Source organism: Microbacterium sp. A20 (assembly GCF_004794515.1).
Classification (GTDB): Bacteria; Actinomycetota; Actinomycetes; order Actinomycetales; family Microbacteriaceae; genus Microbacterium.
Window position 1 is genome coordinate 1 of record NZ_SSDF01000088.1, and the last position, 109,135, is coordinate 109,135.

Annotated in this window: 129 protein-coding genes (1 of these 129 cut by a window edge); 39 read left to right on the forward strand and 90 right to left on the reverse strand. The window is 67.1% G+C overall.

Going from position 1 to position 109,135, the window contains the following annotated elements:
* From DW298_RS15105 to DW298_RS15145, 8 genes are all read right to left on the reverse strand, one after another.
* Window positions 1–202 (reverse strand): hypothetical protein (locus DW298_RS15105; RefSeq protein WP_205820397.1); only part of this gene is annotated, 202 nt, incomplete at its 3' end.
* 11 nt (window positions 203–213) lie between these two features.
* A complete protein-coding gene (locus DW298_RS15110; protein ID WP_136043296.1) occupies window positions 214–1,260 on the reverse strand; it encodes a major capsid protein in 1,047 nt (348 codons plus the stop codon).
* Between the two features lie 5 nt (window positions 1,261–1,265).
* Complete coding sequence (locus DW298_RS15115; RefSeq protein ID WP_136043297.1) at window positions 1,266–1,682, reverse strand: head decoration protein; 417 nt, start codon at window positions 1,680–1,682, stop codon at window positions 1,266–1,268.
* A 13-nt stretch (window positions 1,683–1,695) separates the two neighbouring features.
* Entirely contained in the window at window positions 1,696–2,337 is a 642-nt protein-coding gene (locus DW298_RS15120; protein WP_136043298.1) for a hypothetical protein, read from the reverse strand.
* A 70-nt stretch (window positions 2,338–2,407) separates the two neighbouring features.
* The gene (locus DW298_RS15125; RefSeq protein WP_136043299.1) at window positions 2,408–3,217 is read right to left on the reverse strand and encodes a hypothetical protein; all 810 of its coding nucleotides are present in this window, start codon (window positions 3,215–3,217) and stop codon (window positions 2,408–2,410) included.
* A 172-nt stretch (window positions 3,218–3,389) separates the two neighbouring features.
* A complete protein-coding gene (locus tag DW298_RS15135) occupies window positions 3,390–4,838 on the reverse strand; it encodes a phage portal protein (protein WP_136043300.1) in 1,449 nt (482 codons plus the stop codon).
* Between the two features lie 16 nt (window positions 4,839–4,854).
* Window positions 4,855–6,534, reverse strand: coding sequence for a large terminase (locus DW298_RS15140; protein WP_136043301.1), 1,680 nt, complete (start codon window positions 6,532–6,534; stop codon window positions 4,855–4,857).
* Window positions 6,535–6,541: 7 nt separating this feature from the next.
* Complete coding sequence (locus DW298_RS15145) at window positions 6,542–7,015, reverse strand: hypothetical protein (RefSeq protein ID WP_136043302.1); 474 nt, start codon at window positions 7,013–7,015, stop codon at window positions 6,542–6,544.
* Between the two features lie 75 nt (window positions 7,016–7,090).
* Here DW298_RS15145 and DW298_RS15150 point away from each other — a divergent pair, with 75 nt between their 5' ends.
* The gene (locus tag DW298_RS15150) at window positions 7,091–7,639 is read left to right on the forward strand and encodes a DNA primase (protein ID WP_136043303.1); all 549 of its coding nucleotides are present in this window, start codon (window positions 7,091–7,093) and stop codon (window positions 7,637–7,639) included.
* 561 nt (window positions 7,640–8,200) lie between these two features.
* Here DW298_RS15150 and DW298_RS15160 read toward each other — a convergent pair.
* From DW298_RS15160 to DW298_RS15180, 6 genes are all read right to left on the reverse strand, one after another.
* Window positions 8,201–8,410, reverse strand: coding sequence for a hypothetical protein (locus DW298_RS15160; RefSeq protein WP_136043305.1), 210 nt, complete (start codon window positions 8,408–8,410; stop codon window positions 8,201–8,203).
* Window positions 8,411–8,564: 154 nt separating this feature from the next.
* Window positions 8,565–8,753: a hypothetical protein gene (locus tag DW298_RS15165; RefSeq protein ID WP_136043306.1), complete on the reverse strand. Its 189-nt coding sequence runs from the start codon at window positions 8,751–8,753 to the stop codon at window positions 8,565–8,567.
* Window positions 8,746–9,303, reverse strand: a complete 558-nt coding sequence (locus DW298_RS15170; RefSeq protein ID WP_136043307.1) for a hypothetical protein — start codon at window positions 9,301–9,303, stop codon at window positions 8,746–8,748. The genes DW298_RS15165 and DW298_RS15170 overlap by 8 nt, the downstream gene beginning before the upstream one ends.
* A complete protein-coding gene (locus tag DW298_RS19410; protein ID WP_168429516.1) occupies window positions 9,300–9,455 on the reverse strand; it encodes a hypothetical protein in 156 nt (51 codons plus the stop codon). Before DW298_RS19410 ends, DW298_RS15170 begins: the two co-directional genes overlap by 4 nt.
* 469 nt (window positions 9,456–9,924) lie before the next feature.
* A complete protein-coding gene (locus tag DW298_RS15175; RefSeq protein ID WP_136043308.1) occupies window positions 9,925–10,170 on the reverse strand; it encodes a hypothetical protein in 246 nt (81 codons plus the stop codon).
* Window positions 10,167–10,391, reverse strand: a complete 225-nt coding sequence (locus DW298_RS15180) for a DUF3039 domain-containing protein (protein WP_136043309.1) — start codon at window positions 10,389–10,391, stop codon at window positions 10,167–10,169. Before DW298_RS15180 ends, DW298_RS15175 begins: the two co-directional genes overlap by 4 nt.
* A 355-nt stretch (window positions 10,392–10,746) precedes the next feature.
* Between DW298_RS15180 and DW298_RS15185 the strand changes: the two genes are divergently transcribed.
* Window positions 10,747–10,941 carry a hypothetical protein gene (locus DW298_RS15185; RefSeq protein WP_136043310.1) on the forward strand — a complete coding sequence of 65 codons (195 nt, stop codon included), beginning with the start codon at window positions 10,747–10,749 and terminating at the stop codon, window positions 10,939–10,941.
* Window positions 10,942–11,176: 235 nt separating this feature from the next.
* Window positions 11,177–11,473, forward strand: coding sequence for a hypothetical protein (locus DW298_RS15190; protein ID WP_136043311.1), 297 nt, complete (start codon window positions 11,177–11,179; stop codon window positions 11,471–11,473).
* 288 nt (window positions 11,474–11,761) lie between these two features.
* Here the strand turns inward: DW298_RS15190 and DW298_RS15195 are convergent, their stop codons facing one another.
* Together DW298_RS15195 and DW298_RS15200 are read right to left on the reverse strand one after the other, a co-directional pair.
* The gene (locus DW298_RS15195; protein WP_136043312.1) at window positions 11,762–12,226 is read right to left on the reverse strand and encodes a hypothetical protein; all 465 of its coding nucleotides are present in this window, start codon (window positions 12,224–12,226) and stop codon (window positions 11,762–11,764) included.
* A complete protein-coding gene (locus DW298_RS15200) occupies window positions 12,223–13,158 on the reverse strand; it encodes a hypothetical protein (protein WP_136043313.1) in 936 nt (311 codons plus the stop codon). The genes DW298_RS15195 and DW298_RS15200 overlap by 4 nt, the downstream gene beginning before the upstream one ends.
* Before the next feature lie 32 nt (window positions 13,159–13,190).
* Between DW298_RS15200 and DW298_RS15205 the strand changes: the two genes are divergently transcribed.
* Window positions 13,191–14,048 carry a hypothetical protein gene (locus tag DW298_RS15205; protein ID WP_136043314.1) on the forward strand — a complete coding sequence of 286 codons (858 nt, stop codon included), beginning with the start codon at window positions 13,191–13,193 and terminating at the stop codon, window positions 14,046–14,048.
* On the opposite strand, the gene DW298_RS15210 is transcribed toward DW298_RS15205, so the two are convergent.
* The 27 genes from DW298_RS15210 to DW298_RS15320 all read right to left on the reverse strand — a co-directional run bounded on the left by DW298_RS15210 (window position 14,045) and on the right by DW298_RS15320 (window position 29,922).
* The gene (locus DW298_RS15210; RefSeq protein WP_136043315.1) at window positions 14,045–14,344 is read right to left on the reverse strand and encodes a DUF4326 domain-containing protein; all 300 of its coding nucleotides are present in this window, start codon (window positions 14,342–14,344) and stop codon (window positions 14,045–14,047) included. The two genes, DW298_RS15205 and DW298_RS15210, sit on opposite strands and share 4 nt — an antisense overlap.
* Entirely contained in the window at window positions 14,337–14,816 is a 480-nt protein-coding gene (locus DW298_RS15215; RefSeq protein WP_136043316.1) for a hypothetical protein, read from the reverse strand. Before DW298_RS15215 ends, DW298_RS15210 begins: the two co-directional genes overlap by 8 nt.
* 304 nt (window positions 14,817–15,120) lie before the next feature.
* Complete coding sequence (locus DW298_RS15220) at window positions 15,121–15,501, reverse strand: hypothetical protein (protein WP_136043317.1); 381 nt, start codon at window positions 15,499–15,501, stop codon at window positions 15,121–15,123.
* Between the two features lies 1 nt (window position 15,502).
* A complete protein-coding gene (locus DW298_RS15225) occupies window positions 15,503–15,931 on the reverse strand; it encodes a hypothetical protein (protein ID WP_136043318.1) in 429 nt (142 codons plus the stop codon).
* Window positions 15,928–17,649, reverse strand: coding sequence for a DNA cytosine methyltransferase (locus tag DW298_RS15230; RefSeq protein WP_136043319.1), 1,722 nt, complete (start codon window positions 17,647–17,649; stop codon window positions 15,928–15,930). Before DW298_RS15230 ends, DW298_RS15225 begins: the two co-directional genes overlap by 4 nt.
* Entirely contained in the window at window positions 17,646–20,240 is a 2,595-nt protein-coding gene (locus DW298_RS15235; RefSeq protein ID WP_136043320.1) for a DNA methyltransferase, read from the reverse strand. The genes DW298_RS15230 and DW298_RS15235 overlap by 4 nt, the downstream gene beginning before the upstream one ends.
* Window positions 20,237–21,007: a hypothetical protein gene (locus DW298_RS15240; protein WP_136043321.1), complete on the reverse strand. Its 771-nt coding sequence runs from the start codon at window positions 21,005–21,007 to the stop codon at window positions 20,237–20,239. The genes DW298_RS15235 and DW298_RS15240 overlap by 4 nt, the downstream gene beginning before the upstream one ends.
* Window positions 21,004–21,303 carry a hypothetical protein gene (locus DW298_RS15245; RefSeq protein WP_136043322.1) on the reverse strand — a complete coding sequence of 100 codons (300 nt, stop codon included), beginning with the start codon at window positions 21,301–21,303 and terminating at the stop codon, window positions 21,004–21,006. Before DW298_RS15245 ends, DW298_RS15240 begins: the two co-directional genes overlap by 4 nt.
* Before the next feature lie 139 nt (window positions 21,304–21,442).
* A complete protein-coding gene (locus DW298_RS15250) occupies window positions 21,443–22,000 on the reverse strand; it encodes a hypothetical protein (protein WP_136043323.1) in 558 nt (185 codons plus the stop codon).
* A gap of 6 nt (window positions 22,001–22,006) precedes the next feature.
* Window positions 22,007–22,387, reverse strand: coding sequence for a hypothetical protein (locus DW298_RS15255; RefSeq protein ID WP_136043324.1), 381 nt, complete (start codon window positions 22,385–22,387; stop codon window positions 22,007–22,009).
* On the reverse strand, window positions 22,384–22,740 hold the full coding sequence (locus tag DW298_RS15260) for a hypothetical protein (RefSeq protein ID WP_136043325.1): 357 nt from the start codon (window positions 22,738–22,740) through the stop codon (window positions 22,384–22,386). The genes DW298_RS15255 and DW298_RS15260 overlap by 4 nt, the downstream gene beginning before the upstream one ends.
* Before the next feature lie 183 nt (window positions 22,741–22,923).
* Entirely contained in the window at window positions 22,924–23,139 is a 216-nt protein-coding gene (locus DW298_RS15265) for a hypothetical protein (protein WP_136043326.1), read from the reverse strand.
* Window positions 23,136–23,477, reverse strand: coding sequence for a hypothetical protein (locus DW298_RS15270; RefSeq protein WP_136043327.1), 342 nt, complete (start codon window positions 23,475–23,477; stop codon window positions 23,136–23,138). Before DW298_RS15270 ends, DW298_RS15265 begins: the two co-directional genes overlap by 4 nt.
* A gap of 2 nt (window positions 23,478–23,479) precedes the next feature.
* Window positions 23,480–23,827, reverse strand: coding sequence for an HNH endonuclease (locus DW298_RS15275; RefSeq protein ID WP_342670897.1), 348 nt, complete (start codon window positions 23,825–23,827; stop codon window positions 23,480–23,482).
* Window positions 23,773–23,931 carry a hypothetical protein gene (locus DW298_RS19415; RefSeq protein WP_168429515.1) on the reverse strand — a complete coding sequence of 53 codons (159 nt, stop codon included), beginning with the start codon at window positions 23,929–23,931 and terminating at the stop codon, window positions 23,773–23,775. Before DW298_RS19415 ends, DW298_RS15275 begins: the two co-directional genes overlap by 55 nt.
* Window positions 23,928–24,548 carry a helix-turn-helix transcriptional regulator gene (locus DW298_RS15280; protein ID WP_136043329.1) on the reverse strand — a complete coding sequence of 207 codons (621 nt, stop codon included), beginning with the start codon at window positions 24,546–24,548 and terminating at the stop codon, window positions 23,928–23,930. The genes DW298_RS19415 and DW298_RS15280 overlap by 4 nt, the downstream gene beginning before the upstream one ends.
* Complete coding sequence (locus DW298_RS15285; RefSeq protein ID WP_168429514.1) at window positions 24,545–25,447, reverse strand: PD-(D/E)XK nuclease-like domain-containing protein; 903 nt, start codon at window positions 25,445–25,447, stop codon at window positions 24,545–24,547. The genes DW298_RS15280 and DW298_RS15285 overlap by 4 nt, the downstream gene beginning before the upstream one ends.
* Complete coding sequence (locus DW298_RS15290) at window positions 25,444–25,803, reverse strand: hypothetical protein (RefSeq protein ID WP_136043331.1); 360 nt, start codon at window positions 25,801–25,803, stop codon at window positions 25,444–25,446. The genes DW298_RS15285 and DW298_RS15290 overlap by 4 nt, the downstream gene beginning before the upstream one ends.
* Before the next feature lie 100 nt (window positions 25,804–25,903).
* Window positions 25,904–26,053, reverse strand: coding sequence for a hypothetical protein (locus tag DW298_RS19420; protein WP_168429513.1), 150 nt, complete (start codon window positions 26,051–26,053; stop codon window positions 25,904–25,906).
* A gap of 132 nt (window positions 26,054–26,185) precedes the next feature.
* Window positions 26,186–26,362, reverse strand: coding sequence for a hypothetical protein (locus DW298_RS19425; RefSeq protein WP_168429512.1), 177 nt, complete (start codon window positions 26,360–26,362; stop codon window positions 26,186–26,188).
* The gene (locus DW298_RS15295) at window positions 26,359–26,565 is read right to left on the reverse strand and encodes a hypothetical protein (protein ID WP_136043332.1); all 207 of its coding nucleotides are present in this window, start codon (window positions 26,563–26,565) and stop codon (window positions 26,359–26,361) included. Before DW298_RS15295 ends, DW298_RS19425 begins: the two co-directional genes overlap by 4 nt.
* A gap of 147 nt (window positions 26,566–26,712) precedes the next feature.
* Window positions 26,713–27,240 (reverse strand): hypothetical protein, encoded by a 528-nt coding sequence (locus DW298_RS15300; protein ID WP_136043333.1) that lies wholly within the window; start codon window positions 27,238–27,240, stop codon window positions 26,713–26,715.
* Between the two features lie 99 nt (window positions 27,241–27,339).
* Window positions 27,340–27,801 carry a hypothetical protein gene (locus tag DW298_RS15305; protein ID WP_168429508.1) on the reverse strand — a complete coding sequence of 154 codons (462 nt, stop codon included), beginning with the start codon at window positions 27,799–27,801 and terminating at the stop codon, window positions 27,340–27,342.
* 195 nt (window positions 27,802–27,996) lie between these two features.
* Window positions 27,997–28,227: a hypothetical protein gene (locus DW298_RS15310; RefSeq protein ID WP_136043335.1), complete on the reverse strand. Its 231-nt coding sequence runs from the start codon at window positions 28,225–28,227 to the stop codon at window positions 27,997–27,999.
* Window positions 28,228–28,727: 500 nt separating this feature from the next.
* The gene (locus tag DW298_RS19430) at window positions 28,728–28,889 is read right to left on the reverse strand and encodes a hypothetical protein (protein WP_168429511.1); all 162 of its coding nucleotides are present in this window, start codon (window positions 28,887–28,889) and stop codon (window positions 28,728–28,730) included.
* Complete coding sequence (locus tag DW298_RS15315) at window positions 28,886–29,680, reverse strand: phage antirepressor KilAC domain-containing protein (protein WP_136043336.1); 795 nt, start codon at window positions 29,678–29,680, stop codon at window positions 28,886–28,888. Before DW298_RS15315 ends, DW298_RS19430 begins: the two co-directional genes overlap by 4 nt.
* 11 nt (window positions 29,681–29,691) lie before the next feature.
* Complete coding sequence (locus DW298_RS15320) at window positions 29,692–29,922, reverse strand: helix-turn-helix domain-containing protein (RefSeq protein WP_240745153.1); 231 nt, start codon at window positions 29,920–29,922, stop codon at window positions 29,692–29,694.
* A 252-nt stretch (window positions 29,923–30,174) separates the two neighbouring features.
* Here DW298_RS15320 and DW298_RS15325 point away from each other — a divergent pair, with 252 nt between their 5' ends.
* Window positions 30,175–30,609, forward strand: a complete 435-nt coding sequence (locus tag DW298_RS15325) for a hypothetical protein (protein WP_136043337.1) — start codon at window positions 30,175–30,177, stop codon at window positions 30,607–30,609.
* A 320-nt stretch (window positions 30,610–30,929) separates the two neighbouring features.
* On the opposite strand, the gene DW298_RS15335 is transcribed toward DW298_RS15325, so the two are convergent.
* From DW298_RS15335 to DW298_RS15350, 4 genes are all read right to left on the reverse strand, one after another.
* Window positions 30,930–32,213, reverse strand: coding sequence for a tyrosine-type recombinase/integrase (locus DW298_RS15335; protein WP_136043338.1), 1,284 nt, complete (start codon window positions 32,211–32,213; stop codon window positions 30,930–30,932).
* 514 nt (window positions 32,214–32,727) lie between these two features.
* Window positions 32,728–33,255, reverse strand: a complete 528-nt coding sequence (locus DW298_RS15340) for a hypothetical protein (RefSeq protein ID WP_168443201.1) — start codon at window positions 33,253–33,255, stop codon at window positions 32,728–32,730.
* 121 nt (window positions 33,256–33,376) lie between these two features.
* The gene (locus DW298_RS15345; RefSeq protein WP_136043340.1) at window positions 33,377–34,123 is read right to left on the reverse strand and encodes an SDR family NAD(P)-dependent oxidoreductase; all 747 of its coding nucleotides are present in this window, start codon (window positions 34,121–34,123) and stop codon (window positions 33,377–33,379) included.
* A 28-nt stretch (window positions 34,124–34,151) separates the two neighbouring features.
* Window positions 34,152–34,991, reverse strand: a complete 840-nt coding sequence (locus DW298_RS15350; protein WP_136043341.1) for an SDR family NAD(P)-dependent oxidoreductase — start codon at window positions 34,989–34,991, stop codon at window positions 34,152–34,154.
* A gap of 91 nt (window positions 34,992–35,082) precedes the next feature.
* On the opposite strand from DW298_RS15350, the gene DW298_RS15355 reads away from it, so the two are divergent.
* Window positions 35,083–35,652, forward strand: coding sequence for a TetR/AcrR family transcriptional regulator (locus DW298_RS15355; protein ID WP_136043342.1), 570 nt, complete (start codon window positions 35,083–35,085; stop codon window positions 35,650–35,652).
* Between the two features lie 49 nt (window positions 35,653–35,701).
* Here the strand turns inward: DW298_RS15355 and DW298_RS15360 are convergent, their stop codons facing one another.
* The 5 genes from DW298_RS15360 to DW298_RS15380 are packed head-to-tail and all read right to left on the reverse strand — an operon-like array spanning window position 35,702 to window position 39,314.
* Window positions 35,702–36,241 carry a cyclophilin-like fold protein gene (locus tag DW298_RS15360; protein ID WP_240745154.1) on the reverse strand — a complete coding sequence of 180 codons (540 nt, stop codon included), beginning with the start codon at window positions 36,239–36,241 and terminating at the stop codon, window positions 35,702–35,704.
* Window positions 36,238–36,561: a carboxymuconolactone decarboxylase family protein gene (locus tag DW298_RS15365; RefSeq protein WP_136043343.1), complete on the reverse strand. Its 324-nt coding sequence runs from the start codon at window positions 36,559–36,561 to the stop codon at window positions 36,238–36,240. Before DW298_RS15365 ends, DW298_RS15360 begins: the two co-directional genes overlap by 4 nt.
* Entirely contained in the window at window positions 36,558–36,968 is a 411-nt protein-coding gene (locus DW298_RS15370) for a cupin domain-containing protein (protein WP_136043344.1), read from the reverse strand. The genes DW298_RS15365 and DW298_RS15370 overlap by 4 nt, the downstream gene beginning before the upstream one ends.
* Window positions 36,969–37,024: 56 nt before the next feature.
* On the reverse strand, window positions 37,025–38,050 hold the full coding sequence (locus tag DW298_RS15375; RefSeq protein WP_136043345.1) for a zinc-dependent alcohol dehydrogenase family protein: 1,026 nt from the start codon (window positions 38,048–38,050) through the stop codon (window positions 37,025–37,027).
* Window positions 38,051–38,072: 22 nt separating this feature from the next.
* The gene (locus tag DW298_RS15380; protein ID WP_136043346.1) at window positions 38,073–39,314 is read right to left on the reverse strand and encodes a multidrug effflux MFS transporter; all 1,242 of its coding nucleotides are present in this window, start codon (window positions 39,312–39,314) and stop codon (window positions 38,073–38,075) included.
* A 128-nt stretch (window positions 39,315–39,442) separates the two neighbouring features.
* On the opposite strand from DW298_RS15380, the gene DW298_RS15385 reads away from it, so the two are divergent.
* From DW298_RS15385 to DW298_RS15395, 3 genes are all read left to right on the forward strand, one after another.
* Complete coding sequence (locus tag DW298_RS15385) at window positions 39,443–39,808, forward strand: cyclophilin-like fold protein (RefSeq protein WP_136043347.1); 366 nt, start codon at window positions 39,443–39,445, stop codon at window positions 39,806–39,808.
* A gap of 1 nt (window position 39,809) precedes the next feature.
* On the forward strand, window positions 39,810–40,514 hold the full coding sequence (locus DW298_RS15390) for an SDR family NAD(P)-dependent oxidoreductase (RefSeq protein WP_136043348.1): 705 nt from the start codon (window positions 39,810–39,812) through the stop codon (window positions 40,512–40,514).
* Between the two features lie 66 nt (window positions 40,515–40,580).
* Window positions 40,581–41,459: a helix-turn-helix transcriptional regulator gene (locus tag DW298_RS15395; RefSeq protein WP_136043349.1), complete on the forward strand. Its 879-nt coding sequence runs from the start codon at window positions 40,581–40,583 to the stop codon at window positions 41,457–41,459.
* A gap of 43 nt (window positions 41,460–41,502) precedes the next feature.
* On the opposite strand, the gene DW298_RS15400 is transcribed toward DW298_RS15395, so the two are convergent.
* Window positions 41,503–42,390, reverse strand: coding sequence for a helix-turn-helix transcriptional regulator (locus DW298_RS15400; protein ID WP_136043350.1), 888 nt, complete (start codon window positions 42,388–42,390; stop codon window positions 41,503–41,505).
* Between the two features lie 153 nt (window positions 42,391–42,543).
* Between DW298_RS15400 and DW298_RS15405 the strand changes: the two genes are divergently transcribed.
* From DW298_RS15405 to DW298_RS15415, 3 genes are read left to right on the forward strand one after another with little or no spacing between them, the layout of a single operon-like run.
* Complete coding sequence (locus DW298_RS15405) at window positions 42,544–42,924, forward strand: DUF2255 family protein (RefSeq protein WP_136043351.1); 381 nt, start codon at window positions 42,544–42,546, stop codon at window positions 42,922–42,924.
* Window positions 42,925–42,944: 20 nt separating this feature from the next.
* A complete protein-coding gene (locus DW298_RS15410; RefSeq protein ID WP_136043352.1) occupies window positions 42,945–43,634 on the forward strand; it encodes an NAD(P)-binding domain-containing protein in 690 nt (229 codons plus the stop codon).
* 27 nt (window positions 43,635–43,661) lie between these two features.
* A complete protein-coding gene (locus DW298_RS15415) occupies window positions 43,662–44,000 on the forward strand; it encodes a hypothetical protein (RefSeq protein ID WP_136043353.1) in 339 nt (112 codons plus the stop codon).
* A 236-nt stretch (window positions 44,001–44,236) separates the two neighbouring features.
* On the opposite strand, the gene DW298_RS15420 is transcribed toward DW298_RS15415, so the two are convergent.
* Entirely contained in the window at window positions 44,237–44,566 is a 330-nt protein-coding gene (locus tag DW298_RS15420) for a hypothetical protein (protein ID WP_240745155.1), read from the reverse strand.
* A 376-nt stretch (window positions 44,567–44,942) separates the two neighbouring features.
* Here DW298_RS15420 and DW298_RS15425 point away from each other — a divergent pair, with 376 nt between their 5' ends.
* Window positions 44,943–45,977 (forward strand): hypothetical protein, encoded by a 1,035-nt coding sequence (locus DW298_RS15425; RefSeq protein WP_136043354.1) that lies wholly within the window; start codon window positions 44,943–44,945, stop codon window positions 45,975–45,977.
* Window positions 45,978–46,262: 285 nt separating this feature from the next.
* Here DW298_RS15425 and DW298_RS15430 read toward each other — a convergent pair whose 3' ends face one another.
* The gene (locus DW298_RS15430) at window positions 46,263–46,607 is read right to left on the reverse strand and encodes a hypothetical protein (protein ID WP_136043355.1); all 345 of its coding nucleotides are present in this window, start codon (window positions 46,605–46,607) and stop codon (window positions 46,263–46,265) included.
* A gap of 288 nt (window positions 46,608–46,895) precedes the next feature.
* Here DW298_RS15430 and DW298_RS15435 point away from each other — a divergent pair, with 288 nt between their 5' ends.
* Window positions 46,896–47,849 (forward strand): HAD family hydrolase, encoded by a 954-nt coding sequence (locus DW298_RS15435; protein WP_136043356.1) that lies wholly within the window; start codon window positions 46,896–46,898, stop codon window positions 47,847–47,849.
* A 52-nt stretch (window positions 47,850–47,901) separates the two neighbouring features.
* On the opposite strand, the gene DW298_RS15440 is transcribed toward DW298_RS15435, so the two are convergent.
* The 5 genes from DW298_RS15440 to DW298_RS15460 form a co-directional block, all read right to left on the reverse strand.
* Window positions 47,902–50,235 (reverse strand): arylsulfatase, encoded by a 2,334-nt coding sequence (locus DW298_RS15440; RefSeq protein WP_136043357.1) that lies wholly within the window; start codon window positions 50,233–50,235, stop codon window positions 47,902–47,904.
* Window positions 50,236–50,352: 117 nt separating this feature from the next.
* Window positions 50,353–51,738: a hypothetical protein gene (locus DW298_RS15445; protein WP_136043358.1), complete on the reverse strand. Its 1,386-nt coding sequence runs from the start codon at window positions 51,736–51,738 to the stop codon at window positions 50,353–50,355.
* A gap of 58 nt (window positions 51,739–51,796) precedes the next feature.
* Entirely contained in the window at window positions 51,797–52,144 is a 348-nt protein-coding gene (locus tag DW298_RS15450) for an SHOCT domain-containing protein (protein ID WP_136043359.1), read from the reverse strand.
* 1 nt (window position 52,145) lies between these two features.
* The gene (locus tag DW298_RS15455; RefSeq protein ID WP_136043360.1) at window positions 52,146–52,580 is read right to left on the reverse strand and encodes a DUF6325 family protein; all 435 of its coding nucleotides are present in this window, start codon (window positions 52,578–52,580) and stop codon (window positions 52,146–52,148) included.
* 87 nt (window positions 52,581–52,667) lie between these two features.
* A complete protein-coding gene (locus DW298_RS15460; protein WP_168429510.1) occupies window positions 52,668–53,810 on the reverse strand; it encodes an AI-2E family transporter in 1,143 nt (380 codons plus the stop codon).
* A gap of 175 nt (window positions 53,811–53,985) precedes the next feature.
* On the opposite strand from DW298_RS15460, the gene DW298_RS15465 reads away from it, so the two are divergent.
* Both DW298_RS15465 and DW298_RS15470 read left to right on the forward strand, forming a co-directional pair.
* On the forward strand, window positions 53,986–54,372 hold the full coding sequence (locus DW298_RS15465) for an SHOCT domain-containing protein (protein WP_136043362.1): 387 nt from the start codon (window positions 53,986–53,988) through the stop codon (window positions 54,370–54,372).
* 22 nt (window positions 54,373–54,394) lie between these two features.
* A complete protein-coding gene (locus DW298_RS15470) occupies window positions 54,395–54,820 on the forward strand; it encodes a DUF6325 family protein (RefSeq protein WP_136043363.1) in 426 nt (141 codons plus the stop codon).
* A gap of 37 nt (window positions 54,821–54,857) precedes the next feature.
* Here the strand turns inward: DW298_RS15470 and DW298_RS15475 are convergent, their stop codons facing one another.
* The 3 genes from DW298_RS15475 to DW298_RS15485 form a co-directional block, all read right to left on the reverse strand.
* Window positions 54,858–57,401: a LuxR C-terminal-related transcriptional regulator gene (locus DW298_RS15475; RefSeq protein WP_240745156.1), complete on the reverse strand. Its 2,544-nt coding sequence runs from the start codon at window positions 57,399–57,401 to the stop codon at window positions 54,858–54,860.
* A gap of 58 nt (window positions 57,402–57,459) precedes the next feature.
* Complete coding sequence (locus DW298_RS15480) at window positions 57,460–58,527, reverse strand: DUF998 domain-containing protein (RefSeq protein WP_136043364.1); 1,068 nt, start codon at window positions 58,525–58,527, stop codon at window positions 57,460–57,462.
* Between the two features lie 72 nt (window positions 58,528–58,599).
* The gene (locus tag DW298_RS15485) at window positions 58,600–59,229 is read right to left on the reverse strand and encodes a hypothetical protein (RefSeq protein WP_136043365.1); all 630 of its coding nucleotides are present in this window, start codon (window positions 59,227–59,229) and stop codon (window positions 58,600–58,602) included.
* A gap of 146 nt (window positions 59,230–59,375) precedes the next feature.
* Here DW298_RS15485 and DW298_RS15490 point away from each other — a divergent pair, with 146 nt between their 5' ends.
* The 6 genes from DW298_RS15490 (at window position 59,376) to DW298_RS15515 (ending at window position 67,159) form a co-directional block, all read left to right on the forward strand.
* Window positions 59,376–60,209 carry a mechanosensitive ion channel domain-containing protein gene (locus DW298_RS15490; protein WP_136043366.1) on the forward strand — a complete coding sequence of 278 codons (834 nt, stop codon included), beginning with the start codon at window positions 59,376–59,378 and terminating at the stop codon, window positions 60,207–60,209.
* 71 nt (window positions 60,210–60,280) lie between these two features.
* Window positions 60,281–61,447 carry an AI-2E family transporter gene (locus DW298_RS15495; protein WP_240745157.1) on the forward strand — a complete coding sequence of 389 codons (1,167 nt, stop codon included), beginning with the start codon at window positions 60,281–60,283 and terminating at the stop codon, window positions 61,445–61,447.
* 118 nt (window positions 61,448–61,565) lie between these two features.
* Complete coding sequence (locus tag DW298_RS15500; protein ID WP_136043367.1) at window positions 61,566–63,245, forward strand: solute carrier family 23 protein; 1,680 nt, start codon at window positions 61,566–61,568, stop codon at window positions 63,243–63,245.
* Window positions 63,245–63,916 carry a GAP family protein gene (locus DW298_RS15505; protein WP_136043368.1) on the forward strand — a complete coding sequence of 224 codons (672 nt, stop codon included), beginning with the start codon at window positions 63,245–63,247 and terminating at the stop codon, window positions 63,914–63,916. The genes DW298_RS15500 and DW298_RS15505 overlap by 1 nt, the downstream gene beginning before the upstream one ends.
* A 35-nt stretch (window positions 63,917–63,951) precedes the next feature.
* Complete coding sequence (locus tag DW298_RS15510) at window positions 63,952–64,668, forward strand: GAP family protein (protein ID WP_136043369.1); 717 nt, start codon at window positions 63,952–63,954, stop codon at window positions 64,666–64,668.
* 148 nt (window positions 64,669–64,816) lie between these two features.
* Window positions 64,817–67,159, forward strand: a complete 2,343-nt coding sequence (locus DW298_RS15515; protein WP_136043370.1) for an arylsulfatase — start codon at window positions 64,817–64,819, stop codon at window positions 67,157–67,159.
* A 27-nt stretch (window positions 67,160–67,186) separates the two neighbouring features.
* Here DW298_RS15515 and DW298_RS15520 read toward each other — a convergent pair whose 3' ends face one another.
* From DW298_RS15520 to DW298_RS15530, 3 genes are all read right to left on the reverse strand, one after another.
* Window positions 67,187–69,775 (reverse strand): LuxR C-terminal-related transcriptional regulator, encoded by a 2,589-nt coding sequence (locus tag DW298_RS15520; protein ID WP_136043371.1) that lies wholly within the window; start codon window positions 69,773–69,775, stop codon window positions 67,187–67,189.
* A 100-nt stretch (window positions 69,776–69,875) separates the two neighbouring features.
* Complete coding sequence (locus tag DW298_RS15525; protein ID WP_240745158.1) at window positions 69,876–70,856, reverse strand: FUSC family protein; 981 nt, start codon at window positions 70,854–70,856, stop codon at window positions 69,876–69,878.
* A gap of 124 nt (window positions 70,857–70,980) precedes the next feature.
* Complete coding sequence (locus DW298_RS15530; protein WP_240745159.1) at window positions 70,981–72,654, reverse strand: SulP family inorganic anion transporter; 1,674 nt, start codon at window positions 72,652–72,654, stop codon at window positions 70,981–70,983.
* Between the two features lie 168 nt (window positions 72,655–72,822).
* On the opposite strand from DW298_RS15530, the gene DW298_RS15535 reads away from it, so the two are divergent.
* From DW298_RS15535 to DW298_RS15545, 3 genes are read left to right on the forward strand one after another with little or no spacing between them, the layout of a single operon-like run.
* Window positions 72,823–73,290, forward strand: a complete 468-nt coding sequence (locus tag DW298_RS15535) for a MarR family transcriptional regulator (protein WP_240745160.1) — start codon at window positions 72,823–72,825, stop codon at window positions 73,288–73,290.
* Between the two features lie 26 nt (window positions 73,291–73,316).
* On the forward strand, window positions 73,317–74,294 hold the full coding sequence (locus DW298_RS15540) for a zinc-binding dehydrogenase (protein WP_136043373.1): 978 nt from the start codon (window positions 73,317–73,319) through the stop codon (window positions 74,292–74,294).
* Between the two features lie 55 nt (window positions 74,295–74,349).
* Window positions 74,350–74,751 (forward strand): RidA family protein, encoded by a 402-nt coding sequence (locus DW298_RS15545; RefSeq protein WP_136043374.1) that lies wholly within the window; start codon window positions 74,350–74,352, stop codon window positions 74,749–74,751.
* A gap of 37 nt (window positions 74,752–74,788) precedes the next feature.
* Here DW298_RS15545 and DW298_RS15550 read toward each other — a convergent pair whose 3' ends face one another.
* From DW298_RS15550 to DW298_RS15570, 5 genes are all read right to left on the reverse strand, one after another.
* Entirely contained in the window at window positions 74,789–75,865 is a 1,077-nt protein-coding gene (locus tag DW298_RS15550; protein WP_136043375.1) for a DNA polymerase IV, read from the reverse strand.
* 64 nt (window positions 75,866–75,929) lie between these two features.
* Window positions 75,930–76,322, reverse strand: coding sequence for a DUF1304 domain-containing protein (locus DW298_RS15555; RefSeq protein WP_136043376.1), 393 nt, complete (start codon window positions 76,320–76,322; stop codon window positions 75,930–75,932).
* A gap of 12 nt (window positions 76,323–76,334) precedes the next feature.
* Complete coding sequence (locus DW298_RS15560) at window positions 76,335–77,225, reverse strand: CPBP family intramembrane glutamic endopeptidase (RefSeq protein ID WP_136043377.1); 891 nt, start codon at window positions 77,223–77,225, stop codon at window positions 76,335–76,337.
* Window positions 77,222–77,947, reverse strand: coding sequence for a tRNA (guanosine(46)-N7)-methyltransferase TrmB (gene trmB / locus DW298_RS15565; protein ID WP_136043378.1), 726 nt, complete (start codon window positions 77,945–77,947; stop codon window positions 77,222–77,224). The genes DW298_RS15560 and trmB overlap by 4 nt, the downstream gene beginning before the upstream one ends.
* A 52-nt stretch (window positions 77,948–77,999) precedes the next feature.
* Complete coding sequence (locus tag DW298_RS15570; protein ID WP_136043379.1) at window positions 78,000–78,839, reverse strand: DUF3097 domain-containing protein; 840 nt, start codon at window positions 78,837–78,839, stop codon at window positions 78,000–78,002.
* 122 nt (window positions 78,840–78,961) lie between these two features.
* Here DW298_RS15570 and DW298_RS15575 point away from each other — a divergent pair, with 122 nt between their 5' ends.
* The 4 genes from DW298_RS15575 to DW298_RS15590 all read left to right on the forward strand — a co-directional run bounded on the left by DW298_RS15575 (window position 78,962) and on the right by DW298_RS15590 (window position 83,109).
* The gene (locus tag DW298_RS15575) at window positions 78,962–80,998 is read left to right on the forward strand and encodes a TPM domain-containing protein (RefSeq protein ID WP_136043380.1); all 2,037 of its coding nucleotides are present in this window, start codon (window positions 78,962–78,964) and stop codon (window positions 80,996–80,998) included.
* Between the two features lie 58 nt (window positions 80,999–81,056).
* Window positions 81,057–81,800, forward strand: a complete 744-nt coding sequence (locus tag DW298_RS15580; protein ID WP_029261911.1) for a PspA/IM30 family protein — start codon at window positions 81,057–81,059, stop codon at window positions 81,798–81,800.
* A 65-nt stretch (window positions 81,801–81,865) separates the two neighbouring features.
* Entirely contained in the window at window positions 81,866–82,669 is an 804-nt protein-coding gene (locus DW298_RS15585; protein ID WP_136043381.1) for an arginase family protein, read from the forward strand.
* Entirely contained in the window at window positions 82,666–83,109 is a 444-nt protein-coding gene (locus tag DW298_RS15590) for a Fe-S oxidoreductase (RefSeq protein WP_136043382.1), read from the forward strand. Before DW298_RS15585 ends, DW298_RS15590 begins: the two co-directional genes overlap by 4 nt.
* Before the next feature lie 16 nt (window positions 83,110–83,125).
* On the opposite strand, the gene DW298_RS15595 is transcribed toward DW298_RS15590, so the two are convergent.
* The 3 genes from DW298_RS15595 to DW298_RS15605 all read right to left on the reverse strand — a co-directional run bounded on the left by DW298_RS15595 (window position 83,126) and on the right by DW298_RS15605 (window position 84,857).
* Window positions 83,126–83,596 carry an SIP domain-containing protein gene (locus tag DW298_RS15595; protein ID WP_136043383.1) on the reverse strand — a complete coding sequence of 157 codons (471 nt, stop codon included), beginning with the start codon at window positions 83,594–83,596 and terminating at the stop codon, window positions 83,126–83,128.
* A gap of 74 nt (window positions 83,597–83,670) precedes the next feature.
* Window positions 83,671–84,384: a tyrosine-protein phosphatase gene (locus DW298_RS15600; protein ID WP_136043384.1), complete on the reverse strand. Its 714-nt coding sequence runs from the start codon at window positions 84,382–84,384 to the stop codon at window positions 83,671–83,673.
* On the reverse strand, window positions 84,381–84,857 hold the full coding sequence (locus DW298_RS15605; RefSeq protein WP_136043385.1) for a carboxymuconolactone decarboxylase family protein: 477 nt from the start codon (window positions 84,855–84,857) through the stop codon (window positions 84,381–84,383). The genes DW298_RS15600 and DW298_RS15605 overlap by 4 nt, the downstream gene beginning before the upstream one ends.
* Before the next feature lie 117 nt (window positions 84,858–84,974).
* Here DW298_RS15605 and DW298_RS15610 point away from each other — a divergent pair, with 117 nt between their 5' ends.
* The 6 genes from DW298_RS15610 to DW298_RS15635 all read left to right on the forward strand — a co-directional run bounded on the left by DW298_RS15610 (window position 84,975) and on the right by DW298_RS15635 (window position 90,997).
* Complete coding sequence (locus DW298_RS15610) at window positions 84,975–85,955, forward strand: alpha/beta hydrolase (RefSeq protein WP_136043386.1); 981 nt, start codon at window positions 84,975–84,977, stop codon at window positions 85,953–85,955.
* 93 nt (window positions 85,956–86,048) lie between these two features.
* The gene (locus DW298_RS15615) at window positions 86,049–87,569 is read left to right on the forward strand and encodes an ABC transporter substrate-binding protein (RefSeq protein ID WP_136043387.1); all 1,521 of its coding nucleotides are present in this window, start codon (window positions 86,049–86,051) and stop codon (window positions 87,567–87,569) included.
* Window positions 87,570–87,586: 17 nt separating this feature from the next.
* Entirely contained in the window at window positions 87,587–88,537 is a 951-nt protein-coding gene (locus tag DW298_RS15620; RefSeq protein ID WP_136043388.1) for an ABC transporter permease, read from the forward strand.
* On the forward strand, window positions 88,534–89,403 hold the full coding sequence (locus DW298_RS15625; RefSeq protein WP_136043389.1) for an ABC transporter permease: 870 nt from the start codon (window positions 88,534–88,536) through the stop codon (window positions 89,401–89,403). Before DW298_RS15620 ends, DW298_RS15625 begins: the two co-directional genes overlap by 4 nt.
* Window positions 89,400–90,191, forward strand: a complete 792-nt coding sequence (locus DW298_RS15630; RefSeq protein WP_136043390.1) for an ABC transporter ATP-binding protein — start codon at window positions 89,400–89,402, stop codon at window positions 90,189–90,191. Before DW298_RS15625 ends, DW298_RS15630 begins: the two co-directional genes overlap by 4 nt.
* Complete coding sequence (locus DW298_RS15635) at window positions 90,188–90,997, forward strand: ABC transporter ATP-binding protein (protein ID WP_205820400.1); 810 nt, start codon at window positions 90,188–90,190, stop codon at window positions 90,995–90,997. Before DW298_RS15630 ends, DW298_RS15635 begins: the two co-directional genes overlap by 4 nt.
* Before the next feature lie 22 nt (window positions 90,998–91,019).
* Here DW298_RS15635 and DW298_RS15640 read toward each other — a convergent pair whose 3' ends face one another.
* The 7 genes from DW298_RS15640 to DW298_RS15665 all read right to left on the reverse strand — a co-directional run bounded on the left by DW298_RS15640 (window position 91,020) and on the right by DW298_RS15665 (window position 96,316).
* The gene (locus tag DW298_RS15640) at window positions 91,020–91,631 is read right to left on the reverse strand and encodes a GNAT family N-acetyltransferase (RefSeq protein ID WP_136043391.1); all 612 of its coding nucleotides are present in this window, start codon (window positions 91,629–91,631) and stop codon (window positions 91,020–91,022) included.
* Window positions 91,632–91,702: 71 nt separating this feature from the next.
* Window positions 91,703–92,050 carry a hypothetical protein gene (locus DW298_RS15645; protein ID WP_205820401.1) on the reverse strand — a complete coding sequence of 116 codons (348 nt, stop codon included), beginning with the start codon at window positions 92,048–92,050 and terminating at the stop codon, window positions 91,703–91,705.
* Between the two features lie 627 nt (window positions 92,051–92,677).
* Window positions 92,678–93,148, reverse strand: coding sequence for a hypothetical protein (locus DW298_RS19550; RefSeq protein ID WP_136057593.1), 471 nt, complete (start codon window positions 93,146–93,148; stop codon window positions 92,678–92,680).
* Between the two features lie 57 nt (window positions 93,149–93,205).
* Window positions 93,206–93,979 carry a hypothetical protein gene (locus tag DW298_RS15650; protein ID WP_136043393.1) on the reverse strand — a complete coding sequence of 258 codons (774 nt, stop codon included), beginning with the start codon at window positions 93,977–93,979 and terminating at the stop codon, window positions 93,206–93,208.
* The gene (locus DW298_RS15655) at window positions 93,969–94,739 is read right to left on the reverse strand and encodes a hypothetical protein (protein WP_136043394.1); all 771 of its coding nucleotides are present in this window, start codon (window positions 94,737–94,739) and stop codon (window positions 93,969–93,971) included. Before DW298_RS15655 ends, DW298_RS15650 begins: the two co-directional genes overlap by 11 nt.
* Before the next feature lie 73 nt (window positions 94,740–94,812).
* A complete protein-coding gene (locus tag DW298_RS15660; protein ID WP_136043395.1) occupies window positions 94,813–95,532 on the reverse strand; it encodes a uracil-DNA glycosylase in 720 nt (239 codons plus the stop codon).
* 1 nt (window position 95,533) lies between these two features.
* Window positions 95,534–96,316 carry an SDR family oxidoreductase gene (locus tag DW298_RS15665; protein WP_205820403.1) on the reverse strand — a complete coding sequence of 261 codons (783 nt, stop codon included), beginning with the start codon at window positions 96,314–96,316 and terminating at the stop codon, window positions 95,534–95,536.
* A 195-nt stretch (window positions 96,317–96,511) separates the two neighbouring features.
* On the opposite strand from DW298_RS15665, the gene DW298_RS15670 reads away from it, so the two are divergent.
* The 3 genes from DW298_RS15670 (at window position 96,512) to DW298_RS15680 (ending at window position 100,199) form a co-directional block, all read left to right on the forward strand.
* Complete coding sequence (locus DW298_RS15670) at window positions 96,512–97,834, forward strand: bifunctional o-acetylhomoserine/o-acetylserine sulfhydrylase (RefSeq protein WP_136043396.1); 1,323 nt, start codon at window positions 96,512–96,514, stop codon at window positions 97,832–97,834.
* Window positions 97,835–97,963: 129 nt separating this feature from the next.
* Window positions 97,964–98,896, forward strand: coding sequence for an endonuclease/exonuclease/phosphatase family protein (locus tag DW298_RS15675; RefSeq protein ID WP_136043397.1), 933 nt, complete (start codon window positions 97,964–97,966; stop codon window positions 98,894–98,896).
* 97 nt (window positions 98,897–98,993) lie between these two features.
* Window positions 98,994–100,199, forward strand: coding sequence for a homoserine O-acetyltransferase (locus DW298_RS15680; RefSeq protein WP_136043398.1), 1,206 nt, complete (start codon window positions 98,994–98,996; stop codon window positions 100,197–100,199).
* 10 nt (window positions 100,200–100,209) lie between these two features.
* Here the strand turns inward: DW298_RS15680 and DW298_RS15685 are convergent, their stop codons facing one another.
* Genes DW298_RS15685 through DW298_RS15710 form a run of 6 tightly spaced genes read right to left on the reverse strand, consistent with a single transcriptional unit; the run spans window position 100,210 to window position 104,947 of the window.
* Window positions 100,210–100,821, reverse strand: a complete 612-nt coding sequence (locus DW298_RS15685) for an NUDIX domain-containing protein (RefSeq protein ID WP_136043399.1) — start codon at window positions 100,819–100,821, stop codon at window positions 100,210–100,212.
* A gap of 9 nt (window positions 100,822–100,830) precedes the next feature.
* A complete protein-coding gene (locus DW298_RS15690; RefSeq protein WP_136043400.1) occupies window positions 100,831–102,060 on the reverse strand; it encodes an MFS transporter in 1,230 nt (409 codons plus the stop codon).
* A gap of 9 nt (window positions 102,061–102,069) precedes the next feature.
* On the reverse strand, window positions 102,070–102,546 hold the full coding sequence (locus DW298_RS15695) for a GNAT family N-acetyltransferase (protein WP_136043401.1): 477 nt from the start codon (window positions 102,544–102,546) through the stop codon (window positions 102,070–102,072).
* Window positions 102,539–102,868, reverse strand: coding sequence for a thiamine-binding protein (locus DW298_RS15700; RefSeq protein WP_136043402.1), 330 nt, complete (start codon window positions 102,866–102,868; stop codon window positions 102,539–102,541). Before DW298_RS15700 ends, DW298_RS15695 begins: the two co-directional genes overlap by 8 nt.
* 4 nt (window positions 102,869–102,872) lie before the next feature.
* A complete protein-coding gene (locus DW298_RS15705) occupies window positions 102,873–104,111 on the reverse strand; it encodes a hypothetical protein (protein ID WP_240745161.1) in 1,239 nt (412 codons plus the stop codon).
* A complete protein-coding gene (locus DW298_RS15710; protein ID WP_136043403.1) occupies window positions 104,108–104,947 on the reverse strand; it encodes an NAD(P)H-hydrate dehydratase in 840 nt (279 codons plus the stop codon). The genes DW298_RS15705 and DW298_RS15710 overlap by 4 nt, the downstream gene beginning before the upstream one ends.
* 56 nt (window positions 104,948–105,003) lie before the next feature.
* Here DW298_RS15710 and DW298_RS15715 point away from each other — a divergent pair, with 56 nt between their 5' ends.
* Window positions 105,004–106,071, forward strand: a complete 1,068-nt coding sequence (locus tag DW298_RS15715) for an NADH:flavin oxidoreductase/NADH oxidase (RefSeq protein WP_136043404.1) — start codon at window positions 105,004–105,006, stop codon at window positions 106,069–106,071.
* A 59-nt stretch (window positions 106,072–106,130) separates the two neighbouring features.
* Here DW298_RS15715 and DW298_RS15720 read toward each other — a convergent pair whose 3' ends face one another.
* From DW298_RS15720 to DW298_RS15730, 3 genes are all read right to left on the reverse strand, one after another.
* A complete protein-coding gene (locus tag DW298_RS15720; RefSeq protein WP_136043405.1) occupies window positions 106,131–107,192 on the reverse strand; it encodes a hemolysin family protein in 1,062 nt (353 codons plus the stop codon).
* On the reverse strand, window positions 107,189–108,505 hold the full coding sequence (locus DW298_RS15725) for a hemolysin family protein (RefSeq protein ID WP_136043406.1): 1,317 nt from the start codon (window positions 108,503–108,505) through the stop codon (window positions 107,189–107,191). Before DW298_RS15725 ends, DW298_RS15720 begins: the two co-directional genes overlap by 4 nt.
* Window positions 108,506–108,617: 112 nt before the next feature.
* Window positions 108,618–109,135 carry the 3' end of a GuaB1 family IMP dehydrogenase-related protein gene (locus tag DW298_RS15730; RefSeq protein WP_136043407.1) on the reverse strand. It continues 937 nt past the right edge of the window, so only the last 518 of its 1,455 coding nucleotides appear in the window; the start codon falls outside the window, past its right edge; it ends in the stop codon at window positions 108,618–108,620.

Consider the following 109,135-nt stretch of genomic DNA (forward strand, 5'->3'; position numbering starts at 1 on the left):
ACTCGTCTTCGGACTCGTCTTCGGACTCGTCTTCGGACTCGTCTTCGGACTCGTCTTCGTCGCCTGCCGGCGCCTCAGACTCTCCCGATGCGGTGAGCGTGTGCTCACCGAGCTGCGGGAGTGCCCACTTCGGAGGGGTCGACCCTGCTTCGAGCAGCAGGGCCTCCCCCTCCTCGGTGAGGACGTACACGTTGCACGCCATGGAGGTCATGGTCAGGCAGCGACCGTCGCGACAAACAGGCGCTTCGCGTCTGAGAGGACGGGGAACGCGACCGCGTCCACGAACGTGAACTCGCGGTAGGGCGGGCCGACCTTCTCGACGACACCGGCGATACCGGGCGCCTCCTGGAAGGACATCTCCGCGAGGTTGCTGTTGACCAGCTCGAGCGCGGTCGCCGTGACGCCCCACTCGGTGCGCCCCAGGTCGCCCAGCTCTGCCGGGGTGAACAGGACGCGGTTCGCGGGGATCACTCGGGCGAGCTGGTCGGTGGTGACGGACTCGACCTGGGTGTCGTACGGAGCGACGAACGGCGGGAGACCGTACGAGGCGAGGAGCGTGTTGACGTCCTCGAAGCTCGCGTACGTGCGACCGGCGGAGGCACCGTAGATCGCGTCGATGATCTCCTTGTTCCGCTGCACGAGACGGAGGACCGTCTGCGAGGTGCGGATCGCGCCAGCCGGGGCACCGTTGGTCGCGACGTAGACGTCGTGCCAGGTGATCAGGTTGGTGAGGACCGTCGCGGTGGCGAGGTTGCTCCACAGCGTGCCCGCGGTGACCAGGTGTGAACCCGGGACACCGAAGTCTGCCTCGAAACCGCCGTTGATCTCGGACACGGTGAGCTTGCCGTCCGTGAGGACGTCACCCCACGCGAGCTCGAGACGTCGGAAGATGTTCCCGACGAGGTCCTCGGCGTCGTTGTAGATCGCGTCGGCGAGGGCGGCGGTGTTGGTGCCGTTCACGCGAGCGAACTCCAGCTGCAGCCGCTCGTACTCGCCCTTGTTGCGCGAGTCCGAGAGGGGAATCATGCCGACCGAGCCGGTGGAGCCGGTGTCGCGGTCGGACACGTGGATGCGTCCGTCGTAGGTGCGGTACCGGGCCGTACGGTTGCGCTTCACGATCTCCGCGAAGTTGACCGTGTTGGTCAGGTTGTTCCGCGTCGGGAACGCGTTGAGCAGCGCCAGGTCGCTGGGGACCGGGACTGCGCGAACGAACGCCGAGAGGGCGTCGGGGCTGACGGGGGCGTCGAAGACGATAGCCATCTAGCTCACGCTCCTTCCGAGAAGTTGACGAGCTTCAGGTCCGTGCGGGCGTCGGCGTCGAGCGACCCCTTGCCCGTCTGGAACGGAAGCTTGGACGGGATGACCTCGCCCTTGTGAAGGCCGGCACCTCCGACGCGAGTTGCGCCAGCACCGACAGTCACGGACGAGAACAGGATCTCCACGGCCGTCTCGCTGCCGTTGGTGGCAGCGGGGTCGTACGGTGCGTACAGCCCCGACGTGGTGACCTGGCCGAGCACCGTTCCGGACGGGATGAACCCGTTCGGGTAGTGGGTGCCGGCGGTGAATGCGCTCACGTCCAGGACGATGCTCGGGTTGTCACCCGGCAGCGTTCCGTCGGGGCCACGAAGCCACGAACGGTTCTCCGACTGGAACGTGGAGCGGCGAACGGTGATGTCAGACATCGGTGTTTCCTCTCTACTTCTTCTTTCCGAAGCGGCGTTCCGCTTCGGCTTCGCCGGTTGCCCGGCCTGTGGTTTCGATCTGCTCGTGCTGGCCCTGGAAGCGGGCGAGGTTCGCCCCGCCGCCCTTCGGCTTCTCCTTGGTGTTCTCGTTCACCCAGGCGGTGATCTTGGCCGTGTCGGCCTTGTCACCGTCGATGAACTCGGAACGGTCCAGGGTGAGGAGCTTGGACGGCTCCACGTCGCGGCCGATCAGCGCACGGTCGAGAGCGTTGGTGACGCGCTCGCTCGCGAGAATGCCGATGACCTCGGTACGCCCTGCCTGCTTCGCGTCCTCGATCGCCTTTTCTTCGGCGCTCTGGGACGCTGCGCGGGCCGCGTCGAGGTCGGCCTGCAGCTGCGCGATCTCTTCCGGGGTCTTACCCCCGAACGCCTTGACACGGTCCTCGTGCTTTCGGGCTTTGTCCTGCCAGTAGGCGGCCTGCTGTTCCGGCGTCATCTCCTTGACGGGGGTGTTGGCCGGGAACCCGGCTCCGGCGCCGTCGTCACCCTCGTTGTCTGCCATGAACCGGATACCTCGAAGGTCGAACTTCGAAGGGCCGATCTGCGCCAGACCGTCGAGGCCACGACGAGCGAAGTGGGGCGTGCGTGCGAGCATGATCTATCTCCCATGTCGGGTACTTGGTGGTGGCCCCATGTCGGGGAAACCGCACGAGTTGTGCGGTGGTCTAGATGGCGTCGATCTCCGACGCGGATGTGAAGTGCTGCTCGCGCCACGTGAGGACAGCGCCGAGCTCGCCGTGCTCGCGGACTGCGATCAGGTCGAGGTAGTCGGAGATGCTGTTCTTGCCGTCGATGAGACGGGCGCCGCGGTCGCTGGAACCGAACTGGCTCTCGATCGTGGAGTGGATCATCTCGAGGCGATCGGGGTGGATGATTTGCACGTCCGGATCGCCGTCATAGGGGCGCTGTCCGCAATCGCATCCAGGGTGGATGGGCTGCAGGTCCTGGGCCCAGTACCGCTGGGTCGATGCGATCACGCACATGGTGCAGTTCTCGCGACCGGTGAGGACGCGCTCGGTCATCCGGACGCCGCCCGACTGCATCGCGCGTCGCGCGGAGTGCGTCTTCGCGAGCTGCAGGTTTGTCGTGACGATCGACTGCAGCCGCGTCTTGCCCGCTGCGACGGCCGCCGTGACCGACTGGCCTTTCGAGAGCGTGTCGTGCATCGTCGCGAACGGGCGCGCGTAGAGCGTGTCGTCGCTGATCCCCCGGAGGTTCCGGGTGGTGGCTTCGAAGGTGCGGCCGGTGACCGTGTAGCCCTGCTCGGCTGCCACCCGCGCCATGTACGCGTCGGTGATGTCAGAGATCCGCTGCTGCCCGGCCTGGACCCTGGGGGCGACCGTGGCGAGAAGACGAGCGATGTCGTCGTCCCGCCACGATCCCATGCTGTTCCAGTAGCGCATCGCGAAGTTCTGAATCGTCAGCCGAAGCTGGTTGATCTGAACGTCATATGCGCGATCGAGCCGTGTGACCATCAGCGATCCTCCACGACCTGCGCATCCTGTTCAGGGAGACGCAACGAGACTGGCACCGCTCCGGTGAACTCGATTCCTTCGAGCCCGACGCGAATCGCCGCATCCTTCGGGCTGACCCCGGCGCGGATAAGCACACCGAGAGCGTCAGCTCGCGACTTCGCCTCTTCGGGCGTCAGCGGCTGGCTGGCTGGCTGGCTGGCTGGCTGGCTGGCTGGCTGGCTGGCTGCGCATCGTCGACCAGCGACGCGAGAATGAGCGCCTGGTCGGCCTGTTCAGCCATCACTTGGTTGATCTCGTCGGGCGTCATCTGCCAGACCTTCCGGAGAATCGTCTTCAGCGGAAGAGTCGTCGACACCTGCGAGGTAGCCGACCCCATGTCGGCGAGCGAGAACCGCTCCGTGGGCTTCCACCCGACCGTGATTCCCGACTTCACTGCCCGCTTCTCATCGCCGGCGGTGAGGAAGATCAGGTGGTACAGATCGACGATCCCCTGCGTGACACGGGTGATCTTGTCCTCGACAGCGAACGTGAGACCCTCGCGAGTGAACTTCGCGCCCTCCGCTGCCTGGTTGTCCGGAGCGAAGATCGACATCGGTCGGCGGGTGACCGCTGCGAGACGCATGACCTCGTCCTTGATCGCAGAGAGGATGCCTTGGACATCGGCTTGCGTGGACTCCCAGACCTTCGCACCGCTCGGAAGAAGGAACCACTGCCCGGGGTCGGAGGTGAGGATGTCGTCGAGGTCATCGACGCCGATCGCATGCTGGAAGCCGTCCTGGACCTCGACCTCGTCGGTGTTCGCATCCATCTGGATTGCGCGCTGCTTGAAGGCCTGGTACATGACGATGACTGTCATCTGGAAGACGAGCCGGTCGATCCGTCGCAGGATGCGCAGGTGAGGTTCGAACTCGCCCTTGCCGTTGCGGTTGCGGAACCGCACGACGGGCACGAACCGGTGCTCGAGTTCGGCGCCGTCCTTGCCGCCCTGCTCGGCGTCCCAGGTCCAATCCTTGCCGTCGAACCCAGCATCGCCGCTCGAGCGCCGCTTGGCGACGTAGGTTCGGGCGTTCGTGTTGTCGCGGACGGAGCCGGGGAGCATGACGACGGCGTAGTCGAAGCCGTCGAACTGGTCGCGGAGGAACTTGACACCGCAGATGATGCGCGACTGGCGCGCCGGGTCATGGAACGTCACCAGATCCCGCGGGTCCTCTGCCGTGACAGTGATCTCATCCGTATCCGGGTCCTTGCCCACGATCGCAAACGAGTTGCCAGCCCACAGCATCGTCTCGACACACGAGGCGAGCTCCACATCTAGGTTGTTGTCTCGCCAATGCGCCCAGGCCGTCTCATCGAGCACTTCGCCGGACACCGAGGTGCGGATGTCGCGAACGCTCATCCGCTCCCGCAGCGACCCCGTGATGAGCTCGGCGAAGTTGGTGGTCGACTCTTCTTCGAACTCGGCGAACGCCGCGCGAGCATTCTTCACCGCAGCGGGTGCCGGCGGGTTACCGTCGTGCCATGCCGCGAGCTCAAGGAGGCGCGGACGCTGCGCGTCCCGCTTCTCGAACGCTCGCTCGAGCCACCAGCCTGGCGTGTAGGGAGTCTTCGTAGCGACAGCCATGTGACCCCCTTGTGTCTCATCGGGACCCGATACGCCGGATCACCGCTCGCTTCTTCTGGACTGGTTTCGCACCGCCCTTGAGGGCGTCGAGGCGCGCTTTCCACGACAGAACCGCTGCCATGCCAGCGTCGAACTTGAGGCCCATCTGCCCGTCCTGCTTCTGCATGACGTACAGCGGCTCTCCGTGGTCGTCGCGGAGGCGAAGTTCCTTCTTCCCGGCGTTGCCGAGGTGCCGGATCAGGTCGTCGTGGGGCGACAGCACCCGACCGATGATGAAGTCGGGATTGACGCGACCACCGAATCGAATAGACCCGGCGTCGATCGCTTCCTGATATTCGCGAAGCGCATAAGCCATCTGGCTGTGGCGCTTCGTGTACCACTCCTCGACCTGGCCGGGGTACTTTGCGTACCAAGAGCCGATCGTCTCGGTCCAGTGCGGCGGGTCCGCGTACAGCTTGAACACGCGGTACCGCCTCATGGCGTCTTCGAACGCGGCTGTGACCTCGTCTTCTGGTACTTCCCAGTCGTCGGCGTCGTCCGGACGCTCCCAGAGCCCGATGAGCTCCTGCAGACCGGTCTTGATGTCCGTTGCGACGATGGCCGTCGCGTCACGGAACCGTGCGCCGTCGAACCCGAGAGCTACGAACGCCCCGCGCGGGATGCACTCCCCCGGGCTGAGTAGACCGTTGAGCTGCGTCTTGTCGAAAAACGTCGAGTCGGACTTCCGCCACCGGTTCAGCCACACCCGCTCGAGGTACGCCTTGTCGGCCTTCGGGCGATCCCACTGCTTCGCGATCGACTCGAACTGGCCGGGACCGTACTCCCCCGCGGGGCCGGTGGCGTCCGAGATCGCCGCGATGCGCGCCTCGATCGTCGTGAGGTCCTTGTGCTCGTCCCCCGCCCACCGGGCAAAGAACATCAGCGCAGGTTCGTCGATCTCGCCACGGTTGATCGCCTCGGCCTCCGCACGGACATCCTCCTGGATGGAGTTCTGTCCGGGCTGACCGGCGGTCGACGTGTACAGCGCCCACGGGTCCTCAAGGGGACGCTTCGTGAGGTTCGCCGCCATCGTCTCGTGCGCGTGCTTGGCCGAAGGGAGGTAGAGCCGGTGAGGCTCGTCGAAGTGTTGGAACGTCGTCAGCGCACCATCACGGGACCCCGGAGAGTTCGACACCGGGACGACCTTGCCGTCCGCGCGACCTCGATAGTCGAGCCGAACAATCCGATCGAGCGACGCATCGAACAGATCAGCGTCAGGACCTTCCTCGACGACGTACTTGAGGACACCGTAAGCAAGCTCTGACACCTGCTCTTCGGTGACCGCCATCATCGGGATGTACGGCTGAACGACAGGACGCCCAACGGGATCGCCGTCGGCGTCGAACCCGTCACACCGCGCCGGCGCTTCAGGGTGCAGCTCAACGAGTGCGACCCACGCCGCGAACTCCGTCTTCGCCATGCCCTTTCGCCACTCGATGCTGCCCCGCTGAAAACGGCGGCGCCCAGCAAGACGATGCCCCTGCGGGTACACCTCGTAGAGACGGTACAGCGCAGCGAGCTTCTCGTCATCGAGGATCGCAGGCCGTCCGGCGAGCGAGCCAGGACCGAACACAGCGCGCTCAGTGATGAACTGCGCAAGCTCCGGGCCGAGAGTCGGGTACGAAAGGTCAAGCGGCGGAACAATCAGGACCGCCATGGCCGGTCTACGCCAGCTTCAGGCGAGGATCGTTGCCAGGCTTCGGCTGCTTCGAGGACTTGCGGCGCTCCGTGCGCTCCTCAGCCTCGTCGGCAAGAGCGAACTGGATCTTGAGCCGAGCACGGTCCTCGGGAGTCGTACCGAACTTCGCGGTGCGAAGACGCAGCTCGCCCGCGAGCTTGTAGTCGCCCTCGACGAACTGAGCGTGAAGGAGCGCGGCCATCTTGAGCTCTTCCCAGTCAGAGTCCGTGAACTCGGTGGAGAGAGGTGATGCCGCCCACATCGACCACCACTCGACGGTCGCGGTCGGCCAGTCGACGATGTCCGTGAACTTGCCCTCTTCGCTGTCGACGCTCTTGTACCGCGTCGGGAGTTCAGGCTGCGCCGTCGGCTGCACCTCGATGACACGGAGCGACGCTCCGGTCTTGTTGCGGCGGACACGCGTGGCAGCGTCCTTCGGAAGTGGGCCTTTACCGGACATCGCGGACCCCCATGTCGGGAAGAGAATGTACCCATGTCGGGCGGAATTACGCGGATTAAGCGTTACAATTGAAGGATGAAGCGTGAGTGTGAATGGTGCGGCGTCGGGATCATCACCACGCGCTCGGACGCTCGGTTCTGCTCAAGCAAGCACCGCGTGTACGCGCATCGCGCGGCCAAGCGGTCACCGCTCACCCTCGCTCTCACCTCTCGGGATCGCTGGGTGCGCTGGCGGTTCGAGACCCGCAAGGGCAAGCCGACCAAGGTCCCGGTCGCGATCGATGGGCGCCGAGCGTCCAGCACCGATGCGGCTACGTGGACGTCGTTCGCCTCAGCGTCGAAGTCATCTCTCGGCGAAGGTCTCGGGTTCGTGCTCGGCGACGGAATCGGATGCATCGACGTCGACCACTGCGCGGCCGATGGAGTGATCGATCCGCGTGCGCTCGAGCTGGCGCGCGAGTCGAACCCGTTCTACGTCGAGTACTCCCCATCGGGTGACGGCATCCACATCTGGCTCAACCTTGACGAGCAGCCTGGAACCCGACGCGTCGAGAACGGCTTGAGCGTCGAGCGGTACAGCACCGGTCGGTACATCACCGTCACCGGTCGACCGATCAGCCTGTAACGGCTATCTCCGTCCGCGGCGATCTGAGCCACTGGCCCGATCGAGGGTCACTCGCACCCGGCAACTCCGTTTGAAGCCCGCTCCGCAATACCTCGCTGCAGCGCGCCCCAAATCTCCCAGACTCGTACAGAAGAAATTCAACAGCATCTCCCCGGCGGTCAGGAGAGGGGTGGGGAGGGGGTGGGGGCCTACCCTCGTCGTCGTGAGCGGCCTCTTGCTGCTTCTCTTTGCGTCTTGGCCTTGTGGCATGGTGTGCATGCTGCTTGGCCGTTGCTGAGGTCGTAGCGTGCGCCGCCCTCGGCTACGGGGACACGGTGGTCTGCCTCAGTGGCTCGGTGTGTGCAGCCTGGGCCGCGGATCTCGCACATGCCCTTGGCTCGGGACAGGACGGCCTTGCGCCACTGTGTGTGTCCGGTTCCTGTTGCGTGTGAGCGTCCTGTCCAGTGGTGGACGGTGTGCTCTTCGCAGTAGCGGGTGGTGGTGATGCGGTTGTCGCACCCGGGGGTCGGGCATTGGCGAGGGGCCCTGGGCATTGTGCGTGTACCCCCTGGGGTTTGAGGTCTATCCCTGGGGTAGGAACTCGGCCTTGAACTCGAAGCAGTGGCGCCATGGGTCGGTGAGGATGAACTCGGCGTTGAGTTCGGGGAGCATGAAGCCGCGGTGCCCGTGCTGTTCGGTGAGGGCCTTGAGCTGGTCGATGGCGAACTGGGCGGCCTCTTCGAGGCTGTCGGCCGTCACGGTAAAGGTGATGTCCGGGTTCGGCTCTGCCATCAGTCGTCTTCCCAGAAGGCGGCGGGTCGCATGACCGCGCGGACGGGCCGGCGGGCGTCCCTCTCCTCCGCGAGGCATCGGTCCTCACAGAGGACGGCTGCGCGGGCGGAGGGGTAAGTGTCGCCGCAGATCTCGCAGTCGAAGGACTGGTCGGTCATGGTTCGTCTCCGTATGCGTGGTCGATGCGGTCCGAGAGTGCGGCGAGGCTGTTCTCAACGCGGACGATGTAGCCGATGAGCTCGGGCTTGGACATGCGCTTGAGTTCGCGGCGGCGCTGCAGGTCGGTCTTCACCGCAGTGGTCAAGTCCTGGTGGGCGGCGTTGACTTCGCGGACGTCACTCACTGCGTGCTCCCTCTTCGAATGGCCCGACCCTCTTCGCGCGCATCTCGGCGACGTCGGCGGGAGTGATCGGCCACGGCATGAACTGCTCGAGGACGCCGGCGAGGTGATCGACCATGAGTTCGGTCTCCCGCTCGAAGGTGCGCCACATCCATACCGAGGTCGGCGAGGTGCGAATGACTTCGGTCTGGGAGTTGTGGACGATGTGCAGCAGCTCGTGGACGAGCGTGTTGCGTTGAGTGCTGGCCGAGTACGTCCACCAGTCCTTGTTCACTGCGATGGGAACGACGCGGCGACCGTAGACCGGATGGACGCTGGCGTTCGTTGTGGCGTCGGATGAGGCGAGCGACAGGAACACGTCCCACTGGCCAAGGCCGAGCAGGTCCTTCAGCTGGTTGATGTACAGCTGGATGGCGTCTGCCTCGTCCGGCGTGAAGTGCGTGTTCTGCTCACCCTCATCAGTGGGCTGCTCGTCAGGGTGCCAGTCGCGGGACTCGACCTGGCCGTTCTCGGGGCGCTCGTCCGGTGTGCGTCCCGGTGTCGTATCGATCACGATGACCTCCGTGCCAGGAGGCGTGCCATGATCTCGGGGCCGCTGATGAGCCCGAGCCCACGCGAGTCGCCATATCGACCAGTCGGCTTCTTGCGCGCCTTCGTGTGCGGGATGCCTGCGCGCTTGCGAGCCTTGCGGGCGGCGTTGCTCACGAGTCGCCTCTCGACAGCGCCCATCCAAGGGCGGGCTTCCAGATGATGTGGACCAGGATGCTGAGGCTGATTCCGGCGACCATGCCGAGCAGAGCGCGCATTCCGCCTCCGTGAATATCCGTGGGTTAATGCCTCATCCGGCTATCGCGATCAGATACGCGTATGCCGTGATGCGGTTACCCGATTGGGTCGAAGGGAAAGGAGATGTGAGGCCCCGATATCTGCCGTCGGGGCAAGCGCGTATGTAGTTGTTGCCCCTATGCACGCCAACGGGTGCGCTCCGGCGGTGTAGTCCGGCTCTTCGGGGCAGTTCGCCGCGTTGCTGTGCGGCTACCCTCAACCACGCTCACCAGGACCGGGGGATCAACTGGCACGGCGGGAGGGGTCTTAACGACGAAACCCCCGGAGTGGTGTCCGAGGGTGGTGGGTAGAGAGAACTCAACCTAGACCAATGTATCAGGGCTAGCGGTCAAGCGTTTCGACGGTTCCAGCGTGTCCGATGGTGCCCCGTCGGAATGTCGCCCCATCGGACGGCCAGGTCGGGCATGCCCGGTCTGGTCTCCTCCGTTGGGTGCGGGAACGTGGCGATGCCGTCAGCCCGCAACCATCTGCGGATCGTCGACTCCGATACCTTGAACAGCCCGGTGAGCCATGCGACCGGGACCACCGCATCGGCGAGCTCGTCAGATCTGATGTAGTCGGTCTTGGTGGTCACTCCGGGTACCTCTCGTTGTAGATGTCCTTGCAGGTGCCGCACACGGGGAACTTCGTGAAGTCGCGCGACGGTCGCCACTTCTTCCCGCAGAGCGCGGTGATGGCGACACCCTCGAACATCGACCGCTCGATGTCCTTCTTGAGTGCGTAGTGCGAGAACAAGTCATGGTCGCCGGCATCGGTCGTGACGGCGTCCGGTTTCTCGGTTACGGTGGTGTTCATAGATCCCTCTCTCGTGTTGCGTGAGTCTGGAGATGCCCTCTTCGGTACGATCGCGGCATGTCAAACGGGGACTGGCGCAGGGAACTCGACGCACGTCGGCGAAGGCAGGAGTCCGCGTTGCGCGTGTACGACTTTCTGCATGTCCCCGTGATCTGGTTGCGAAGCCTTCTGGTCCTGCTCGCATGCGGATGTGTTGCTTGGTCATTGAGCGGCAAGGACCCGATCGCGGACGCGAGCGAGGCGCTCGGCCCCGCTGTGTTAGTCGTCCCGACAGTCGTTGTCGTTTGGGCGGCGCTTGAGATTTGGATGGCGGTCGCAAAGCGGCGCGGTGCGTTCGTGGAGTAGGGTTCCCGTCATGGAGCTCCTGTTGCCGATCGGGATCGGCATCGCAATCTTGGTCGCGATCGGCGCCGTTGCGTTGCTGTACGGAGCCCTTGCACAGGCGATGCGGCCAAAGCCGGGGATCTTTGGCAAGAAGGCGGCCGATGCAAAGCGCCGCGAAGATGCTCGCTATGCCCGCGAGTGGGAGACGCTGACTAGAAAGAAGTAGCGCGATCCGAGCTGCTTCCAGGTAGGTGAGACACTCAGCCATCGGGCCCACCTGACTCCGCTATCCTCGGCTCATGCCTTCTGACTCGCTCTCGCTCGAGAAGGTTCATCGTCGAAAGAACGGGCAGCGGTACGCGTTCGATCGGTCGCCGGAGTTCCCGGCCCCGTGGTGGTACATGGGGTACTCCGGTGAGTCTGGAGCGCACTGTTTCTCGGCTCGACGAGATGGGGTCGAGGTGGCGCGGTGCAAGCTGCAGCTGCGCGAGCAGGGCAACACCCTGCCGGGTTTCGATGACCAGCCGAATGGACAGGTCGACATCCTTGCGCTCGAGGTCGCGGTGTCGGTGCGAAGGCAGGGCGTGGGGCAGTTGTTGCTCCTGGCGATCGGCGCCGAGTTCCCGGGTACGAGACTGACTGCGTTGAACGATGACGCGACGTTGCGGAAGTTCTGGGACGGTATCGGATGGATCCGTCATCAACCCTCGAACCCGTTGTTCGCTGGCGTCGAAAGGGTTACCTACTCGGAGGTGTGAGCAAGCGTCGGACATCGTCCGCTCCTTCCTGCTTCACCGCGGCCAGCAGAGGCGCTGACGCGGAATATTGAGCTATCGGTTCGACCTCTCTAACGTCGAAAGCGTGTTCATCTTGATCGTCTCGAGCGACTCGACGGACGCCCATCGGACTGGCACACAGGCGCCTCCCCAAGCGGCGCCTGTGTGTCGTCGTTGTCAGCGGAAGATGGACGTTGTGCCCACCCAGCGCGGACCGATCTGGCAGTGCCGGGAGTGCGGGAAGTGCCGGCTGATTCGCCCGTAGGCTCATCACTCCGTTCCTTCCTGCTTCATCGGCACCCAAGGGTCAGGATCGAACGTGCGAGCGGTGCGCCCGAGGAGCGTCTGCACCTCGCCCTGCCCGAACCCGCCGCGCTCAGCGATCCGCTCGGCGCTCTGCGCCCGGCCGTGACGTCGTGCGTACGCTTCCCAGACCGCGAGATGCTCGGCCCATGAGATGGTTCCGGCCGGGCCGACGTCCTTCGTCGCCTGCAGGGGCGCGCGCCGCTCATTGACCCCCGCCCAGTACGTCTGCCAGTCGAAGGCCTGCTCGCGGTGTTCGGGGCAGAAGTCCTGCAGAATGACGGTCATCTCCGGCCCGATGTGGTGGAGTGTGTTCACCCACCCGGCCCGACCGGTCATCGTGCGCGCATCAGTGAGTCCGCGCCCGGAGTGAACCGTGGCGTCGCAGTCGAAGTTGTCGCACGAGATCTTCACCCGCTGCTCGACGCTCATCGCACACCCCCGACGCCAGCAGCACGCAGAGCCTCGCGCATGCGCCGTATCGCGTTGTCACGGACATGGGGCGCGGCGTTGTCCCACGTCGCGACGCCGCCGTTCGTGACCCACGACCGGGCGGCGGCCTGCACCTGCGCGTCGGACGGTTCGCCCTTCGGCTCGAACGCAGCATGGAGAGCGGCGCGCTCACTCAGGAACGACAGGATGCCGCCCGCGAGGAACTCTCCAACTCCGTACCCTGCGTCTCCGTCTAGCGCCTTGTCGATGAACTCAGCGAGCGCGATTCGGTCGCGGTGCTCGGACGGTTCGCCCTGCGGTTCCGGGACGGTCTTCACCGTCTCAGCAGAACTCTCCCGACCAGCTTCTTTCAGCGTCCGACCCAGCCAGCTATCGAAGACCTCTTGCATCGCGGGAACGTCATCGGGTATCAGGGACATGTGATCGACCCAGATGTCGCGGACCTCGTCTGTCGTCGGGAACTCTGACCCGCCCGTCGGTCTCGGCTCCGGTACCTCGGTGCGACGAAGAGCCGACAGGATCGGATCGATGACATCGACATTCACCCTCGGAGCATCGCCGGGACGCCACCCGTAGCGCCATCCGCGAAAGTCGCAACCGCCCTCGGTCACCCAGGGGCCATGCAACTCGTCGAGCAGAGTTGCCAACGCTTCCCGCTCGTCGTCGGTCGGGGTGTGCGAGATGAGGGTCATCGTCTCGTCACGGCGTGCCTGGGCGTGCTTCTGATGCTCGGTGCTCGACTCGGTCGGGGTGTGGGCCTCCCCAGGAGGTACCACCGTCCACCCCTGACGGCGAAGCTCGGCGGCGACGGCAACACGTAGCGCGGACTCGGTCTGGTCCGCGATGCGGCGCGTTGCTTTGCGGATGATCTCGTTCGCGTCGAAGTGCGATGGGAACTCGTTGTCAGTCATCGGTGATGTCCGTTCTATGGTTGGGTGCTGTCATGTGGATGTTCATGGCGGCGCGTTCGCCTGGAATGCCGTACGTCGCATTTGAGAGGTCGGGAGACGGCATGGATTGGTCTTCGTTCTGGCCCGACATGTTGGTCGCGGGCCTCACCACGGGCGTGATCGCAGCACTCGTGCTGTTCGCGGAACATCGAATCTCGAAGCGTTCCGCCAAACGGGCAGCGCTCAACGCCCAGACGCACGTTGTTCAGCAAGCGGCGCTGCTGCTCGATCGCGAATTCACCTACGCCTATAGGACGCTCGAACCCGACACCAAGAACCTGCGGAAGCTCCGGAAACTCGTACGCGCTGTTCCCGCAGGGAAACCGGCAGAACCGGTCCGCCCGTACCGCTACGCGGAGGGCACTTCGAACGCCGACGAAGCGCTTCGGATTCGAATTGAAGCCATCCACTCGCACATCGACAGGTACTCCGCGATGCCGGGCCTCTCCCGAGACTTCGTCAGAGGTACGTTCATCGACCATGCTCGCAAGTTCGCCGAACACCCTGACGATGAGCATGTGTGGAACTGGACTGGATTGCAGTACGTCTTCAAGGATTCAATGCAGGCGGAAATCGAGTCAGACGAGGAACTCGCCGAGGCACTCGACGCCTACGTGACCCAACGACAGGTGCTGCACGCGTACCGTGAGGCCTTTCTCCTCGCGAATGGTGACTGGCGCATCCACGAATGGTCGGCAAGCATCGCCGCCCAAAAGGGAGACCCCCGGTGGCCTGTGACTTGGTGGCGCGAGTGGAACCGTCGGGCCGACGTCGCTGCCGCCAAGCGAAGGGCTGATGCCGACGCCGCCGAACTAATCGCCGGCATCAACCCGTCCGAGGGCTACCCTTAGCGGTTCGCCAGCTCGAGCAAAACGTCGGCATGGCAGGGCTGGTCGAGCGGACACCAGCACGCGAGATTCTTCCCCGCGAGCTCGGTCCGGATCTGCTCACGGTCGGGATAGCCGAACGCCTCGCGGGCCTCGGTATCCGTCGTGAACATCTCCCGGAACCGCGCCACGGCGATCGGGCGCCCGCCCGGGGTGAGGATGAGCCACGGGTTCCCCCACCGAGTCGGGCGCGAGACCACGATGGTGTTCTCCGGCTTCCGCCACCCTCGCTGCCGGGAGAGCTGCACACGTTCAGGCATCTCGCTTCTCCTTCTCGGCCGCTTTCTCGCGGCGTTTCATGTCGGCTTCGAACTCGGCAAAGATGGGTGCGTTCTTCGCGGTCCAGAGGAGGAACGGGTACGAGTACCCGCACCCCTCAGTGCCGCAGACGACACGTTCGTCGTCGCCGCGTTTCGCGGGGCCCTGACGCCACAGGTGATCCCACCCACAGGCAGGGCAGGGCATGTGCGGGATGGGCCGCAACTCGGCGTCACTGTCAGGCCAACGCCGCAACGCGAGTCCGATGCGTTTCAACAGCACGACCGCCTGCGTCGCCCCGTCGATGGTGTTGATGAGCTGGTCCCGGTCCCGCATCCACGCATCCACCGCGTCATGCGCGAGACCGATCGCCGTGTCGATGTTCGCCGTCGACGGGATCACCCGTGCGCCGATCGCTTCCATGAGCTCGTCGGCGGCGATCCACGTGTCCGGCATGAGGATCGACCGTTCCATCGACGTCGCCACCCGCTCCCCCAACGCCTGCGGCGGGCGTTCGATCGAACGCAGGTGGGCGATGAGGTCCCCAAGCTTCGGGAGGGCCGTGTCGAGCCTCCCGAAGCACACCGGGCACAGGTACCCGAAGTGCGCTGACCGTGGGATGCACCCACGGCACTGGTCGTTCTCGCAGTCCGCGTAGTGCGCTTCCGGGATGCGGTCACCAGCAGGGGTTCTCCCCCGCCGCCGACACGGGAAGGGGCGGTCCCGTCTCGGAACCGCCCCCATGGAATCGTGGTTGGTGATGCACGTCTCGTGCTCGTCAGGCATGCGCCGCCTCGTCCTCGTCGTGGATGCCGAACCGCTCGACCTCCGCCTGTTCGCGGCCAGACAGCTCCGGCGCTTCCGGGAAGATCGGATCGATACTCACGCCTTCCTCGTAGCTGATCGCCACAGGAACACTCGCGAGCACCTGATCGGGGTAGCCGATGATGGCGTCCTCGATGCCGACGGCGTTGACCCACTCGACGGCCCAGCACTGGTGCCCGGTCTCGGTTGCTTCCTCGCTACTCCAAGACTCAAGCAACGTGTCCTTGGGTCGGCGTCGGCACGGAGCATCTTCGGGTGCGGTGCAGGTGAACCCGCGGTGCAGCTCGCCGTCCTGGATCTTGAGTTCGACTTGGTGGTAATTCTGGGTGTCCATGTCAGAGCCTTTCTGCGATGCCGTTCACGGCATCTGGTCGGAATGGGTTCGAGATGTCGGTGATCTCCACGCGGAAGTGCGCGGTCACGCCGGGTTGGTGTTCGATGACGAGCCGGGGCTTGTCCATGAACTCCGGGGTGTCATCCGGGACGAGACGTGCGGAGACCCCACGGTCGGAGCCGATGGCGTCGTAGATCACCTTGCACATCGGGTCGGGGCCGTCCGCGTCGCGCTTGTGGCGCGTCGGGACGACCCACACGACCTGAACGGAAACGCGCTGCATCTTCGGAATCTTCGCCACTCGACACAGCACTGCGACCCGTTCGCGGAGCTCCTTCGTCGATCGGGCCTTCACCATGTGATGGACCCGGTCGTTCGAGTGGAGCCCCTTCGGTGGGCGCACGAACGGAAGCTCCAGCGCCCAGCTCATGCCGCCACTCCCAATGCTTCTGCCACGTCGTCGCCGATCCAGTGCGCGACGTTCACCGCGACGGCGTTACCCGCGCCCTGCGTCGTCTCGCTCTTGTTCGCCGCCGACGTGTCATAGTCCTCCCAGAAGCGCTGCGCGCGCAGGTGCTCGACCGGTCCGAGCATCCGGAACCTGACGTCGTCGAGGTCGAACGGCAGATCGCCCACGAACATCTCCTTCGGCCGTGTGCGCTCCGGCACGACAAGCGACACATTCGGTCGTGCGACCATCGCAGGCATCGGCTCGCCGAGCCCCTTGTTCATATGCTCGATCCGCGCGTAGTCGAGTCCGCCGTGATGCTTCGACAGGAACGCCCCGGGCGGGATGGTCAGGCCGTGGTGACTTCCTCCGGCGGTGATGGCTGACAGGGCCGTGTCTTCGACGCCGCGGACTGTGCCCGTGCCGTAGAGCTCCGCAATGTACGGCGGTACGACCAGGTTGTGGTGCGCGCCGCCCGCGGTGATCGCGCCCAGCGGAGCGGCAGCGGGGTCGCTGTTGCGCCGCTCAGATCCGGCCTGCTCGCCGTATTGGTGCGACAGGATCGGCGCGAAGACGAGACCGTCGCCGATCTTCGTGGAACGCGTCGGTAGCGGACCCGATCGGAGTTCGCGGGCGCGGGCGTCGCCGTCGTGGTTGACGGCGATCATGTACGGCGGGACCGCGATACCGTCGCCCTGGCGCGCCATCAGCGGGGCGAGCGTGTCCCACGCGCGGTAGTACGAGTCCGGGTCTCCGAACCGTGGATGCCGCGGGTTCGCCGCGTCCCACGTCTGTCCCGACTTCGCGACCACGGTCGGTCGAGCGAACATCCGAAGGCCCACTTCGATGCGGCGCAGCGTCGCCTTGGAAAGATCGCGCATCCCGAGCGAGGGTCGGTCCCCGATCCGGATGCCGAGGTCCGACCAGTCGATCACCGACGCCGCAGGCAGTACGAACGGTTCGACGATCTGCTGCGCGTGCACACCGGCGTCGCAGACGTACACGTACTGCGTGCCGTACTTCCCGAATCGTGGGGCGCCCTCCGGCGCTGGCTTCTTCCAGTGCTGCCGAGTCGAGACGACCGTGTCGCACTGCGCGCACCACGCTGGCGGTGACGGCTCAAGTCGTGGCTGCGGGACACCCTTCCGGGTCAGCGCGATGTAGATCCGGTCGCGCCACTGTCCAGCGGGGGCGTTGGTGTCGCTGTAGATGTGCGCAGCGTTGACGTTGACGATCTTCCACCGGTAGTCGAGCGCTTCCCACATGCGCAGCCACGGTTCGAACAGTGGCCAGGATGCGACCTCGACGACGTTCTCGATCAGGATCACGTCGAAGCCGCGCGCCTCAGCGGCGCGGATCGGGTCGTACATGGTCGCCCGCGAGCGCTCGCCCGCTTCCGGCGGCAACGGGTCGTCACCGAACAATGTCGGCGCGGTGGCCTTCACCCTCTTGCGACCGCCGGCGGGCGAGTGCCATGTGCACTCTGGCGATGCCCACAGCATCGGGGCGTGAGGAAGTCGGCGCATGTCGTAGCCGCTCAGGTCGCCCTGAACGTGATCAGCATCACGATGATTCGCTGAGTGCACTTGGATCGCCTTGTCCCAGTGGTTGTATGCCGAGACGAGGGTGAAACCTGCCTCCACGAGTCCGCTGCTGGCACCGCCGAATCCGGCGAAGAAGTCAAGAAATGGCAGACTCACGCTGCGCTCCCTTCGATGTCGAGCAGATCGAACAGCGACGGCGTCGCCTGCTCTCGATCGAGCTCCTGCTGGTACATGACGGCGTCGCGGAACGACGTCGGGTTGAGTTCGGACGCCCGCCCCTCCCGGCCGAGCTTCCGTGCGCGCAGCGGGACTGTGCCCAGTCCCCCGAACGGGTCGTAGACCAGGTCGCCCTTGTTCGAGTAGCGCTCGATGAGGCGGTCGACGATGTCGAACTGCAGCGGGCAGATGTGGAACTCGAGCGCGCGCCGCGACTGCTCACCGTTCAGGGTGAGCATGCGGTTCACGTCGTCCCACACGTCCGGTCGCCAGGACCCTGGGTCGAGGCTTTTGAACGTCGACGGCAGCGCGTTCTTCGCTGCCAGGGCCTCCCCTGTGGCGACGTGCGCGTCGAAGTCGTAGACGCTCGATCGGGACTGCCCCTTGAAGAGCCGCGAGCGATGCTTCGGTTCGACGGCCGCGAGTTCCTCCGGTGTGAGAAGTCGGTCGCCGGAGGATCGCCAGTCCGCAGCTGCGTCGATCTGCCAGCGTGCGAGTGAGTAGTTCGGGATCTCCTTCGCGACCCGGTCGTCGGCGTACCCCTTGGAGCGGTCCGACTGCGGCTTGTGGAAGATCAGGATGTACTCCGGCGAGCCGACGCCCATCTTCGTACCGTCCTTACGCATCTCCGTGTAGCCGAGGCGATACGTCTGGTTGTTCTCCCGCACAACATCGGTGGTGACGGTGATCATGCCCATGTAGTCGAAGCCGTGCTTGAGCCCGTGCGCGAGCGCTTCGGCGTGGAACGGCGAGACGGTCGGGATGCCGGCGCCGGTGACGTTGCCGAACTGGATGCGGTCCTTCACATGGCAGGCGTAGATGCGGCCCGGGCGCAGCACCCGCAGGAGTTCTGGGGTGAGGTAGTCCATCTGCTGCCAGAAGTGGAGGTTGTCGTCCGTGTGCCCGAAGTCGTTGTAGCTCGGCGTGTACTCGTAGTGGTTCGAGAACGGAATCGAGGTGACGATCAGGTCGACGGAGTTGTCTTCCATGTGGTCGCGGGTCTCGACGATGCAGTCGTTCAGCGCTAGCGTCCATCCGGGCCCGGACTTCTCGACGCGTTCGACGCCCATGGCTCTGGTGAGCTCGGCGGAGATCGCGGCCGGGTTCAGGCCGAACTCGCGGATCACGTCCGACATGGTGTCGGTGAGGCGGTCGTGTTCCTCCCACTTCGTGAGCAGGCTGTCGCGCACTTCCGATTCAGTCTCGGCGTAGATCAGCGTCACTGAGCATGCGCGCTTCTGTCCGAACCGTTGGATGCGGTGTACCGACTGGATGGTGTCGTTGAACTTGTGCGTGACTCCCACGTAGATCGCCAGGTTCGACTGCTGCAGGTTCATCCCCTGCCCCAGCTGAACCGGCTTTCCGATCAGCGCGAACGTCTCCTGGTTGCGCCATGCGTCGAGGCGACGCTCGCCCTCTTCATCGTCAAGGCCACCGTGGACCGATGAGAACGTGAGCCCCTCGGCGGTCAGCATCTTCTCGATGAGCTCCTGCTCTGCATTCAGGTCGCACCAGAGGATGATCTGGTCGTCCGCGCCGTGCTTCTGCACGTGCTCACGCACGAGGGACAGCATCCGCGCCACTCGAGGCGTGATCGTCTCGCGCTTCTCCCGCGCCGTGTCGATCAGCGACTTCGCGCCGGCGCGGACGAGGACGCCCTGGCCGTCACGGTCGATCTGATCCGAGCGGATCTCCACCTCAACTGAGTCCCACTCCACGGAGAGCGCCGGAAGGTCGTACCCAGCGTCGGAGTGGCCGAGGTCGGACGGTCGCTGCACGAAGCATGCCCAGGTATTCAGCCAGAGCCAGAACTCGCGCTCCTTATGCGGGTACAGCTTGAGGTTCCCGGCCTTCGAGCTGTCGCGCTGGAAGAACCGCGTCAGCGCCTGTCCGGTGTCCATGATGCCAAGGAACCCGGCGTAGTGGATCAGCTCCTTGTGCCGGTTCGGCGACGGTGTCGCAGTCGCGACGAAGCGATACGGGATCGCGTCGAACAGCCCGAGGAACTCCTGGTACGTCTTCGAACCGAACGAGCGCAGCACGGATGCTTCGTCGAGGCTGACGGCGTTGAACCCGTCGACCGAGAGGCGGCCGTCGCGCACGCTCTCGTAGTTCGTGACGTAGATCCCCGACCATGCCGGGTCGATCTCTTCCGTCCGGCGGATGAAGCGGACCTCGAGCCCTAGCAGGTCACGGCCGTCACGGATGAACTCGCCGCGAACCCCGAGCGGTGCAATGATCAGCGCCCGGCCGTCGACGACAGGTGATGCCGGGTGGGTGAGTATCTGCCGCAGTGTCTCCATTTGCATGATCGACTTGCCCAGACCGAACTTGGCGAAGATCGCACGCCGGCCGCCGAGGACCGCCCAACGGACGATGTCGCGCTGGTGCGGGAGCAGGACCTGGTGGAGATCGTCGCTGTGAACGGGGAAGCCGAACGAGCGATCGAATGCGACCTTCTCGCGCAGGAACTCTTCGTGGGACACCTTCGGCATGCGGAAGAAATCGGGGGTCAGCACTGCAGACGTCATGTGTTCTCCTGGAACGAAGAAGCCCCCGACGATGCGGGGGCTGGGTTGGGTGCGAGTTCGAGCTTTCGCCGGCGTCTGCCGACGTACTTCGGGTCGACGTTGAGGCGTTCACCGATCTGTCGGTCGGTGAGTCCTTCGCTGTGGAGGCGGGTCAGGTCGTCGAGTTTCAGTACCGGTGGACGGTGTGGGTTGATCGGGAGTCGCAGGCTGCGGCGCCGGGACCTGACGTAGTCGAGGTTCCGTCCGATCTCCTTCGCGATGAGGATGTCGCTGAGCCCCTTGGCATGGAACGCGGCGATGCGGTCGGTGGTGGATGACGCACGGTTCGGCTGCAGTCTGAGGTGGTGGCGAGTCGCGTTGACCTGCGCGCGTGTCTTCCCCAGCCGCTCCGCGATCTCCCCATCGGTGAGGCCCGCACTGTGCAGATGGAGCACCTGTCGTTGGTTGTCGGTGATCGGCACGCCTGGGTCCTTGCGGACGTACTGGCGGCCTCTCGCGGCCTTCCCCGGTCGCTGCGCCTTGACGGTCATCTGTGCCGCCTTCGCTGCGGCTGCGGTCTCGGCAGCATGCTTCCGCTCACGTTCGACGATCTGTGCGGCGGTCTCCCCCGCGTCGATCGCCCTCCGGAACCCGAAGTCACCCTGGTATCGGGTGTGAACGTCACGGCAGGGCACCGGACCGGGGCAGTGACTCCCCCGGCAACCCCCAGTGAAACCCTCTGCGGTGCTGTGGGGGTAGGTCGGGTCGGACAGGATGTCGGCGGTCATGCGGTCCATCTCCTCTTGTTCGCGGGTAGCTGCAGACGCCTCCTGGCGTTCTGGATTGATGTGTTCGTGGTGCCGAGGCGTGCGGCGATGTCCGCGTCGCACCAGCCCGCCTGGACGAGCTCGCGGACGGTCGACCGCAGCTCTTCCCCCGCGGTACGTTGTGCGAGTTCGTCTCGGAGTACAGCACCGGGTGGGATGCCGAGTTGTTCGGCTTTCGCTTGGATGCGCCAGACGTCCTTCGGTTCCAGGTCGACCATGATCTTCACGACCAGACCCCTCTCAATGGAAAAGGCCATTACCCGTTCTGCTGGGAGGTAGTGGCCTGTGGATAACTCATCGCTCCGGAGAGCGCATCTTCGATAGAAGATGTAGCTGTAGGTGTAGATGTAGATGTAGATGTAGTAGCGCCGGTCGTAGGCTTGCCCGACGTTTGGGCTAAACGTTGGCCGTAGCGTCGGTCGTAGTGGCCATGTCGTGGAACGGCAGGAAGCCTGGGAAGTCCCAGGTGAGTTCCGTCTTCGTCTCACGCACCGCCACAGCGGGTTGCTTCAGCACCGTCATGACCTGTGGTTTCTCCCATGCTGGGAGGTCCTTGTTGTCCTTCTTGTAGCGCTGCAGCTCATGGACAACCACCGCCCGGATCTTGTTCGATGCGATCGCGCCGTACGCTTTCGCCATCGACACCGCGAGTCTGGGCTGTCTCATCAGCCCGTCATGTCTCACCCACGAACGGACCAGGACCTCATCAGTGGTCTGATCGAAGACGCAGAACCACTTGTCGGCGAGCTCCTGTGCCGCGAGCATCACGTCCCCGGAGGTCATCTCTCGAGACATCGCGGCTAGGCGACCGGGATGGAACTCCACACACCCGCAGTAGTCGAGCTTCGGGTGCGAGACGAGCTTGAAGTACAGGGCCTGCGCCTGCGGCGTCAGGTCCCGGAAGTCCGAGTCTGACCAGATGTCGATGCTGATGTTCGCTCTGTCACGTGCCATGGCGCATCACTCCGCTCCTTCCTGCTTCACGTGCGGGTACTGGACTTCGAGCCACCAGGAGTCCTCCCACTCGATGCGGACGGGATAGGTGCCGAGGCCGAGCCTGTCGAATGTCTCGATGTCCGTCCGGTACTCGAAGACGTAGCCAAGCGCGCAGTCGGTGGTGTCGTGCACAATCCACTCGCGGTTGTCCCAGTTCCACCAATGCTCGAGGCCGTGCCTGCTGCGCTCCGTTCCGGCGTCGTGCTCGTGGTTCATGGCCTGGCAAGCCTTGCGGGGGCAGCGCTTCCCAACCATGCAGTCGGCGCCGTGCGTGCCGCCGAACGTGTACTCGTAGTCGTCGCTCTCGTCGTCCGGGAGACGCGTGATCGTGACGGTGTGGCTCACTGCCCTGGCCCTTCCTGCTTCACCAGCACCCACGGGCCAGCCTTGGCCTGCTTGATGAGGAGCCACCCGTGTCGCTTCTCGCCGAGCGGAGGGTTCAGGAGGAACGCCTCGGCGGCTTCGAGATCCCGGCGACGGTAGACGGGCGTGCGCGGCCACTCTTCGCGTGCGACCGCGTACTCCCACTCCGGTTCCTCGGCTACGACACCAGCGCGCATCTCGGCATCGTGAGCTGCCAGCGCCCGGTCGAACTCGGCCCGCAAGTCGTCGTCGGAGGTCGTAGCGTCTCGTTCCTCGAACTCGGCGCTCAGCCATGCCTCGCGGAGTTCGCTGATCGTCGGCGTGTACTCGCTCATCCCCGGTCCTCGACTTTCATCCGATATCCCTGCCGTGTCTTGCGGCGCGCGGCTGCCCTCGCGGCGAACCGCCACCGGCACTTGCGGATGACGGTCCACCCGTCGCCCGCGTTCTTCTCACACACCCACCAGCGGTAGTGCGGCTCCCATGCCTTTTCATTCATCGCTCTACCTGCCTTTTCATCAGTCGTCGCACCGGCAGGGTTTGACCAGCCAGCAATCAGGGCACACGACTTCGCGCGGGCCGATGTCGAACTTCGACGGTTTCGGCGTGCATGCGTCGTGCCGCAGCTGGTCGTCATCGTCGTACCTGACGGCATCACCCGGATGGATGCGGTTGCCGCAGTGCGCGGCACAGGTGCCGTCGTAGCGGGCCGGGAACACATGCCCGGGAGTCATGCCATCTCCCTGATGCTCATGTTCTTGACGAACTCACGCTCGATCTTGTGCCCGGGTGATTTCTTCGGGCATCGGTTGTGGGCATGCTGCCGCGGTGTGCCGTCCTTGCGTCGGAGTAGCAGCGTCCCGCAGCGATCGCAGGGGGCGTGCCCGCATTCGTGGTGGTCGGCCATGTGCTTCATCGACCAGGCGCCGTCCCCGGTGATCTTGAATCCGCAGGTGTCGCAGGTCCATTCGACCTCGCGCCGGTATTGCCCGTATGGACCGCCCCACCCCCTGTCGCGCTTCGTGACTGTGAAGCAGAGGTACCGGTCCCCGATCTTGTACGGAAGGTTCATGGTCATTCCTTCAGGTAGATGAGTCCCCAGTGGTGCAGGAACAGTTCTTCAGCTGGATCGCAACGGCCAGATGGGAGCGACCAGCCTTGAGGCGGGTTCGGTCCATGCGCGCGCCCATGGCATCCCGTGTGGTTCCCCCACCCGCACAACGCGACGAGGTTCGATGCGGTGTGCTTCCCACCACGTGACCGGTACTTCCGGTGATGCAGCTCGAGGGGTGCGATCCTGCCGCACCCCTCGCACCTGCCCTTCGCCCGTTCATGAACCGCTGTTCGGACCTTCGCGGGGATCGCGCTCATGCCGGTTCGGCGGCGATGACGACGCAGGCGGCGGCGTATGCCTCCCGCCATGAGTCGTAGCCGCCAGGGTCGGTACCTGGAAGCGCCTCGAGGTCGGGGCTCCCCGAGACCCACCAGCGGCCAGTGATGTCGCCTCGCCAGACGAACGGCTTCATCGCACTCCCCCGAACCCGATGAGCTCGGCTAGGTGCTGCGCTTCGCCCAGCCGCAGCGGGCGGGTGCCCTTCTCGACCTGCGAGACCGTGGCCTGCGACCATTTGAACCCGCGTCCGGTCATGCCGGATGCGAGGTCCCGCTGTGACAGCTCCGAACGCTCACGCGCTGCGGTGACGTCGGCGCCGATCGCCTCGTCCGACTGCGGCGCGCTGATCGCCGCGGCGGGGGACGTCTTGGTCGGGGTGGCCAGGATGCCGAGGTTGCGGATTGCTCGGGAGATCGCGGCCGTCTCGGCGGACTCCTGCGGGCGGAGCCGCACGAGCTCGTCCTCGTCGTTCTCCCCGCGGGTGGCGTGTGCGACCGCGTCGGGTCGTTCCGATTCGCTGTGCTTCCGCACGTACGCGCGGACGGTGAACACCGGGTACGGGAGGCTCTGCCCGTCATCGACGATGCGGGTGTCCACCTCGGGGAGGATGCTCCCTTCAGGGTACTTCGCCCAGAACGCTTCAACGCGTTCCATCGCGGTCGCGACGTCCTCGGTCATGTCGCCCTTCGGCGCACGTTGCAGCCGGGATCTCCGACTGTCCTCAGGGAGGACGATCTCGGGGTTGGTCATGCTGTCGATCCTTCGAATTCGTCGATGAACTGGTTCACGTTCCAGACCGGAGCCTGGAGGATGCCGATGGGGCCGCCGCTGCGCGTCTGGTAACCGCCCCACACGCCGGTGTCGCGGCACCTGGCGAAGCGCTCGCGTGCTTCTTTCGCGCGTCTCCTGGCCATGAGGACTTCGTCATTGCCGAGCATGTGCACGCCCGTGAGGTACGGCGAGTTCGTCTCGACGACGGCGAACAGGTACGGCAGGTTCTCCCCCGTGATGAGGTGGTACAGGTGCTCGTAGTGAGCGAACTGCACGTCGTATCCGAGGCGGAACGCATGCTTCGCGAAGTCCTCTTCGGACGCATCGCCGGCGGTGGTCTTGAGGTCGACGATCCGAGCCCCGAGCCAGTCAAGGCGACCGCGCAGAGCGATGTTCGTGTCCGGGTCGGTGGCGAACATCGACACCTCCGGGCTGCCCGACTCGAGCAGCGCCTTGATGACGGGGTTCGCGAGGACTGACTCGACCAGGATGTTCACCACCCGAGCGGTCACCCGCTTCACCGGGATCAGACCGTTCTCACGTGCATCAGCCTCGAACGCCTTCGCGGCCTTCGTGCTGATCGCACCGTTCGAGGCAAGAACGTTGTCCAGCTCCTTGCCCTCGAACTCGAACCTCTCGGGCCCGGTCCCGTCCGGGTAGATCGCGATCTGCGCGCCGACACCCAGCACCTTCGAATGCACCGCTGACCCGAGGTCGAACTCTGACTTCGTCTCCTGTGGCTGCTCGAGGTAGTGCTTCAGATGTGCGGGCGACTTGAGGATCTTCTTCGCGCCCGTGGAGCTCAGTCCTGGAAGGCGGTGGTAGATCGTCTCGTCGAGGTCGTAGACCAGACCTTCGTAGCCACCCGCGGCGCTCACCAGTAGTAGCTTTCAGCGAGGAGGAGGGGCCGCCATACGCCCGCCTGATCGACCTCGAACCCGAGGATCGATGGTCCGGTATCGCCGTACTCGCCGACATGGATCGGCAAGTCTTCGCTGACTGTGAAGTCGCCGCCCTTCCATCCGACAATCGGCTTCCCGATCTGCTCTTCGAGCTTCATCGCGAGGTCGAACGCGAGCTGACGGCGGCCGGGAGCGGGTGCGGTTGCCGACCGCTCATAGAAGCCGCGGTCGGAGTGCAGGTCACCGTCAAGTCCTTCGACCTCGGAGCCTTCCGGCAAATTGCGCAAGGCTTCGATGACTTCGCGCAGGTTCAACATCTTGTAGGTGGTCATGTCTGGTCCTTCGAGTAGGTGTGGGGGCAGTCCATCCACACGGTCGGGTGGTGGGTGATGACGACGTGTCCGACGCCGAAGCAGAGCGGGCAGGAGCCGTTCACTGTTCGCCCTGTTCGATGCGTGCAGCGGTGAGCGCTTCGAGTGCTTTCCGTGCACGGAACTGGTGGAACCGGACCGATCTCTCCGCGTCCGCTTCAGCTTCCTGAGCGAGCTGCAACCGGTGTTCAAGTTCAGCGATCGATGTCATGTGGTCTCCTATCCGAAGCACCGCGCACAGGCGCAGTGCGGTACGTACATGGGCCAGCGCAGGCACTGGGGCGAAGGCTCATGCGCGGGCATCCCGGGGATCGGGTCCGCGCAGCGTGGACAGTCGGGGTGGTCACCCATTGAGGATCACGAGCCCGTAGACGAACCACCCACCAGCCAGGGCGCCAGCGATCCCGGATGACACGGCGGTGAACGTTGCCCACACGCGGGTGTCACGCAGGGGTACGAGGCGGATGGGTCTGGTGTCGGCACGCTCCACCAGGACAGGAGGGATGCTGTTCGCTGTCATGGCCGGACGCCAATCAGGTTCAAGGCTTCGCCGTGCAGCGCCTTCGTCCAGTCCTTAGAGGTTTCCCAGCCGTTCGCCGAGTAACCAGCGGCTGTGAGCATGTTCGAGATGCGCATCTGCTGCGCGATGTCTTCCTGTGCTGCCGCGAGCCGGTTCAGGGCTTCCGTATTGCGTCGGATCGCCCCCGTGTGTGCATCAACCATCGTGCATCTCCTTCGTTCGCACCCCGCTGCCGTTGCAGTCGAGGCAGTCGATTTCGTCTTCGTAGTCGGTGCCCTTACGGACGGTCGTTGAACCCCAGCCGAAGCACGCCCTGCAGTAGTCGTGGATGGCGGGGTTGGGTCGCCGGTTCATGCCCGGACCTTCTCGGGTCTCGGGTTCTGATCCCAGAGCTCCTGCGAGGTCCACAGGACAGTGCGAATGCACGCGTGCCCGTCCGCGTCGACGTGCGTCGAAACGGCGATGCGGTCCCCCACATACAGCCACGCTGCGTGGTTCGTTGCCCAGAGCACCCGGGCCGGTGCCCGGAGCGCGATGAGGACCTCCTGGAAGCTGAGTCCCGCCTGACGTCGCATCAGGTCGAACCGTTCCCGCGCATGCTCAGAGGTGGACAGACGCTCAAGGTCGATGACGGGCGCGCCCGGTCGACGTTCGGTGAATCCGAGGGGGTCGATGTTCGTGGCCCCGTACCGGTCCTGCATCGACTGGAGGATGAGGCGCGCTTTCCCCGCGGTGATGTTCGTCGGGACGAGTCGTCTCGCCCCATCCGGGAACCGGTACGTGACGTTCGCGGACGTGCGCTCGATCCGGTCAGCGCCCATGGCGCGGAACTCCCGGTCGAGGCGCTTCGCTGGGTGCTTGAAGAACTCAGAGCCCACCGTGCACCCCCACTGCCGGGGCTACGACCGGCCGCGTTCGGTCCAGGGAAGCCTGACCGGCCGTGATGATCGCTGCGTACTCGGCGTCGAGCTCGGCGCTCACGACGCTGTCCGTTCGTCGAGCTGGAGGGTGATGGGTTCGCAACCGTTCGCGGTCGCGGTGAGCGTGACCGCGTAAGACCCGCGGGCGACGTTGTCGAACGTGACTGTCCAGTCCGGTGTTGCACCCCACCCGCGTTCGATGAGCTTCGTCGTCGACTGGGCCTGCTGCTTCCCGGCGCTGTCCCTGATCGTCACAACCAGGATCACCGCGCCGACCGCGTCCGAGCCCGTTATGTCCATCGCGGCGACGACGACACCGATGCGAGGCTTCGTGGCACCCAGGTACGGGTCCCACGGGTTCGTGTCGTACGCGCGCTTCGTGTTGAACGTCAGCCGCTTCCGCAACGACTGCGGCGCTTCGGATGCGGCTGCGAGCGGTGTCGCGATAGCTGCGGCGATCACGGGGACCGACCACGCGGCACCCCGGATGACCGTTCTCCTGCTGATGGAATCGTTCATGGTTCTCCGTCCAGACATGGAAAAGGCCCAGACGGTCTTCGTCTGGGCCGGAAGAGAAGAGGGGCTGGTGTGTGATGCACCAGCCCCATGGGGTATCTCGGGAGTCGCGGCGGGTATCCATCCCACCTACCGACTCAGAACCGATCCCCGAGTGCCCGTGCGCCGATCTGCGAGCGCACGCACGGGCCGGAGTAGCTATTCCGTTGTCGGCTCCACGATCACCTCGAGGTAGACCTTCTCGCCGTCCTCCGCGAACTGGAGAGACAGCTCCACCTCGTCCGCGAGGCTCAAACCGAACAGCGCCCCACCTGTGGAGTAGACGAGGTTGAGCACTCCATCGATCGCTTCACGCCGCAGCGGGATCTCCGCGAACGGCAGAGCGTCAGCCTCGTTGATGTGTCGGACGCGAACTTCAAGGTTCGCCATGGTGCACCTGCTTTCTCTTGTTGGAGTGGTCCCGCCTGGACTCGAACCAGGACGATGCCTTCACACTCGGCGGCTGCGCCTTCATCACCGGGCCACCCACCAGGGCACCGCTTACGTGATCCATCAGCGCTGGACCTTCATCGACGGGCCACCCGTGGGCGCCACTTACACGAACCATCAGTCCGAATCTGTTGCGCACCCAGTTGGTGCGTCTTTCCCTTCGACCCCACACGATGGGGGTCCACTCGCTGTTACCTCGGGGGCCTCGACCTGCCTGGTCGTTCAGTCCATTCGTCCCGGTGCTTGCGTCCCCCCGGTGGCGTGAACCCCGGGACCTACCGGGGTGCCCGCGTCGGACATGTCAACGACGCTGAGCCAGGGGACACATATCTACGTGTCTCTCGTGTGGAGTTGTGATGGTGCAAGCGCTCCCCGTTTCCGGGTACGCCGAGTAGCGCTACCCCCAGTGACGGGAGTAGAGCCGGATCGTCTAGCGGGGATCAGCCGTGCGGGTACGTGCCCGTTCGTTGCAGCTCGTCCAGAGCGGACGGCTCATCGACGTATGGGTCGGGCGCCGCGTGGCGGTACTCGATCACAAGCCACCACGCGAGGGCGATGAGGCCGCCGATGATCGCGAACTCGGGTGGGATGAAATCGATCACGATGCCACTGCCTCGAGGTGCCGAGCCAGGAACCTCTGGATCGCGGGGAGTGCGTGCTGGCGGATGTAGAGCGTCTGCCGCACCTGGCCGTTGTGGTGACGGGGTGCATTGTGCTGCGGGCGGAGAGCGAACTTCTCACCGTGCGCTGCAGCCGCCCTGTACTCGACCTCGTCGACCATCCGGTTCTGGGTCTCGGACCAGCGCCGGCCGATCTTGTGCCGGTAGATCCATCCGCCCGCGATGAGTCGATCGCGCAGCTCGGTCTCCTTGACGCCGAGTTCGGATGCTGCAGCGCGGAACGTGGCGACGTCGTCGCGGTCCACAAACTGCTCCACGTACTCGACCTTGGGCGCGTCCTCGGCAACCTTCGCCTCGAGTTCCTTCACCCGGTTCGACGTGATCCGCAACGCTCGCGCCACGATCTCGTCATCAGCCATCGGAGCCGAGATCTCCTGCTTGCGGGTCTGTACCGCGAAGTACTGCTGCAACGCCGCGATCTCAGGCTTCGAGCCGTCCGCGTTCTGGAACAGGATGTAGCAGGCGTACCGGGTGAGCTGCAGGTCTTCGATCTCGCGCCGTGCGCCAGACCCCGTCTGGACCATTTTCGTGACCCCACGAAAATGGTCTGACGCGTCCAGCCCGGAAGCGTTCACGGACGCGATCGCCCGGTTGATCGCCTTCGACCAGTTCTCCCAGCGCTCGTAGCCGGCGAAGGGCATGAGGTCACGGGCAGACCAAATCTCACCATCGGTCAGGGTGATGATCTTGAGATCATCGAGTTGCGCGCTCATCTCGTCGACGCTCATGACAACGCACCGAGGTCTTCGTCCGGAAGCTCATCGAGGAATCTCCTCGCTTCCGCCACCGGAATGATCTTCTTCGCCCCCGAGTACTTGGCGGTGAGGTCGCCTCGGTCGATGTGCTTGTACAACTGCCGGTCGGAGATGCCGAGCGCTTTCGCCAAGTCGGGCACCGAGTAGGCGAGGATGCCCGCGTTCTCGATGCTCTGGACGGCCGCATTCTTCGTTGTCAACGGAACATCTCCTTCACGGACAAGCCAAAAAGGCCCCCGGCGCGCAGGACGTCGCGGAACACCATGTCACCCGTGATCCGGGTGGGGCGCTCCACAGACACCTCGCGGCCGAGGGCCTGGGCGTTGGGGGTAGATGCGTCTGCATCTCTTCTGTTCGTCACATCTGCGAATCTACTACGCACATCTGCGTAATGCAAGCACTTGCGCGAATATTCGACGCACATGTGCGTAACTGTTCTGTATTCTTGAGGAATGCCTCCGATCAAGAAGCCGCAGACCTTCGACCAGCACCTAGGTGCCGTGGTCGGCGGATTGGCGAAGCCGCACGGCGGTCGCCCGTTCCTCGTGGGACTCCTGGACTGGTCCAAGGGAACCGTGGATCGACGCATCGCCGGCACTGCACCGTTCCTCGTCAAAGAGATTGAGATCGTCGCGCGCGCCCTCAACACCACGCCTGCAGCGCTCGCTGAGCAGGCGCTGAAGAACTACGCCGGGGGCAGCACAGATGACGGCCTCGACAAGCTCGTGAGGGAAGAGGGCCCGGGGGAATTGTCCGCAGCTCCTATTAGCCTCGACGAACGGCGGTCGAAGTCGATCGCTGACATGTCGGACGAGGAGCTGGAGGGGCTTCGAAGTGTCGCCAATACTGACAAGGGCATCGGCCACGACGAGCCCGGGCACCCCTAGGGGTCGCGCATACGATCCGTGGGAGCACGCCGATGCCCTTGGCATCGAGGTTGTTGTCCGTCGACTGCGAACGGCCAACGGCCGCTGGTTCCCGGACTACAACACCATCGTCATCAGCGACCGCCTACGATCTCGGGACCAGCGCCTGGTTCTGTCCCACGAAATCGGCCACGGCGTCCTGCTCCACACCGACGAGACCGTGAAGAGCGAAAAACAGGCCGACCAGTTCGCGGCCCGGAACTTGATCTGTCCGGACGAACTTGCCGACCTGTACGAATGGTGCCCTGACGAACGTCGCATCGCCGCCGAGCTCGGAGTGACTACGACTCTATTTCGCGCGTACGTGCTGGCTCAGGCGGCGTGAATAGGCCCGACAGCGACTCCATCGCCCGCCGCAGCATCAACTCGTCCGACTGCGACTTGTAGGCACGCGTCATGGAGCGTGTGGAGTGCCCGATGATCTCCTGAATGAGATGCTCGGGAACGTTCGCCAAGTACAAGAGATCGACGGCCGCGTGGCGAATGTCGTGGAGCCGGACGCGGCGCCCGACACCGAACACCTCATCGCGTAGCTTCGGCCACTCCTTCGTAATCCGGTCGGGGTCGGGCGGAACGAGCCACCCGTACCTCCCATGCCGCGTCGGGAACATCAGCCCCCACTCATTCTGCGGTGCGCTTTCCTTGTGCTCCAAGACCAATGACTTCAGCGGCTCCACGAGCGGGATGATGCGCTTGCCCGCCCGGGACTTCGGGCGGGTTAGATACATCCCGCCCTTGACCGGGCGTAGCTCGTAGTCGTGCGGCTTCTCGAGCATGCGTTGCGGACAGTTTCCCGCCCGGCGTGACCCGCACGTGCCTCCACAGCCGTGGCTGTACGCGAGGCGCTGGATCTGCCACGACAGGTCGAGGACGTCACCGACACGATCGAACTCCAGTCCTGCGATCTCGCCACGGCGCGCGCCGGTGAGCATGTAGGTCGCCCAGAGCGCGCGATCAGGATGCTTGTTGACGATCAGGTACTCGAGCAGCCGCACCGAATCCGCCAAAGCGAACACGTCGAGATCCGGCACCGCCTTACGGGGCGGGTCGACGCGCCTTGCGGGATTAAAGAACAGCACACCCTCGCGCACCGCGAACTCAAGGCCCGCAGCCGCGTAGTGGTATGCGTTCGTGGCCGTGCTCGGCGACAGCCCCTGGGAGAGTACGAACGCTTCGATCCGGCGCACGAGGTCGGGGGTGACCTTCGCGATCGTGGTGGATGACCCCAGCGCCGGCACGATGTACGAGCGAATGTACTGCTCGTAGGTCTTCGCCGTCTTGGGTCGCTTGTTCGGGATGACTTGAACCTTCAGCCATTTCGCGAACCAGGCTTCGACAGTAGGAGACGACGTGGGCAGCGTGCCCATCTGCCGTTTCTGCTCTCGCAAGTCTCGCAGTGCGGCGTCTGCTTCGGCGCGTAACTTGAAGCGCTGCACCTTCCGGTTGCGAAGCGGCTTGCCCTCGCTATTCCACTTGACAGGTGGAAGCTCGATGGCGACGGCCCACAGTCCGGAGGCTTTCTCCTTGTACCGTGCGCCGTCGCCACTTCGTGCTCGAGTCGCCATCGCATCAGTCCCTTCTTCTACCGTGTGCTGACCACATCTGCTGATTGATCAGTCCCACATGCATCGGTCTTCTACGGATGTGCCTGTAACGGCTCATCGCTGCTCCCTCCGGCCAAGGTTGGTGTAGCCATCTTGTGTAGCCAACAGCGTGCGGGTTATTCGCATCTGTTCGCGACATGAGCAACACTACAACGCATATTCGCGTATTTCAACCTCACATGCGGAGCTACGTCGGTTTCCGGTACCGTAGGTCGCAGGTTCGACTCCTGTCGGGGGCACATCGGGTTGTACGCGGATGGTATGTGATCACGTACGCGTAACCCCCAAGTACGAGAAAAGCCGCCTGGTTTCAGGCGGCTTTTCTCGTTGCTGCTCATGTTTGTTGGCGGTTCGTACCCCCGCTGCACCATTTAGGCGCAGAAAAGGCTCGATGGCCGGCACCGAAACCCGCTTCTGGGCATGCTGGCGCCGACCTTCGAGCCGGTGGGGTAAGAAGTATCGACCCTGTCGTGAGCTATGTACGGACAGGGTTTCGTCGCGCTCGCCCACGCTGGTGGGTAACGCGCTGGAGTGCCGAGCTACGACGCGGCTTGCGTTGCTTCGCGCGCGGTGCCTCGATGCCCGCCTCGTAGTCGTCGCCGTCCTCGGTCTTCTGCGCGGCGAAGTCGATGATCTTGTCGAGGTTCGCCGCGACGACGGTCATCGTGGCGAGGAAGTACTGGGCTGCGGAGCCGCGTAGGCGTCGGCGGGAACCGTCCTCGAGCGCGTGAGTGCCGCCGTCCTTGAGGTAGGCGTTGAAGGATTCAACGCTGTTGCGGCCATGGCCATACATCTCGCGCCACTCCTTGGAACCGTACTGGTACTCCTGAGCGAACTTGCCTCCCGCTTCTGCGGGGAAAGTGGTACTCCTCTTGTTGTCGCAGACCTTCGCGGGCCCTTCGACCGGTCGCCTGATGATGGTCAGAGGGACCTTGCCGGATGCCAAATTGGTGGGCTTGCGCGGGCAAGACGCGGTCGGTGAGTTGCCAGCTGCGGGGCACATCCAGGGGGTGCGTCCCTTCGCGTCCGGCAGCTCTTTGCGGCTGAAGAGATACGGGGCGCGCGCCGCTACGTCGCTCTGCCACTGATCCAGGCGAGACTGAGCCCAACACAGCGGGGACGACCTAGGTGGGGAACGCGCCGAAGAAGACGCGCAGTGGCGGCTCTTCCGCGTCTGCGACCTCCAGGATTGCCGGTCCCGTGCCTGCGGGATTGCCGATAGCCGCATCCCCCATCTGCTCGTACTGTGCGGCGAGGTTGGCGCGCAGTTCGTCGTACTGGGGCTGCGCCGCCGCGTGGACGGCGCTGCTGCCCGCCCAGTCGGTGGCGAATCCGCCCGGCTCCACCAGCGTCACCTTGATCCCGAAGCCCGCGACTTCCTGAACGAGAGACTCGGTCAGACCCTCGAGCGCCCACTTGGACGCGTGATATCCGGCGGTTCCGGGGAACGCGGTGACTCCATCGACGGTGGAGATCTGGATGATGTGCCCGGCGCCCTGTTCACGCAGGATCGGCAGCACCGCTTGCGTGACGTGGAACACACCGAACAGGTTGACCTCGAGCTGGTCGCGCAGTTGCTTTTCGGTGATCTCCTCGACGGTGCCGAAGAGTCCGTAGCCGGCGTTGTTGACGACGACGTCCAGGCGTCCGAAGGTGTTGCGCGCCTCGGCGACGGCGTCGAAGACGCGCTCGCGGTCGGTGATGTCGAGTTGCAGGGGAAGGATGAGGTCGCCGAATTCTTCGACGAGGTCGGCGAGGTCGTTGGTGCCGCGGGCGGTCGCTGCGACCTGGTCGCCTCGTCCGAGGACGGCCTTCGCGAACTCCTTACCGAAGCCGCGGCTGGCGCCGGTGATGAACCATGTCTTGCTCATGGGTGTCCTTTTATTGGGGGGGGTACGGTCAGGCCTGAGCGAGTCCGACGCGGCGGGCGCTCTCCGTCCAGAACGCGTCCGCGAGATCGGCGTCGACGGACTGGGAGGTGGGGCGCTTCAGCGGCGTGCGCTTGTCGGTGTAGTACTCGCCCGATGTCCAGGTCACTCCGGGGGTGCCGTTGGCGAGCCAGGCGAGGTTGTCCGCCCCATACTGCGGAGTCGACAGCATCTTCGCGAGAGGTGTGTTGTAGATGAGCTTCATCCATGCGCTGCCCTCCTCCTTGGCGAAGTTGGAAGAGATGTTGCCGGGATGGAAGGCGACCGCGTTCAGACCCTGGTCGTGGAATCGCTTGTGCAGCCCCTTGGTGAAGAGGATGTTCGCGAGCTTGGAGTTGCCGTATGCCCGCATGGTCGCGTAGTTGCTGTGCTGGTAGTCGAGATCCTCGAGATCGAGCTTCGCCATGGAATGCCCGACGCTCGAGGTGTTCACGACGGTGGCGTTACTCGTTGTCAGCACGTCCATCAGCAGGTTGGTCAACAGGAACGGCGCATAGTGGTTCACCTGCATCGTGCGCTCATTGCCGTCCTGGGTCATGACGTAAGTGGCGAAGAGCCCGCCGGCATTGTTCGCGAGAACGTCGATCTGGTCGGTCGCGGCGCGGAGCTGGTCAGCGAGGCGCCGGACGTCGTCCAGCTTCTCGACGTCCGCGATGAAGGTCTCTGCGCCCAGAGGGCGCGCGACCGCCGTCAGCTTGTCCGCGCGGCGGCCCACGAGCAGCAAACGGTCCCCCTGTTCGGCAAAGGTATGGGCGGCGGCGGCACCGATGCCGTCTGAGGCTCCGGTGATGACGATGGTTCGCTGAGGCATGTTCTCTCCTGAAGGTAACGGTAAACTGAACGCTGAGTTCAGTTTAACATGAACGGCTAGTTCATGTTCGGTAAGCGAGGAGAATAGGCTCATGGCGAGCGAACAACGGCCGCTGCGAGCGGATGCCGTCCGCAATCGCGCGAAGATCGTGCAGGCCGCCCGCGCGGAGATCGCGGAGCGCGGCATCGACGTCGGTATGGATGAGATTGCGCGCGCCGCCGGGGTTGCGGTCGGAACGCTCTACCGACACTTCCCCACGAAGGCCGCACTGGTCGCCGGAATCGTGTCGGAGTACGTGGAGGCGACCGCCATCGACGCCGAAGAGTCACTCGCTCGCGTGCGAGCGCGTGACACATCGGCCCTCGATGAAGTCGCCGGATTCATTGAGCGTGTGGGAGAGTCTGCGTCGGCTCATCACGTCGTGAAGGCTGCCGCACGCAACCTCGGAGTCGACGCCTCCCACGATTCGGCCGCTGAGGCTCGCATCTCTGCCGCCTTTGAAGAGATCCTGCGCCTCGGACAGGCATCCGGCGCCCTGCGCGACGGCTTCACGGTGAGCGACTTGTTCCTGCTTCTGACCACGGTGCCGGTGGACCTCCCGGCGGATGCCCGCCAGAGATGGGTGCAGCTCGTGCTTCCCGGAGTCGCCGCCGGCACGTAGCTAGCGGCGCAGCTCTCCTCCGTCGCACCGAAGTTCCGCCCAGGTCCGGCTACCGGACGATGTCCACCGTCACGGGCCCGTCGAGGGCGTCGAGCTCGCTTCGCGTGGCGGTGAACGTACCGAGTTTGAGCGTCGCGTCCGAGTAGGCGATGCCGCTGGCGTCGTAGTAGAAGCCGAGGTTCCCCCAGGGGGTGTAGTAGATGAGGTCCCCGTCCTCGGGGTCGAAGCCCGACGATCCTTCCCACGCGAGCTCTCGGGGGAGGTAGGAGATCTTCTCCTTCTGGTTGAAGTCTTCCAGGGAGAGTTCCAGGGGAAGCATCGAGAGGAAGTCTTTGACGGCCGGGCTGTCCTCCGCCATCACCACGTCCGCGTGGTTGTCGTCGTTGCTGAAGCGGACGATGATCTCGCCTTGAGTGTCTCCAGGGACTGGCGCCTCCGTCGACGGCGCCTCAAGGGACGGTGAGGCGGAGGGTTGCGGCGTCGGAGCCGAGGAGGCGCGTTCGGACGGTGCGGGCGCGCACCCCGCGGCCAACGTCGCGGTTACCGCGAGGGCGGCGAGGGAGAGCCGTAGCCTTCGACTCATCGTCATGTGTCCTCATCGGCGAACGCGGCTCGTGCGGCCCCGATGGCGGCCATGGCGCGGGGCCACCCGGTGTAGAAGGCGAGGTGTGTGATGGTCTCGATGAGTTCCTGTTCGGTGATGCCGTTGTCTCGTGCGTAGCCGAGGTGGAAGGTCAGTTGGTCCGTGGCGCCGAGCGTCACCAGCGCGGAGACGGTGGCGAGGCTGCGGTCGCGTGGAGAGATCTCGGGGCGAGCCCAGACCTCGTCGAAGAGGATCTTGTCGGTGTAGTGCGCGAGTGCGGGGGCGATGTCTCCTACGGCTCGTTGCCCTCCGGTCCATCCGGTCATCGTGTTGCCTTCCCTTCGTACTCGTCGTCGGTGATGTGTTCCTTCCACACGGTGGTGGTTGCGGGGTCGTCGCCGTTCTCGAGCATCGCGATGTGCTCCATGAACGTGTCACCTGCGGATGCGTGCCAGTGATCCTGGCCTGGCGGGGTGTACAGCGTCTGTCCGGGGTAAACCTCGATGATCTCGCCGTCGCGAGTGCCGAAACGGGCGATTCCCTGTGTGACTCGCAGGTACTGTCCGCGGGCGTGCGAGTGCCAGGCGGTGCGGGCGCCCGGAGCGAACTTGACGACCGCCACAGACATTCGCTGGTCGTGCTCGTGCGGTACGGCGAGCATGTCCACCCAGACGTCGCCGGCGAACTGCTCAGGCGGATTCTTGGCGGTTGCCGCAGTAGGTTCGATGTTCATTCTGCTTCTCCTGTTCACGGTGGGGCGGACGGGCGGCCCGTCCGCCCCACAGCGGTTCAGACGGTCAGCAGCACCTTGGTGGCGGTGCGCTGGTCCATGGCGGTGTACCCCTCGGCAGCCTGCTCGAGCGGGAGCGTGAGGTCGAAGACCACGCCGGGATCGATCTTGCGTTCCCAGATGAGCTGGATGAGCTCGGGCAGGAAGCGACGGACGGGTGCCGGGCCTCCGTGCAGAGTCACGCCGGAGAAGAACAGTTCGAATCCGTCGAGGGAGACGTCGTGCGAGACGCCGACGTATCCGACGTGTCCGCCGGGTCGGGCGGAGCGGATCGCCTGTTCCATGGATGCCTGCGTGCCGACCGCTTCGATGACGGAGTGCGCGCCGAGTCCGTCGGTCAGCTCCTTGACCTTCGCGACTCCTTCATCGCCGCGCTCTTCGACGATGTCGGTGGCGCCGAACCGACGCGCGAGTTCCTGCCGGTCGGCGTGGCGCGACATCGCGATGATGCGCTCGGCACCGAGCTGCTTCGCGGCGAGGATGCCGAGCAGGCCGACAGCTCCATCGCCGACGACGGCGACGGTCTTACCCGGTCCGGCGTTCGCCGCGACGGCAGCGAACCACCCCGTGCCGAGCACGTCGGAGGCGGCGAGCAGGGAAGGGATCAGATCCTCGTCGGGCTGCCCGGGGGTTGCGACGAGCGTGCCGTCTGCGTTCGGGATCCGGGCGAGTTCCGCCTGAGTGCCCTCGGCCCCGATTGGCGTGCGGTGCACGCAGTGGGACTGGTAGCCGGCCTGACAGATCTCGCAGGTGTTGTCGGAGGTGAAGAAGCTGCCGACGACGAAGTCCCCGACGGCGACGTTCTTGACGTCTGCACCGATCTCGGTGACGACGCCGACGTACTCGTGCCCCATCGGCTGAGGCGTCTCCTGCAGATCTTCGGCGCCGCGGTAGGGCCAGAGGTCGGATCCGCAGATGCAGGTGGCCGAGAGCCGGATGATGGCGTCGGTGGGTTCGAGGATCACGGGGTCGCCGCGGTCTTCGACTCGCACGTCGCCGGGGGCGTACATCATGACTCCACGCATGGTGGTGTCCTTTCTCTGGGGGTCAGTGGATGGTTGCGGATGCCGTGGTCACGGCAGGTTCGGGCGCGTGATGACGCGGCCGGACGACGAGTAGGCATGCGAGGGCGGCGAGCACGGCCGAGGTGGTGGTGACGACGCCGAGTGGCAGGATGCTGAGCGCTCCGGCGACGCCGACGAAGGGTGCCGCGATACCACCGAAGCCGAAGCGAGCCATTCCGAGGAGAGAGGCCGCGGTACCGGCCATCTGCGGATATCCGCTGAGTGCGATGGCGGTCGCGGGCGGGGAGGCGATGGCTACGCCGCTGGCCAGCGTGAACAGGGAGAGGACGACGACCCAGAGGGGGACGGCCACCACACCGGCGAGAAGCAGCCCGAGAGCTCCGGCCGCGGTCACGGCCACGCCGACGGCGAGCGTGCCGCCCACGCTCCATTTCTCTGCCGCTTGCCCTGCGAAGTGACCGAACACCATGAAACCGGCGGAGTTCAGACCGAACGCGGCGGCGTACCACTGCGGGGAGAGCCCGTAGATGTCCTGCAGGACGAAGGTGGCACCGGAGAGGTAGGCGAACAATGCGGCGTAGAGGAACCCCTGGTTGAGTACCGCTCCGAGGAACGCGCGGTCCCGCAACAGCGTTCCGAAGTCGCGGAGGGTGTGACCGAACCCACCGGAGGTGCGCTGGTCACGTGGAAGCGTCTCCCCGAACACGAAGAGAACGAACGCGAGGATCGCAGCTCCCGCGACGGCGAGGAACACGAACAGACCGCGCCAATCGGTGAACGTCGTCAGAACTCCGCCCAGCAGCGGACCGACGATGGCCGCGAGGCCGCCCACGACGGTCAGTCGTGCGTAGAACCGGATCAGCTGCGAGCCGGCATAGACGTCGCGGCCGGCCGCGTTCGCGATGACGATCCCCACTCCGCCGGCGAGCCCCTGCACGAAGCGGGCGGCGATGAGTGTCTCGACCGTCGGGCTGAACGCGCACAGCAGCGACGTCGCCACGTAGGCGACGATCCCGATCACGAGGACGATCCGTCGGCCGTACCGGTCGGACAGCGGCCCGGCGAGCAGCTGGCCCGCAGCGAGCCCGATGAGGCACGCGGTGACAGTGAGCTGCGCGACGGACGTCGCCGCACCCAACTGCTGCGTGAGCGCCGGAAGCGCGGGCAGGTACAGGTCCATGGAGATCGGACCGAACACGGTCAGCACCAGCAAGAGCGCAGGCAGCATCCGACTCATCTTCGGTTGCGTGGCGGAGGACGTCATGCACACCAGTGTTCTCCGGGCGGCGCATCGTCGGGAGTCCCTGGCGAGAGGTGTACTGACAGGGAACCCTTCGCGTGACATAGCGCTTGCAGAATGAGAAGCTCGGACCACCTGAGGAGTATCAACCGATGAGAGTACGACTGTCCGCCGCTGCCGGTCCAGATTTCAGCGCGGAGCTCTTCCCGCACCCTGTGGCGGCCGAGTTCGTGTCGCAGCTGCCCGTCACGCTGACGTTCTCGGACTTCAACGGCGTCGAGAAGGTCGCCACCCTGGATTCACCCCTGAGCGTCACAGGTGTCCCGGATGCAGACTCCCCGCATCCGGGCGAGATCGGATACTACGCGCCGACACGGGGCATCGTGCTCTATTACGGCCACGTCGGCCAGTGGTCAGGACTCGTGAGAATGGGGACACTCGATCTGCCGGTCGAGGAGATCCAGGCACTGCCGGATGGCACCAGCATCCGCATCACGTCGCTGAGCGACGAGGCCTGAGATGTCGCTGATCCTGGTGACCGGGGCGTCCACCGGTCTCGGCCTCGCCACCGCGCGGGCCCTCGCTGGCGACGGGCATGATGTCGTCGTGCACGCGCGCACACTCTCTCGCGTGCCTCGCGGCGGGTGGCGGGGAACCCTCACCGGGGACCTCACCGTCGTCGACGCTGTGAAGCAGCTTGCCCGAGAAGCTGACGCGTTCGGTCGGTTCGACGCCGTCGTGCACAATGCCGGGGCGCTGCATTCGCCGGACGCTGTGCGGGTCAACACCCTCGCACCCTACGTTCTTACCGCGTCGATGCATCGTCCTGAACGGCTCATCTACCTGAGCAGTTCCATGCATCGCGGTGGAGGCACCGACCTTACGGGCTTGCGGAGCGGTTCCGGATCGTACAGCGACAGCAAGCTCTGGGTGACGGCCATGGCCCTCGCTCTCGCGACTCGTTGGCCAGACACCCTCGTCCATGCGGTGGACCCCGGATGGGTGCCAACGAGGATGGGCGGTTCCGGGGCGCCGGACGACCTTCGCGAAGGGCACCTCACCCAGGTGCACCTGTCGACCGCCGAGTCGATCACGCCGCGCACCGGCGGGTACTGGCACCATCTGAGCACCCAGCGGCCCGCTGCCGCAGCGGCGGACTCGATCTTCCACGAGCACCTGCTCGCCGCGCTCGCAGAGACCGCAGGCGTGACACTCGCCGGATGAATGGCGGCGTGAGGGGTGCACTCTCAGGGCATCCCTCCCGCGGGGCAGGAACCGTACGCTGATCCCATGGACAATCGAGCAGAGGTTCGCGAGTTCCTGATGACGCGCCGCGCGCACCTGACCACGGAGTCTGCGGGCCTTCCTGCAGGAACGAACCGGAGAGTGGCAGGACTGCGTCGCAGCGAGGTCGCCATGCTCGCCGGTGTCTCCGTGGAGTACTACAGCAAACTCGAGCGCGGAGCCATCGCCGGAGCATCCGCGTCCGTGTTGGACGCCGTCTCCCGTGCTCTGCAGCTCACCGACGCCGAGCATTCCCATCTGCTCGACCTGGCTCGGGCCGCTGACGGCATACCGTCTTCCGGCCGCAACCGCCGTCGAGCCGTGAAGACCTCCGCGCCGCGCCCGAGCCTGCAATGGGCGCTGGACTCCATCACCGACGCCGTCGCGTTCGTTCGCGACCAGCGACAGAACCTCATCGCGACCAACGCGCTCGGACGCGCGTTCTACTCCCCGGTCATCGGCGACGGCGGGCGGGTGCCCAACCTCGCTCGGTTCCAGTTCCTCGACCCCGCGGCCCACGACTTCTATCCCGACTGGGAGCTGTTCGCCGAGATGTGCGTCGCGGTCATCCGCGCCGAGGCAGGACGAGACCCGCATGACAAGGGCATCCAGGACCTCGTCGGGGAGCTCTCGACTCGTAGCGACGTCTTCCGGACGCTCTGGGCGGCGCACAACGTCCGCACGCACGGTTCGGGCATCAAGCGCTTCCAGCACCCGGTGGTGGGCGAGCTCACCCTGGTCTACGAGGAACTCGCTCTCACCGCGGAACCCGGGCAGGTCATGCTGATCTACTCTGCGGAACCGGGCTCGCCGTCGGCGGAGCGCTTGGCCCTTCTCGCCTCCTGGGCTGCCGAGAGCTCGGTACGCACCACTCCTCCCGCGTAAACGCGGACGAGACGCGACCCGGGCGGAGCAGCTACCAGCGGCGTCATGGGCGCGACGGGATCTCCTTCGGTGCCGCCAGGGCCACCTCGCTCTGGGTGTCGACCCAGGTGGCGAGCAGCGTGAGGTTGTCGGCCGAGGGCGTACCCGGGTCGGCGGTGTACGTGGTGATGGAGAGGTGGGGGTCACCACGTAGAGCGAAGTCGTTATAGGTGACATCCAGCAGCCCGGCAACGGGGTGATTGATGACCTTTCGGCCACGCATGTGCCGGTGCACGTTGTGCTTCGCCCATCGCTGACGGAAGTCAGCGCTACGGGTCGACAGCTCGCCGACCAGCTGGGTGGTCTGCTGGTCCAATGGGTCGCGTCCGGCGGTCGCGCGAAGAACGGCGACGCAGAGATCTCTCGCATCGTCGAGGTTCGTGTAGAAGTCCGCTGCACGGCTGTCCAGGAATGCGAACAGAGCGAAGTTCGGGCGCTGACTACCGTCGAGCAAAGCACTGTAGAGCGCGCGGCCGAGGCCGTTGGCGGCGAGAATGTCTAGTCGCTCGTTCTGCACCACCGCAGGGACTGTCATGGAGTCCAGCACCTGTTGCACCGACGACGAGATGGGCGATGCCTTCGCGGATGACCTTCGGCGCGGACTCGGCGCGACGTTGCGGGCGAGGTCGTTCAAGTGCGCGCGTTCGTCGGCATCCAATTGCAGTGCGCGCGCTACCGCGTCAAGGACGCTCTCCGAGGCACCGCCGATCCTTCCCCGTTCCATCCTCGTGTAGTACTCCACGCTGAGTCCTGCGAGCATCGCGACTTCCTCGCGGCGCAGGCCCGCTACGCGCCTGTCGCTCCCACCCGCAAACGGCAGTCCTGCCATCTCCGGGGTGATCCGTGCCCGGCGGGTCATCAGGAAGTCCTTGATCTCATGCTCGATCTGCATACAGAGAGGCTACGTCCCGTGTTCCGGCGGTGGGGTTCCCTGTCAGGGACTGCCACGAGCTGATCTTCGGACGGAGCATGGAATCACCCGCCCACGTGGGACGTGCTGCACTTGCGCCGCCCACACGTGAGCGGCGACGAAAGGAACGAGCTAATGACCGCCTGGTCTACTCCTGGCATCACCCGCATCGCGGCTACAGACGACCTGCATATCGCCCCGTTCCGTGCAGACGGATCTACCTACGGCACGCCCACCTGGATCTGGTCCGTCGTCGTCGACGGTCGGCTGTTCGTCCGCGCCTGGAACGGCACGCGTTCCCGGTGGTACCAGTCGGCGATTGCGCAGCGCGGCGGCCGGATCACCGCAGCAGGCGACACGTTCGAAGTGACGTTCGCGCCCGCAGACAGTGCGCTCGAAGGTCAGATCGACACTGCATACCGCCGCAAGTACGACGGCAGCAGCTACCTGCCACCGATGGTCGCCGCCGGCCCCCAGGCGGCGACCATCGAGATCACACCCCGCGCAACCGCGTGAGTCACAGAAACGAGACACCTATGAAGATCGCCATCATCGGCACAGGGATGGTCGGACGCGGCCTCGCCGCGCGCCTCGCCGGCCTCGGCCACGACGTCGCCATCGGCACCCGCGATGTCGACGACACTCTCGCCCGGACCACGGCCGACGGGATGGGCACACCGCCATATGCCCAGTGGCAGCAGGGCAACCCCCAGGTGCGTCTCCTCCCCCTCCCCGACGCGGGTGAGCACGGTGAGGTCGTCATCAACGCCTCGAACGGACAGAACGCCCTCGCGGCGCTCGAAGGCGTCGGTGCCGCCCCGTTGGCCGACAAGGTCCTGCTCGATCTCGCGCTCCCCCTCGACCTCTCGAAGGGATTCCCGCCGACCCTCACCGTCTCCAATACTGACAGCCTGGGCGAGCAGATCCAGCGTGCCTTCCCGGACACTCGAGTCGTGAAGTCGCTGACGTCGGTGTACTACCAGGTGATGATCGACCCCACCCGAGTACCGGGCCCGCACAGCATCTTCGTCGCCGGCGACGACTCCGACGCCAAGCACGTCGTCGAGGGACTCCTCGGCGAATTCGGATGGCCGACCGAGTCCATCATCGACCTGGGCGACATCACCGGAGCCCGCGGCGTGGAAATGTACGCCCGCCTGTTCTTCACCCTGTACAACGCGTTCGGGACGTTCGACTTCAACATCAACGTCACGCGCGCGAACTGAACCCCAAAGAACAACGAAAGAAAAATGATGGACAACACTGCAATCCTGCCCAGCGTCGGAGAGACCTGGCTCGCCGACCTCGGCCCCGACACCCCGCTCGGACACTTCACCGTTGAGATCGCCTTCGAAACTGAAACCCGCGTGTCGTTCCTCGCGACCGGAGGCGCCATCAAGGGTCGCACCGAGACGATGGAGTACACCACCACCCAGGTCCGCGACGGCCTCTACGTGGTGCGGTGGACCGAACCCGATTCCCTCGACCACGTCACCCACATCGAGGACTACACGAACGGAACTTGCATGGCCTCATCCGTCGTCGGTGGAGAATTCGTGCAGCTGCACGGCACCTGGACCAAGGTGCGCTGAGCGCCGACGCTGACCCACGCTTCCATGCGTGAGAAGGCCGGGAATAGCGACGCTACTGTCGCGTTCCCGGCCTTTCGTACGTCCAGCCGAGGCAAAGGGCAGTTCCTTCGCCCTGGCGATCTTGTTCGACGGGCTAGCACCCGCGACCGTGAGAATGAAATCCTCGTGCTCACGCATCACGCGTGATCTCGAGCCGAGCGTAGCGTCCGCCGATAGCCCTATACTCCGTCTCAACTTCATGACGAATCGTCGAACGCTCCACCCACTTCAACTGCATTACCCCAGACCCAGCATCGAAACGTGGTGTCGCCGGCACGGAACTCGATACCTGCGGCCGATGGCGTGGAGCGGGCGAGCTTGGCGTCCACGCGGATGGCTTCCGGGCCGAAGCGCACCCACGCCCGGACCGCACGGTACGGCTGGGGGTAGATCGTGACCGGCTGTTCTCGAAGGCGGAGTTCGCGGTCCGTAAGGGATTGGAGGGGGCCGGATCGAGCTGCGGCGAGGATCGCCTGGTGCTGGGAGCGCATGTCGTAGTGAGCAGCGAGACGCTTGCTGGACCCCATGCCGGCTCCCTTCTCCGGCCTGCATTCAGGGTAGCAACCTTCGAAGCTATGTTCTATTCTGAACTCATGCGACCGACAACCGATCACCTCCCGGCAACACTATGGATGGTCGACGACATTCCGTCGAGGAGGCGCGTGCTGACGGCTCGATCCGGTTGCAACGTCGGTCGGACCCGCCTGCAACCGAACGGACTACTCAAGAGTCCTTCCTGGACTACTTGCACCGGCAGGCGGAACCCCCATCCGAGGCCTGACGACCTTGCGCGACGCGGCGACCTGAGATCGCCCTCCAGATTCCTGGCGGGCGTGACGCCCCTCGCGCGGTGAGCCAGTAGCGCTACGCGCTACGGAGTCGATGGCGGCAAGGCGTAGCTCCTTGGCGAACGTCAGCTGCATCCACCGCGCGATTACCGGATATACGCCTTCTCCATCCTCTCGACACGCAACTGAGGCTGCTGACGCCGTTCGATGCTCGGAGGCGTTGCGCCGATATGGTCGAGCCATGGCGCATCCCCCGTGGCCTGAGCGGGGCCTTATCCGCGTTCCGGTCACTGAGCCCGACGAACTCGATGCGTCGCGCGTCTTAACCGACCGGCTGCGTCAAATCGACTCGATCCTTGCGCGCTACGCGACCATCGCTCAACTTCGAGCGAAGCCCACCTCGGAGCTCGGTGACGACGACCGACGCACGAGCTGGCTCCACCTGAGCCACTTCGTCGCGTCGTGCATGTCGATGGCCACCGACAACCTGGCCGCCACCAAGCAGCTGCTCCTTCCAGACGGAGCACAGCTCGAGCACCGCGTCACCGCGCACTTCCCTCTACTGCGTGCCGCTCTCGAGTCCGCCTCCACGGCGTTATGGCTGCTCCGACCCGACATTCAACGCGACCGCATCATCCGGCTCCTCCAGCTCCGCACAACCGACATCGACTACGACTTGACCCTCATCAAGGCCGCGGCGAAGCTCGCTGACCTGAGCACGCCCCAAGGAAGGTCAGCCTCGCAAGCCGCGATCCGCGGCGGAGTTGCTCGCCGGAAGCGCCACCTGCACCAGATGGCGAAGATCGCCGAAACTGAAGGCATCAGCGTCGACGACTACGTCGGCGGCGCGCCCGGGCACAGTGTCATTGTCGAGCAAGCGACCGACTACCCGGACCTGAACGGCAAGTATGCCTCCGCCGTCTGGCGACTCATTTCCGGCCTCACCCATCCCTCCCCCCTACGCATGATGAGCACGAGCAAGCACGGCGACACCGTCGACAACGAGGACGGCACCCTCTATGTCGTCGCATCTATGAACCTCGCACACACGACAAACGCACTCCTCGCCTCGATGATGACGTACCGGCATGCCACCGAAACCCTCGCTGCACGGGTCGCTCGCGTTACCCACCGGTCGGGTCCCGCCTGACTCACACGCACGCCAGCACGAATTAGTCGTGGATGCCCGCTCGCAGCGATATAGAGGAAATAGAGGATTACCGCTCAGCCCGTGGAGGATCGACTCGGCATAGCCGCTCAAACTCCCCCGGAATCACGCGGTGAAACACCTTCCGCGTACAACCCACATCAGATCAACTGCAGCACGACGAGACCCCGCCTGATCCAGGCGGGGTCTCGTCGTTTCCGGCGGGATCCAGCGCAGTCGACCGGGCGACGGGCGCGGCAGTGACGCAGTCGCATCGGGCAGGCGGCTTCACACCAGCGAGGACTCGAACCCGGCCAGCCCCTCGGGCTCCTCCCCCGGCTCGAAGGCGGGCACGGCCTTCGGCGTCAGCGTACGTGCCCGCGCGAGCAGTCTTCTCGCCGCTCCCTCGTCATCGTCGATCTCCGGTGCGAGGTCTGCTTCGACCACGGCGATGGGGAGCATCGCTCCGAGCGCCAGACGGACGTTCACGCGCTCGCCACCCGATCCGACGACGGGGATCTCGACGACATCGTTCCGCCGCTCCTCGGTCAACGCCAGCCAGTACTGCACCACCGCATCGGCCGTCGCGTCGCCGGTCAGATAGCTTCCGACCTGGGTGACGAGTGTCTTCATGCTCACTCCCTGGACTCGTCCGGATGCGTCTCGCCACCGGGTCCGGGGCGGCACTTTCACACTAGGGTCGAGTCATTTCCGCACGTGACCCCCTTGCGGATTCGCCGCTACGGTGATTCAGTACGGCACCGCGGAGGCCCACCCCTCCGTAACTCTGCTCCGACGGCGGCGGCGCGTGCGGGGCCGTCCGCATCGCCCCGACCGGGTGACGGAGGGCTGCACGAGGAGACCGCGGATGGGACTCTGGAGGCCATCGCCGCCCACTCATCGAGAAGCGAGGACCCCGACATGACCGATCACAGCTCCCTTCCCTCCTGGCGCGACACCCCCACGCGCAGTGCCATCGAGGCGTTCATCGCCTCCGTCACCGAGGGACCGGACGCGGTGCCCGTCGAAGAGCGCATCGCCGTGTTCGACAACGACGGGACGCTGTGGTCGGAGAAGCCGATGCCCACGCAACTGCATTACGTCGTGGAGCAATGGCGTCTCGCAGCAGAGCACAACCCGGAGCTCGCCGAGCGACAGCCGTATCTGGCGGCCGTGAGCGGCGACTTCGGCTGGCTGAGCACAGCGATCGACAAGCACTACGGAGGCGATGACTCGGACCTGAAGACCATCATCCAGGCCCTCGTCGGCCTCACCGACGGCATGAGCGTGGAGGACTACGCCGCTTCCGTCGCCGAGTTCTACCGCACAGCTCAGCATCCGCTCCTGAAGCGCCCGTACGCCGACGCGGTGTATCAGCCGATGATCGAGCTGCTCCGCTACCTCGAGCACCACGGCTTCACCTGTTACATCGTGTCGGGGGGCGAGCGCGACTTCATGCGCCCGATGACGCAGGCGAACTACGGCATCCCGCCCGAGCGCGTGGTGGGCTCCGCTTTCGGCCTCAGCTGGGACGACGCGGGTGCCACCGTGCGGTACTCGTCTTCCCTCGCCTTCTTCGACGACGGGCCCGAGAAGCCGATCCGGATCTGGAGCCGCATCGGTCGGCGCCCGCTGTTCGCCGGCGGGAATTCGAACGGTGACACGGCCATGCTCGACTTCGCCCGCAAGGGCCCGCGCCCCGGGTTCGCGATGCTGATCCACCACGACGACGCCGACCGCGGCGACGCGCCCTACGATGCGGGCGCTGAGAAGGCCCTCGCATCCGCCGCGGGCGCCGGGTACACCGTCGTGAGCGTCAAGGATGACTGGGCGACCGTCTTCCCCGCGGCATCGTCCGAGGTCGACGGAGCCTGAGACGACGCAGAAGGCCCGGAGAGCGATACTCTCCGGGCCTTCTTTCGTGCGGCTACTCTCGCGAGAGCATGGCCGCCGCCTCGAGTTCGAGATCGCGATACTGCTCCGCGCTCACGTCGACCCCGACACCGAGCAGCTTGCCGCCGGTGAACGGGAACGGGTTGCTGTACTGACTGCTCACCGGATCCGCACTGTCCCAGCCGACGCACAGTCCATCGCCGCACAGGGTGAACTTGCCGATCTGCGCCCGCATGGGACCGGACGCCACCGCGCGGTCGTCGACGTACAGCGTGGCCGTGCCGAGCGACTCGCCGTGCTCACCCGCCGACTCGCGGATGAACTCCACACCGAGCGTGTGCGGCCCCGGCGTCAACTCCTCGGAGGTGAAACTCTGCTCCGGCGGGATCCCGAGGAAATTGTAGACGTAGGTCAGTCGGTTGTCCTTGACGAACAGCGAATGACCCCCGAAGCGCGAGCCGTGGGCGAAGAGCACGCCCTGGGCGCCCTCGTCGAGCACCACGTCAGCGATGATCTTGTACGACCGACCACGGACGTTCACGGCCACGCTCTCCGGGATCGCCGCCGAGCCCGGGTAGTAGATGTAGCGCTCACGCGGCGGCTCCGCTTGGGGGCGCTCGACCGTGAGCTGGTCACGTGCCGAGCGGTCGTCCAACGGGAGCACGAAGTTCGCATCCGCCTCCTCGAACCACGCGTCGATCAGCTCCTGGAGCTTCTCAGGATGGCTCGCGGCGAGGTCGTTCGACTCGGAGCGATCCTCCTCGACGTTGTACAGCTCCCACACGTCCGCCTCGAAGTTCCCGCGTCCGGTGAGCGGCGCATGCACGGCCGCCGCCTTCCATCCGTCCTTCCAGATGCCGCGGGTGCCGAGCATCGCGTAGTACTGGGTCTTCTTCTGAGTGGGTGCGTCGGGCGCGGCATCGAAGCTGTACTTCATCGACACACCGTTGAGCGGCTGCTGCTTCACGCCGCGATAGGTCTCGGGCATCTCGACGCCGACGACGTCGAGCACCGTCGCGACCACGTCGACGGAGTGATGGTACTGGTGGCGCATCTCACCCTTGGCGGCGATGCCTTTCGGCCAGTGGATCACCATCGGGTCGCACGTTCCGCCCGCGTACTGCGAGTAGCGCTTGAACATCTGGAACGGCGTCGAGAACGCGACGGCCCATCCGGTCGGATAGTGGTTGTACGTGTCGGCCGAGCCCAGTCGATCGAGCATCGCCAGGTTCTCCTGGAGGTCATCCGGGTAGCCGTTGAAGAACTTGTTCTCGTTGACCGACCCGTTGGGCGATCCCTCCCCCGAGGCACCGTTGTCCGCGCAGTAGAAGACGAGCGTGTTGTCGAGCTGACCGGTCTCCTCGAGATAGTCGATGACCCGGCCGACCTGCGCGTCGGTGTATTCGGAGAAGCCTGCGAACACTTCGGCGAACCGCGCGAACAGCCGTTTCTCGTCGTCGCTCAGCTCGTCCCAGGGGCGCACGAAGTCGGCGGGATTCGCGACGTCCTCCGGCAGCGGGTTGACCGGGGTCAGCGCGGTCCCCTCGGGCACCACACCCTTCTCGACCATGCGGGCGAGCACCCATTCGCGATAGGCGTCGTAGCCGTCGTCGAAGGCGCCCTTGTACTTATCGATGTACTCCTGCGGCGCGTGATGCGGAGCGTGGTTGGCGCCAGGACAGAACCACATGTACCAGGGCTTGGAGGGGTTCGATGCCTGCTGGTTGCGGATCATGCTCAGCGCCTGATCGGCGAGGTCCTTGGAGAGGTGGTATCCCTCTTCGGGAGTCGCCGGCGCCTCGATGAAGTGGTTGTCCTCGACGAGGTCGGGGTACCAGTTGTTCGTCTCTCCGCCGAGGAAGCCGTAGAAGCGGTCGAAGCCGAGCTGCAGCGGCCACATCGAGCGGTGACCCCCTGGGGCGTTGTCCTCTTCCGGTACGTTGTGGTTCTTGCCGACCCAGAAGGTCGAGTACCCGTTCTCCTGAAGGATCTGCCCGATCGTCGCGCACTCGGCCGGCAGCCGACCCGCGAGTCCGGGGAATCCGTTCGTGCCCTCCATGATGACCCCGGCACGGTTGACGTGATGGTTGCGCCCGGTGAGCATGGTCGATCGCGTGGGCGAGCACAGCGATGTGGTGTGCCACTGCGTGTAGGTGAGTCCGTCCCTGGCGAGCCGGTCCATCGTCGGCATGTTGATCCGGCCGCCGTAGGGCGACCAGGACGCCATGCCGGTGTCGTCATAGAGGACGACGAGGACGTTGGGCGCGCCCTCGGGCGCCGATTTCAGTTCGTACGGCGACCAGTCCGGGACCGAGTCGCGCACGTCCAGCGAGATCTTCCCTGCGAAGTCCGAATTGAATTCCGACATCTTCTCTCCTTCGATCACGGGTTGCCGGTTTGCCTGCCCGTCCCGAGTATCGCCTTCGCGTACGGGGAAGCCGATACGCCGCTCATCCCCGCAGGGTGACCTGCGGGGATGAGCCGCTCACGACGCGGCGGTCACGACCGGAGCTTCCGGGTCCGCCGTCTCGACGACGGCGTCATCCGTTTCGGCGTCCGCCTGCGCGTCAGGGGGTTCAGACGCCGCAGTCGGTCGCCGCAGCAGCTCGACCAGGATCATGAACACGAGCAGTCCGATCGTCACACCGATCACACTCCCGAACGAGACCGGTCGTGTCATGATCAGGATGAGCAGAGCCAGCGCCATCCCGACGATCACGATCGGACCATGGAACCGTTCGACCGCGAGCCCGAATCGCCCGGTGGACAATCCCCGTCGCTCCCAGGTGCTGCGCGCCCCGGAGAATCCGCTCTCCAGGATGCCTCGCGTGGCCACCGCGCTGCGGCTCGAGCCGGCGAGCCACGCCCACACCGCCACGAGCACGCCGACCATCGCCAGCGCCACGATCGTCGAGCTCAACAGCGTGGTGACCTCGTCGAACAGCGCCTGGGCAGCGGCCGACGGCATGATCGACGGACTCACGGCCCCGATGAAGAACGTTCTCCCGATGCCCAGCCCTGCGGAGAGCAGGAGGAAGGCGACCGCGAACGCGGCACTGGTCCAGAAGAGCGCTCGGGGGCGGTTCCGGGCGATCAGGATGCCGGCGACCACGAGACCGAGAACGACCCAGGGCAGCCAGAATCCCGCCGCGACCGCGATCTGATAGACGCTCCGCACGAGCACGAGAGCATCCGCCTGGGCGATCGGGATGGACCGGTCGATCTCCGGGATCAGATCGGCGAAGCCGACCCCCCGCTCGGTCAGCACCGATTTGACCCGGTCGACGACGAGCCCGAGATCGATCGACAGCACCCCGTCGTCCGCGAGCTGCAGAGCGGTGTCCGGACTGTTCTGCATGATCGCGACAGCGCGCTCATGGGTGAACCGTAGCGACTGCGCCCAGATGTCGGCGAACTGGTCCGAGGCGACGACGTCGTGGATCACCCCGTCCACGAGGGACGTCAGTCCGTTCGCCGCCGGCGCCTCCAGGAGGGTGAGGGCCGACGCCGCACGCGGCGGGAGGTCGAGCTCGCGCAGGCCATCGAACACCTCGCCGACCACAGCCGTGAGGTCGACCTGCTCGTGGATCGCGGCACTCGCCTGAGCGGCGACGAAGTCCTGCACGGCGGGATCCTCGGCCAGGGGCGCGAACGTCGCGACGAACCGATCGGCATCCACAAGTTGCAGGCGCGCCCACGTTCCCATCGCGGCGATCGGTGCCAGCAGCACCGCCACGGCGAGCACGATTCCGGCGACGATGCTTCGGCCCACCGGTCGGCGACGCGGCTTCTCACGCGTCTCGCTCTTGAGCGTCTGGTTCTCCTGTTCGAGGAGCGTTACCCGGGCTCGCAGATCATCCAGTTCGCTCATTCGCTCTCCTCCTCGAAATGCCGCATCAGGTGCCTCCGCCGACGGCAGTCGGTCGGCCTCAGCTCAGGAGCTTCTGCTTGGCCGCGGCGAACTCCGTCTCGGAGAGCACGCCCGCGTCTTTCAGGGACGCCAGCTGCTGCAGCTTCGCGATCAGATCATCCCCTCCGGCCGGCGCGCTCGCCGGGGCCGACGGGGCCGCGTACTGCGCTGCCGCGTTCTGCGCAGCGGCATCGATCTGCGCCTGTTGCTGCGCCGCCTCGTACTGCTGCTGCTCGTACTGACCCTGCGCACGTTCCTGCTGATTCCGCGACATCGCGCCGCCGACAGCCGAAGCCGTTCCTGCGACCACCGCGGTCCTGGCGGCAAGTCCGATCAGGCCGGGGCGACCGAATCTTCTCAAGGGCATGTCATTCACCTTCCTGATCGAGGATGTCCATCATGGCGTTCACGACCGGGGCCGGTACGCGCTCGCTCCGGAGCACCTGACCACCGGAGGCGGCGAGGTTCTGCGCGAGAGTGCGGGCGAAGGCGAGCTCGAGGACGACGACGGCAGCGGACTGCCCGGGAGCGAGGGCGCTCGCCAGAGCCTCGACATCCTCTTCGCCGGCGAGGCCCGCAGCGATCGGTGCGAAGTCGTCGAGTCCCAGCGAACCGTCGTCGGCATCGAGCTCGACGATCTCGACCTCACCGGCAGCCGACTTCGCCAGCAGGACGAAGTCGAGCAGTCGCACGACCCCGCTGTCGATGAGGTCGGTCAGCGCGCGGAACGTCGCCGGGTCCGGACGCTCGCCCTCGAACCCGACGAGGTAGAACTCGGCGGGGCCGAATCGGAAGTCATTCATGGATTGTCCTTTCTCACGGTGCCGACGTACCGGGACTGTGCGCTCATGCTCGCATCGCGGCGCCCGGGGTGATGCCCGCGCTCACCCCTACGGGGTGAGCATCTCGTCGTCGGGGGGCAGGGTCTGGCGATTCTGGCGCGGGATCCACACCTGCCGGATGACGATCAGGATCGAGGCCGTCAGCGGGATCGCGACGAGAGCCCCCAGCAGTCCCAGGAGGGTGGCCCCGATCATCGCCCCGATGATCACCAGAACGCCGGGCACCGCCGCTGCCTTTCCCATGATCCGCGGAGTGACGACATAGGCCTCGACCTGGATGTACACCAGGTAGGCGACCACGAAGACCAGGGCGGCCGTCGGGCTGACGAGCAGCGTCGCGATACCGCCGATGACGAGGAACACGAGTGATCCGATCATCGGTACCAGCGTGACGAAGAAGGCGACGATCGCCATGACCGCGGGAATGGATGAGCCGACGATCAGCTGGATCACGAGAACGACGCTCGCGTTGATCGCCGACAGCGTGACGCCGCCGGCCACCACTCCCCCGACGGACTGCGTGATCTCGTCGAGGACGCCGGCGAATCGTGCCCGTCGGTACCCGGGCAGGAGATTCGTGAGCGCCCCTTTGATGCTCTGCAGGGAGGAGACGAAGTAGAGCGTCAGAACGACGACCAACACGAAACTCGATATCGCGCCGACGACCCCGAATCCCGCTTTCAGAACCCCTCCGGAGATCGCGAGGAACGAGGAGAGCGATGTCAGCGAGCGGATGCTCTCGGCCACGACGGCGGAGAGGTCGACACCGAGAGCGGCCTCCAGGTCCCGATACCACCCGCTCTGCTGAACGGCGGCGATCGTCTCGGGGGCGGCCTCGATCGCCGCGGCGATCTGGCGGACCGTCGCCGGCACCAGGACGAGGAGGATCACCGCGACCACACCCAGGAAGATGATCGCCACGATCGTGACGCCCGCCGCTCTGCTCATGCCTCGGCGTTCGAAGGCGCGGACGGCCGGGTCAAGGCCGAGCGCGAGGAACATGCCGAGGAAGATCGAGATGAGTACCGTCGAGATGCCCGCGATCGTGGCCGCGAGCGCGATGGCGAGAAGGACACCGACGGCGACCGAGAAGCCGGAGAGCAGTGGTTTCGCGGGCAGCACACGCAGGAGCCCTGCGCGCCGCCGCCCGCCGTCGCCCTCGGTGTGCTGATCATGCTGATTCGCGTCCACGGGGTGCACGCTACGCGCGCGGCCCTTCGGAGTACGCCTCAGCCTCACCCGTTCGTGGTGACCGTCACAGGGCCGGACGATTCGGGGTCGCCCGCTAGGGGTGAGCGGCTTACCCGCGGGCATGGTCGCGCTGTCACTATCGCCGTACGCAGTAACTCAACGAAAGGGGTCCGAAGTGTCCATTTGGGAAAGCTTCTGGGACATCATCTGGTGGTTCTTCTGGGTCTTCGTGTTCATCTCCTACCTGATGGTGCTCTTCAACATCGTGGCCGACCTGTTCCGGGACCACACCCTCAACGGGTGGTGGAAGGCCGTGTGGATCATCTTCCTCATCTTCGTCCCCTTCCTCACGGCGCTGATCTACCTCATCGCACGCGGCAAGGGAATGGGCGAACGCAGCGTCTCGGCGTACCGGGAGCAGCAGCATGCGGCCGACTCCTATATCCGCAGCGTCGCCGGATCCAGTCCCAGCGATGAGATCGACAAGGCATCGAAGCTCCTCGCGGCAGGGACCATCACGCCGGACGAGTTCGCCGCCATCAAGACGCGCGCGCTGAGCTGACATCGTGGCTGAGGTGGTCGACATGACCTTGCAGGCGCTCGGCGACGTCGAGTTCGTCGTCGTCCGCCTGGAGGACGACCGCCTCAGCCCCGACATCCTCGAAGCCCTGCTCCGGCAGGTGGAGAGCGGCGCCATCCGCCTCCTCGATTTCCTCCTCATCCACCGGCTCGGCATCGAGGACTGGCGTCTCGTCGAGGTCGACGCCGATGAGTTCACACTCGCCGGGCTCGGACTGGACACCCCCGGCCTCGTCTGCGAAGACGACGCCCGCTACTTCGCCTCGGGGCTCCCGATCGGGTCGGTCGCGGCGCTCATACTGCTCGAGCCGACCTGGAGCGAGCGCTTCTCCCGCGACGTCGACCGGCGGGGTGATCGTATCCTCGCGACACAGCCGATTCCCGCGGCGATCGCGAACACCGTCCTCGCATCGGCGCTGCGCCAACACTGACGCCACCGTCGGGCGTGCTTCGGTCCGCCCCGGTCGGTCAGACGGTCGTCCGCACCGCCTCGCGGCGAGAGGACACCCCGAGCTTGCGGTAGATGGCGCGCTGATGTGTCTTCACGGTGTTGATCGACACGGCCAACTCCCGCGCGATCTCGTGCAACGTGCGCGCCGTCTGCAGCTGCTGGAACACATCGCGCTCCCGCTCTGAGAGCGTCTCCACCAGCGAACCCGCGGCATCATTGGCGAGACAGCGGCCGATGAAGTCCTCGAACTGGGTGCCGAAATGCACATGCTCTCCCAGCAGCTTGCGCACCGCCGTCTCACGCGGCCCGAACGGCAGCCGGATGTTCTCGCCCGCGGCGACCGCGACCGCCGCTTCGCACAGCTCGTGCGCCTCGTCGTGGTGCCCGGCATGACGGCGCAGGACCGCAGCCGTGAGCAAAGTCGCGGTCTTCACGTACGACACCTCGCCGAACGCACGCAACGATCGCAGCATCTCCAACGCTGCGGGGTAATCGCCGGCGCGACGCAGCACACCGGCGAGCGCGACGTTCACGACGGGCAGGTCCGGGCAATTGATGTACTTCCGGGCGATCCTCATCGCGCGATCATGCCGGCCGACCGCCTCCTCGAGCAGAGCGACGGACGACTCGCGGAACGCCGGCCAGGAGACGCCATGGACGACCTCGAGCGGGATGGCCTGAACGCCGATCGCCGCGCGACGACACGCCGCGACATCACCGGTCTCGGACGCCGTGTACGCGATCATCATCCGCGCGATGCTCGTGAAAGAGCGGTCGGAGCCGCCGTTGGCGATCACGGTCCCGAACTCCCGGCTCGCCTCGGCGAACTCCCCCGACCAGTAGGCGACGTACCCGGCGGCCGCCGCAGCGCTCCCTCCGGCATAGGTGCTCCAGGGAAGGCTCACGTCCTCCTCGCCCTGCGCCCTGGCCAGCGACTCCCGCGCATCGATGAGGCGTCCGGCCCAGGTCTGCCCGAAGGCGAGATGTCCCAGCGTCCGCTTCGCGAGTTCGCGGTCGCCGGAGCTCTGCGCCTCCCTCGCCGCGGCCGAGAAGTATTCGAGCGGAATCATCGGGTTGCCGCGATGCCGGATCTCGGTCCAGCCGAGGAGGTAATTGAGTGCCGCACGATCCCCGAGCTCGGTCGAATCCGCGTCGAGCAGCATCCGTCGCACCTTGGCGCTCGCCTCTGCGACCTCCGCGCGCTCGTCCGCGATGAACAGACGCGCGATCTGCAGCACGGCGGGCTCGGTTCCGTCGCCCGACCGCGAGATCGCCCCCTCTGCACGCCGGAACAGCTCGCGTGCGACGCGATGGTCGCCCAGCACATCGCTCGCGCACGCGCGCACCAGGAGCACCTGAGGGTCGTCCGGCGTGCGTCGGAGCATCTCCGTCGCGGTGCGCTCGACCTCTGCCGCCCCGGCCCCGACCACGAGCCCGAGCCAGTGGCGAAGCAGAGTCCCGCGCGCGGTCTCCGAATCTCCCGCACGAAGCGAGTGCGCGATCGAAGCGGTGGGATCCGTGGTCTCCAGCGCGGCGGCTGCACGACGATGGCAGGCTGCGGCGCGCGCGGCATCGAGCGCGACGATCTCCGCGCATTGCCTGGCGAAGGACGCATGCCAGCGGTAGACGACGCCGTGCTGGCCGTCGAACCGATCGAGGAACAGGCCGAGGCGCACGCAGGTCTCGAGCAGCTCCGCCGCGTCCGGGCGTCCCGTCACGGCGGCGGCGAGCTCAGGAGTCAGCTCGCCGCAGACGCTTCCGTCGAGCACGAAGTCGGCGATCTCCGCCGACAGCGCCCCGAGCACGTGCTCGCGCACGTAGCTCCCGAGAAAGCTCGATGCGCTCTGTGCGCGGGCGTCAGGGCGGGCTCCGCCGATCATCATGAGCCGGACCGCGATCGGCCAGCCCTGCGTCTCGTCGAAGATCGTCTCGGCGGCGAGCCCCTTCGCCCCTGCATGGAGGAGCTTCACCTCCGGCGCGGTGAAGCTGAGGGTCTCCACTCCGATGAAGGAGTCCGGATGTGTGATGCGATGCCGGGAGAGAGTGACCTCGAGAAGCGTCGTGCCGACCAGCACGACCCGCAGATTCTCCGGCGTCTGTTCGGCGAGCATCCCGAGCAGCCCACGCCGCCAGTCTTCTCCCGCGCGCTGGGCGTCGTCGACGATCAGGTGCACACGGGTGTCGAGGTCTTCGAGGGCACCGCAGATCTCCTGGTAGGCGTGCTCGGGGTCATCGAGGTCGCGCGCCAGCGCGAGCGGCTGACCCGCACGTTGGGCTCCGACGAGCAGGGAGTGCACGACGCCCTGCGTCAGACGCGACGGGTCGGAGTCGAAGGAGCTCAGCCCGAGCCAGGCCACCTGCTCGAGGCCGGACGCCCAATCCGCGGCGGCCGTCGTCTTGCCGAAGCCGCTGGGGGCACTGACGACGGTGAGCGGGTGTTCTCCCACCGCATCGGCGATCGCGGAGCTCACTCGTTCGCGGCGGATCGCACCGGGTTGGGGGCCCGGTGGGCGATAGCGCACTGCGGGTCCCGGCGTCGTCGGTCGTACGGGGGGCGACATGGCACCAAAGCTAGTGGCGGCACAGAGGCGACCTCAAGGGCCTCCCCCGGGTGATATTTCAGTCCGCCGCGCCGGTTCCCGCGTCGCGTTTGAGCGCATCGGCGGTGCGGATGAACAGGATGATCCACGTGAACACCAGGGTTCCCGCCACGAGCTCGACAGCGGTCAGCGTGTAGTAGCCGACGGCGAAGAACACCGAGAGGAGAAGGATCAGGAGGGTGAACACGTAGCCGACGAGCAGGAAGGTGCGCGAGACGCCGGGCACCCACCAGCGGACGGCGACGACGAGCACCGCGTAGGCGACCACCATCCCCGACGCCACTCCGGTGTGCAGGGCGAAGTGCTCGTCCACCGGGAAGACTCCGACGAGACCGAGGAAGATGCCGACGATCACGAGGCACGTGCGCACGGAGGCAGCCCCGCGCGGGTGGGTCGTCGGAATCCCCTTCGTCGCGTAGCGCGCCAACGTCGTCACGAGGATCCCCGCGATGATCAGCGTGAGGTTGAAGGCCCGGGCGGAGAGGTCGTCCGTCATGCCGAGGGCGCTCAGATTCTCCTTCCACCACTGCGGATCGCTCGCTGTGAGCATGCTCGCCAGCACGCCCAACACGAGGAACACCGCGAGCACGGTGGCCAGCAGCTGCAGGTCGAGGTGCGTCGCCGAGTAGTACGTCACGTAGGCGGTGAGAGCGGCGGCGGCGCCGGCCAGCATCAGCGCCGGGAGCGGGAACACGACGGCTCCGATCAACCCTGCCTCGACGATCGTGGCGGCCAGGGTCCACCCGAGCAGGGCGATCATGGCGTGGGCGAAGGCGAATGCGGCGATGTCGACGACGTCGAGCGCGCCGAGCCGCTTCCGCCGGGCGGGGTCGGCTGCGATGACGCGTCCGAGCACGAAGACGACGATCGCGGTGACCGCGGACATCAGCGCCGCGAACTGGCCCAGGGAGTCCGGGCCGGCGATGGGAGCCGACTGCAACCGGAAGACGGGCAGCGCGACGAGGGCCGCGAGCACGAACGCGACGATCGAGATCTGAAGCCCGATGGCCTCCCGAGCGCGCTCTCGTGTGGCTCCGCGCGAGCGGGCTTCCGTGAGGAGATCGTGGCCTGCTGGCGTCGTGGACATGCTCTCAGTCTCCTTCTCCGCTTCGGCGTCGGCTTCGGCGGCTCATCCGCGCGGGGCGATGCGGGTCGCGGGTCAGATCTTGATGGGAAAGGTGGCCAGGACGACGATGCCCACGACGGCGAGCACACCGCTGAGGGAGAGGAAGACGGTGCGCCGCCACCGAGCGCGCTGGTTCTGGGAGAGGGCGGCGAAGAACAGCACGAGTGCGAAGAGGACGGTCAGGAGCGAATAGTCGTCGCCGCGTTGATTGTTCCGGAGTGCCTCGTCGAACTTCTCGTCGGCCCGGGTGTTCAGCTCAGCCGCCTCCGACTCACCTGGTGGGACGTACTCGTCCATGGCGAACGGACCGTCCGCCTCCCGCCCCGCGTCGTCCCAGGCGTCGAACGCCGCAGCGAACTCCGGAGTGAAGCGGGCCTCGATGAACTCGACGAGATCGTCCTGCCCCTCCCGCTCGGCGAGCACCCACTCGGTGTAGATCGTCAGGTCGTATTGCCGGGCGGCCTGGGCAGTCGACTCGGCCGAGGCCGCCTGCACCCGCGCGCTTGACGCCTGACTGAACGCGATCGACATCTCGCCGCCCCACTTCGATGCCTCGAAGCCGCACCAGGCGGTGATGACCGCTGTGATGGAGAGCAGGAGCACCGTGCTGACCTCGAGCACTCCGTACTTGCGGTCGTGAGCGGGGGCGGGCCGATCTTCCATGCGGCAATGCTGGAGGTGCCACACGATGCCTGTCGCGTGGAGGTCACCCGTGTGGGGTGACCTTCCGGAGCGCCGGGGAGCCACGCGGCCCATCCTGGTCCTATGAGGCGGACGAGCCGAAGGCTGCCCCCGAGGGGCCGAGGATCATGACGCTGGGCGACCTGTTCCCCGACGGGCTGTCTGCGTGGCAGATCGTGCTCGCGATCGTGTCGGTGCTCATCGGCTGGCTGCTGTCGCGCTTCGCCCGCAAGGGTGTGCTCAAGCTGGCGGCTCGGACGCCAGGGATCTCCGACTCGGTGTCGCAGCTGGCCGCCCGTTTCACGCAGTACGCCCTCCTCCTGGTCGGCATCGGCGTCGGGCTGGCGTTCCTCGGGGCCAACGTGCAGCCTCTGCTGGCGATGACGGCGATCGCCGTGGTCGTGCTGATCCTGGTGCTGCGCGGCGTCGCAGACAATTTCGCCGCCGGCGTGCTCATCCAATCCCGCCAATCGGTGAAGATCGGCGAGGAGATCGGGATCGAAGGCCCGGACGGCGTGATCCGCGGGACCGTGCAGGAGCTCAACGGACGCTCCGTGATCCTCACCACCGTCGACGGCCTCACGGTGCACGTGCCGAACGCCGCGCTCCTCACCGGGGTCCTGGTGAACGACTCGCGTCACGGCGCGCGACGGAGCGACGTCGACATCCGCATCGCCCGATCGGCGGAACTCGACCTGGACGACGTGATCACGGCGATCACAGCGGCAGCACGCAGTGTCGATGGCGTGCACGCGCGCGAGCACCCGAACGTGCGAATCGGCGCGATCTCGCCCGATCGGTGGACGCTGACGCTCCAGATCTGGCATCACCCGCTGCACGGCAGCGCCGTGATCTCCGGCGCCGTGCGTGGCGTCGCGGAGGCACTCGAGACGGCAGGAGTGCGTGCCGTGGTCGTGTCCGAGCAGGGGCCACCTCCCCTCGTCCCGCCGGAGCCGTTCTGAGCGCCCGGGCCGCCGGTACGCCGTCCGCGAGGCGACCGGACTCCCGCCCAGCCGAGGGCTACGCTGGCCGCGTGACCCCCTCGCCTGCGCCCGAGCGCACCACCGACCGCTCGCTCTCCCCCAGCCTGCGGGTGCTCCTCGTGCTCGCCGCGAGCGTGCTGACGCTGGCCGGCGTGTACTTCGCACGGGATCTCTTCGGTCCGATCGCGCTGGCGATCGTGATCGTGATCATCTGCGAGCCGCTCCGACGCCCACTCGATCGCCGCGGCTGGCCGCAGTGGGCCAGCACCACGGCCGTCATCGTCGTCGCCTATCTGATCCTGCTGTCGATGGGCGCTCTGCTCTGGCTCGCCGGCACGCAGTTCGCGCGGCTCATCGGCGACCTGGTGTCTCAGGGCGGTCTGGAGAACACCGCCACCGAGCTGGTGGGATGGCTGCAGACGCTCGGACTGGACGAAGAGGCCTCGGATGCCGCTACCTCGATCCTCGATCCGGAGACGCTGCTCGGTGTCGCGCGAAGCGTGGGAGGCACCGTACTCAGCGTCGCGACCGCCCTGTTCTTCGTCTGCGCCTACATCATCTTCATGGCGATCGATGCGGCGCGCTATCGTCAGGCCCCCGCCCTCTTCGGCGCGACAAAGGGACCGGTTCTGGCGAGAATTGCACATCTCAACTCGGGCATCCGCCGGTACTACATCGTCAACGCCACCTTCGGGGCGATCGTCGCCGTCATCGACGGCCTGGCCCTGTGGTGGATGGGCATCCCGGCTCCGGTCGTGTGGGCGATCCTGGCCTTCGTCACGAACTTCATCCCGAACGTCGGCTTCGTCATCGGACTCGTCCCCCCGGCGATCCTCGCCTTCGTGGTCGGGGGCTGGCCGCTTCTGCTCGGCGTCATCGCCGTCTACAGCATCGTGAACGTGGTGCTCCAGGTGCTCGTGCAGCCGAAGTTCGTCAGCGATGCCGTGGACCTCAGCCTCACCCTGAGCTTCTTCTCCGTGATCTTCTGGACGTTCATCATAGGCCCGCTCGGTGCGATCCTCTCCATCCCGCTCACGCTGCTCGCCCGCGCTCTCGTCTTCGAGGGAGACCCCGAGGCGACGTGGCTGCGCTGGCTCTCGGGTGACCGCACCGCGGTGCCGCCCGAGCCCGAGCCCGAGCCCGATCCTGTGCCGGTGACCGGCGGCCGCGGCCTCCTGCGGCGTCGTGGAAGCCGAGCTCCCGAGGCGCAGGGCTGATCATGGCGACCGTAAATCACCCGGGGGAGGTTGCGATCCAGACGTGGTCGCCGGATCCGCCTCGGTGGGATCGTGGACGTCGACGCGCTCGGCCGGGGCGCGCCCGAAGGGAGACGACGTGCAACGTCCGCTCGCGGGGCTGACCAGGCGCAACTTCGTCACGGAGTTGACCGCCGGCGTCACTCTGCTCGCCATCGCCATCCCCCTCAACATCGGCTACGCGCAGATCGCGGGGCTCCCGCCCACCGCGGGTCTCTACGCCCTCATCGTCCCGACCATCGTGTATGCGCTGGTCGTGTCCTCCCGGCAGTTGGTCGCCTCCCCCGACGCCGCCGCGGCCGCACTGGTCGCGTCCTCGATCGGCGGACTGGCCGCGGCCGGCAGCGCCGACTACGCGACACTCGCCCTCGCGCAGGCGATCATCTGCGGCGGCATGTTCGTGCTCCTGGCCGTGTTCAAGCTCGGATTCCTGGCGAACTTCCTCTCCAAGCCGATCCTGGTCGGATTCGTCGGCGGCCTCGCGCTGGACATCATGGTCAGCCAGGTCGCCAAGATGCTCGGCGTCAAGATCGACTCCGGCAAGGAGTTCACGGGTAAGGTCGCTGACCTCATCGGAGGCATCACGACCCTCAACGGCTGGGCCGTCCTGATCTCGGTCTGCTCGGTGGCCGTCCTGCTGCTGGGGCGCCGCTACCTCCGCGCCGTCCCCTGGGCGCTGATCGTGCTCGTGGCGACGACACTCGTGGTCGTGCTCACGGGGCTCGACCAACGCGGTGTCGACGTACTGGGCGAGGTTCCGGCGGGTCCGCCCGTGCTCACCTGGCCGATGATCGACTGGACGCTCTGGCTCGCGCTGGTGCCGTCCGCGATCGCACTGACGCTGGTCACCACGGCGGAAGGGCTCCTGGTCTCGCGCTCGTACTCCGAGAAGCACGGCTACCCGTTCCATGCGAACCGCGATCTCTTCGCGTTCGGCATCGCCAACGTCGCCGCGGGAGCCCAGGGCAGCTTCGCCGTCGGATCATCGACCTCGCGAACGGCGGCGATGGATCAGGCGGGATCGCGCACGCAGTTCCCGGCCCTGATCCTCGCGGCCGGCACACTCCTGCTGCTCCTATTCGGCACCGCGCTGCTGGCAGACATCCCGTCGCCCGCCATCGGCGCGATCGTCGGGGTGGCGATCATCCCCCTGCTCGGTATCCGCGACTTCATCGATCTGTGGCGAAAGGATCGGTTCGAGTTCCTCATCGGGGCGACCTGCTTCCTGGTCACCCTCTTCGTCGGTTCCATCCCCGGCATCCTGGTCGCGTTCGTGCTCGCGCTCATCAACATCGCGCGCCGTGCCTCGAACCCCGCCATCGACGTCCTCGAATCCAGCGGCGATCCGGGCGAGTCGCTGCTGGAGGATGCACCTGCAGGAACCGTGACCGCTCCGGGCGTGATCGTCATCCGCCTGGCCGCTCCGCTGTTCTTCGCCAACGGGGCCGTGTTCTCGACGGCGGTGAAGGACGCGATCCGTTCGGCCGGTGAGGGATCCGTCCAGCACCTCGTGGTCGACATGGAGGCCGTGACCGACGTCGACGTCACCGGGGCGGAGTCGTTCGACTCGCTCAAGAAGTGGCTCGCCGCCGGCTCTATCTCGCTCGCGTTCAGTCGAGTCCGGCCGAATACGCTGCACCGACTCACGGGGCTCGGTCTGCTCGAGTCGGAGCAGGTCTATGCGACCAATCGCGCAGCGATCAGCGACCTCACCCGAACGACCTCGGGATCACAGCGTTCAGAGAGAGAAGGCCAGTGATGGGACCCGTCGTCGGAGACATTCTTCCGCTCGCTCTCGGCGTCGCGATCAGCCCGATACCGATCATCGCCGCGATCCTGATGCTGCTCTCCCCCAAAGCGCGGGTGACGAGCGTCGGCTTCCTCCTCGGCTGGGTCGTCGGGATCGTGGCCGCGGTCACGGTGTTCACGTTGCTGTCGTCGATCCTGCCGGATGACGATCCCGATGTCTCCCACCCGATCCGCGGCGTGGTGCAGCTCGTTCTCGGCCTGCTGCTTCTCGTCCTCGCGTCCGGACAGTGGCGCAAGCGGCCGAAGGCGGGGGAAGAGGCCGCCCTCCCGAAGTGGATGAAGGCCATCGACACGGTCACCTTCCCGGTCGCGCTCGGACTCGGCTTCCTGCTGTCCGCCGTGAACCCGAAGAACCTGATCATGGCGGCGGGCGCCGGCACCGACATCGGCGCGGCGTCGCTTCCTGCCGGATCCGTCGTCGTGGTGATCGTCATCTACACGCTCATCGCCGCGTCGACCGTGCTGGTCCCGGTCATCGGATATCTCCTCGCCGCCGACCGCCTTCGCGGTCCGCTCGACGCCCTCCGCGGCTGGCTCGCCACCGAGAACGCCGTCATCATGGCCGTGCTGCTGCTGGTGATCGGTGTCTCGATGCTCGGCAAGGGCATCGGGAGCTTCTAGGGCCGGACCGGGGAACCAGAAGGAGGAACGAGGATATGGGCGAGCTGATCCTGGACCTCGTTCCCGTCGCTCTCGGCGTGGTGCTGAGTCCGCTCGCCATCATGGCGCTCGTCGCCGTCCTGCTCTCGCAGAATGCCCGCGCCAACGGGATCGCGTATCTGCTCGGGTGGTTCCTCGGGCTCGCCGGCCTCATGGCCTTGTTCCTCTGGCTGTTCCCGGTGCTGGAGGTGCACCAACGCGCGGAGCCACCCCTGTGGGTCCCCCTCGTGCGTCTGCTCGTCGGTCTCTTCCTGGTGGTCGCTGCCGTCTGGGTGTATCGGAAGGGCCGCGCACACGTCCTGCGGATGGCTGCCGCTTCGACCCCGCGCGATGTCGTCGCCGCGTCGCCCCAGCTGCCCGGCTGGCTGCACTCGGTCGAGTCGTTCCGCCCCGGGCGCACGTTCCTCCTCGGCATCGGGCTCTTCGTGCTCAACCCGGTCGACGCGTCGTGCGCCATCCTCGCCGCCCTCGACATCACCCTGTCCGACGTGGATGCGGCGGCGGGGCTCTGGATCGCTGCGGCGTTCGTCGTGGTGGGCACTCTCCCGATCGCGCTTCCGGTGGTGTACGTCGTCGTGCGCGGCCGCGATGCTGAACCGCTGCTCGACCGGGTACGAACGTGGATCGCCGGAAACACGCACGTCCTCAATGCGGCCCTGCTCCTCGTGATCGGCGCTCTCCAGCTGCAGAAGGCACTCGCGGGTCTGCTCTGAGTGACCGACGTCGCCCCTCCGACGAGACCCTTTGCCGCGATGCATCGGGGATCACCCGGATGAACGTCGCACTCCCCCGGTGACAGCAGCCATCGCGCCGCAGTACTGTGCGGATAGACATCGTTCCGACAGGTGAAGGGAACCGGCAATGGCTCGCGACTTCCAGGGCAAGATCGAACTCGACGTGCGTGACTCGGTCGCGGATTGGGACGCCTACCGGGCGTCGACGCCACCGGCCGGGGCACCGAACGTACTGGTCGTGCTCTACGACGACACCGGCATGGCGGCGTGGTCCCCGTACGGTGGGCGGATCAACATGCCCACCATGGATCGGCTTGCGCAGAACGGCCTCACCTACTCGCAGTGGCACACGACCGCACTGTGTTCGCCGACGCGCTCGACATTCCTGACCGGACGAAACCATCACCTCAACGGGTTCGCCACGATCTCCGAATCCTCCACCGGGTTCCCGGGATACAACTCCCACATCCCTGATTCGAACGTCACCATGGCGCACGTGCTGCGCGACGCCGGATGGTCGACGTTCTGGGTCGGCAAGAACCACAACGTGCCGATCGACGAGTGGACGGCAGGCGCCTCGAAGAAGCACTGGCCGCTGGCGCAGGGCTACGACCGGTTCTACGGCTTCATCGGCGGCGAGACCAACAACTGGTACCCGTCGTTGGCCGAGGACAATCACTACATCGATCAGCCGTACCTCCCCGAGCAGGGGTATCACCTGTCGAAGGATCTCGCCGACCAAGCGCTCACGATGATCCGCGACGTCAAGCAGACCGAGCCGGACAAGCCCTGGTACCTCTGGTTCTGCCCGGGCGCGAATCACGCGCCCCACCACGCCCCGCAGGAATACATCGACAAGTACAAGGGCCAGTTCGACGACGGCTACGAGGCATACCGCGACTGGGTGCTGGGCCGGATGATCGAGAAGGGGATCGTCCCGGCGGACACCGATCTGACGGCGCTGAACCCGATGCCCGACGGCACGTTCAACCCCACCGACGAGGTGCGGCCGTGGGACAGCCTGAACGCCGAGGAGAAGGCGATGTTCTCGCGGATGGCCGAGGTCTATGCGGGCTTCAGCGAGTACACCGATTCGCAGGTCGGACGCATCGTCGACTACCTCGAGGAATCGGGCCAGCTCGACAACACGCTCATCCTCTACTGCGCCGACAACGGCGCGTCGGGTGAGGGCAGCCCGAACGGCTCGGTCAACGAAGGCAAGATCTTCGGTGGCTACCCGGATGACGAGGCGGAGAACCTTCGCCTCGTCGACAAGCTCGGCTCGCCCGACACCTACAACCACTATCCGACCGGGTGGGCGGCGGCCTTCTCCACGCCCTACAAGATGTTCAAGCGCTACACCTATCAGGGCGGCGTCTGCGACCCGCTCGTGATCCACTGGCCCGCGGGGATGAAGGCACGCGGCGAAGTGCGTCACCAGTACCACCACTCGACGGACATCGTTCCGACGATCCTCGAGGCCTGCGGGGTGGAGTTCCCCGACGTCTACAACGGCGTCGCACAGACCCCTCTCTCGGGTGTGTCGATGGCGTACTCCTTCGACGCCGAACCGGAAGGTCCGACCGAGAAGAAGACGCAGTACTACGAGATGCTCGGTCAGCGCGGCATCTGGCATGAGGGTTGGAAGGCCGTCGCCGTCCACGGGCCCATGAGCGGCGTCAGCAACTTCGACAAGGACGAGTGGGAGCTCTATCACACGGACGTCGACCGTGCTGAAGCGAAGAACCTCGCCGAGGAGCATCCCGACAAGCTCGAAGAGCTCAAGGCACTCTGGATGGAGGAGGCGAAGGCGAACGACGTGCTGCCGCTGAACGACCTGCAGATCATCGGCAACCCGAAGGACTTCGAGACGTTCGTCGGCATGGAGTTCCACCAGCCCGCACCGCCTTCGGGACAGTTCGTCTACTACCCGGGCACGAGCGAGGTACCCGAACGGTCCGCTGCGAACACGCACGGCGTCTCGTACAAGATCGCCGCCGAGGTCGAGTTCACCCCGGAGACGGAGGGCGTCATCTTCGCCCACGGTTCCCGGTTCGGCGGGCACGCGCTCGTCGTGAAGGACGGCCAGGTGCATTACGTGTACAACTTCCTCGGCATCCCGCCCGAAGACCGCGTCTCGGCCCCGGTGCCGACATCAGGCACGCACATCATCGGCGTCGAGTTCACGAAGGAGGGCATGGGCGAGCACCGTGAGGGCGTCGGTCCGGTGAAGCTGTACATCGACGACCAGGTGGTCGGCGAAAAGCGCATCCGCACGGTTCTCGGGCACTTCTCGCTCTGCGGCGAGGGACTGACGATCGGTCGGGACAGTGCCGACCCCGTCTCGTCCCTGTACGGCTACGGGTTCGACTTCGCCGGCGGTGAGATCACGAAGGTCGTGTTCGACATCGCCGACGACGCCTACCTCGACCTCGAAGCGCACCTGGCGGCGGCACTGGCGCGCGACTGATCGACTGCCCCACGGCGGCCGCGAGCGCTACTCGATCCCGAGTGCGTGCGCGGCCGCCGTCACGCTGTCCCGGTCCGAGACCCCGAGCTTGCGGTAGATGTTCCGCACGTGCGTCTTGACGGTGTTCGGGGAGATGAACTCCTGCTGAGCGATCTGACGCAGCGTCGCGTTACGGCTCAACGCCAGCAGCACGATGCGCTCGCGGTGCGTGAGCTGCTCGTCTACGAGCAGCCCCGCTGCGACGAGTCGCTCCCGGACGGTGTCGGCGAAACGGGTCCGGGTTCCGGCGGTAGCCCGTGCGCCCAGGAGCCGGAGCACAGCCTGATCGGCTGCCGCGATGCGCCGGACGTGTTCCTCCGGTTCGGCCAGCGACAGCGCCAGCGAGAGCGAGGCCTGAGCCCTCTCGGAGTCTCCGCCGTGCACATCGAGCGCGGCCGCCACCAGCCAGGCGTCCACCAGGGATGCCGGCAGCGCACACGTCGTCGAGCCGTCGAGGACGGGGGCGAGAGTCTCGCGCGCCTCCGCGTGCCGATGGTCGTGCAGGGCAGCGATCGCGCGGAGGACGACCACCTCGCCACTCGTGCCAAGCGCGCGCTCGGTGTCGGCGATGAACTGATCCCGGAGATTCGGCTCGCCCAGCCGGTCGAACGCGTGCACGGCGAACACGCCCACCATCGCATACCAGTGCGGAGGAAGCGGCATGTCATCGCGAGGGACGAGCGTCTCGAGCAGCATGCTGGCGGCCGCGCGCGGATCCGCGGCGCCGTCGGTGTCGAGCAGCGCCACCAGCCCACTCAGCCCCCTCGAGATCGCGGGTTCGGAACCCGAGTCGATGATCGCCGCTGCTGCGCGCATCGTCTGCTCCGCGTCGATCGCCTGCAGGCGTTCATACGGCACCCAGCACCGCCACACTCTCGTCACCTCGTAGAAGGCGTCGTCGGGCTCACCGAGTTCGCGCCACCTCGCGTCCAGTCGCGACCCGGCGGTGAGGACGTCGCGCATCCTGCCCCGGAAAAGAGCGCTGGTGTTCAGGACGGCGGACGCCTGGAGTTCTGCCGCGACCGCTCCGACCGCGCGAGCTTGATCTGCGGCCGTCCGTGCATAGCGCTCTGCGCGGTCGAGGTGACCGACGTACAGCTCACCCATCGCCGCCTGCAGGAATGCGTAGGTGTCGAGCTGGGACTCCCCGGTGACGGTGTCGAACGCGCGTCCGAGTCGGTCGAGGGCCTGCGCGATGCCTCCGCGGCGCACGGCGGTGTGCAGATCGAGGCCGGTCAGCCACTGACGACTCACGGCCGATCCGTCTTCGTCGCGCAGCGTCGCGAGGACGGTGGCCGCGGCGGAGGCATCGCCCCGCGCGAGCTCCGCTGCCGCGATCAGCATCTGCACCGCGGGATCCGCTCGCAGCGGAGCGGGCATCGCCCTGATCGCCTCCGTCACCTCGCACGCATGACCCGTCAGGATCAGCTGCATCCCGCACCGACGCAGGATCACGGCCATGCACGCCGGATCACAACTCTGCGTGGCGTGTCGCAGTGCGGGAAGATGCGCCTCCTGCTCGGCGAACCACTCGGCGGCGTCCTTCTCGAGACGCTCGACGACCGCGCGCCCCCGATCCCGCAGGCGTGCGGCGAGGAACTCCCGCAGCAGCGGGTGATAGTGGTACCAGACGGGGTCCACGCCCCGCCTGCCCATCAGCACGCTGAGCTGGATGAGTCTCTCGACGAGGGCAGCGGCGGGAGCACCGGGCGACAGCCGGTACGCGAGGTCGAGCGAAAACGCCTCCGGGACCGAGGTGAAGAGAAGGAACTCCGTCAACTCCTCGTCCAGGTCGCCGAAGACCTCCTCGAGGAAGTAGTCGACAAGCGCGGGCGCGTCCCCGCGGAGCGGTGTGTCCGTGGCGTCGCGGTGCTCCAGCCCGGCGAGCACCATGAGGCGGAGTCCCGCGGCCCATCCCTCGGTCCGGTGAAGAATCGTCGTGATCTCTCCCTGCGAGACGGTGATCCCGCTGGCACGGAAGAGCGACCTCACTTCTGCCGGGGTGAACGCCAGGTCGGCGTTGTCGAGCTCGAGCGCGATTCCCGCGATACGACGCCGCGCGACGCGGATCAGCCGGGTGCCGCGCCCGGAGAGGACGACGTGCGCGTTGCCGGGGACCGCGTGGACGAACGCCGACAGCATGTCGGCCAGCTCCGGACTCCCGATCAGGTGAACATCGTCGAACACGATCACGATCCTTCGGAGGGTCGTTCGCAGCGCACGAGCGAGCGACCGAGCCGTTTCGTCCGTCTCCGCCCGGGGGACCTTCGCGAGAGTCTCGCCGAGACGCCCGTCATCGATCCGTTCGAGAGCGGAACGAAGAAGCGAGAGATCGACGTCGTCCCGCTGGAACGAAAGCCACACCACCGCGGTGTCCGGTTCGCTCCCGATCGCCTCTGCCCACTGCGCGAGCAGCCTGGTCTTGCCCGCTCCGGCTGACGCGGTGACGAGCGTCAACGTCCACGGTTCGTCCATCGCGGCGGTCAGCCGGTCGAGCAGTCGTGGGCGCACCACGTTCTCCTCGACGATCTCGGGGACGAACGTCCTCGATGCATCGTCGCCGATGCTCTTCGTCATGGGAACCCCCCCCGGTCCATCGCTCGCCGCCAGGTCAGCCGATATCCGCAGTATGGCACCGCGCTGAGAGGGCCTCAAGCACTTCCGAGGGGACCAAGGTCTAGACCGTGGTCGACCTCCGTCGCCGGGCGAGCAGCGAAAGCAGAGACGGCACGACCGCGCCGAAGAAGAGTGCCAGCCCGACGCCGAGAAGCGTCTCCACTACCCGCTCGAGGAATCGTGCTCCCGGCGACCCCGTGGAGTTCACGAGGATGAAAGTCAGCGCGATGAACGTCGTGAATCCCGGAGCGACATACCAGCGGCTCTCCTGGGTCGCGCACAGGGCACCGACGACGACGCCGACCACGAGGCCGATCAGGAGATCTCCCGGCGCGAGGAGCGCGAAAGCGGCAGCGGCGAAGGCACCGACGAGCACCGAGATCGCACGCCCGATGCTGCGCGAGATGAGTTGCCCGCGCGCCGGACGCATCACCAGCAGCACCGCCGCCGTCGCCCAGCCGACGTGCTGCAGATCGAGGAGGAAGCCCACCGCGGCGGCGATCGCGGCCGCAGCGCCGAGCAGGAGCCCGTAGACCAGCATCGCCCGGCCTCGAGGCACAGGTGCTGCGGGCGGCGGCGGGTCATCTCGCTCCGGCCAGAACAGCGAGATGAGCCACGCGTACAGGGATCCCACCACCATGCACGCCGCGAGTCCGAGAGCAGCCGGCGACCAGGGGAAGCTCAGGCCGATGCCGACCATCGGCAGGACGAGGATCAGTACGAGCTGAGCCAGTCGCCCGCGGACCGCGTTGACGCACGCGAGCACGGCCGCGCCGAAAACTGCGACGACCGCGACGGCGGGCACGGTGGCGAGCAGTGAACCCACGAGCAGCCCGACCGCGCTGAGACCGCCGACGAGGAGGATGACCGCGCGACTGTGTCGCCGCGGCGGAAGCCGGAACGCCGCCGCGGGAAGCACACCGACGGCGAGGGCGAGACCGAGCGTCGAACTGAAGGGAGCGACGGCCATGGCGGGCAGGGCGAAAGCGATGCCGAGACCGAATCTCGCCCACCGCCACGTCAGGCCGACCCGGTCGTCCACCCTGACCGCCTCGCCGACGTCATCCGAAGGCCTGTTCGCATGCCCGTCCCCCTGTTCGCCCATGTCGACGGCGGCCTGCGCCGCGCACCCTCGCGGCTCAGCCTAGGCACCCCGTGACCAGCCGTCAGCGCGCTTCGTCGACTTCACCAGGGTGAACGGCACCTCCCGGCGCTTCTGCGCGGCGGGCGGCGACGGCCACATCCATCCCTTCCCGAACCGTGTCATGCACGCGGCCAGCGGACCGCAGGGCGGTGAACCACGCCGTGCGCCCGGCGACTTCTGCCGCCGGGGCAGGGAGCGCCGCCAAGTGGAGTTTCGTGCCGCGCTGGGAGAGCTCGCGGTCGAGGTTCTCGAGCGCCTCGAGCACGGTGATCGTCATGACGTCCTGCTGCCTCATCCCGAGCACGAGGGCGGCGATCGTCTCCTCCTCGCCGTCGACGATCTCGAGGAGCCTGCGCTCATTGACCAGCGCGTTCGCGGTGTACAGCCCTCGCTCCAGGTGGACGCCGAGCACCCCGCCGATCCGTCCCACCACGCGGATCTTCGGGATGTTCGCCTCACGCAACACAAGGATCAGCGTCACCACGACTCCGACAGCGACGGCCGGGAGCAGCCCCGCGGTGAGCCCGATGACCGCGACCGAGAGCGCGATCCAGAAGTCCATCCGACTGATGCGGGCCCAGCGCACCAGCTCCGGGATGTTGATGAGACCCGCGACCGCGACGAAGACCATCGCAGCCAGAGTGGCCTCCGGCATCAGGCTGAGCACCGGGCCGAGGAAGAGGGCGACGAGCACGGCGAGCGCGACCGTGACGACCGTTGCCAGCTGCGATCGCGCTCCAGCACTCTGGTTGACCGCGCTCTGCGAGAATCCTCCCGCCGCTGGCATGGTACCGAAGAAGGCACCGATCGAGTTCGCCGCTCCGGTGGCGAGGAGCTCCTGATCACTGTCGATCTGCGGTTCGGCCGCGGTGCGAAGGCTCCGAGCGACCGCCGCGGACTCGAGGAACGCCATCACCGCGATCGCGAGGGCGCCGGGAACGAGCGCCGTCGCCTGCGTCAGGTCGGGCAATCCGGGAACGGGCAGGCCGCTCGGAACGGCGGCGATGAGGCCCACTCCGAGTCGGTCGATTCCGCCGAGCCAAACCAGGAGAATGCCCCCGACCACGACGACGAGGGTGCCGGGGATCTTCGGCGCCCAGCGCTTCAGGACGACCAGCAGCACCACCGAGCCTGTCGACAGCGCCACCGTCGGCCAGTTGACACTGCCGAACGCCTCCCCGACGGCGGCCAACGATCGGAAGAACCCGTGCCCCGAGAAATTGTAGGTCTCGCCCAGCAGTTTCGGCAGCTGCCCGACGGCCACCGTCGCACCGACCCCGATCTTGAGTCCGAGAACAGTGGCGCCGCTGATGTTCTCGACGAGGGAGCCGAGCCGGCAGAGCCGGGCGAGGAGCAGGATCACCCCGACCAGCAGCGTCAGCATCATCAGTGAGCCGATCGCGTCCTCCGCGCCGGCGGCGATTCCGGCGGACACGAGGGTCGTCGCCGTGAGCGTAGCGATGGTGGAGGTGGTCGAAACACTCATCGCCCGACTGCCGCCGAGGAATGCGTAGACCACCATCGGCAGGATACATGTGTACAGACCCACCTGAACCGGAAGATTGGCGATCGTCGCGTATGCCATCGCCTGCGGGATCACCACGGCACCGGCGGAGAGCCCGGCGATCACGTCTCGCACGATCCACTTGCTCCGGTAGCCCGAGAGTGTGCTGAACAGCCAGGTCGGTCTGGTCATTGCATTCCCCGCTTCCGAATGGTCGTCTGGCCGAGCGTACTGCGGGCGGGTCTCGTCGTGCGGCACATCTCACCCGGCAGGGGTGGCCGGTCGACCGCTCCTGAGCTCGACCGGTCTCGTGATCGAGCTTAAATTGTGCACAACTGAATTGTGTGCGATACTCGACGGATGGTCATGACGGATGAAATGGTGTGCTTCTCGCTGTACTCCGCTTCTCGGGCGACCACGCAGGCGTACCGCGCCCTGTTGGCTCCTTGGGGGCTGACCTACCCGCAGTACCTGGTTCTGGCCGCGCTGTGGATCGAAGGCGAGCAGACGATCGGCTCGCTCGGCGCACTGATGCACCTCGACTCCGGCACGCTCTCACCCCTCGTCCGTCGGCTGGAACAGGCCGGCCTCGTCACTCGGGTCCGCGGCGAGGCCGACGAACGGGTCGTGACCGTGCAGCTCACAGCGCGCGCGCAGGCGCTTCGCACCGAAGTCGCCCCGATCCACAGCGCGGTCGCCGAAGCCGCCGGGCTGAGCGACGACGAGCGTCGCCGCGAGCTCATCAGCGAATTGCACGACATCACCGAACGCCTCCAGCGCCTCACAGCCGACCTCGCCGCGCCTGCACCCGCGGACGACACTCACTGAATCCCTCCACCCAGAACGGAAAGAACATGCGCGCACTCATCCACCAGACGTTCGGCGATCCCGAGCAGGTCCTCCGGATCGAAGACCGCCCCCTGCCGGAGCCCGGAGCCGGGCAGGTTCGTCTGCGGACCGTCCTCTCCCCCATCCACAACCACGATCTGTGGACCGTCCGCGGCACCTACGGGTTCAAGCCCGAACTCCCCGCCGCGTCGGGCACCGAGGCGCTCGGTGTCGTCGACGCCCTCGGCTCGGGCGTCGAACACCTGACCGTCGGTCAGCGCGTCGCGACGGGTGGCACTTTCGGTGCGTGGTCCGAGTACTTCCTCGCGAACGCCGCCGGTCTGATCCCCGTGCCCGACGCGCTCTCCGATGAAGACGCCGCGCAGCTGGTCTCGATGCCGTTCAGCACCATCACCCTGCTGCGCTTCCTCGACGTGAAGCCGGGCGAATGGATCGTTCAGAACGCGGCGAACGGTGCCGTGGGCCGGATGCTCGCGCAGCTCGGTGCCGCACGCGGCATCAACGTCGTCGGGCTCGTCCGCCGCACCGCGGGCGTCGACGAGCTCCGCACGCAGGGTATCGAAGGCGTCGTCGCCACGGATCAGGACGACTGGCGGGAGCAGGTCGCACGCCTCACCGGTGGCGCGCCGATCGTGGCGGGCGTCGACTCGGTCGGCGGCTCTTCGGCCGGCGACGTGCTCTCGCTCCTCGCCGAGGGCGCCACACTCGTGGCCTTCGGAGCGATGGACTCCCCCGTCATGGAGATCGCCTCGTCCGACGTCATCTTCAAGCAGGCCACGGTCAAGGGCTTCTGGGGCAGCAAGGTCATGCCCAGCCTCGACCCCGGCACGCGGGGCGAGCTGTTCGGAGAGCTCGTCCAGCGCGTCACCGACGGCACCGTGACCCTTCCCGTGGCCGGCGTCTTCGACGCCGCCGACATCGGCGCGGCCGTGCAGGCGAGCAACACCGCCGGTCGCATCGGCAAGGTGCTCCTGCGCTTCTGATCCGCTTCTCGACACCGGGGTTCCGAACGTCGGAGCCCCGGTGCAGAGTATGGGCATGGAGATCACACTCGCCAGCCCTGAGGGCCTCGTCGTCAGCCCCGCATTCAGCCACGTCGCCGTCGTGCCCCCGGGCGCGACCACGATCTACGTCGGCGGCCAGAACGGCGTCGACTCCACCGGAGCGGTCGTCTCTGCCGATGCCGGCGAGCAATCGCTGCGCGCCGTCGAGAACGCCCGCATCGCCCTCGAGTCCGCTGGTGCGGGGCTCGACGATGTGATCAGCTGGACGGTCTTGATCCATCAGGACGCCGACCTGCGCGCGGCCTACGGAGCCGTCGCCTCGAGGCTCGCGCGCGAGGGCGCACCGCCCCTGGTCACCGCTGCGATCGTGGCCGGTCTCGGAGTTCCCGGAGCGCTCATCGAGGTCAGCGCCGTGGCTGCCGTCATCCGCGAGTGATCCCAGCGCGGGGCCGCGTCCGGTGCATTCGCGGGGCTCAGATCCGGCCGCGAACCGGCGTCCGCTCCGCAGCGTCGCCCTCGTCGGGCATCGTCATCTCGGCCCGCACGCCGAGGAGGCGAACCTCTCGCTCGGCGTCGAGCGTCTCGGCGAGCGCGAGGGCAGCTGACACGAACTCCTCGCGATCGTTCGTCGGCCCGGAGAGTTTGCGGCCGAAGGTCTTCGTCTCGAAGGGGGCGTATCGCACTTTGAGGTGCGCCCGGACGACGGGCCTGCCTTCGGCGGCGCAGTCGTCGAAGGCCTGGACGGCCAGCTCCCGAACGGCGGAGGCGACCTGCTCGCTCGTCGTGAGGTTCTGCTGGTAGGTGGTCTCCCGGCTGTGGCTGCGGGCGACCCACGGAGTGTCGTCGACGACGCTCGGTCCGAGCCCTGAGCCGAGCCCGTGATACCAGACGCCCATCCGCGGGCCGAACTCTGCGATCAGCGTCTGCTCATCGGCGTCCGCGAGTTCACGGACCGTCTCGATACCGTGCGCAGCCAGTCGCTTCTGCACCTTCGAGCCGACTCCCCAGAGATCGCGCGTCGGCTTGTCGCCCATGACCTCGAACCAGTTGTCCGCCGTCAACCGGAAGACGCCCCGCGGCTTTCCGAACTCGGTCGCGATCTTCGCGCGCACCTTGTTGTCCCCGATGCCCACCGAGCAGTGCAGCTCGGTCGTGGCGAGCACGGCAGCCTGTGCCGCGCTCGCGACCTCCTCCGGGTCATCCGCCGTCACCCCGAGGAAGCACTCGTCCCACCCGATGACCTCGAGCACCACGTCCGGCAGCGACCGGAGCGCAGCCATCACCTCCCCGGACGCGACCGCATAGGCCTCCTGATCCACGGGCAGGAAGACGGCGTTCTCCGGAGCTTTGCGCGCCGCGATCTTGAGCGGCATACCGGAGCCGATGCCGTAGGCGCGCGCTTCGTAGGAGGCGGTCGACACGACGGCGCGCTCCGTGGGGTCACCGCGTCCGCCCACGATCACCGGGAGCCCGGCGAGCTCGGGTCTGCGCAGCACCTCCACCGCGGCGATGAACTGATCCATGTCCACGTGCAGTACCCAGTCGGCCATGCAACGAGTGTGACGGTTGCGGACCCGCCTGTCACCCCGCGACGTGCATCCGGTCGGTCGGCGCTCAGCCGATCGCGACACCGATCGCTGTGCCCACCACGGCCAGCAGCGGGAGCGTCCCCTGCATCACGGCGGCACGCGCCTTCGTGCGGTCCGAGAGGATGAGCACGAGTGCGGCGGCGAGCATCATCGCGGTGCCGGCGAACACCAGCGTGAGTCCGACGGTCTCCGATCCGACGATCACGAGGCCGATGCCGAGCAGGGTCGTCAGCGCCAGGAAGAGGTTGTAGAAGCCCTGGTTGAAGGCGAGCTGCTTCATGGTGATCGCGTCCGCCTCGCTGGCGACACCGAAGATCTTCCTCGTCTCCGGATCGGTCCACCGCAGCGACTCGAGCGCGAAGATGAACACGTGGAACGCAGCGGCGGCTGCAGCGAGGACGAGACCGACGATGAGCATGTGCTGATTCTGTCAGACGAGGAAGATCGGCAGGAGGCCGGGGTTGTGCGCGTGCACGAGCACCGCGAACACGACGGCGTCGAACAGCAGGTGCACGGTGACGACGTAGGCGAGCGAGTGGGTGCGCAGGAAGATGTAGCCCTGCAGCAGCGCGAACGGAATCGTCAGCAGCGGACCCCACTCGCGGTATCCGAGCTCCCAGAGGAACGAGACGAACACGATCGCCTGCAGCAGGTTCGCGACCAGGTTCGGGAAGTGGCGTCGCAGCAGCGCGAACACCGTGCAGATGAAGAACAGCTCGTCCCAGATGCCCACGGCGCCCACGCCGACGAAGAGCCGGGCGATGAGCTCGGGAGTGTCCACCACCGGCCAGTTCTGGTACACGCCGCTGGTGATGAAGTAGAACGGCAGGATCAGCCACCCCAGGATCAGCACCGCCACGAGCCATCCCCACTGCAGGCGACCCCATCGCCGGTGCGTGCGCCACGGGAAGCTGATGGCCCTGTCCCGGTAGACCAACCGGGAGATGACGTAGGGCACCGCGACCGCACCGCCCAGCGCGAGCGTGAAGCGCAGCATCGCGAGGTTGTCGAGTTCGGCGGCCAGCGGGATGATGCTGACGATCAGCAGGCCCACGGCGATCAGCGAGAGGTCCCTCGTGAGCGATGGCGGTCGGTGCACGCCGATCGCCTTCGCGGTCTCTCGCCGCGCTCCCATGCTGACGACCTGGTCCTCCGCCGGACGGCCGCGTTCGAGCGACCAGGCGATCACGATCCCCAGCGCGAGCAGCACCCAGCCCAGCCACGGGATCTCCAGCACGAAGAACGCCGGCGCGGCGGCGCACACGAGCAACGCCGGCACGATGCCGAGGCCCAGCCTCGTCTCGCGTCGAACCTCGGTCACGGGCGCGCCCTGCGCCGGTAGACCAGATCGCGGATGTCGCGCCCCTTCGCGATGCCCTTGCGCTCGAACGCGGTCATCACCCGACCGTCGAAGCGCTCGGCCCATTCCCCCTCGAACGCACGCTCGAACAGCGGCTCCGCGTCGAGCACCTCACGCATCTGCAGCGCGTAGTCCTCCCAGTCCGTCGCGAGCCGCAGCAGACCGCCGTCCTGCAGAGCCCTCGCCGCGGTGTCGCCGAATCCGGGCCGCACCAGGCGCCGCTTGGTGTGCTTCTTCTTGTGCCACGGGTCGGGGAAGAAGATCCAGACCTCGCGCACCGCGGCCTCGGGAAGGTACGACGAGAGCACCTCCGGTGCGTTCGCCTCGACCACGCGGACGTTGCGGGCGCCCTCCCTGTCGGCATCGAGCATCGTCCGGGCGAGGCCGGCGCGGAACACCTCGACGGCGAGGAAGTCGTCATCCGGACGGGAGGAGGCCGCCGCGACGATCGCGTGCCCCTGCCCGGAGCCGATCTCCACGTAGAGGTCGGCGGCACGGCCGTACTCGGTCGCCGGGTCGAGGCGGGCCTCCGGGTGCACCGAGGTCCAGGCGACGTCGCGCGGGACGTCGAGCAGATAGTGCGGGCCGAGATCGGCGAAGGCGCGCTCCTGCGCCTCGGACATCCGGCCGCTGCGGCGTACGAACGACACCGGCTCGTCTCGGAAGGTACGGGGTTCGGGCATGATTCCAGGGTAGTCGTCGGCGCCCCGCTCCCTGCGTCCCTGGTGGCGGCGTTCAGCCCGCCGGGGCCGTGACGAAGTCGATGAGTTCCTCCACGCGGCCGAGCAGCGCAGGCTCCAGGTCCCTATACGTGGTCACCTTCGAGAGGATGTGCTGCCACGCGCGAGCGATGTCCGCCTGCGTCTCGTGGGGCCACCCGAAGGCACGGCAGATCCCGACCTTCCATTCGATGCCGCGCGGGATCTCGGGCCACTTCGCGATGCCGAGGGCACGCGGGGTGACGCACTGCCAGACATCGATGAACGGGTGTCCGACGATGCGGAGGTGTCGACCGTGCGGCCCGCGCGCGATGGCCTGCGCGATCCTGGTCTCCTTGGAGCCCGGCACGAGGTGGTCGACGAGCACGCCGTACCGGCGGGTGGCACTGGGAGGCTCGGCGGCCAGCAGCTCGTCGAGCAGGTCGACGCCCTGCAGGAACTCGACGACCACACCTTCGACGCGCAGATCGGCGCCCCAGACCTTCTCCACCAGCTCGGCGTCGTGCCGGCCCTCGACGAGGATGCGACTGGGCAGGGCGACGCGCGCCCGCTGGTCGGCGACGACGAACGATCCGGATGCCGTGCGACGCGGTCCCTGTTCCTTCGCGGCTGGAACGACGAGGCGCACCGGAGCTCCGTCGATGAGGAAGCCGCCGCCGAGCGGGAACAGCCGTCGGCGGCCGAGGCGGTCCTCCAGCTCGACGTTGCCGCCCTGCACGCGGGTGACGGCTCCACAGAAGCCGTCATCGGCGACCTCGACGACCAGATCCGCCTCCGCCGCGACCTGCGGCACCTTCTTCGCGCCGCGGTCGCGCCAGCCCGCCGCCAGCACATCCGAACCGTACATGTCGTCCATGCCTTCCAGCGTATGTGCCTCCGCTGAGGGCGAACGGCGAACCCGCCGCTGGTGCTGTCGCGTGTCGGGCTCTGTGCATAGACTCATGACATGGGGCTCGGCTGCCGGTCGGAGGGAACACGATGACGAAACGGTGGCTCACGCTGGCCGCACTCGCGCTGGCCGCCGTGGCAGGAGTGCTCACCGCGCCCGCCGCCTCCGCCACCGATCCGCTCACTCTCGACGCCGGCTACGTCACCGACCAGGCCGACGTGCTCAGCGCCGACGAGGAGGCCACTGTCGAGGCCCGGCTCGAGGAGCTGACCGCCAACTCGAACGCCGATCTGTTCGTCGTGCTGGTCGACGACTTCACCAACCCGAGCGACAACGTCAAATGGGCCGACACCGTCGCCGACAGCAACAACCTCGGCAGCGAGCAGTACCTGCTCGCGATCGCCGTGGACGGCCGCAGCTACTACATCTCGGCAGCGCCCGACGGGCCGGTGAGCTTCGACCAGCTCGACACGATCGAAGACAAGATGGTTCCATTCGCCGCCGACGGCGACTGGGTCGGCGCGATCACTCTCGCCGCCGACGAGATCCAGGGAGACGGCGGCGCGGGCGCGCTGCGCACCGTGCTGATCGTCGTGGGGGTCATCGCCGCCGCTCTGCTCGTCTGGCTCGTCATCGCGCTGGTGCGACGCGCGCGTCGCAACGCCGAGATCCGCAAGCGCGGCGCGATGCCGGAGACACCCGACCCCGCCGATCCGTTCTCCACCCTCACCGACGAGCAGGTCGAAACGCAGGCAGGACTCGCACTCGTGCAGGCCGATGACGCCATCACCTCGAGCAAAGAGGAGCTCGGCTTCGCGGTCGCGCAGTTCGGCGAGGGGGCCACCGAGGAGTTCACCCGGGTCGTCGACGCGGCGAAGGCGAAGATCGCCGAGGCGTTCGACCTCAAGCAGAAGCTCGACGACGAGATCGAGGACACGATCCACGATCGACGGGCCTGGCACATCCGCATCATCCGGATCGCCGAAGAGATCGATGACCTGCTCGACGACAACACCGAGGCGTTCGACGCGCTCCGAAAGCTCGAGCAGAACGCCCCGCAGGAACTCGAGAGGGTCCGCGGCGAACGCGCGGCACTGAACCCGGTCCTCGCCTCCGCCGCGCCGGCGCTGTCCACGCTGTCGGCGACGTACGACCCGGCGGCCCTCACGACGGTCGCCGACAATCCCGCGCAGGCACAGGAGCGCGCCGAGCTGGCCGACCGCTCGATCGAGGCGGCCGCGCAGGCGATCGCGGCGGGCCGCTCCGGTGAGGCCGCCTTCGCGATCCGCACCGCCGAGCAGTCGGTCGCACAGGCCGCCCAACTCGCCCAGGCGGTCTCGACCCTGGGCGCCGAGTTGGCCGCCATCGAGACCCAATCGCAGGCACTCGTCACCGAACTGCAGGCCGACATCGCCGCGGCGCAGCAGCTGCCCGACGCGACCGGTGCGATCGCGGCGGCTTCCTCCGCGACCGCGCAGCAGCTGCAGCTGGCGCAGGCCGACCTCGCGAGCACGAAGCGCAATCCGCAGCGGGTGCTCGAGGCGCTCAGCGCTGCGAACGCGCAGATCGATGCGGCCATCGCCCAGGGCAGAGAAGGCGTCGAGCGCTCCCGCCGCGTGCAGCAGATGCTCGAGCAGACGCTCGCGCAGGCGAATTCCGAGATCCGCGCGGCGCGCGAGTTCATCGAGACCCGCCGCGGCACGGTCGGTTCGACCGCACGAACCAGGCTCGCCAACGCCGAGGCCAGCCTCACGCAGGCCCTGAACCTCCGCGCCACCGACCCCGAGGCGTCTCTGGCCGAGGCCAACCGCGCACTCGCTCTCGCCGGCCAGGCCACGTCCGCCGCGCAATCCGATGTCCAGGCATACAACCCTCCCGGCTACGACAGCGGCTGGGGCAGCCCGTTCGGCGGCGGCTCTTCCTCCGGCGGCTCCGGAATCGGCGGCGACATCCTCGGCGGCATCATCGGCGGGCTCCTCGCCGGTGGCGGCGGCGGCTCATCGCGCCGGAGCGGCAGCAGCGGCTGGCGCTCCTCCGGGGGCGGGGGTTTCCGCAGCTCCGGTTTCGGCGGCGGAGGATCCCGCGGCGGCGGCCGCAGCGGTCGATCCGGAGGTAGACGCTTCTGATCCCCCACACAGACACATACGCCAAGCTCTCGAAGACGCCCTCTGAAAGGAATCACGCATGACCAAGCAGTCCATCTTCGGACGTATCTCGACCCTCGTCCGCGCGAACATCAACTCGCTCCTGGATTCCGCGGAAGACCCGCAGAAGATGATCGACCAGCTCGTTCGCGACTACACGAACAGCATCGCCGACGCCGAATCCGCGATCGCCGAGACCATCGGAAACCTGCGACTCCTCGAGCGTGACCACGAGGAAGACGTCCAGGCCGCGACCGAGTGGGGCAACAAGGCCCTCGCCGCCAGCCGCAAGGCCGACGAGATGCGCAAGAGCGGCGACGCCACGGATGCCGACAAGTTCGACAACCTCGCCAAGATCGCCCTGCAGCGCCAGATCAGCGCTGAGCGCGAGGCGACCGGCGCCGAGCCGCAGATCGCGGCGCAGACCGAGATCGTCGACAAGCTCAAGAGCGGCCTCAACGGCATGAAGGACAAGCTCGTCGAGCTGAAGAACAAGCGCAGCGAGCTTCTCGCGCGCGCCAAGGTCGCCGAGGCGCAGACCAAGGTGCAGGACGCTGTGGGCTCGATCAACGTGCTCGACCCCACCAGCGAACTGGGTCGGTTCGAAGACAAGGTCCGCCGCCAGGAGGCCATCGCCCAGGGAAAGATCGAGCTCGCGGCGTCGAGCCTCGACGCACAGTTCGAGAGCCTGGAAGATCTCGGCGAGCTGACCGAGGTCGAGGCACGTCTGGCTGAGCTCAAGGCCGGCGGCAGCGCTCCCCGTCAGGCCATCGAAGGCAACTGACACCACCAGCGGATGTCCCGGGCCGTGCGCCCGGGGCATCCGCGCTCGTCTTCTGGGAGGCACCCATGGTGCGATTCCTCGTCATCCCGCAGTGGCAGGGCTCACCCGCACCGCGCGCGATGCTCCTCGTCGACGGTGCTGGAGCCATCGCCGGAGACCTCCCCCGGGCGGCGACGACCATGCTGGAGGTTCCGGTCGAGGCCGGCGAGTCCCTCGGCACCGGGGTCCGCCGCCTGAGCGCGCTCATCCGCACACGCGAGCTCACGCACGGGCACATCGATGCGGACACGGTCGTGATCGGCGGCGACTGCAGCGTCACTGTCGCCGCGATCGGTGCCCTCCCGGGTGGCACGGATGACCTCGCCGTCGTGTGGTGCGACGCCCATGCCGACCTGCACACTCCCGAGACCTCCCCTTCCGGAGCGTTCTCCGGAATGGCGTTGCGTGCCCTGCTCGGCGAGGGCGAGGAGCAACTCGTCCTCTCCCCCGCGATCTCCGCCGACCGGGTGGTCACCGTGGGCGTGCGCAATCTCGACGACGCCGAGGTCGTCCCGCTCGAGGGCCTGACGAACCTCTCCGTCGACGACCTCGAACGGCCCGATGCGCTCCTCGACGCGGTCAGAGCCACCGGGGCATCACGGGTCTGGGTCCACATCGACGTGGATGTGCTCGATCCCTCCGACTTCGCCGGTGTGTCTTCCTCCGTGCCATTCGGGCTCTCCCCCGCGGCCCTGAGCACCGCGATCCGCGCGCTGCGCGCCGAGATCCCACTGGCCGGTGCGACGATCGCCGGCTTCGCTCCTCGAACGCCGGCTGATGCCGTCGACGACCTCGGGGCGCTGCTCCGGTTGGTCGGAGCCGTCGCATGAGCACGGTTGCGGACCGGCGCTCTGCCGCCGACGAAGCGCTGGCCCGCGGGCGGCGCTTCGATCGCCGGATCCCCGCGTTCCTCCTGCGTTCGCCGATCAGTCGCCTCGGTTATGCCTGGGGTACGGCCGTCGGCTGGCTCTGGGGCTCGTTGTGGAGCACCGGACCCGTCGAGCGGCGGGCCGGGCTGTGGATCTTCCGGGGCATGCCGACGTGGACCTTCAATCGCGGTGGAGTGTGCGTCGGCGGGTGCTTCCTGACCGGTGACGCCCGCCCGAGCGATGCTGTCCTGCGCCACGAAGCCGTGCACAAGGAGCAGTGGCTCCGCTACGGCTTCCTGATGCCCGTGCTGTATCTGATCGCCGGCCGGGATCCGCTGCGCAACCGCTTCGAGATCGAGGCGGGGCTGGAAGACGGCAACTACGTGCGCCGGTCTCGCTGACGCCGCGCTCGCGTGATCAGCGGTCGGCGGGAAGCAGGCCGAAGCGCTCGGGCGCGTGGATGAGTGCGGGCGAGATCTCCAGCGCGCTCGTCAGGTGCTCGACGATGTCGGCGGTGCCGAGGTAGCCGCCGAGCAGCGTGACGCGCGTCTCGATCTCGTCGTCGCACATCATCTCGTCGGCCCACGCGCAGGTCGCGCGGGCCAGGGCCTGACCGGGGGCGCAGGCACGCCCGCTGCCGGGAGCACCGGAACGCTGCTCGCGAGCCAGCCACGTGACCGTCATGCGCCCCGGAGCCTCGATCACGCCGATGTCGGCGACCGAGGGCACCTCGATGAAGATGCGTCCGGACGCGCACAGCGGGAGCGTCGTCAGGAACACCTCGAGCTCGGTGAGGGACTGTTCGTCCGCCGTCACCAGGTGGTGCGCGCGCTGACGTGCCGCGCGGCGTGCTGCGCGCGTGCTGCGAGTCTCGAGCGAGGTGTTCATGATGCTCTCATCGTACACCAAGTGAAGGCTTGCCTAACCTTCGTCGCGCGAGGAACCGGCGGGCGTGACGCGGGCTACTCCACCGGCTCGACGAGCGCGGACCTCAACGCGTCGAGCTCTGCCTCGGTCATCCCGTTGGCCCGCAGGTAACCCGCCGCAGAACCCCAGCGCTCATCGACCTGCTCCAGCAGACTCCGCATCACCGACGCGGGCGACTGCGTCGCGAGAGCCACCGCATGCACCGCTTCGGGGTGCTCGGCACGGAGATAGGCGGCGATGCGCCGCGAGCGCTCCGCCGGCAGCTGCGACTCCGTGAGCGCATAGTCGGCGATCACCGCCTCGCGATCTGCTCCGACAGCGGAGAGCGCGAGGGCGACCGTCACCCCGGTGCGGTCCTTCCCGACCGTGCAGTGCACCAATGTGGGTGCCCCCACGGCGATGATGCGGATGGCCTCGACCAGCCGCTCTCCACTCTCCTCGAGCAGATGCAGATAGAGGTCGTCGAGGCTCGTGTCGGCTTCGAAGAACGAACGGACCGACCCCAGGAACAGCGGGAGATGCGTGGTGTCCGGCCCCTCGATCTCGGTGGGCTCGGCTGCCACCTCCTCGCCGTCGCGGAGGTCGACGATGTGCTGCACCTTCGCACGGAGCGCGGCCGCTCCTCTGGTCGTGGCCCCGGAGAGCTGGCCTGACCGCAACAGGACACCCGCGCGGATGCGGCCGCCCGACGCCGGCATACCGCCGACATCTCGGACGTTGGTGACACCGTCGACCTCGAGGATCGTCATGCCTGAGCCTGTGGCGTCCGCGGGGGAACCGGGTAGCGTCCGGCGATCACGACACGGTTGAACGCGTTGATGGAGACGCATGCCCAGCTGAGGGCCGCATACTCCTTCTCGGTGAAGACGCTGCCGACCAGGTCGTACACCTCGTCGGACACCCCGTCCTCGGAGATGAAGGTGAAAGCCTCGGCGAGTTCGAGCGCCGCGCGCTCCCGCTCGCTGAACACGCCGCTCTCGCGCCAGGTCGGGATCTGGGTGAGCGTGTCGGTGTCGATGCCGGCGGCGACAGCCCGGTCGACGTGGATACGGGCGCAGTACGCGCAGCCGTTGAGCTGGGAGCAGTGGATCATGACGATCTCCTTGAGACGATCGTCGATGCCGTTCGCCGCGCAGATCTGCCCGACGGTCTTCGAGAACGCATCGAGCGCCTGATACGCGGTCGGCTCGGTCTTGGACAGGTGCACACGCGTCTCACTCATGACTCCATGATATTCGGCGGTCGCGCTCACGGTCTCGGCGAGCTTCGATGGCGTGGAATGCACAATGCCAGGAGCCAATGACAAAGTTTCACCAGAATGACACCCAATACTCAAAAGATGATTGGCACACTGCTCCCGCATTTCTCCTGCGTCATCGCGGAGGAGCAGAATATCCACGTGGCGATCGACATCAGCGAGTTCAGCTATCTTCCCGCACAGGCCGAAGCGCTCGGCGTTCCCCTCCCGGAGGTGGAGCGTCTCACCCTCCCCCTCTCCGACGGACGCTCCCTGAGCGCTCTGCGGTTCGGCGGAGAGGCGCCCCAGGTCACACTCCTGCACGGCGCGGGCCTGAACGCGCACACGTGGGACACGACGTCTCTCGCGCTCGGGCTGCCGCTGCTCGCGATCGACCTGGCCGGCCACGGCGACTCGTCCTGGCGGGACGACGTCGACTACACCCCGCGCACCCTCGCACGCGATGTCGCCGAGGCACTCGATGCGTGGACGACGCAGCCCCAGGTCGTCGTCGGGCACTCGCTCGGCGGACTCACGGGTGCCGCCCTCGCGGCTACTCGCCCTGATCTGGTCGCCGAGCTCGTCATCGTCGACATCACCCCCGGGATCGACGTCACCGCCGGACCGGCGGCGCTGCGCGAGTTCTACGCCGGCCCCACGGACTTCGCCTCCCGGGACGAGCTCGTCGACAAGGCGATCTCGCTCGGCTTCGGCGGCAGCCGTCCCGAGACCGAACGCGGTGTGTTCCTCAACACCCGCGTGCGCCCCGACGGTCGCGTGGAGTGGAAGCACCACTTCGCACACCTCGCCGCACACGCCCTCGCCGCGCACGACCCCGGGTCGGCCACCGCGCCGTCGGTCCTCCACGAGACCGGATGGGACGACCTGTCCGGAGTCCGCGCCCCGATCACCCTCGTCCGCGCCGCCCGCGGTTTCGTCAGCGAGGCCGACGCCGCGGACTTCCAGCGGCGAGTGCCCGCAGCCCGCGTCGTGACCCTGGACGCGACGCACAACGTGCAGGAGACTGCCCCGGTCGAGCTGGCCGGCCTCATCGCGACAGCATCCGCCGCTCGCGGAATATGACGTTCCGTTCCACACCCGACCCGCACCCCGCCACGCAACTCTAGGCTCGATCCAACGGCACACAGCAACTGCCGCACCGAGAGGAATCGCCCCATGTTCCGACGCACCCGACGTCTCGCGCTGATCTCCGCGCTCGCGGCCACCGCCGTCATCCTCAGCGCCTGCGCCGGCTCCCCCGCGCCCAGCCCTTCCGAGAGCGCCGGCGAGCCCGACCCCGACGCGACCCTGCACGTGGGACTGGTCCTCGAACCGACCAACCTCGACATCCGGCACACCAGTGGCGCGGCTCTCGAGCAGATCCTCATCGACAACATCTACGAGGGCCTGGTCACCCGCACGCAGGACAACGAGATCGAAGGGCGTCTCGCCTCGGACTACGAGGTCTCCGACGACGGCCTGACGTACACGTTCACCCTCGGTGAAGGGATCCTCTTCCACGACGGCACCCCGCTCACCTCCGCCGACGTGGTGTCCTCCTACGAGACCGTGCGCACCGACGCCACCGTGCAGGGGAACGCCGACTTCGCGGCCGTCTCGTCGATCACGGCTCCGGATGCCACCACGGTGCAGATCGCGCTCACCGAGCCGAACCAGAACTTCCTGTTCGCTCTGACGGGTCCGGCGGGGCTGGTCTTCAAGACCGGCGACACCACCGACCTGAAGTCGGCCGAGAACGGCACCGGGCCGTTCACGCTGACCCGCTGGAACAAGGGCAGCACCATCACCTTCGCCCGCAATGACGACTACTGGGGAGACCCGGCCGGTGTCGCGCAGGTCGAGTTCCAGTACATCCCCGACTTCACGGCCGGCGTCAACGCCGCCCTCGCCGGCGACGTCGATGTGCTCACCGCCGTCGATCCCAACCTCGCCCCGCAGCTCGAGGACTCCGGCGACTTCGCACTGACGAAGGGCCGCACCACCGACAAGGCCACTCTGGCGTTCAACAACAAGAAGGCGCCGCTCGACGACGTCCGCGTGCGTGAGGCACTCCGCCTCGCCATCGACCACGATGCGCTGATCGAGGCCGTCGGTGCCGGCACGACGCTGTTCGGTCCGATCCCCGAGCTCGACCCCGGCTACGAAGACCTGTCGGACGTGATCTCGTACGACCCGGAGAAGGCCAAGGAGCTGCTCGCCGAAGCCGGCCAGGAAGACCTGGAGCTCACCCTCACGATCCCCGCGTTCTACGGGACGACGGTGCCCAAGGTGCTGATCTCCGACTTCAAGAAGGTCGGCGTCTCCCTCGACGTCAATTCGGTCGAGTTCCCGACCTGGCTCGAAGACGTGTACACGAACAAGGACTACGACCTCAGCTTCGTGCTGCACGTCGAGCCACGCGACTTCGGCAACTTCGCCAACCCCGACTACTACTTCGGCTACGACAACGCCGAGGTGCAGGACCTGTACTCCAAGGCTCTGGCCGAGGTGGACCCCGACAAGTCCGCTGAGCTGCTGGCGCAGGCCGCGCGCATCGTGTCGGAGGACCACGCTGCCGACTGGCTGTACAACGGCGAGACCATCACGGCCGTGGCACCGATCGTCGCCGGATTCCCCGAGGACTCGATCAACTCCCGGATCAACCTCGCCGGCGTGACCGTCTCCGCAGAGAAGTAGCAAGCGGTCACCCCTTCGTGATCCGCTACGCGCTCGTCCGAGGAGCCCTGCTCATCGCAGGGCTCCTCGTGTCGAGCGTGCTCATCTTCCTCACCCTCCGGGTCTTCCCGGGAGACGTCGCTCAGCTGATCGCCGGCACCCAGGCGTCCCCCGCCGAGGTCGACGCCCTCCGGGAGTCGCTCGGGCTGAACCAGCCGCTCTTCACGCAGTACACCGACTGGATCGGCGGGATCTTCCGGGGTGACCTCGGCACCTCACTGCTCTCTGGCGCCTCGGTGGGCGAAGAACTGCTGCTCAAGGCCCAGGTCACCGTGCCCCTGGGCATCATGTCGCTGCTCATCGCCGTGCTCATCGCGGTGCCGTTCGGGATCCTCGCCGCCCTCCTGCGCGGCCGCCGCACCGGCACCGCCCTCAGCGTCGGCGCCCAGACGCTGGCCGCCGTGCCCGTCGTGTGGGCCGGCATGATGCTCATCGTCGTGTTCTCGGTGTGGCTCGGCTGGCTTCCGCCGCAGGGATTCCCCCGCACCGGCTGGTCGACGCCCGGGCGGGCGATCGAATCGCTGCTGCTCCCCGCGCTGACGATCGGCGTGGTCGAGGGCGCCATGCTCATGCGCTTCGTGCGCAGCGCGACCCTGCAGGCCGCCGGACAGGACTTCGTCCGCACGGCCGCGGCGAAAGGGCTGACCCGCACGCGCGCGCTCATCCAGCACGGTATCCCTGCGGTGGGACTGTCGATCATCACGGTGCTCGGACTCCAGGTCGCCGGGATCATCGTCGGATCCGTGGTCATCGAGCAGCTGTTCACCCTCCCCGGCATCGGACGGATGCTGGTCGCCGACGTCGGCACCCGCGACCTCATCAAGGTGCAGAGCGAGCTCCTCGTGCTGACCGGCTTCGTGCTGGTGGTGGGCTTCGTCGTCGACCTGCTGCACCGCGCCATCGATCCTCGACAGCGGGAGGCCGCATGACGCCGCGCTGGCTCGGCCGACTCTGGGGCACCCCCACGGGGCGCTTCGGGATCATCGTCGTCGTCGTGATCGCCCTGACCGCGATCGTGGCGCTGTTCTGGACCCCGTTCGACCCGCAGGCGTCGGACATCGGCGACCGCTGGCTGCCGCCGAGCTGGCCGCACCTGCTCGGCACCGACGACACCGGCCGCGACATCCTGAGCCTGCTGATGGCGGGCGCGCGCACGACCGTCTTCGTCAGCGTCGGCGCGGGAATCGTGGCCACGCTCGTCGGCATCGCCCTGGCCGCCCTCGGCGCCCTCACCGCGCGGTGGATGCGTGAGACCGTCGCGGTTCTCGTCGACATCCTGATCGCCTTCCCCGTGCTGCTGATCGCCATGATGATCTCGTCCGTCTGGGGCGGGTCGCTCTGGGTCGTGATCTGGGCCGTGGGGATCGGCTTCGGCGTGAACATCGCCCGTGTCACCCGACCGGAGCTGCGCCGCGTGCAGCAGAGCGACTTCGTGCTCGCCGCCCGCGCCGCCGGCCTCACACCGACGCAGAGTCTCGTGCGGCACCTGCTGCCGAACGTCGCCCCGGTCTTCATCGTGCAGCTCTCCTGGTCGATGGCGGTCGCGGTGCTCGCCGAGGCCGGCCTGTCCTACCTCGGATTCGGCGCATCGGTGGTCGAGCCGAGCTGGGGACTGCTGCTCGCCGACCTCCAGCGCTACATCGGCGTGCACCCGCTGTCGGTGATCTGGCCGGGGCTCGCCATCACGATCACCGTGCTCGCGCTCAACCTGCTCGGAGACGGGCTCCGCGAGGCGACCGATCCGACCCTGCGGCACCGCGCCGCCGAGGTCCACACCCCGGGAGTGGTCGCATGAGCCTGTCCGTGCGGGATCTGGTGGTCGAGATCGACGGGCGCCGCGTCGTCGACGGGATCTCGTTCGAGGTACCCGACGGCGCGCGGCTCGGGCTGATCGGTGAATCCGGATCCGGCAAGTCGCTCACCGCCCTCGCGGTCCTCGGGCTGCTCCCTGACGGCGCGACCGCGAGCGGCAGCATCCGCTGGAACGGCGTCGAGCTGATCGGGATGCCAGATCGGGAGCTCGCGAAGCTCCGCGGGGACGACATCGGCATCGTGTTCCAGGAGCCCCGGACTGCACTCAACCCCATCCGGACGGTGGGGAGGCAGATCGCCGAATCCATCCGCATCCACGAGGGGCTCGGCCGTCGGGAAGCCCGGGAACGCGCGATCGCGGAAGCGGCACGCGTACGGCTCCCCGATCCCGAGTCGATCGTGGACCGGTACCCGCACCAGCTCTCGGGCGGTCAGCGCCAGCGCGTCGCGATCGCCATGGCACTCGCCTGTCGTCCGCGGCTGCTCATCGCCGACGAGCCGACCACCGCGCTCGACGTCACGATCCAGGCCGAGATCCTCTCCCTGCTGCTCGCGCTCGTCGCCGACGAGGGGATGTCGCTCGTGTTCATCACGCACGACCTCGCCGTGCTCGCGCAGGTCGCGACCGAGGGCGTGGTGCTCGAGCACGGACGCGTCGTCGAGGCCGCCCCCGTCTCGACGCTGCTGTCGACTCCTGCCTCGCCGGTCACCCAGGGCCTGCTGCGGGATGCGACTGCGACTCTCTGGCGCCCGAACGGCGGTGCCGCATGAGTCTGATCGAGGCACGGGGACTCCGCCGCGACTTCGTCGTCCCGAAGCGGACCGCGTTCGAGCGCACCCGCACGCAGACGGCGCTGGCGGCGACCGACCTCGATGTCGTCGAGGGCTCGTCGGTGGGGATCATCGGCGAGTCGGGATCGGGGAAGTCCACGCTCGTGCGGCTGCTGCTCGGCCTCGACCGTCCCACGACCGGGACGGTGTCGATCGACGGGCGGCCTGTCGACGCTGCGGCATCTGCGAAGTCGCTGCACTGGCTGCGTCGGGAGACCGGGCTGGTCTTCCAGGATCCGTACGCGTCGCTCGACCCGCGGATGACCGCCGGTCAGATCGTGCGGGAGCCGCTGTGGGCGCTCGGCATCGAGGGAGACCACCGGGCGCGAGTACGCGAAGTGCTGGCGCAGGTCGGGCTCGAGCCCGAGATGGGCGACCGTTATCCGCACGAGTTCTCCGGCGGCCAGCGCCAGCGGATCGCGCTCGCCCGGGCGATCGTGCACCGCCCCCGCATCCTGGTCGGCGACGAGCCGCTCTCCGCCCTCGACGTGACGGTGCGCGCGCAGATCCTCGAGCTGCTGATCGAGCTCCGCCGCACGACCGATCTCACGCTCCTGCTGGTGTCGCACGACATCGGCGTGGTGCAGAACCTGTGCGACGCGGTCGTCGTGATGAAGGACGGCCACATCGTCGAGCGGGGTTCGACGCAGGATGTGCTGCTGCAGCCCACGGAGGACTACACGAAGACGCTGCTCGCGGCGATCCCGGTGATCCCGGCTGCTCCCCCTCGCCCCTCCAGCGACTGAGCCGCCGCGACCCGCGAGGTCGTCAGCGCGCGCCGAAGAGCCTACGACGGCGTCCGGTCGGCTTGAGCACGCGCCGCATGTACACCGTGCCGAGGTCGCGACCGAACTTGTAGCCGACCCGGCCCATGCGACCGGCTTCGACGAACCCCAGCTTCTCGTGCAGCCGGATCGACGCCTCCGCACCGCGGTCGCTGATCACCGCGACCATCTCGCGCAGGCCGATCTGCTCGCAGGCATCGATCAGCGCCTGGAGCAGGGCCGCGCCGAGCCCCTTCCCGCCCGCGCCCGGTCCGAGGTAGATCGAGTCCTCGACCGTGTACTTGTAGGCGTTCTTACCGGCCCAGGGCTGCGCGAGCGCGTATCCCATGACCACGCCGGCCGGCGAGACCGCCACGAGGAACGGCAGTTCCAGGCGAGTGAGCAGCGCGTACTTGTCACGCCAGTACGGGATGCTGCTGCGCCGCTCGTCGAGCGTCACAGCCGAGTTGCTCACGAAATGGTTGTAGATCTCGCGGACGTGTGGCAGGTCCGCCGGACGCGCCGCACGGATCGTGTACGAGAAGACCTCGGGGGCGACCTCGGGCCGGAGGTGGCGCGGGAGGACGCGGCGACGGTCCCCCGGTTCGAACTGCATGCGCTCAGCCTATTGGGAGCACGTTCCGCGGCGGAAGATCCGGACTTCTGGGTGCCGCAGGCGCGATCACGCTAATGATTAGTGAACCGCCACGGCGACTCGGGGTCGATGACTTGCACCTCATCTGCACCAGTTCGGAAGAGATACGAATCAGCCTCTTTCTCTTGCGGCAGGGGGCACAGTTCCACGACGAACTCCGCCAGAAGCGCAGATACCCGCTCGCTCACTTCGCTTCGATCGCCCCAGAAGACCAGGACATCAGTCGGATGCGATGGATCGAGCACGACGAACTCCGGGTTGAACGTCACCTCGATCAAGACGTCTTGCGGCCGCGACTCGGTCACGAACTTCAGGTAGAACGGCCCCCAGTCCGCAGTGCGAGAAAAACCGATGGCACCACCAGCGAGGATGCGCGTCACTGCATCTGCGGTCGAACCCGTTACCCCGCTCATTGCAGCCACAGGTGGAAGTTCCAGCGAACTCCATTGCGCCCGAGGTTCATTTTGATCCTCCGGTCCCCTGGCCGTCACGACGGGCTCTGGCTGATCGACGCGGGCCGGTTCCCGCCCCCGACTCTGCCCCGAGCCACCGATTCAGTGCTTCCGAGGTGCGTCGCGCTGTGTGCCGATTGCAGACACTTCCGTGCAACCGAGCGGTGTCTCCGTTCCGCAGTTCCGCGACGACGCGGCCACTCTCGAGTTGCCCGCCGTAAACGGTCCAGCCGGCGACGAACAGATATCCCATATACGCCTCCTCGCGAAACCGAACGATCTCAGCCTTCTCGTAGGTGCGCGTCCGCCACCAAGAGGTGACGACGATGCGATCTCCGTCTACGCGAATCCCCGTGAACGGCAGCCGGCCCCAGCACCACGCGCAGATCAGCACCGAACCGGCCAGGAGACTGATGACGAAGGGCGGAATCGTCGAGCCGATATCGATCAGCGCGAGCAGCGGCAGGAGGCCGAAGAAGAACGTGGCCGGCCCGAGTCTCCTCGCTCTCTCGGCGAGAGCCTGCTTGCGTATCGACCTAGCGCGCAGCCCATTCCTCACGAGCTAGGCCGCCAGGGCGGCGCGATCCCGCGTCCGGCCCCATATCCGCGATACAGGCGCATCTGTTCGCCTCTCACTGTGACATCCACAAACGGCGTCCGCAGAAAACGAGTACGTCCACCGCGTCCGCCCGCTCGGACATACTGCAATCCGATCGCGACTCGGCGCCGCAGTTGCTCCTCCTCATCCGCCAATGACTGTCGAAGCTCATGTTCGTCATCAGCCAACAAGACATCCTCGTCGATCTCGTCCAGGAAGTAAGTGTCGTCAAGACTCAAGGAATATAGATTGCTCGCAATTCGGGCGATGCAGGTGACACGGTCGCCACCGAGGCGCGATCTTAGCCAAAGCCTCGCCCCGGACTCGTCCGCCATAACAACGGCGTCGACATTCTGCTCCCCCTCAACCATCGATGCCAGGAGCGAAGCTATAGCTTGGTTTGAACGCGCCATGGTCACTACATCCACTTCCCATACTTCCACCGCGGTAGATCCGGACCTCTGAGTACCGCGGGCGCGATCGCGCTAGTGATCTGCGAACTGCAACGGCGACTCAGGGTCGTGGCGCGCGAGCCGCGAGACTGTCCTCTCCACGATCTCCGTGAGTGCTACCCCCCAGTCGCCGGACACCCAGAACTTGCCAGGCTCGAGAATGGCGCGGGCCATCCGTTTCGCGTCTCGAAGACGCGTCGGCCGCACGTCCCCCCGCGCATCCCGGTAACTCCACCAGAGCGTCGCGAACCATGCTCGAACAGCCGCCTCCGGGGACAGAGCATCGCCACCCTGATCGACAGTCTGCGAACAGGTCTTCATTAGAAGCTTGGCCTCCCGCCCATCGATATCCTCTGAGACAACGTTCGAAAGGAGCCGGAGGAGATCGGCGCTCAGCGACGCGGGGCTCGCGAGCGCTTGGAGCAGCGGCGCGCGCGCAGCGAGACGCACCGCACCTTCATCGATCGCCGAGAGCGTGGCCGGTCGCGGCGGCAGGTCCAACAGAACGCCCTCGTCGGGGCCACGAACAACGCGAACGTAGTCCTGGTTGAAGAATCGCGCGGCGAGTGAATCCGAGATGTCGGTCTCGACCCGGCCGACAAGATCCTTGTGGATGCGAGTCGCGTGATCTCGCGGGACAATGTTTCGAAGAATGCTGAGCGTGTAATGGTGCGGCGTCCAACACGCGATTTCTACGAAGTCATCGGGGCCGACATCAATCGGATCCAAGGCGACAACACTCCCTGCCAACTCTCCCTCTTCAATATATCCAATGCTCTGCCATACTTCGTCCAGTTCAGTGCTCAATATGCATCCCGCCTGCGCGCCCCCGATACCCAATCACCGAGTATCTCCTGTGGGTATACGAGTGGTAATTCCAGCCAGTCCGATTAAAGGTATTCACTCCACTATTTCCTCGCGAGGTGATGCGCTTGACCGAAGGGTTCCTCAACAATGCTCGCGACGCGATCTGCGTCGCTCGGTAGCTTGCCTTCATAGTTGGCCGCGAGTGCGTGGTTTTGTTCACGAAATTGTCGTTTCTCCACTGAGTACTCTTGCGCACCACGTTTGTCGCTTGCGAGACCGTACGCAACCGATTGGCCACATTCATGCCTCTAGTGAACTTTGCCCCGTAGTAAACCACCCGCGCGGCAACGACGGCCACCTTGATCGCGGCACCGGCGACGGTACTGACGCCGGGCACGAACATTATTGCGGTTGAGACTATGTCCAGCGCAAGTAGCCAGTCGAACTCGCCTGACAGATCGCTGCTCCCGATGGGATCTGTCGGCCAGACGTAGTCGTTGTCGACGCCGCCCTCGACGGGGTCGACCTGAAGGAATCGACCGAGGGCCGGCACATAGAGCCTCGCCCCCATCTCGATCATCAGGACAGTTGATTCCGCTTCAACCGGCTTCCGGGCGCCCTGATGCCATCCGCTCGCGCCATCGTTCTGACCGGCGGCATTGGCGGCGATAGTGCCGATCGCGAACGTGGTCATATCCAACGGCTGACCGAACGGTTCGTAAAGCTGCAGCGCCCCGTGGCCAGCCCCGTCACCGGTCACCAGGGTGTGCCCGAGAAGACTCGGACTTGAGTGCCGTGCCGCAAATCGAATCGAAGAATTCGCTCTGCAGCGCCTAGATCAGGCGCTCAGCCTCCGCAGGCTCGCCGCCCACCCGCCAGTCGATCGCCTCCGCACCCTGCTCCGCGAGGAGCGCATTCACGCGGGAGAACGGACGGGAGCCGAAGAAGCCGCGGCTGGCAGACAGCGGAGACGGGTGGGCCGAGGCGAGGATCGGCGTCGAACCCAGCATCGGCTGCAGATTCGCGGCATCCTTTCCCCACAGCACGGCGACGAGCGGCTGATCGCGCGCGACGAGCGTCCGAATCGCGAGCTCGGTGACCTTCTCCCACCCCCAACCGCGGTGCGAGGCGGCGGCACCCGGGCGCACGGTGAGCACGCGGTTGAGGAGGAGCACGCCCTGATCGCTCCACCCGGTCAGGTCGCCGTGGGGTGCCGGCGGGATGCCGAGATCGCTCTCGCGCTCCTTGTAGATGTTGGTGAGGCTGCGCGGCAGCGGTCGCACGTCACGGTCGACCGCGAACGACAGACCGATCGGGTGACCGGGCGTCGGATACGGGTCCTGTCCGGTTATCAGCACCCGCACATCGGCGAGTGGCCGCTGGAAGGCCCGGAGCACGTTCTCACCGGACGGCAGGTACCCGTGCCCGGCCGCCTGCTCGGCGCGGAGTCGCTCGCCGATCTCCGTGATGGTGTCCTGTACCGGAGCGAGCGCCTCCGCCCACCCCGCGTCGATCCGCCCGTCGGCAGCGAGCTCGGCGAGAGACGGCGCCACGTCAGTCGATGGAGCGCACGCGCAGCGGACCGCGCGCGAGCAGGTGCTGAGCCGACTGCGCGACCGGGCGCATCGTGATCAGGTCAAGGTTGACGTGTCCCGGCGACTCCAGCGCATAGGCGATCACGTCGGCGACGTCTTCGGCGAGAAGAGGCGCTTCGACGCCCGAGTACACGGCCTCGGCGGCGGCGACGTCGCCCCCCAGACGGTTCAGCGTGAACTCCTCCGTGTGGACCATGCCGGGGGCGACTTCGACGACGCGGATCGGCTCGCCGTTGAGCTCCTGGCGGAGGACCTTCACCAGCATGCTCTCGGCGGCCTTCGCGGCGTTGTAACCGGCGCCGCCCGCATACGCCGACTGCGCGGCGGTCGAGGTGACGAAGAGCGTGTCGGCGTGGCCGTCTGCCGCAGCAGCGCGGCGCAGCAGCGGAAGCAGTCCGGCGACGAGGCGCTGCGTCGCCAGCACGTTGGCGTCGAACATCCACTGCCAGTCCGCGACCGACGCGTCTTCGATACGGTCAGTCCCGCGGGCCCCGCCGGCCACCTGCACCAGCGCGTGCACCGGCCCGGACTTCTCGAGTTCTGAGACGAGCGCGTCGACGGCAGCTGGGTCGGTCAGGTCACAGGCGATGGCCGAGGCCCCGGTCTCCGCGGCGAGCGCGGACAGACGGTCCTCGCGTCGGGCGACTCCGACGACATCCCATCCTCGTGCGCGGAGTGCGCGCACCGTTGCCGCGCCGATCCCCGAACTCGCACCTGTCACCACTGCACGTCTGTTCACCATGCCTCCACCGTACGATGTTCCGCCGGGAATGCGCAGACCCGCACGGGGCTGTCGCGGAACCCTTCTCCCCCGTGATTCCGGGCCTCCACCGTGTTACGTCACATTTCCCGGTTGTTGTTGACACGGACCGATCTTCCGTACTCTCGCTGCAACGGCATTCGCCATCCGACCTTCCGACCACTCCTGGGGGAAAACATGTCCGCACCTGAGTCCTGGCGCTTCGAGACCAAGCAGGTCCACTCCGGCGCTGCCCCCGACCCGGTCACGAAGGCTCGTGCCACGCCGATCTACCAGACCACCTCCTACGTGTTCGACAGTGCGGACCATGCGGCCAACCTCTTCGCGCTCGCGGAGTTCGGCAACATCTACACCCGCATCCAGAACCCGACGCAGGACGTGCTCGAGCAGCGCCTCGCCGCTCTCGAGGGCGGCACCGGAGCACTCGTGCTCGCCAGCGGCCAGGCCGCCTCGACCTTCGCGATCCTCAACATCGCGCAGGCCGGCGACCACTTCGTCGCCTCGAGCTCGATCTACGGCGGCACGTACAACCTCTTCAAGTACACGCTCGCCAAGCTCGGCATCGAGGTCACCTTCGTCGAGAACCAGGACGACGCCGAGGAATGGCGCCGCGCGGTCCGCCCGAACACGAAGCTGTTCTTCGCGGAGACCATCGGCAATCCGCAGATCAACATCCTCGACATCCGCGCCGTCGCCGACATCGCGCACGAATCCGGCGTCCCGCTGATCGTCGACAACACGATCGCGACCCCGTACCTGATCCGTCCGTTCGAGTTCGGCGCCGACATCGTCGTTCACTCCGTCACGAAGTTCCTCGGCGGGCACGGCACCACCATCGGCGGCGCCATCATCGACGGCGGAACGTTCGAGTGGTCGAAGAACGTCGACAAGTTCCCCGGCCTCACGGTTCCGGACCCGTCGTACCACGGCGCGAGCTACACCGCCGCGGTCGGCGACCCGCTCGCCTACATCATCAAGGCCCGCGTGCAGCTGCTGCGCGACCTGGGTTCGGCCATCGCGCCGCAGAGCGCCTGGAACCTCATCCAGGGCATCGAGACCCTGTCGCTGCGCATCGAGCGTCACGTGCAGAACGCGCAGGAGATCGCGGAGTGGCTCGACAGCCGTGACGACGTCGCGACCGTCAACTACTCGGGTCTGCCCTCCTCCCCCTGGTACGCCAAGGCGAACGAGTACGCCCCCAAGGGCGTCGGCGCCGTGCTGTCGTTCGAGCTCAAGGGCGGTGTCGAGGCCGGACGCGAGTTCGTGAACAGCCTGTCGCTGTTCAGCCACCTCGCCAACATCGGCGACGTGCGCTCGCTCGTCATCCACCCCGCGTCGACGACCCACGCGCAGCTCACCCCCGAGCAGCAGCTCACCGCGGGCGTCACGCCGGGCCTCGTCCGCCTCTCCGTGGGTATCGAGAACATCGAGGACCTGAAGGCCGACCTCGACCAGGCTCTCGCTGCGGCACGCGCCGTGTCGGAGGCTGCTCGCGCCTGACGCACAGCACAGTCGTGAGGATGCCCCGGACCACGCGGTCCGGGGCATCCTCACGTTCGCGGCAGGGTCACCATCCGGCCGAACCACAGGCGGCTCCGTCGAGAATGGGATCCCCACCGTGAGGAATGCATGATCGACGTCGCACACCGAGCACCGCTCGCCCGCCGAACCACGACGCGCCGTGCTCGCCGTCTCGCGATCGCCGGCATCATCGTGCTGGTCCTGGTCGCGTGCGGCTGGATCCCCGGCGTGATCGGTACTGCTGTCGCCGCCGTACTCCCCTGGCTCGGGCTCGTCATCCTCGCACTCGTCGTCACCGCGTTCTTCCTCGCGCGGCGCGTGATCGTGCTCCTCCTGGTGCCGGCACTCCTCTGGATCCTCGCGATGGTTCCTGCGCTCCCCGCCCTCCCGGCACCGGCCGACGCGGAGGAGGAGCTCACGATCGCCAGCCAGAACGTGCGCGCACACTCCGGGAGCGCCGCCGCCTCCGCCACAGAACTCGCGCGGAGCGAGGCGGATGTGATCGCCCTCACCGAACTCGACGGCGACAGCCTCTCCGCCGCGAGCGAGGTGCTCGCCGACGCCTACCCGCACTCCTACACGGTCGGCACGGTTGCCCTGTGGAGTCGATACCCCCTGACGAGTGCCGAACCGCTCACGCTCGGGCTCAGCTGGAAGCGCGCGCTCCGGGTCGAGGTGCAGAGCCCCGCGGGCCCGGTCGCCGTCTACGTGCTGCACGCCGCATCCGTGCGACCTGGGCAGCAGCAGGACCGCGACACCATGCTGCACGGCATCGCCGAGCAGGTCGCCTCCGACGAGGCCACGGCACTCGTCGTCGTCGGAGACTTCAATGCGCCGTCGACGGACCCGGCCCTCGCCGCGCTGCGTGCGGAGGCCGACTGGGCACGGCCGACCGACGGAACGCTCGGATTCACCTGGCCGGCCGCGTTCCCGCTCGTCCGGATCGACCAGGTGTTCGTCCGCGGAGTGGACGTCGTCACCTCGGGCACGCTGCGCACCGGGAACAGCGACCACCTCGCCACGATGACGCGCGTGCGCTGAGTCCTGCGCCCCTGGTCCGAGCCGCGGCGCCGCGGATGGCGCGACACCGGGTCGTAACCTGCCGCCGACGGGTGCTCGACCAGGCGACAATGGAGGGATGGACTGGCAGACGACCTCCGAGGACACGGTGCCGTCGGCACCCGTGACGGAGGCCGACGTCCGGCTGCTCCGTGCCCGCCCACCGGCGACCGGTGCCTGGCGCGACGGCGACCCGGTCGGCGGCAGGCGTTTCGCCGCGTTCGGTGCCTTCTCCACCGAGAGCGGTCAGGAGCTGCCGGGCATCCGCATCGCGTACGAGTCGTGGGGTGAGCTGAATGCCGCTCGCGACAATGCGATCCTCGTGCTGCATGCCCTCACGGGCGACAGCCATGTGCGGGGGCCCGCAGGATCCGGCCACCCGACCGTGGGGTGGTGGGAGGACATCACCGGCCCCGGTGCGCCGCTCGACACCGACCGCTGGTTCGTGATCGCTCCGAACATGCTGGGCGGCTGCCAGGGGTCGACCGGGCCGGCGAGCGTCGCCCCTGACGGCTACGAGTGGGCGTCGCGCTTCCCGTACCTGACGATCCGCGACCAGGTGGCTGCGCAGGTGCGGCTCGCCGATGCGCTGGGCATCGACAGCTGGGCCGCGGTCATCGGCGGATCCATGGGCGGCATGCACGCCCTCGAATGGGCGGTCACACATCCGGAGCGCGTCCAGCGCCTCGCCGTGCTCTCCTCTCCCCCGGTGACCACCGCCGACCAGATCGCGCTGAACACGGTGCAGCTCGAGACGATCCGCATGGACCCGCGTTTCCAGGGCGGCGAGTACTACGACCTCGGAGACGGCGACGGTCCGCACCGTGGACTCGCGCTGGCACGGCGGATGGCTCTGCTGAACTACCGCAGCCCGATCGAGCTGAACCAGCGCTTCCAGCGGTCGTGGCAGTCAGATGTCTCACCTCTCGGCCACGGCGGACGCTTCGCCGTGGAGTCGTACCTCGATTTCCACGGCAACAAATTCACCCGCCGCTTCGACGCGAACAGCTACATCACGCTCGTCGAGGCCATGAACTCGCACGACGTCGGTCGCGAGCGCGGCGGAGTCGAAGAGGCGCTGCACGCCGTCACCGCCACCACCCTCGTCCTGGGCATCGACAGCGACCGGCTGTTCCCCGTCGACGGACAGCAGCGCATCGCCCGCAGCATCCCGAACGTGATCGACGGAGAGGCGGTGGTGGTGGCCAGCGACTTCGGCCACGACGGCTTCCTCATCGAGACCGACATCGTCGGCGCGAACCTGCGGCGACTGCTCGCGAGTTGATCCGCTCCGCTCACGCCGGGAGGAATCGCCACGGCAGCTCGGCCGCCTCGAGACGCCCCTGTTCCCACGCGAACGCCTGCGCGGCACCCGAGCCCACGACGCGTGTCTGGAACAGCTGCACGGCACCGCCCGAAGAGAGAGCGGATGCCGCGTCGGTGAAGGCCGACAGCTGATGCAGCGTCATCCAGGTCGGCGGGTACAGCATCCACTCCCCTGCACCGTGCCGCGCCAGGGCCTCGGCGGGACGCACCCACGCGAGCTCCGCCACCTCGTCCTCCGAGGGTGAGGGGTCGGCCGCCGGTGCCGCAGCGAGGAAGAACCAGGTATGGATGCGCGTGGGCACCTCGACCGGCGGATGCCATTCGGAGAACGCCACCAGCTCCTCGACGACGACCCCGACCTCTTCGTAGGTCTCCCGGATCGCCGCACGACGCGCGTCCTCGACCTCCTCGTCGCCGCCGCGTCGATCGGCCGGTTCGACCTTGCCGCCGGGAAAGACCCACGCACCGGCGAACGATCCACGATCGGGACGACGCATCAGCAGCACCTCGAAGCCGGGATCGGCTGCGCGCAGCAGGACGACTGTGCCGGCGACGGGCAGGGAATGCGGGGGCGTGCTCACCCCGTCACTCTACGACGCGACGCGCTCCACGACTTCGGGAAGACGCGCTTCCACGCGGTACGACAGCAGGGCGATCAGCAGGCCCGCCACGGCAAGGGCGGCTCCGGTCCACGCGGGCGCCGTGAAGCCCCACCCTGCTGCGATCACGAGGCCGCCGAGGAAGGCACCCAGGCTGTTCCCGATGTTGAGGGCGGAGTGGTTCATCGCCGCGGCGATCGACTGGTTGTCTTCGGCCACATCCATCAGCCGCGTCTGGATCGTCGGGCTCAGCACCGACGACACGAAGCCGACCACGAACACGAGAAGCCCCAGACTCACGATCCAGAACGACAGCACGGCGAGCAGGGCGAACACCACCGCCATCGCGGCGAGCCCGAAGAGCAGCGTGCGGCGCAGGTCGATGTCGGCGAGGTGGCCGCCGACGAGGTTTCCTGCGGTCATCCCGAGACCCATGAGCACCAGCACGATGGGCACGGCCCATTCCGGCGAGCCGGCGACCTCGGTCACCAGCGGCGCGATGTAGCTGTAGACGGCGAAGAAGCCGCCGAAACCGATCGCCCCCACGCCGAGCGTGAACCACACCTGCGGGATGCGGAAGACCCGGAGCTCCTGACGCATCGTGCGTCCGGGGTCACCGGGATGCTGCGGCACGAACAGCGCGATGAACAGCGTCGCCACGGCGAACACCAGCGCGACGACCGCGAACGCGGCTCGCCAGCCCCACTGCTGCCCGAGGAACGTGCCGAGCGGCACACCGACGACGTTGGCGACCGTCAGTCCCGTGAGGATGAATGCCACGCCCTTGGCACGGTTGCCCGGACCCATGACGTCGGCCGCGACCAGGGCGCCGATGCCGAAGTACGCGCCGTGCGGGAGCCCTGCCAGGAACCGGGAGGCGGCGACGAGTTCGAACGTCGGCAGGACCACGGTGAGCGCGTTGAAGACCGTCAGCGCGAGGGCCAGCACGATCATGACTCGGTGCCGCGGAAAGCGAGCGACGAAGCCGGCGATGGTCGGCGCACCGACCACGACGCCCAGCGCGTACAGCGATATCAGCCAGCCGGCCTGGCTGAGCGCCTCCTCCTGGCTCGTGGCCCAGAGCGAGGGCAGCAGGTCGGCGGCGATGTTGGGCAGCAGGCCCATGACCACGAATTCGGTCATGCCGATGCCGAAGCTGCCTATGGCGAGAGAGAGGAGCGCCCACTTCGCCGCACCCCTCGATTCAGTCGAGGGATTCACCGGTACAGCCTAGCGGCCGTCCGACAGGGCGTCGCGCCCGCCCCTTCGCTCACGCAGCAGGAAGACGTCTACCTCGTCCTGCCTCTCGACGACGAAGCCGTGCCGCTCATAGAGCGCCTGGGCGGGACTGCCCTGGAGCACGTTGAGCCGATGGGTCACCTCATCGTCCAGGAGCATCGTCAGGATGCGTCCCCCGACGCCGGCCCCCTGATGCGAAGGAGCGATGTAGAAGTGCTCCAGCCAGCGTGACCCGCCTTCGTCGCGGAGCGCGACGGAGCCGACCTCCTGGTCGTCCACGACGATGACCCGGGTCTGGGTCGGCTCGAACGCGTCTCGGAACCGCTGCCGCACACGCGCGTCGTCGTAGCGACCGAGCCGCGTCAGGTCCGCCCGGAGCACCACCGCCCGCAGTTCTGCGATCCACTCGACGTCGCCCGCGAGGGCCGGACGCGTATGGACCACCGCGAGAGCGCGGCGATCAGTCATCCGACTCCTCGATCGCCGCCTCGAGGCGCTCGATCTTCGCATCGAGCTCGCCCGAGTATCCGGGGCGGATGTCGGCCTTGAGCACCAGCGACACCCGTGAGCCGAACGGCATGACCGCCTCGGTGGCACGCTTGACGACGTCCATCACCGAGTCCCAGTCGGGTCCCTCGATCTCGGTGAACATGCTCGTCGTGCGATGCGGCAGGCCGGACTCGCGCACCACGCGAACGGCCGCGGCCACCGCGTCGTGCACGGAGGCGTCGGTTCGCTCGGCTCCTTCGGCGGGCGTGCCGCTCGGGGCGACGGAGAAGGCGATCAGCATGGTTTCACTCCCGGGGTTTCGGATGACGGGCGGCGGGTACGCGCAGGAGCGCGCGGAGGCCGAGGACGAGCAGGACGATGAGGAGGACATTCCGCACGGTGAGCACCGCCACGGGGAGCGCTTCAGCGCGCAGCAGGGCGTCGTAGCCGAGCGGATAGACCAGGCAGGTGAGCAGACACAGCGCGAGCACGATGACCGCGGGAATGCGCGCTCTGGCCCGGTCGAGGACGATCCACAGGACCACCGGCGCGATCAGCCAGGTCTGGAACTGGGGAGAGCCGACCTTGTTGGTGACGATGAGCAGCGCCACGAGGGTGAGCGCGAGTGGCGGGAAGAGCCGAGGGAATGCGGCACCGCGCATCGCTTTCACCGCGCCGATCGCCGTGACCACCCCCACGCAGACCACCATCAGCGGGGTGAGCGCCGCGGCGACGGCATCCACCCCCGGCGCCGTCACCTGGAACGTGAGGATCTCGAAGCTGTACTCGATGCGCGCAGCCCCTGCGACGGCGAGCCAGAGGAACGGCGTCGCCGCCACCGCCTCGATCTGCAGCCCGCGGCCTGTCTGCTCCGTCAGGAAACCGAGGATCTCCATGTCCGCGCCGAGCAGGAGCAGCAGCGCCAGCACGCCGCCCGTGACGACGACCGCGCCGAGCAGCACCCGCAGCCGCGCGCGGACGGACACGACGGCGGCGAGCACGAGTGCGCCCGGCCAGATCTTGATCCAGGCACCGGCCGTGAGCAGCGCGGCGGCGACCATCGGTCGCTTGACGAGCCAGAGCCCGCCCATCACGGCGAGGGGCACGGTGATCGCGTCGATCCGGTACAGCGCGATCGGTCCGAGCAGCAGGACGGCGCCGCACCAGAACCAAGCCGCGACCCGCCGTGCGTGCGAGGGCGAGCGACCGACGAGCACGCCGAACGCGATCGCATCGAGCACGATGACCAGCACCGCCCAGCCGACGAGGTAGGCGCTCGAGACACCGAGCACGGGCACCAGCGGTGCAGCGAGTCCGGCCGCCAGCAGCATCGGCAGCAGGGCGAGCTGCGGATAGACCCAGGTCTCGCTGATGCCGACGATCGGCCCGCCCCCGAGAGCCGCCGACGCCCACGGCTCGTACACGAGCACGACATCACCCATGGGCTGGCTCGGATACACCCAGCCCAGCAGAGCGGTGAGCAGGTGCACGAGGAGGAACGCGCACCACAGGACGAGCAGCCTCGTCGTCGAGTCGCGGCTCACCCCAGGACGTCCTGGATCGCGTGCGGAAGAGCCTCGGCCACGTCCATCGCGACGATCGGGTGCCCCGGTCCGTCGGCGAGCGCCCCGGCGGCGATCCGCGCGGCATGACCATGCAGCCAGGCGCCCGCGGCTGCGACCTCGGCGAGCGCGGCTCCGGGATTCGCAGCCATCACCGCTCCGAGAACGCCGGCGAGCACGTCTCCGGTACCCGCCGTCGCCAACCACCCCGTTCCCGCTTCCACGGCGATGACGGCTCCGCCCGGGTCGGCGACCAGCGTCCGCGCCCCCTTGAGCAGCACGGTGCCGCCGATCTTCGCGGCCAGCTGTCGTGCCGCATCCGCCCGATCGTGGTCTTCGTCCTGGGGTTGCACGCGAAGACGCTCCTGCAGCCGTGCGAACTCGCGCGCGTGCGGGGTGACGAGGAACGGCGCCCGCGCACCTGGCGCGAGGTCCAACGCGCCGGCGTCGATGACCACGGGAACCGCACCGGCGAGGATCTCGCGGAGCGCGACGCTCTCCGCGTCGGTGCGGTGCGTCGGATCCGTGCCGGAGCCGATCACCCAGGCTCCGATGCGCGAACCACCGGTGTCCGCTCCGACGACGGTCTCGGGTCGCCGCGCCAGGACGGCATGCCCCACCCGCTCCGCGCCTACGTACCGCACGAATCCGGCACCGGCCCGCCACGCCGCCTCGACTCCGAGCACCGCAGCGCCGGGGTACGCGGGAGATCCGGTGCGCAGCGCCACGACCCCGCGGGCGTACTTGTCGTCCTCCGCGGTCGGCGCACGGAAAAGCCGTGCGGTATCGCTGCGTGACCACTCCCGCACCTCGATCATGACTCCACGTTAGTGCGACGGCCCGCGGTGCACGCCCGCGGGGGTAGCGTCGAACGGTGAGTCTTCTCTTCTCCCCGCTGAGCATCCGATCCGTCACCTTCCGCAATCGCCTCTGGGTCTCGCCCATGTGCATGTACAGCGCCGTCGACGGCGTCGCTCAGGAGTGGCACCATGCCCACCTCGCCCAGTTCGCCTCGGGCGGCGCCGGGCTGATCGTCGCCGAGGCCACCGCAGTCGTCCCCGAGGGCCGGATCTCGCCACGCGACCTCGGTCTCTGGAACGACGAGCAGCGCGACGCCCTCGCCCCGATCGTCCAGGCCATCCACGACCGCGGAGCGCATGCCGGCATCCAGCTCGCGCACGCGGGACGCAAGGCCTCGACCTGGTGGCCCTGGGCTCCCCTGCGCGGCTCCGTCCCGCAGGAAGACGGCGGCTGGACCACCACGGCACCCTCGGCGGTGGCGTTCGACGGCTTCGAGGAACCGGTGGCTCTGGACCTGGCGGGCATCGACCGCGTGGTCGAGGCCTTCGCATCCGCCACGCGCCGCGCGCTCGACGTCGGCTTCGACGTCATCGAGATCCATGGGGCGCACGGGTACCTTCTGCACCAGTTCCTGTCGCCGCTGTCGAACCTGCGCGACGACGAGTACGGGGGCTCGCTCGAGAACCGTGCCCGACTGCTGCTGCGCGTGGTGGATGCTGTTCGTGCCGCCGCCGGTGCCGAGGTCCCGCTGCTCGTGCGCATCTCGGCCACCGACCATGCGGACGGTGGTTTCACCCCAGAGGAGGCGACGATCGTCGGCGACTGGGCGGAACAGCACGGGGCCGACCTGATCGACGTCTCCAGCGGCGGTCTCGTGGCGCATCAGCGCATCGACGTGTTCCCCGGCTACCAGGTGCCTCTCGCCGAGACGGTGCGCCAGGGCGGCCGCATCCCGGTGTCCGCGGTCGGGCTCATCACCGCGTCGGCCCAGGCCGAGCAGGTGCTCGCCGACGGCGCGGCGGATGTGATCTTCGCCGGACGGGAATGGTTGCGTGACCCGCACTTCGCCCTCCGCGCCGCCCACGAACTCGGTGCGGAGGTCGCCTGGCCGCCGCAGTACGAGCGCGCGCACTGGCGCTGACCGCGCACGCGACGAAGGCCGCCGATCCTCCCGGGTCGGCGGCCTTCGCGTCATTGGGATCAGCGTCCGCGGAAGCGACGCGTCGCGTCCTGCACCTCGCCGACCAGCTCCTCCAGGATGTCCTCCAGGAACAGCACGGCAGTCGTGTTGCCCTGCGCGTCGCGCACCTTTGCGAGGTGGCGACCCGCACGGCGCATGACCGCGAGGGCGTCCTCCAGATCAGTGTCCTCCTGAACCGGCACCATGTGGTGGATGCGCTTGGCCGGGACCGGCTGGATCATCTTCGTCTCCGCGTCCGGCCCTTCGGACGCCCGCAGGATGTCCTTCAGGTGGACGTACCCGATCGGCACGGCCTCGTCGTCCACGATCACGTAGCGGGAGAACCCGTAGCGGGCGACGGCCTTCTCGATGTCGTCCGGCGTGGCCGACTGCGGCAGAGTCACCAGATCACCGAGAGGCACGGCGACGTCCCGCGCCTTCTTGTCGGTGAACTCGACGGCGGCAGCCACCGTTCCCGCGGTGTCCATCAGCACGCCCTCGCGTCGCGACTGGCTCACGATGGTCGCGACCTCGTCGAGCGTGAACGTGGAGGCCGCCTCGTTCTTCGGCTCCACCCGGAAGAGGCGCAGCACGCCGTTGGCGGCGGCGTTGAGCAGCCAGATCACCGGCATGAAGACCTTCGACACCCACACGAGTGGCGGAGCCAGGATCAGCACAGCCCGGTCCGGCACCGAGAACGCGAGGTTCTTGGGCACCATCTCACCGAACACGACGTGCAGGAACGAGACGATCAGCAGCGCGATCGCGAACGACACGGCGTCCACAGCCCCGTCCGGCCAGCCGAGCGCATGCAGCGGCACGGCGAGCAGGTGGTGGATCGCGGGTTCGGAGACGTTCAGGATCAGCAGCGAGCAGATCGTGATGCCGAGCTGCGACGTCGCGAGCATCAGAGTCGCGTGCTCCATCGCGTACAGTGCCGTCTTCGCCGCGCGCGACCCCTGCTCCGCACGGGGCTCGATCTGCGACCGTCGGGCCGAAATGACCGCGAACTCGCCTCCGACGAAGAAGGCGTTCGCGACCAGGAGCACGACGAGCCAGGCGAGTCCTCCCCAATCGTTCATCGGGTGGCCTCCTCTCCCCCGTCGAGCGGACTCGGCACGTAGCGGACGCGGTCGACGCGCCGACCGTCCATCCGGACGACCTGGAGGATGCCGCTGTCCAGCGGCACCTCGTCACCGACCGAGGGCACGCGCTCGAGCACGCTCATCACGTAGCCGCCGACGGTGTCGTACACATCGCCCTCCGGCACCTCGACGCCCGCGCGACGGCGCAGCTCGTCGGGCCGCAGCTCTCCGGGGAAGGTCACGCCCTCCCGGTTGCGGATGACTCCCGCCCTCGTGCGGTCGTGCTCGTCGGCCACCTCGCCGACCAGCTCCTCGACGAGGTCCTCAAGCGTGACGAGCCCGGCCGTCCCGCCGTACTCGTCGACCACGACCGCGAGCTGGTACCCGCGGGCACGGAGCTCGGAGATCAGGGCGTCGACGTGCACGGTCTCGGGCACACGCAGCGGCTCGGTCGCCAGAGCACCGACGGGAACCTCGGTCCGACGGTCGCGAGGCACGGAGATGGCCGCCTTGAGGTGCACGACGCCCGTGATGTCGTCGAGGTCGTCGTCGTAGACGGGGAAGCGGCTGTGTCCGGTGCGGCGCGCGAGCTGGATGACGTCGTCGACCGAGTCGCCCGCGGCGATCGCGTGCATGCTCGGCCGCGCCGTCATCACATCGGCGGCGGTCAGCCGGGAGAACATCAGGGTGCGGTCGAGCAGCGTCGCGGTGTCGGCCTCGAGCAGACCCGCACTGGCGGAGCGTCGGACGAGCGAGGACAGCTCCTCCGCGCTGCGGGCGCCGGAGAGCTCCTCCTTCGGCTCGATCCCCATGCTGCGCAGCACGCCGTTGGCGCTGCCGTTGAGCACGACCACAGCCGGTTTGAACACGGTCGTGAAGGCGACCTGGAAGGGGATGACGAGCTTCGCCGTCGCCAGTGGCAGGGCGAGCGCGAAGTTCTTCGGGACGAGTTCACCGAGGATCATCGAGAGCACGGTGGCGACGAGCATGGCCACGATCGTCGCGATGGGGGCGACCGCCGCCTCCGGGATGCTCCAGGCGAGGAGCGTCGGACGAAGCAGGTTCGACAGCGCCGGCTCCATCGTGTAACCGGTGAGCAGCGTCGTCAGCGTGATGCCGAGCTGGGCGGCCGAGAGATGCGTCGACGTGTGCTTGAGGGCGCCGATCGTGAGCGAGAGCCGGGATTCACCTCGAGCCTGTCGCGCCTCGAGTTCGGCGCGGTCGAGGTTGACCAGCGCGAACTCGCTGGCGACGAAGAGGCCGGTGCCGACCGTGAGAAGGAGCCCCACGCCCAACATGATGTAGTCCATCAGCGGTTCCTCTCCTGCGAGAGAGGCGGACAGTGGGGCGATGTTCTGCAACTGGGAGGGTCGTCCATTATGCGGACGATTGTACAGAAGACGACTGTGCTCGCGCTCGCGCTCACCAGCTGACGGGCAGGGCCTTCCCCTCTTCGTACCCGGCCGCCGACTGGAGTCCGACCAGCGCGCGATCGTGGAACTCCGGCACGGACGATGCGCCCGCGTACGTGAACGACGAGCGCACGCCCGAGGTGATCATGTCCAGCAGGTCTTCCACACCGGGTCGCAGCGGGTCGAGGTAGATCTTGGAAGAGGAGATGCCCTCGGCGAAGAGCTCTTTGCGAGCCCGCTCGTAGGCGTCGAGTCGGCCGAAGCGCGCCTGCACCGCCTTGGTCGACGCCATGCCCCAGGATTCCTTGAACAGGCGCCCGTCGCTGTCGCGCTGCAGCTCCCCCGGCGCTTCGATCGTGCCGGCGAACCAGGATCCGACCATGACGGATGCTGCTCCGGCCGCGAGTGCGAGCGCCACGTCGCGCGGGTAGCGCACGCCGCCGTCCGCCCAGACATGCGCGCCGAGCTCCTTGGCGGCCTGAGCGGTCTCGAGCACGGCGGAGAACTGCGGGCGGCCGACCGCGGTCA

Coding starts and splice junctions, on each gene's coding strand:
- DW298_RS15110 (WP_136043296.1), bottom strand. CDS start 1,260: ATGGCTATCGTCTTCGACGCCCCCGTCAGCCCCGACGCCCTCTCGGCG.
- DW298_RS15115 (WP_136043297.1), bottom strand. CDS start 1,682: ATGTCTGACATCACCGTTCGCCGCTCCACGTTCCAGTCGGAGAACCGT.
- DW298_RS15120 (WP_136043298.1), bottom strand. CDS start 2,337: ATGCTCGCACGCACGCCCCACTTCGCTCGTCGTGGCCTCGACGGTCTG.
- DW298_RS15125 (WP_136043299.1), bottom strand. CDS start 3,217: ATGGTCACACGGCTCGATCGCGCATATGACGTTCAGATCAACCAGCTT.
- DW298_RS15135 (WP_136043300.1), bottom strand. CDS start 4,838: ATGGCTGTCGCTACGAAGACTCCCTACACGCCAGGCTGGTGGCTCGAG.
- DW298_RS15140 (WP_136043301.1), bottom strand. CDS start 6,534: ATGGCGGTCCTGATTGTTCCGCCGCTTGACCTTTCGTACCCGACTCTC.
- DW298_RS15145 (WP_136043302.1), bottom strand. CDS start 7,015: ATGTCCGGTAAAGGCCCACTTCCGAAGGACGCTGCCACGCGTGTCCGC.
- DW298_RS15150 (WP_136043303.1), top strand. CDS start 7,091: ATGAAGCGTGAGTGTGAATGGTGCGGCGTCGGGATCATCACCACGCGC.
- DW298_RS15160 (WP_136043305.1), bottom strand. CDS start 8,410: ATGGCAGAGCCGAACCCGGACATCACCTTTACCGTGACGGCCGACAGC.
- DW298_RS15180 (WP_136043309.1), bottom strand. CDS start 10,391: ATGAACACCACCGTAACCGAGAAACCGGACGCCGTCACGACCGATGCC.
- DW298_RS15185 (WP_136043310.1), top strand. CDS start 10,747: ATGGAGCTCCTGTTGCCGATCGGGATCGGCATCGCAATCTTGGTCGCG.
- DW298_RS15195 (WP_136043312.1), bottom strand. CDS start 12,226: ATGAGCGTCGAGCAGCGGGTGAAGATCTCGTGCGACAACTTCGACTGC.
- DW298_RS15200 (WP_136043313.1), bottom strand. CDS start 13,158: ATGACTGACAACGAGTTCCCATCGCACTTCGACGCGAACGAGATCATC.
- DW298_RS15205 (WP_136043314.1), top strand. CDS start 13,191: ATGTGGATGTTCATGGCGGCGCGTTCGCCTGGAATGCCGTACGTCGCA.
- DW298_RS15210 (WP_136043315.1), bottom strand. CDS start 14,344: ATGCCTGAACGTGTGCAGCTCTCCCGGCAGCGAGGGTGGCGGAAGCCG.
- DW298_RS15215 (WP_136043316.1), bottom strand. CDS start 14,816: ATGGAACGGTCGATCCTCATGCCGGACACGTGGATCGCCGCCGACGAG.
- DW298_RS15220 (WP_136043317.1), bottom strand. CDS start 15,501: ATGGACACCCAGAATTACCACCAAGTCGAACTCAAGATCCAGGACGGC.
- DW298_RS15225 (WP_136043318.1), bottom strand. CDS start 15,931: ATGAGCTGGGCGCTGGAGCTTCCGTTCGTGCGCCCACCGAAGGGGCTC.
- DW298_RS15235 (WP_136043320.1), bottom strand. CDS start 20,240: ATGACGTCTGCAGTGCTGACCCCCGATTTCTTCCGCATGCCGAAGGTG.
- DW298_RS15240 (WP_136043321.1), bottom strand. CDS start 21,007: ATGACCGCCGACATCCTGTCCGACCCGACCTACCCCCACAGCACCGCA.
- DW298_RS15245 (WP_136043322.1), bottom strand. CDS start 21,303: ATGGCCTTTTCCATTGAGAGGGGTCTGGTCGTGAAGATCATGGTCGAC.
- DW298_RS15250 (WP_136043323.1), bottom strand. CDS start 22,000: ATGGCACGTGACAGAGCGAACATCAGCATCGACATCTGGTCAGACTCG.
- DW298_RS15260 (WP_136043325.1), bottom strand. CDS start 22,740: ATGAGCGAGTACACGCCGACGATCAGCGAACTCCGCGAGGCATGGCTG.
- DW298_RS15265 (WP_136043326.1), bottom strand. CDS start 23,139: ATGACTCCCGGGCATGTGTTCCCGGCCCGCTACGACGGCACCTGTGCC.
- DW298_RS15270 (WP_136043327.1), bottom strand. CDS start 23,477: ATGAACCTTCCGTACAAGATCGGGGACCGGTACCTCTGCTTCACAGTC.
- DW298_RS15275 (WP_342670897.1), bottom strand. CDS start 23,827: ATGGCGGGAGGCATACGCCGCCGCCTGCGTCGTCATCGCCGCCGAACC.
- DW298_RS19415 (WP_168429515.1), bottom strand. CDS start 23,931: ATGAAGCCGTTCGTCTGGCGAGGCGACATCACTGGCCGCTGGTGGGTC.
- DW298_RS15280 (WP_136043329.1), bottom strand. CDS start 24,548: ATGACCAACCCCGAGATCGTCCTCCCTGAGGACAGTCGGAGATCCCGG.
- DW298_RS15290 (WP_136043331.1), bottom strand. CDS start 25,803: ATGACCACCTACAAGATGTTGAACCTGCGCGAAGTCATCGAAGCCTTG.
- DW298_RS19420 (WP_168429513.1), bottom strand. CDS start 26,053: ATGACATCGATCGCTGAACTTGAACACCGGTTGCAGCTCGCTCAGGAA.
- DW298_RS19425 (WP_168429512.1), bottom strand. CDS start 26,362: ATGACAGCGAACAGCATCCCTCCTGTCCTGGTGGAGCGTGCCGACACC.
- DW298_RS15295 (WP_136043332.1), bottom strand. CDS start 26,565: ATGGTTGATGCACACACGGGGGCGATCCGACGCAATACGGAAGCCCTG.
- DW298_RS15305 (WP_168429508.1), bottom strand. CDS start 27,801: ATGAACGATTCCATCAGCAGGAGAACGGTCATCCGGGGTGCCGCGTGG.
- DW298_RS15310 (WP_136043335.1), bottom strand. CDS start 28,227: ATGGCGAACCTTGAAGTTCGCGTCCGACACATCAACGAGGCTGACGCT.
- DW298_RS15315 (WP_136043336.1), bottom strand. CDS start 29,680: ATGAGCGCGCAACTCGATGATCTCAAGATCATCACCCTGACCGATGGT.
- DW298_RS15325 (WP_136043337.1), top strand. CDS start 30,175: ATGCCTCCGATCAAGAAGCCGCAGACCTTCGACCAGCACCTAGGTGCC.
- DW298_RS15335 (WP_136043338.1), bottom strand. CDS start 32,213: ATGGCGACTCGAGCACGAAGTGGCGACGGCGCACGGTACAAGGAGAAA.
- DW298_RS15340 (WP_168443201.1), bottom strand. CDS start 33,255: ATGTGCCCCGCAGCTGGCAACTCACCGACCGCGTCTTGCCCGCGCAAG.
- DW298_RS15345 (WP_136043340.1), bottom strand. CDS start 34,123: ATGAGCAAGACATGGTTCATCACCGGCGCCAGCCGCGGCTTCGGTAAG.
- DW298_RS15350 (WP_136043341.1), bottom strand. CDS start 34,991: ATGCCTCAGCGAACCATCGTCATCACCGGAGCCTCAGACGGCATCGGT.
- DW298_RS15355 (WP_136043342.1), top strand. CDS start 35,083: ATGGCGAGCGAACAACGGCCGCTGCGAGCGGATGCCGTCCGCAATCGC.
- DW298_RS15360 (WP_240745154.1), bottom strand. CDS start 36,241: ATGACGATGAGTCGAAGGCTACGGCTCTCCCTCGCCGCCCTCGCGGTA.
- DW298_RS15365 (WP_136043343.1), bottom strand. CDS start 36,561: ATGACCGGATGGACCGGAGGGCAACGAGCCGTAGGAGACATCGCCCCC.
- DW298_RS15370 (WP_136043344.1), bottom strand. CDS start 36,968: ATGAACATCGAACCTACTGCGGCAACCGCCAAGAATCCGCCTGAGCAG.
- DW298_RS15375 (WP_136043345.1), bottom strand. CDS start 38,050: ATGCGTGGAGTCATGATGTACGCCCCCGGCGACGTGCGAGTCGAAGAC.
- DW298_RS15380 (WP_136043346.1), bottom strand. CDS start 39,314: ATGACGTCCTCCGCCACGCAACCGAAGATGAGTCGGATGCTGCCTGCG.
- DW298_RS15385 (WP_136043347.1), top strand. CDS start 39,443: ATGAGAGTACGACTGTCCGCCGCTGCCGGTCCAGATTTCAGCGCGGAG.
- DW298_RS15390 (WP_136043348.1), top strand. CDS start 39,810: ATGTCGCTGATCCTGGTGACCGGGGCGTCCACCGGTCTCGGCCTCGCC.
- DW298_RS15395 (WP_136043349.1), top strand. CDS start 40,581: ATGGACAATCGAGCAGAGGTTCGCGAGTTCCTGATGACGCGCCGCGCG.
- DW298_RS15400 (WP_136043350.1), bottom strand. CDS start 42,390: ATGCAGATCGAGCATGAGATCAAGGACTTCCTGATGACCCGCCGGGCA.
- DW298_RS15405 (WP_136043351.1), top strand. CDS start 42,544: ATGACCGCCTGGTCTACTCCTGGCATCACCCGCATCGCGGCTACAGAC.
- DW298_RS15410 (WP_136043352.1), top strand. CDS start 42,945: ATGAAGATCGCCATCATCGGCACAGGGATGGTCGGACGCGGCCTCGCC.
- DW298_RS15415 (WP_136043353.1), top strand. CDS start 43,662: ATGGACAACACTGCAATCCTGCCCAGCGTCGGAGAGACCTGGCTCGCC.
- DW298_RS15420 (WP_240745155.1), bottom strand. CDS start 44,566: ATGGGGTCCAGCAAGCGTCTCGCTGCTCACTACGACATGCGCTCCCAG.
- DW298_RS15430 (WP_136043355.1), bottom strand. CDS start 46,607: ATGAAGACACTCGTCACCCAGGTCGGAAGCTATCTGACCGGCGACGCG.
- DW298_RS15435 (WP_136043356.1), top strand. CDS start 46,896: ATGACCGATCACAGCTCCCTTCCCTCCTGGCGCGACACCCCCACGCGC.
- DW298_RS15440 (WP_136043357.1), bottom strand. CDS start 50,235: ATGTCGGAATTCAATTCGGACTTCGCAGGGAAGATCTCGCTGGACGTG.
- DW298_RS15445 (WP_136043358.1), bottom strand. CDS start 51,738: ATGAGCGAACTGGATGATCTGCGAGCCCGGGTAACGCTCCTCGAACAG.
- DW298_RS15450 (WP_136043359.1), bottom strand. CDS start 52,144: ATGCCCTTGAGAAGATTCGGTCGCCCCGGCCTGATCGGACTTGCCGCC.
- DW298_RS15455 (WP_136043360.1), bottom strand. CDS start 52,580: ATGAATGACTTCCGATTCGGCCCCGCCGAGTTCTACCTCGTCGGGTTC.
- DW298_RS15470 (WP_136043363.1), top strand. CDS start 54,395: ATGACCTTGCAGGCGCTCGGCGACGTCGAGTTCGTCGTCGTCCGCCTG.
- DW298_RS15475 (WP_240745156.1), bottom strand. CDS start 57,401: ATGTCGCCCCCCGTACGACCGACGACGCCGGGACCCGCAGTGCGCTAT.
- DW298_RS15480 (WP_136043364.1), bottom strand. CDS start 58,527: ATGTCCACGACGCCAGCAGGCCACGATCTCCTCACGGAAGCCCGCTCG.
- DW298_RS15485 (WP_136043365.1), bottom strand. CDS start 59,229: ATGGAAGATCGGCCCGCCCCCGCTCACGACCGCAAGTACGGAGTGCTC.
- DW298_RS15490 (WP_136043366.1), top strand. CDS start 59,376: ATGACGCTGGGCGACCTGTTCCCCGACGGGCTGTCTGCGTGGCAGATC.
- DW298_RS15505 (WP_136043368.1), top strand. CDS start 63,245: ATGGGACCCGTCGTCGGAGACATTCTTCCGCTCGCTCTCGGCGTCGCG.
- DW298_RS15510 (WP_136043369.1), top strand. CDS start 63,952: ATGGGCGAGCTGATCCTGGACCTCGTTCCCGTCGCTCTCGGCGTGGTG.
- DW298_RS15515 (WP_136043370.1), top strand. CDS start 64,817: ATGGCTCGCGACTTCCAGGGCAAGATCGAACTCGACGTGCGTGACTCG.
- DW298_RS15520 (WP_136043371.1), bottom strand. CDS start 69,775: ATGACGAAGAGCATCGGCGACGATGCATCGAGGACGTTCGTCCCCGAG.
- DW298_RS15530 (WP_240745159.1), bottom strand. CDS start 72,654: ATGACCAGACCGACCTGGCTGTTCAGCACACTCTCGGGCTACCGGAGC.
- DW298_RS15535 (WP_240745160.1), top strand. CDS start 72,823: ATGGTCATGACGGATGAAATGGTGTGCTTCTCGCTGTACTCCGCTTCT.
- DW298_RS15540 (WP_136043373.1), top strand. CDS start 73,317: ATGCGCGCACTCATCCACCAGACGTTCGGCGATCCCGAGCAGGTCCTC.
- DW298_RS15545 (WP_136043374.1), top strand. CDS start 74,350: ATGGAGATCACACTCGCCAGCCCTGAGGGCCTCGTCGTCAGCCCCGCA.
- DW298_RS15550 (WP_136043375.1), bottom strand. CDS start 75,865: ATGGCCGACTGGGTACTGCACGTGGACATGGATCAGTTCATCGCCGCG.
- DW298_RS15555 (WP_136043376.1), bottom strand. CDS start 76,322: ATGCTCATCGTCGGTCTCGTCCTCGCTGCAGCCGCCGCTGCGTTCCAC.
- trmB (WP_136043378.1), bottom strand. CDS start 77,947: ATGCCCGAACCCCGTACCTTCCGAGACGAGCCGGTGTCGTTCGTACGC.
- DW298_RS15570 (WP_136043379.1), bottom strand. CDS start 78,839: ATGGACGACATGTACGGTTCGGATGTGCTGGCGGCGGGCTGGCGCGAC.
- DW298_RS15575 (WP_136043380.1), top strand. CDS start 78,962: ATGACGAAACGGTGGCTCACGCTGGCCGCACTCGCGCTGGCCGCCGTG.
- DW298_RS15580 (WP_029261911.1), top strand. CDS start 81,057: ATGACCAAGCAGTCCATCTTCGGACGTATCTCGACCCTCGTCCGCGCG.
- DW298_RS15585 (WP_136043381.1), top strand. CDS start 81,866: ATGGTGCGATTCCTCGTCATCCCGCAGTGGCAGGGCTCACCCGCACCG.
- DW298_RS15590 (WP_136043382.1), top strand. CDS start 82,666: ATGAGCACGGTTGCGGACCGGCGCTCTGCCGCCGACGAAGCGCTGGCC.
- DW298_RS15595 (WP_136043383.1), bottom strand. CDS start 83,596: ATGAACACCTCGCTCGAGACTCGCAGCACGCGCGCAGCACGCCGCGCG.
- DW298_RS15600 (WP_136043384.1), bottom strand. CDS start 84,384: ATGACGATCCTCGAGGTCGACGGTGTCACCAACGTCCGAGATGTCGGC.
- DW298_RS15605 (WP_136043385.1), bottom strand. CDS start 84,857: ATGAGTGAGACGCGTGTGCACCTGTCCAAGACCGAGCCGACCGCGTAT.
- DW298_RS15610 (WP_136043386.1), top strand. CDS start 84,975: ATGATTGGCACACTGCTCCCGCATTTCTCCTGCGTCATCGCGGAGGAG.
- DW298_RS15615 (WP_136043387.1), top strand. CDS start 86,049: ATGTTCCGACGCACCCGACGTCTCGCGCTGATCTCCGCGCTCGCGGCC.
- DW298_RS15625 (WP_136043389.1), top strand. CDS start 88,534: ATGACGCCGCGCTGGCTCGGCCGACTCTGGGGCACCCCCACGGGGCGC.
- DW298_RS15630 (WP_136043390.1), top strand. CDS start 89,400: ATGAGCCTGTCCGTGCGGGATCTGGTGGTCGAGATCGACGGGCGCCGC.
- DW298_RS15635 (WP_205820400.1), top strand. CDS start 90,188: ATGAGTCTGATCGAGGCACGGGGACTCCGCCGCGACTTCGTCGTCCCG.
- DW298_RS15640 (WP_136043391.1), bottom strand. CDS start 91,631: ATGCAGTTCGAACCGGGGGACCGTCGCCGCGTCCTCCCGCGCCACCTC.
- DW298_RS15665 (WP_205820403.1), bottom strand. CDS start 96,316: ATGGTGAACAGACGTGCAGTGGTGACAGGTGCGAGTTCGGGGATCGGC.
- DW298_RS15670 (WP_136043396.1), top strand. CDS start 96,512: ATGTCCGCACCTGAGTCCTGGCGCTTCGAGACCAAGCAGGTCCACTCC.
- DW298_RS15675 (WP_136043397.1), top strand. CDS start 97,964: ATGATCGACGTCGCACACCGAGCACCGCTCGCCCGCCGAACCACGACG.
- DW298_RS15680 (WP_136043398.1), top strand. CDS start 98,994: ATGGACTGGCAGACGACCTCCGAGGACACGGTGCCGTCGGCACCCGTG.
- DW298_RS15695 (WP_136043401.1), bottom strand. CDS start 102,546: ATGACTGATCGCCGCGCTCTCGCGGTGGTCCATACGCGTCCGGCCCTC.
- DW298_RS15700 (WP_136043402.1), bottom strand. CDS start 102,868: ATGCTGATCGCCTTCTCCGTCGCCCCGAGCGGCACGCCCGCCGAAGGA.
- DW298_RS15710 (WP_136043403.1), bottom strand. CDS start 104,947: ATGATCGAGGTGCGGGAGTGGTCACGCAGCGATACCGCACGGCTTTTC.
- DW298_RS15720 (WP_136043405.1), bottom strand. CDS start 107,192: ATGAACGATTGGGGAGGACTCGCCTGGCTCGTCGTGCTCCTGGTCGCG.
- DW298_RS15725 (WP_136043406.1), bottom strand. CDS start 108,505: ATGGACTACATCATGTTGGGCGTGGGGCTCCTTCTCACGGTCGGCACC.